Raw genomic sequence first — 114,681 nt, 5'->3', positions numbered from 1 at the left:
ATGCCCGGCACCAGGATGGCTATCGCACCGGCGCCGATGCTGCAGATTCCGAGCAGCAAGGGCACCCACCAGCCGCCGTATGTCGCGCGGTAGCGGATGGCCGCACCGATCGCGACAATGCCGCCGGCGATTGCATAGGCGCTGAAGAGGGTGATAAGCAGTAGCAGAGTGAGACCAGGCCAGAATAGCGCCAGAATGCCGAACAGCAGCGCAACCGTGCCACGCAGAATGAGCATCCACCAAGCGCGTCCAAGCAGTTCATCCATGTGGGACTCCAAGCTGTACCGTCAGGTGATCAGCTATAGTCTAGGCTCTACGCATCTGCGATTCTTTCGCGTTTCTGCCATGCGTTTCGCGATTCTGCGTTCATTCAGTGCGCGTGCTGAATGGCATCCAGACTGGCATTCCAGACGCATCAAAATAACCCGATCCATCGCCGCTTTTTTATAGCGCCTCGCCGTGAGGCGTTCTAACATGAATTTACGCCGCGCACGGTCTGGCGTTAGCCCGATCATCGCTGGCCCGGTGTCGTACCGTCAACGTCAGAACGAAGGGAATCTCATGAAAGCGAATCTGCTTATATGCTTGCTTGCGTCGTCGCTCGCACTTGCTCCAGACGCGCGCGCCCAGGTGGCCGGCGCCCAGCCGCTTGGTGTCAGCGTGGAAGAGTCGGCCGCGATCGTGGCGGGCTGGAGCGTGAGAAAGTCGATCATGGACAAGCCGGTCTTCAACGAGAAGGGTGAGCGTGTCGGTGTCATTCATGACATTATTGTGGCACCGGACCGATCGGTATCGTTTGCAATCGTCGCCGCAAATCAGTTTTTGGGGGTGTCACATCACGACGTGGCCATCCCGATCGAGCAGCTCGATTTTTCCGATGGCAAACTGGTGCTTGCCGGTGCGACGAAAGATGCGATCAAGGCGCTGCCCGAGTTTCAATACACAAAGGTGCGCGCGACGCCTAAGCCGAGGTCCGACTACAGCGAGCATCACTGATATCTGTCCTCGATCGTCCGTGATCGATGCATTTGACGCGCGGCACGTTCGCTCCACGGGCAGCGCCGTTTAGTGCGCCACCGCGCGTGACTATTCTTCATGTCGCACGCCTGCCGCCTGCTCTTCGGGCGACGTTCTTAACCAGCGCCGGTGCAACGCACGTCGCGTGCGACAGGTTGAAGCGGCAATTCATCTCTGAGGCCGCATACCGGGTCGTGATCGCGATGATCGGCAGGCTCCATTCGAGCGCGAAGCTTTACCGCAGCAACGTCCAGTCGATGTTCCCGGATCGCGGACACGAGTGCGGTGCATACGACGAACCTGACTGCTTGCTGACGCTGCGCAATATCCGGCGTAAGCGTCAGCTTGCAGAAAGCCTTCAGGAACCCTGGGTTGCGTTGAGTCCCGGCTAATAGCGTGTCGAGCGTCGCCCCAGGTTGTCCGGCAATTTAGCTTGGCAGCAACGCCGTCAACGTGGTCGGAATTGCCTGGGCCCATATTACGAATCCGCCTTAAGCAGCCTTGAATTCGACGTAAACTTAGGCATGCGACGAGACGAGGAGGAAACCTCTGCTCACCATGAAGCAAGAAACAGGATCGACCCCGAAACACGGGTTACGCTGCCAGGCAATGAACGTTGCTGTCGCCGATGGCGGCCTGCATCTGGTGCAGGGACTTCGGCTCGTCATGCCGACAGGTGGCACCGTTGTGCAGGCTGCGGGCTGCGACGATCTCGGAACGAGTCATGTCATCCTGATAGGTGCACCATTCGTCGCAGTTATTCCGGCGGGGGCGCAGTTGGCCACAGTCGCTGACGGCGATCCCTCAGGATGGGTTATCGCACTCAAAGCGGGCGTACTTGGGCAAGTCTCGCAAGAAGCGTTTGACGCGGTCCCGAAATGGTCCAGGTCCTGGGATCCATTCCTGCGCGAGGCGGCGGACACCCTGGCTGCCTTGCATCATGCGGATTTGATCGACGCGGCCTGCGCCGACGCTTTTGCAGATGTCATCTCGGTGCACATCGCTCTGCGCCGCGGGCACTGTGCTGGTGCGGCCGAGCCGGACATGCCTCTTACGCGTCAACTGCTGACTCGTATTGAAGCTTTCGTTCATGAGCACATAGCCGAAACCATCCTGGTCGAGCAACTCGCAGTGCTGGTGCACATGAGTGCATCAAACTTCGCGCGTGTTTTCAAAACGGCGACAGGTACGCCGCCCCATCTGTACGTGACCCTCGAACGGGTGAAATTTGCGAGGACGATGTTGTGCGAGGAGACCATTCCGCTCGTCGACGTTGGCGCGCGCGCGGGGTTTCAGACCCAGCAGCACTTCACCGAAGTGTTTCATCGGTACACCGGTGCGACGCCGCGCGCATTCCGACTTGCCCACCGGAACGTCGGTAGCTGATTCATTTGGCGAAACTGCGAGCAAAACAATGACCGCGGGACTGGCGCGCACGCGATCAGATCAGAGCGATACGAGTATCGCGAAGTGGATACTGCCTGGGGTTGATCAGAACAATGATTCCGACACTTTGACTTTGCCCCCGTTTGACGAATCCCTGAGCCAAGCGCATGACGGGCCGCGTCGAAGCCGATGGAGCGATGCGCCGGGTAAGCGCAGGATCCTGACATGTCCGGGCAGAAACCGGAAAGAAGCGCAGCCGGGTCATGGCTAGACTGGGCGGAAACCGGGATTCCGCCGATGCGATCGACACCGACGCGGCTAAGCGGCTATGCGGTGCTTTTCGGTCCCGGTCGAAACCATAAGGAGGGAATTTATGCCTGATACGGAAATCGCGCCCGGGGAAGCCGGGCAGCACGAGGAACAAAGCCCGCTGCGCAAGCTCTTCGAACCCCTGAAGGTGGGACCGTACAACCTGCGTCATCGTGTCGTGATGGCGCCGCTGACGCGTTCGCGTGCGAGCCAGCCAGGCAACATACCGTCGCAGCTCAACGCCTGCTATTACGCGCAGCGCGCAGCGGCCGCGCTCATCATCAGCGAGGCGACGCAGGTGTCGATGCAAGGGCAGGGCTACGCATGGACGCCTGGAATTCATAGTCGCGAGCAGGTCCAGGGCTGGCGGCTCGTGGCGGACACCGTGCACGAGGCGGGTGGCTTGATGTTCATGCAGCTATGGCACGTCGGACGTATATCGCATCCCTCCTTGCAACCCGACGAAATGCTGCCCGTTGCGCCGTCCGCGATCCGGCCAGAAGCGGAGGCCTTCATCGAGAACGAGCGCGGCGAAGGCGTCCTCGCGCCCTGCATCGCGCCTCGTGCGCTGCAGGGTGAAGAGATGCCGTATCTCGTGCGCCAATACTTCCGGGGTGCGCGAAACGCGAAGGCTGCCGGTATGGACGGCGTCGAAGTGCACGGAGCAAACGGGTATCTGCTCGATCAGTTTCTGTTGTCCGGCACGAACCGCCGCACGGACGAATATGGCGGATCGAGCGAGCGTCGGGCCAAGCTGCTGTTCGAGGTGATCGAAACGGTTTGCGAAGTGTGGGGGCCGGAAAAGGTCGGCGTACGGCTCTCGCCTCTCGGCACCTTCAACGACATGCATGACGACGACGCCGAGGCGACCTTTTCTTACGTCATCGAGAAGCTCAACCAATACGGGCTGGCTTATTTGCACATCGTCAATCCCACGCTCGCGGCGACCGGTGAGGATGTCGCTTTCATGGAGCGCGCGACACGCATGAACGAGATGATACGGCGCACTTATCGCGGTGTGCTGATGGTCGCGGGGGGCTTCGACGCCGGCAGCGCCGAAAGATGGCTCGAGGACGGCAACGCGGACCTGATCGCCTTCGGACGCCTGTTCATCGCCAATCCCGACCTGCCGGAACGCTTCCGGTCGCACGCTCCGCTCAATTCGCCGGATCCGTCCACGTTCTATGGAGGCGGCGAGCGAGGATATACCGACTATCCGTCGCTCGCACAGGAGCGCGGGGAGGCGCCACGGTCCGTCATCGACGGGCGTTGGAGATAGCCTGTCGCCGGCCGGCGCGCTCGCTGGCGTCACACGACGGTTTGCGATGGCCGCCGCGCCGGCGGCCGATCGCGCTGTGAGGATCACGATGGCTGTCAGTACCTGCCGTGTCGTTGCAGACGGCAGCCGCGCGCGCGTCTACGAGGGAATCCCCTGGGACTGCGCGCACCGCGTGGTTCCCTTGCCTTCCATATCGCGCTGCGCTTTCCCGTAGACGCTTCCCGCTTGCCGACGCTGATTATTCGTCTTTCGCGAATGAGGCGTTCGCCCGTTCCCCAATACCGAGTTGTGCTCCTTGCACCTATCTTTGGGGCGTCGCCGGGTGACATTCGAAAGAATGTCGCGAATCAAAGCGACGCCCCCATCCTTCGCGACCGAGGTCGCACAAAAAGATTGGAGTTGGACCGTGCGCTAACGCTTCAGCGCGCACAGGTGAGCCAACGTCAACGGAGACGGAAATGAATGCAGACAAGTGGGATACTTCCTACGAATGGAAAGCGGTCACGCTACTCGCGCTCGGCTTCGGCCTGGTTGGACTGGACCGCTGGCTTATCGCGCCACTTTTTCCATCCATCATGAAGGACCTCAATCTGAATGCCCAGGACGTCGGTAACTGCATTGGCGTGCTCGGTCTTTCGTGGGGTGTCTTCGCCGCATTGATGGGCGGCACCTCGGACAAGATAGGGCGCCGGAAGGTGCTCATCCCGGCAATCCTCGCGTTCTCGCTCCTCTCCGGCTTCTCGGGGCTCGCCGGCGGTTTGTTCAGCCTGATAGCGATTCGCGGCTTGATGGGGGTCGCCGAAGGTTCCTTCTGCCCCACGAGTTTCGCGGCCACCGCCGATGCATCGCACCCACGCAGACGCGGTTTGAATCTCGGCCTCCAGCAAAGCGGCTTCGCGCTTTTCGGATTGGCGCTTGCGCCCATCATCGCGACGCAGTTGCTGGGCTTCGTCACATGGCGGTGGGTGTTCGCTCTCGTAGCCATCCCGGGGCTGATACTCGGTCTGATCATGTTCTATGTGATTCGCGAACCGAGGGTAACGCCGAAGGTCGCCGCCGAGGAAACTCCGGCTTCGCTCCGTCACGTCCTGAAGAGCAGGAACATTCTCGTGGCGATGGGCGCACTCTGCTGCGCGATGACCGGCGTCTTTGTCCTTGGCGCGCTGCTGCCTTTGTATCTCACCGGATATCTTCTGCTCGACACGCAGCGGATGGGACTCGTCGTCTCCGCCATTGGCTTCGGCGGGTTTCTCGGTCAGTTTGGCTTGCCGGGCCTGTCTGACATTGTTGGACGCCGCCTCGCGAGCATCGCGGGTTTTGCGGGAACCGCCGCGATGCTCTACATCTTCCGCGGTCTTGGTCCCCAGCCGCTGCCGCTGTTTGCCGTCCTGTTCGCGGCTTCTTTTTTCACGCTGGGTCTGGTGTCGTTACTCTCCGGGCCGGTCGCGACTGAGGCCGCTCCGGTGGGACTCGTGTCGACGTCGATCGGTGTCGTGGTCGGTGTAGGTGAAATTTTCGGCGGCGGCATCGCGCCCGCCCTGGGCGGCTACGTGGCAGCTCACTTCGGGATTCAGAACATTCTCTGGCTGCCGATGTGCGCCGTAGTGCTGGGCATCGTTGTCAGCGTGCTGCTCAAGGAGACCGCGCCGGCCGTCCTGCAGCGCCGTCAGCCCGTGCGTGCGGAGCTGGAAAGGACCTGAGAGCGGTGTCTCGATACGCGTGCCCGAGAGGTAGGATTATTGATGAAGCCACAACGTTCCTCGTGATGCACAGCGGGTCCTCCGTCCATATACACTGACGCATTTGCTGACGATGGAAGGGTGCGTATGGATCGGTTTCTGAGCATCGAAGCGTTCGTGCGGGTCGCGGAAGCGAGCAGCTTCGCTGAGGCGGCGAGGCAGCTTGGCGTGACCAGTTCAGTGGTGACGAACCGTATTCAGCAACTGGAGAAATTCGTCAATGCGCCTCTCTTTCACCGAAGCACGCGCCACGTGCGTCTGTCGGAGGTGGGGGAGGCCTTCTATCGCGAGTGCGCCGAGGTAGTGGGTCGGGTCAATGAGCTAACCGACCAGATGCGCGAGCTTCGTGCAACGCCTACCGGGCGCCTTCGCATCCAGATGCTGCCGGGGTTCGCGCTTGGTCATTTTGGTATCCCGATGGCTGAGTTCAACCGGCGTTACCCCGGCATCCAGCTTGACGTGATAGTCAACGACCGCGTTGTCGACCCGATTGAAGAAGGGTTTGACATCGCATTCCAGATATTCCCCGCGATTTCGGAATCGCTCATCGAGCGGCGCCTTTTTACCGTGCGCCGTCTGTTCTGCGCCGCCCCGGCGTACATCGCCGAACATGGTGCGCCGCAGCACCCACGGGACTTGTTGCAGCACACAACGGCTCTCTACTCGGGATACCCCTCACGCAACCGCTGGACGCTAACCCGCGGAGAAGAGGTTGTCGAGATGGAGCTGCCGGGCATGATCCGGTCGAACTCGGTCCATCTGCTTCGCGATTACGCGCTGACTGGCGGCGGGGTCGTGTGCCTGCCGACGCTGGTCGCCAGCGCTTCGCTGCTCGACGGCTCGCTGGTGCCGATCCTGACGGAGTACCAGCTGTCGCCTCTGAGCTTCGCAGCGGTCTATCCCGCCACGCAGCGACAGGCCCTGAAGGTCAAGGCGCTAGTGGAGTTTCTCGTGGAGTATCTCGGCCCCGAACCTGCCTGGGACCTGCCTTTGCTTGAGCGCGGCTGGGTCTGCTAACGAAGGAACGAAGGCGATTATTCGCGAAGCGCAAATGCCGTAGTCGTCGTCCAGCAGGTTGTTGCCGTCGCCGCCGGCTCCTAAAGTTGAAGCTAACGCAAGCTTCCAACAACAGGAGACAGCAATGACCGATACGGCGTTCCACACCATCTTTGGCTCGCTCGAGAGCTACCACAAGGGCGAAATCGAAATCACGAGCGGAAGCGCTCGCCACTATGCCTTCTCGAACATCTTCGAGGTGGCTTCGCAGTCGACCCCGTACGAAAAGGTCGTGGTCGGCAAAAACCTTGAATACGTCATCGAAGTGCTGCGGACCGAGGGCCGTTCCGCATGGTTCGCCTGTGCGCACGACGAGTTCGCCATTCTGATGGATGGTGAGGTTCAAATCGACTTCATCAAGCTCGACACGCCACCTGCCGCGGGGCAAGGGACGATTCACGCAGCAGAGGCACCCGCGGGCCGTGCAATGGGACACGTGGTGCTGCGTAAAGGACATCAGGCCATGTTGCCGGCCGGCTGCGCCTATCGGTTCAGCGCGCGCCAGGCTGGCGTCGCGATCGTGCAGACCATGCTGGGCGAACTATCAGTGCAGAAGTGGGCAGACGTCTGCCTGCACTGACATCCACGCATCGAACATTCTTAGGAGACACGCTATGGCCACCCTCGAAACCAACGACCACGCCCTCGGTTTTGCCGCGGACACGGTGCGCTCGACCGAGCCCGATAAGGTCACCGGTTACCGGCGCTTCACGCTCGGCGCGTTCGAATTTCAACGCGATGAGTATTTTGTGAAAATCAACTGGCCGGCGAAAGGCCAGACGCGCACGCACGCCGTTCCCGCCGATGCATTCCTGCGCGCGATGATGCGTGATGTCGCGTGGGGATTTTTCTATGGCTGGGTGAATTTCGACCACGTGTTCGGCACGCGCAATCACTACGGCAAGGTCGATGTCTATGCCGGCACGTTCAACGGGATCATGAAAGACGCCGGGGTCGACTACATCGAGACCTTCGAAACGCCGACCATCATGGCCACGTTCAAAGCCATGCTGCACGACTGGACCAACGAGGGTTTCGACCCGTTCGCGGCGCCCGAGGAAACCGGAACGGCGTTCGGCCGCAAACATGGCGACAACGGCGCGGCAATCGAACGGACTCGCATCGCCACTCGCAGAATGCCGGGCCTTGCAGGCGATTCGCCTTTGCGCGATGACTTGCCGGTCAATCGGGCCTTCCTCGATGTCGTACAGGACGAGCCCGAAGTTCACGCCGAGCCGGGCTTCGAGGGCGAGCTGCACGCGTTCAATCTCTTCAAGTATCTGTCGCGCTCCGACGTGACCTGGAATCCGTCCGTCACGTCCGTGTGCGGTCGCAGCCTGTTCTGTCCAACGACCGAGGAATTCATTCTGCCGGTGTTCCATGGGAACGACCGGGTCGAATGGTTCCTGCAACTGTCCGACGAGATCGTCTGGGACGTGGGCGACAAGAATACCGGCGCGCCGCGCGCACGCATCACGATGCGTGCCGGTGACATCTGCGCGATGCCCGCCGACATTCGCCATCAGGGGTATTCGACAAAACGCTCGATGCTGCTCGTCTGGGAGAACGCGACCCCGGATCTTCCGCAGCGATACGAGAGCGGCGAGTTCGCGCCGTACCCGATTGAATTCTGAGTAGTGAGCCAGCAACAACCCGAGGACGATTCATGCAAACCCAACTCTTCATCGACGGCCGCTTTGTCGATGCCGTCGACGGCGGCACTATCGACGTACTCAATCCTCACGATGGCTCGCTCATCACGAAGATTGCAGCGGCAAACGCGGCAGACGTCGACCTCGCCGTCGAGGCCGCCACCCGTGCATTCCCGAAATGGTCCGCCATGGCGGCAGCGGAACGCGGACGCTTGCTGTTGCGCCTCGCCGATGCTATCGAGTCGAACGCGGAGGAGCTTGCGCAACTGGAATCGCTGGACACAGGTCATCCGATTCGCGACTCGCGGGGGCTTGACGTGCCACGCACGGCGGCCTGCTTTCGCTATTTCGGCGGCATGGCCGACAAGCTGCAAGGTTCTGTTATTCCTGTCGAGACCGGCTTTCTGAACTATGTGCAGCGCGCGCCGATCGGCGTCGTTGGACAGATTGTGCCGTGGAATTTTCCGCTCATGTTCACGAGCTGGAAAATGGGGCCCGCCCTCGCAGCGGGGAACACCGTGGTGCTTAAGCCGTCGGAAATCACGCCGCTCTCGACTTTGCGCATCGTCGAGCTCATGGCGGAGGTCGGGTTTCCCGCGGGCGTGGTGAACATCGTTCCCGGGTATGGCCATACGGCCGGTCAGCGGCTTGCGGAGCACCCGGGCGTTGGCAAGATTGCTTTCACGGGTTCCACTGCGACGGGGCGGCGCATTGTCGAAGCCTCGCAGCGCAACCTGAAACGTATTCAGCTGGAGTTGGGCGGCAAGGGCGCCAACATCGTCTTCGACGATGCCGACCTGGATGCCGCAATCAACGGCGCTGCGTGGGCGATCTTTCATAACCAGGGGCAAGCCTGCATTGCCGGTTCGCGGCTGATTCTGCACGAACGCATTGCGGATGCGTTTCTCGAACGCTTCGTCGCGCTGGCTGCATCCATCCGGATTGGCAACCCGCTCGACCCGGATACGGAAATGGGGCCGCTCACCTCGCTGCAACACCTCGAGCGCGTGCTTGCCTTCGCTGACATTGCACGCGAGCAGGGCGGGCGCGTACTGACGGGTGCGAGCGCACCGCAGGACGCCGCGCTCGCGAACGGTTACTACGTGCGGCCAACGGTCATCGAGGCGAAGACGGCCAACGACCGCATCGCGCAGGAAGAGGTATTCGGTCCGTTCGTTACCGTACTGCGATTCAGTAGCGACGAAGAGGCTCTCTCCATCGCGAACGGTACCGAGTATGGACTCGGGAGTGGGCTATGGACTCGCGATCTGTCGCGTGCGCACAAGACTGCCTCGCAAATCCGGGCAGGCATGTGCTGGATAAACTGCTACAAGCGGGTCAATCCAGGCAGCCCGTTCGGTGGCGTTGGGCAGTCCGGATACGGTCGGGAAATGGGTTTCGAGGCGATGCACGACTACACCGAGGCACGCTCGGTATGGGTCAACGTCGACGGCAACGTGCCGCCGCATTTCAGGCGCTGAGGTTTGCATGGAACGCTTTGTCTACCAGGGCACGCCCTCTCGCGTGGTTTTCGAGTGCGGTGCGCTCGCGCAGCTACCCGAAGAGCTGGCGAGGCTCGGCGTGCGGCGCGCGCTGATCTTGTCGACACCTGAGCAGCGTAACCTCGCTGACCGGGTGAAAGGCATCCTGGGGGAGCGTGCCGCCGGCGTGTGTGCTCAAGCGGTCATGCATGTGCCCGTCGAGGTAGCACGAGCGGCGTGTGAGATGGCGACGGCGCTCGAGGCGGACTGTTGCGTCGCGATCGGAGGAGGCTCCACGATCGGGCTAGGGAAGGCGATAGCGCTTGAGTCGTCACTGCCAATTATCGCCGTGCCGACGACCTATGCGGGCTCGGAGATGACGCCTATCTTTGGCCTGACAGAGGGACGCCTGAAGCGGACCGGACGCGATGCCCGCGTATTGCCTCGTACCGTGTTGTACGACGCGAACTTGACGCTTTCATTGCCGGCGGAGATTTCCGCGGCATCCGGAATCAACGCGATGGCGCACGCCGTCGAGGCGCTGTATGCAGAGGATGCGAATCCGATAACCAGCCTGATGGCGGAAGAGTCGATACGCGCTCTCGGCGAGGCGTTGCCGGTAATCGTGCGTACGCCGGGCGACGCGGGGATGCGGAGCCGCGCATTGTATGGGGCGTGGCTTGCCGGGACATGTCTTGGTGCCGTCGGGATGGCACTGCATCACAAGCTTTGCCATACGTTGGGCGGCACATTCAATTTGCCGCACGCGCAAACGCATGCGGCTATGCTTCCTCACACGGCGCACTACAACCACCGTGCGGCGCCCGAGGCCTTGCGGAAAGTAGCGAGAGCGCTTGGCGGCGCCGAAGCCGCCGAGGCGGGCCGGCTGCTATTCGAGTTGAATCGGAAACTGGGAATGGCGGTGGCGCTGGCAGATCTCGGCTTGCCGGCAAGCGGTCTCGACGAGGCTGCTGAGCTGGCGTGCAAGAACCCCTATACCAATCCCCGTCCTGTTGAGCGCGAAGCAATTCGTCAACTGTTGCAGGATGCCTGGGAGGGGCGGTCGCCACGTTGAGTTTAAAGAGCGGGGCAGAGGGAGGAAGACATGATGAAGGGAGACATGGTGGAGACAGACATGACAATTGAATCTCAACAGAGCGACAGCGTATTGACCGAACAGGTCATTTCCAGCTTCGAGGACACGCCGGACGAACGCTTGCGCACCTTGATGCAGAGTCTGGTCCGGCACCTTCATGCGTTCGTGCGCGAGGTGGAACCGACTGAAGCGGAGTGGATGGGCGCGATTCGCTTTCTCACCGAGACCGGCAAGATGTGTGATGACCTGGTTCGCCAGGAGTTTATCCTTCTGTCGGACACGCTCGGCGTTTCGATGCTGGTCGACGCCATCAATCACCGTTATGCGACAGGGGCGACAGACACGACCGTGTTTGGTCCGTTCTACATCAAGGGAATGCCTGAGCGCACGTATGGCGAGAACATGGCACTCACGCCCGGCACACCGGTCGTCGTGCGAGGGCGCGTACTGGATACGCAAGGGGAGCCGGTAGCGGATGCGGTTCTCGACGTCTGGCAGACGGCGGAGAACGGCATGTATTCCGGTCAGGACACCGCGCAGCCCCACGGCAATCTTCGAGGCCGCTATCGAACCGACGCCGAAGGACGCTACGCAATTGTTACGATCCTGCCCGTCAGCTATCCCATTCCGACCGATGGTCCGGTTGGCAAAATGCTCGGCGCAACCGGCAGACACCCATGGCGACCCGCGCATCTGCATTTCATGATTGACGCGCCGGGGCATCGCAAGCTTGTGACTCACCTGTTTGACGAGGCCGACCCATTCTTGAAGTCGGACGCTGTTTTCGGTGTCAAACCTTCGCTGATGGTCGCATACCGGGAACGTCCCGCGAACGATGAGCTGGCGCGGCAGTTCAACCTGGCCGGCCCGTACCGCGAAGCGTGCTACGACTTTGTCCTCGACCGGAGCTGAACAACATGGCCCGTTTTTTCGCCGTATTCGCAACCGACAAACCGGACATGCGAGAAGTCCGTGAACGGGTTCGCCCGAACCATCGAACCTATTTGCGAAGCGCGGCGCAGCACGGCGTGTTTGTACGTCTCGGCGGCCCCACGTTAGCGCCGCATTGCGATGCGATGAACGGCACGTTGCTGGTGATCGAGGCAGACGATATCGATGCCGTCATGAAGTTTGTCGGAAACGACCCCTATATGAAGGAGGGTCTATTCGCGCGTGTGGAAGTTCGGCCGTGGGACTGGAGCCTCGGCAATCCCGAGCGGCGGGTGTAAGCATGAGTGCGAGTCGATTGTGCCGGTTCGTCGACGTCCCCGATGGCGGCGCGCACGTCGTCGACGTCGACCGTACAGCGCATTCCGTGGTGGTCGTACGGCGTGGGCAGCAGGTGTGGGCTTACGTGAATCGTTGTCCGCACTTTTCGGTTCCCCTCGATTTCGAGCCTGGCATCGTGTCCTGTTACAAGGCACAGGTGCTGATGTGTGCGCACCATAGCGCGCTCTTCAGGTTCGACGATGGCCGATGCATTGAAGGACCCTGTGAAGGCGCCGCCCTGGAGGCCGTGCCGGTCGACCTCGACGGGGACGAATGGGTCGTGCTCGGTCAATGTCCGCGATAGGCAGCGCGACCTCGATCACCGTCGACTACAGTGAGGGTACGCAGGCAGCGCACCGCGCGGGTATTGTCTGGCGCGGCATATCCGCGACTTCCGGCTCTTGCAGGCGAGCATATCGGCGGCCTTCGCAACCTCTTGACTACGTGGCCCCGCCGCGCTGGGATTGCCGATGCTTGACGTTATCCGCCAGCAGCCGCCGCATAGTAGCCAGTAAGATTACCCCGTCTACAGGCTTGCGAAGAAACCCATCGTAACTAACGAAGGCGGGCGGGCTGGGTTCTCCGGAAATCAGTATGAAAGCAACATCGGCCAGGCCGGGAAGAGTGCGCAGCCGGTGGCACAGTTCGCTCCCCGACATCACCGGCATGCGCCAGTCCGCAACCACGATATCGACAGGGGAGTCGATGAACATTGCCAATGCCGATTGGCCGTCGCTCGCACTTCTGACTTCGAACCCGTCCGCGATGCAGCACGCCTCCCATGCCGCAAGGGCTTCCACGTCGTCATCTACCAGCAGCACGCTTGCCATACCCAGATTTCCGAGTGACCACTTCTTCTTTGGCAGCTCGATACGGGCTAAAGTTTCACGCAACCCGCGCAACGGGCGCGGGACAACACCGTGGCGGTTCAGCGAAACGCCTCACTTGCGTTAGACTTGCCCGAGCAACCGGAAGGAGACCTGGATGATACGCAAGACGCTCAATGCCTCGCAGCTTCAGCAGGAGGTCAACCGGCGAATCCATCGACTGCAGGAAATCGTCGAGGATGGTGTCAAGATTCGTGTGCCGCGGCCGCAGTTGCAAGAGGCCGACAAGACGGGCTGCAACTGGACGATGACCCACTTCGGCAACGCGGCCGGCTTCGAGCGCGACATCGAGGGCGTGCTGAAGGCTACGCGTGCGGAATACAATCTTGCTACCGAAGTGAAAGACACCGGCAACCCGTTTGGGGACTGACCGCATGCCGCTCGACATGGCCGGCAAGTGACGAATGGACCTTTGGATTCAGCCCTGCGCGCCGTGCGCCGACCTATGCGGCAAGCCGGCAAATGAGCCTGCGCATAACATCAGCAGTTGTTCAACGCGTTGGAGAAAGACATGACGAACGCATCGGGCGCGAATACTAACCAGCAGGCACCCCTGTCCGAGGCGTTGCGGACGTTGGCCGCATATCTCGAGTTGTCGCTCGACGCGGGCGCCGCCCTGGTCGTGATGCGCCACACGAGCGAAACCGCCACGCTGTATCTGGGTGACGCAGCAGGCACGCGAGAAGATCTGAAGCGATGCGGCACGGTTGCCGCATCGCTTGCCAACGAAATGCTCGATATGACGCAAGCGGGTGCGAACCTGATCGAAGTCGAGGGCAAAATCTACCGATTCTTCCGCAGCTTTGCGGAAATCGAAGGCGCTGCCGCAGTCGTATTTTCTTCGACTTAGCGCAACAGCACCGTCAAACTGCCGCCTTTGGCTGCATTGGAAACCCTCGTATGCGTCCTTGGCGCTTCTCCAGGAACTCTCTGCTGATGAACGACGATGAATGAACCGCGCAATCACCGCATGGGCCGTCGCCTGCGCCTTGCCTTGATAACAGCGATTGCGCTCGGCTCAGTATCTGGATACGCGGCGAGCTTCGACTGCAATCGCGCGCGTCTGCCGGACGAAAAGGCAATATGCGCATCCCGGCAACTCAGCGAACTGGACGTTGAAATGTCCGTGCGCTTCCAGATGATGATGGGTCTCGTCGCCATGGGTACGCGCGGGGACATGGGGGAAGAGCAGCAGGCCTGGTTGAGAGCGAGAAAGAAATGCGCGGCGAACCAGACTTGCCTGCTTGCCGCGTACCGGCAACGAATCCAGACGCTAAAGAACGAGTACGCCCAACTGGCTAGCCGCGGGCCATTTTAAAAGCCGGCGCGGCGGGCGCGTGCAACGGCATGGCAGATGATGAGCGCATCGGCGGGCCTGCTATTGACGATCCGTCATGCTGCTGCGCTATACTGTTTTCATGGAAACGAACCCGACCTCGCTGACTCTGTATTGCTGGTGGCGCGCCTAACCCAGGCGGCCCGTTTTCGTACGTATATCTACAACGTGATGCCGCCAGTCCTGGCGGCATTTTCGTTTTCGCGCGCGCATGGCTGGCGGTGTCCTCAAACACTGAGCTCCCCATGTCACATGCAAAGCAGTCCGTTATCCTCACTGGCGACCGCACAACCGGTCCGCTGCACCTTGGCCACTACATCGGCTCGCTGCGCTCGCGCGTGCAGCTCCAGCACGAAGCGCAGCAGTTCCTCCTGCTAGCCGATGCGCAGGCCATGACCGACAATGTCGGCCGGCACCAGAAGGTCACGGAAAACGTCATCGAGGTGGCGCTCGACTATCTCGCTGTCGGTATTGACCCTGCCAAATCAACCATCGTCGTCCAGTCGCAGGTGCCGGAGCTCGCGGAACTGACTCAATACCTGCTCAATCTCGTGACAGTCGCGCGCCTCGAACGCAACCCGACCATCAAGGCGGAAATCGTGCTTCGCGGTTTCGAACGGGATATTCCCGCGGGCTTTCTGACCTATCCGGTCAGCCAGGCCGCCGACATCACGGCATTCAAGGCGACACGCGTGCCCGTCGGCGACGACCAGTTGCCGATGATCGAACAAACCAATGAACTGGTGCGCCGTTTCAACAACACGGTCGATCGGCAGGTGCTGGTGGAGTGCGAAGCAGTTCTCTCGCAGGTGGCGCGGCTGCCCGGCATAGATGGCAGAGCCAAGATGAGCAAGTCACTGGGTAACGCCATTGCGCTCGGCGCGAGCCCGGATGAAATCACCCGGGCCGTGAACGACATGTACACCGACCCTAACCATCTGCGCGTCAGCGATCCGGGGCAGGTTGAAGGCAACGTTGTGTTCGCGTTCCTCGATGCGTTCGAGCCGAACGTACCGATGGTCGACGAACTGAAAGCGCACTACCGCCGCGGCGGTCTTGGCGACAGTGCGGTCAAGCGTCTGCTAAACGACCGGCTGCAGGCGATGCTCGCACCGATCCGGGAGCGCCGCCGCGAGTTCGCAACCGACCGTGCGGAGGTGCTGAACGTTTTGCGGCGCGGGACGATGCGTGCGCGAGAGGTGGCAGGCGCGACGGTGTCCGAGGTGAAAAGCGCGCTCGGCCTGAACTACTTCCAGGACTGAGCGGCAGGCGTTTGCGGTGACCATTCATGGTGCCGCGTCGTCGCTCTGTTTTTTATACTGCGACGCCATCCGTTCCTGTTGAGCGGGGGACACCGGATCGTAATGGCTGAGCTGGATAGTGTAGTGACCGTGGCCGCCGGCAATCGCATTCAGACGCGACTGATAGTCGTTGAGTTCGGACAAGGGCACCTGGCCCGCAACCACCACGGCATTGCCGGCGGCCGTGCGTGTGCCATGCACCTGCCCACGCTTGGCGGACAGGTCGCCGATGATGTCGCCCATCGCGGTTTCCGGTGTCATCACCTCGATGTCCACGATAGGTTCGAGCAGGACGGGCCGCGCCTTCAGCACCGCGTCGATGAAGGCTTTGCGCCCGGCGGAGACGAAGGCCACTTCCTTCGAGTCGACCGGATGGCTCTTGCCGTCAAAGACGGTGACGCGCACGTCCTGCATCGGGAAGCCGGCGAGCGGGCCGCTGTCGATGACCTGCAGCACGCCTTTCTCCACGGCCGGCATGAACTGGCCGGGGATCGCGCCGCCCTTGACGGCGTCGACGAATTCGAAACCCGCTCCGCGCGGCAGCGGCTCGACGCGCAACATCACTTCGCCGAATTGCCCGGCGCCGCCGGTTTGCTTCTTGTGACGGCAATGTCCCTCGGCTTTGGCGCCGATCGTTTCCCGATAGGCGATCTTCGGCGGCCGCGTCACGACCTCGAGCTTGTACTGCTCGGCTAGCCGCTCCAGCATCACGCGCAAGTGCAACTCGCCGAGCCCTCGCACCACGGTTTCGTTGGTGCTGTCCGGGTGGTCGATGATCAGGCAAGGGTCTTCCGCGCTCAGCTTTTGCAGGACTTCCCAGAGGCGCTGCTCGTTGCCGCGGCGCGCCGGTTCGATTGCGAGGCCGTAGATGGGGGTGGGGAAGTCGAGCGGGCTCAGGTGGATGTTGCCGTCTTCGGCGGCGTCGTGCAGCACGGCATCGAAGCCGATTTCGTCGACCTTGGCGGTGGCGCAGATATCGCCCGGACCGGCCTGCGGGACGTCCACGTGTTCCTTGCCCTGCAGCATCATGAGATGGGCGACCCTGAACGGCTGGCGCCCATCGCCGATATAAAGCTGGCTGTCGCGCCTGATCGTGCCCTGATGCACGCGAAATACGGCCATCTTGCCGATATAAGGGTCGACGACGATCTTGAAGACATGGGCAAGGACATGCTTGTCAGGTGCCGGTTCGGCACGTGCGACTTGCTGGCGCCCGCCGGCATCGCGATAGTAGAGCGGCGGGTTGCCTTCCATCGGATTGGGCAGCAGCCGGACGAATACGTCGAGCAATTCCGCAATGCCCGCGCCGTTAGCCGCCGACGTAAAACAAACCGGCACCAGATGACCTTCGCGCAGCGCCCGTTCGAAGGGTTCGTGCAATTGCTCAGGGCTGATGGCTTCGCCTTGTTCCAGGTAAAGCTCCATCAAGGCGGGGTCGATCTCGACCACCTGATCGACCAGCGCCGTGTGCGCAGCGTCAACGGAAAGGAAATCGGCTTCGCCGGCCGGGTTGAAAAAACAGTCCACCACCTGGTGGCCGCGCTGCGCGGGCAGGTTGATGGGCAGACATTCCTTGCCGAAGGCCTCCTGGATTTGCGTCAGGAGCGCCGGGAGATCGACCTTTTCGCCGTCGATGCCGTTCACGACGATCAGTCTGCACAGCTTGCGTTCCTGCGCCCACGCCATCATGCGCCGGGTGGTCATTTCGATGCCGGTCTGGGCATTGATGACAATGGCGGCCGTCTCAACGGCCGGCAGGGCACTGATCGACAGCCCGGAAAAATCCGCGTAGCCCGGCGTATCCAGCAGATAAATACGGGTATCCAAGTAGTGCAGGTGGGCGAGGGCGGAACTCAGCGAGTGGTGGTATTTGCGTTCGAGCGGGTCGAAATCGCACACCGTAGTGCCGCGCTCCACGCTGCCGGGCGTGTGTATTGCGCCGCCGCGGTGCAGCAGCGCTTCGACAAGGGATGTCTTGCCGCATCCAGCATGCCCGACCAGGGCGATGGTGCGGATGGCTTCGGGGCTGTAGCGCATGGCTGCCCTCGTCCAGTAGTGGATGTGGGGCCATTATTGGCGAAAACCGACCGGTGTGCCATACGGGGCGATCGTTCCCATTGCCGTTATGGCCGTGCGCCAGATCGCTCTGAACGGTGTGCCGCGCAAATGTGGCGATGCCCGCGCGTGTCAGCGTGGCGGCGTAAAGCGCGGTGATGCTCGCGGGCGGCGCATGCGTTCGCAGCGACCGCGACTTCAAGTCCCCGCAGGTACCGCATCGCGCGCCGCGCCGGCAACACAGGCATGGGTCATCAGCCCGGCACCGAGGATGCTCCGTGTGCGCTACGGGCGGCTTTCGTGGCAACCTGCCGAAGCCCCTGCGCCAACGCCACAAACTGCATCGCGCGCGCGTTGGCATCGCCACGGCGGTGCACGATGTACAACGTCGTGGTGGTGTCGGTCTCGTCCAGCTGTCTGAACACCACCCCCGGCAGCGCGATGGCCTGCAGCGTAGACGGTACGAGCGCAATGCCGAGCCCGGTCGCGGTCAACCCGATCAGCGTGGAAGCCTGCTGCGCCTCCTGGACCACCTGAGGTTCGAACCCGCGCTTCGCGCACAACGCGACCGTCTTTTCATAGACCGCGACGCCCGCTTGCCGCGGATAGGCGATGAACGGTTCGTCGCGCAGATCCTTGAGTTTGATCGATGACGCCTTGGCGAGCCGATGACGCGCATGCATGGCGAGCACGAGCGGCTCTTCCATCAGCGGCGTGAACACCAGATCGGCAGGGGGCACGCTTTCGGGCATTCGCAACAGGCCGACATCGATTTCGCGCTGCTCGATTGCCTCGATCTGACGGGACGAGGACAACTCCAGCAGCGTGATGTTGACCTTCGGACGTTGCGTCCGGTACGCGTGAATCAGCTTGGGGAAAAACGGCGACAGTGTCGATGCGTTGGTAAAGCCGACCCGCAGCCGCCCAACGTCGCCGCTCACGGTTTCCCAGACGCTTTCCTTCGCGTGTTCGATGCGCGCGAGAATCGCCCGCGCGTCGTCCAGCAACGCCAACCCCGCCTCGGTCAGCGCGACGGAGCGGCGCGTGCGGTGGAAGAGCCGCGCACCCAGATCAGTCTCCAGCGACTGGATCGCGAGACTCAAGGGCGCCTGCGTAATGCCCAGCCGCTCGGCGCTGCGGCGGAAATGCAGCTCCTGCGCCAGCACCACGAAAAACTCCAGATGACGGATATTCATTGATTTGCTCTGTAAATCAATAACCTTGATTTGGAGAATAAATCAAAACTGTTTCCCGGGCGATACTGTCTTCCACCTACACAACAACGGAGACAGCATGAACGGTGCGGAACTGGTCGAACGCCTGCGCGCGCGACACAAGATCATTGCGCTGGGAATTCGCGCCTCGCGCACAACGGATGCGGTCCGTTGGGCCAAAGCGGCCGGCTACGACACGATCTGGGTGGACATGGAACATAGCTCGCTGCCGGTCGATACCGTGTCGCAACTGTGCTCATGCGCGGTCGACCTCGGCCTGATGCCGTGGGTGCGCGTACCGGAACGCGACTACGGCACGATCAACCGCGTGCTGGATGGCGGCGCGCTCGGCATCATCGTGCCGCGTGTCGAGACCGCCGGGCAGGCGCGCGACGCGGTGATCGCCACGCGGTTTCCGCCGCTCGGCCAGCGTTCGCAACTGGCAACGCTGCCGTACGTCAATTTCGAAAAACTTCCCGCTCGCGAACTCAACCGGCGCCTGAACGACGCGACCGTGCTTAAGGTCCTGATCGAAAGCCGTGCCGGTGTCGAAGCGGCCGATGCCATCGCGGCGGTCGAAGGCGTCGACGTACTGGCGCTCGGCTGCAACGATCTCTCCGCCGATCTGGGCCACACCGGCGAATCGGCCCATCCCGAGGTCGTGGCGGCATGCCGCGAGGTGATCGCCGCGGCGCAGCGGCACGGCAAGGTGGTGATCGTGGGCGGCATGCCGGAATGCGAGGCGCTCAATGAATTGCGCCGCGAAGGCGCCGCGCCCTTCGTCTTTGCCGGCATCGACAGCGATGTTTATCTGGCGGCGCTGCGCGAGCGCGTCGAACAGGCACGTCAACTTTAATTCGAACCTTTACTTTCAGATCATGGCAGAAACCCCGCTGATTTCCACGCCGATGCGCGACTACGAGACGCTGTCGCGGCCGTCGTTCACCATGCCGGCGCTCGCGTGCGACGCACACATGCACGTGTTTGGTCCCGAAGACAAATATCCAAAGGTCGAGCATCCGCACTACACGCTGCCGGACGGCAAACTTGCGCACTATCTGCAGATGATGAGCGTGCTGCAACTGAAGCGCTTCGTGATCGTGCAGCCGAGTTTCTACGGCACCGACAACCGTTGTCTGATCGACGCGCTGCACGTGGCGGGTTCGATCGCGCGCGGCGTCGTGATGATCGACGAGGGCACTGACACGGCAACGCTCGACAGTTTCCACCAAGCCGGTGTGCGCGCGGTGCGGCTTGACCTGTTTGCGCGTTCCGGGCTGCCGACCGCCGAAATCCAGCAGTACATCACCCGCATGGCCCGCCTGTGCGCGAGCCTTGGCTGGCACGTGCAGTTCTATGCGCCGGGCTGGGTGGTGCGTAATCTGATCCCGTTTCTCGCTGACGTACAGACCGATTTCGTCATCGATCACATGGGTTACATGCTCGAAGAAGACGGTCTCACGCAAGCGGATTTCGACCGCCTGCTCAGCTTGCTGAAAGACGGCAACTGCTGGCTTAAACTCAGCGCGCCGTACCGGATCGCCAAACATCGCGGCTACGAAGCCGTGGCGCCGATGGCCGAAGCGATCATCAAGGCCGCGCCGCAAAAAGTGATCTGGGGTTCGGACTGGCCGCATATTCCCGATTCGACGCGCGACACCGGCGAATTGCTGAATCTGCTCGGCGCATGGACCGGCGATCCGGCGGTGCACAAGATGATCCTGGCCGATAATCCCGCGCGACTGTTCGATTACTGAGGCGGTATTTACCCAACTATGCCCTACCAACCCAACGCAGCGTTTGCCGGTCTGTTTCGCGCGTTCACATCGGACCCGCAGAGCATCGGCGCGCACCTGACGCAGCAGATGGCGCAGCAGCAGGCGGACGATCCATTGCTGGTGTCGACCGGCAGCGATATCGTGCTGTTTCCAGGCGCGGGGCGTGCGCCGACGATCGAGAGCTTTCGCAAATCGACGCGCGGCTTCATCGAGTTGACGGCGGTATCGCATCTGCCGCTGGCGCTGGCTTATCTTGCGCGGATGCGCGAACTGGCGCCGCACGACACCGTCTGGCAACGCGACGCGTCGAACCTGCGCACTCACGCGCAGCAAACCCGCGCGGCGAACTCACTGGCGTTGTGGCGCGATCACGTCGCGGTCGATAGTTTCGCTGGCCACGAACAGAAGATCGCCGATCTCGTCGACTACACCTGCGGCGTCACCATCGATCTGCTCGAGCGGATCGAGAAAGATCACGCGCTGCTGAGCTTCGACCGTCTGAACGACGAGTACTTCGCCGCGCCGTCCACGAGCGCGTTCCCGGTGCCGATGAACGACGTGATGTTCGCCACCTTCGGGCTCGCGTTTCTCGACATCGTCTATCGCATCGGCAACTGGTTGCGTGCCCAGGCGCTCGACTGGAACCGCCTGATGGTGCTCGTCAGCGGCCGCTCGGGCAGGCCGACTGCCGGCGTGACGTGGGGCTCCAACAACATGTGCTATCTGGTGTGGTGCGCGTCGAATCGCGTGCTGTTGCCGGAGCGCGTGTTTATCGCACCGCATGCACCGTCGTTCTCGGTCGCCGAACTGCCGGATGCCGCGGGCATGGCCGAACTGGAGCGTACGTATCGGGATTTGTGGCTCAACACGCGTGCCAGTATCGAGGTCGCGCGTGCGCTGTTTCCCGAGCAGACGGCGTATGACTTCGATCCGGCACCGCCCGGTGGCATGCCGCCCATCACCTCGATCGGCGACCGCGATGCGACGACGGCGCGTCTGCGCCGCATCATGGAAGATCCGACTCAACTGCTGTCCAACAGCGTCGCGGATTACATCGTCGATCAGTTGTACAGCAACGGCAATCAACCGCAAAAGGTTGAGATCCCCGGCTTTACGAACGTGACTTTCCCGGGCGCCGTGCAGTCGTAACGACGGACGCCGCACCGACACCCGCGCGCATGGGCGCCCGCGCGGGTCATAACAAAACGCCCTTGATGAAGGAGACAGGCTTCATGAATCCACTCGCACTAGAGCCGTCGGCGGGTCCGCCGGTCAGCAACGTGCTGCGTATCACGCTGGTGTGCTTCGCGGTATCGATGATCGACGGCTTCGACACGCTGATGCTGTCGTTCGTCGCGCCGTTGCTCGCGAAGTCGTTGCAGATCGATCACGCAACGCTCGGCCGCGTGTTTGGAGCAGGCTTTATCGGCACGGTGCTGGGCTCGCTGATCGTTGGGCCGCTGGCGGATCGTTTCGGCCGCCGGCCGATGCTGCTGCTTGCGCTCGCTGTCACCGGCATTTTCACGCTCGGCTGTGCGTTCGCCACGTCGGCGACGATGCTGGCCACGCTGCGGTTTATCGGCGGCCTCGGCATGGGTGGCGCCATTCCGCCCGTGGCGGCGATCACCGCCGAGAGCAGTTCGCCGCAGCGCCGTTCTTCGCTGGTGATCCTGATGTTTATCGGTTTTCCGCTCGGCGCGGTGGTGGGCGGTGCGATCGCCGCGGCGTTGATGGTGCGCTTTGGTTGGCCGTTCGTGTTCCTGATGGGCGGCACGTTCGCTTTGCTCGCGCTGATCCCGGTGCTTCTCGTGATTCCGGCGCAAACCGTCAGCCATGCTGAACGAGTGGCGGCACGGCAGCATGCGGCGGCGAGCGGTTTGAATGTAGTCGGCAGCATGTTTGCCGGCGGCCGGTTCCCGGCCACGTTGGCGCTGTGGGTCAGCGTGCTGTCGAGCATGATCCTGTCGGGTTTCCTGGTTAGCTTCATGCCGACCATTCTCAACATGAACGGCGTGGAACCGGGCCGTGCCGCGCTCGGTTCGGTGTTGCTCAATCTGGGGGCCATCGGCGGCGCGCTGGTGATCTCGACCCTGGTCGGCAAACGCGGACCGTTTATGCCGGTGGCGATTGCTTTTCTGGGCGGCGCGGTGTTGACGGTGGCGCTGGGTCAAATCATCGGCGCGGGGAATATCGCGCTGGCGATGCTGTTTGCGGTCGGCGCGTTTCTGGTCGGCGGCCAATTGACGTTTCCGGCGATTGCCAGCTTTCTCTTTCCGGCCAACGTGCGGGCGGCCGGGGTCGGTTGGACGCTCGCGATCGGACGCATCGGTTCGATCGTCGGGCCGGTGGTCGGCGGCATGCTGCTGTCGCAGCATCTGTCGTTCGAAACACTTTTCATACTGGCGGCGATTCTCGCGGTGGGCGCGGCGTTGGGTCTGTGTCTGTCCAATGTTCTGCGGCCGCGAGAGAAAGAAGCTGGACAGATCATGTCGACTGCGCCGTTCCCGGTCACGGGTTCGGAGTTGGGAGAAGCCAGTCATGGCAAAAACTGAGTTGGGCGCGGGCTTGCTCACGGCACTGCAGCAACTGCCGACTAGCGGCGCCCGCGCGGTCGAAGTCTTTACGACGAACGAAGGCACCTTTCTCGGCGTGCCGCAACTCGCGCGCGATGTGGCGGGTGAAGCGCCCTACATGAACGGTGGCGACAGCGATATCGAAGCGCCCATCTACCGCTGGCAGGACGGCCGTTTCGTCGAGCATGAAGCGCTGGCCTTGCCTGGCGGCGAAGACCTCGAGTACTTCGAGATCGACGGCCGGCGCTTTCTCGCGGCGGCCGGCGTTCGAAGCGGCAACGGACCGTACGATCTCGATACCGATGCGGTGGTGTATGAACGCGTCGCCGGCGCATGGGTGCCGTTGCAAAGCTTTGCGGTATTCGCGGCGAAACAGTGGACGGCCTTCTCGTTCGACTCGCGTCATTTCCTCGGGCTGTCGCAAGGCGTGGTGGTCGACGGGGTCGAGCCGAAACATCCACGCGAATCGTGTCTGTTCGAGTGGAATGGCGAACGCTTCGTGCCGTTTCAGAACTTCAACGGACAGTGGGGCTACAACTTCGCGTTCGTGTCGTTTGCCGGCGAGCACTATCTCGCGTATGCGGATCACGTCAGCGGATCGTCGGTGAATCGCTGGAACGGAGAGAAGTTTGTGCCGCTGCAAACCTTCAGCGAGAACGGCGGCCGTGCATTCCGCTTTTTCGAAGCCGACGGTGCGCTCTGGATGGTGCACGCGAACCTGCTCAACCACACCACGCTTTATCGATTCGACGGCGCGCAGTTTGTCGAGCGGCAGATGCTGGGCGGCCCAGGCGGACGCGAACTGTGTTTGATCGACGGTAAAGAGGGGCGTTATCTGGTGCGTGCGTGCTTTATCACGGGCACGCCTAAAGCACCGGTGGTCATGCAGCAGTCGGAGATATTCCAATGGCGGGATGCGTGTTTCGAACTGGTGGGCGACTTCGCGACCTCGGGTGCGACGGATGCCGCCAGTTTCGTCGAAGACGGTCAGCGCTATCTGGTGGTGAGTAACGGCCTGAGCGATGAGATCCGCTTTCGCATTGATTCGACCTTATACCGGTTCAACGGTTAGCGGCTAGAAACCGCCAAACCCGGCTATCAGTTGCGCCCGGCGGCCCGCCGGGCAGTTCCACACAGGAGCCGATTTCCCTTTTGCAGGGGAGGGCGACGCTTTGCCTTTTAAAAATAAAACACTGGAGACGAGTAATGAAAAAGTTTGCCTTGAGCTTGAGCGCAACCGCAGTGCTGGCCTTGAGCAGTCAGATGGCCGATGCGCAAAGCAGCGTGACGCTATACGGGATTATCGATGCGGGCATTACCTACTTCAGCAACGTGAACGGCCATTCGAATTTCGTCGCCAACGACGGGTCGATCCAGTCGAATCGCTGGGGTCTGCGCGGTGTGGAGGATATCGGCGGCGGCACACGAGTCGTGTTCGATCTGGAGAACGGCTTCAATCTCTACTCGGGCACGATGGTGCAATCGGGCGTGCTGTTTAGCCGTCAGGCATGGTTGGGCGTCGAGAATCAGACCTACGGCAGATTCACACTCGGCAAGCAGTACGACTTCTTCTGGGACAACCTCACGCAGTTTGCGATGGGGCAGGTTGCCGGGCAGTACTCGTGGCACCCAGGCGACTTCGATCACCTTGCGGGCACACTGCATATCAACAATGCAGTCAAGTACACGTCGCCGAACTACCTGGGATTGCAAGCAGGTGCGCTGTATGCATTTCCTTCGCAATCCGTATCGGCGGGAACAGGGCGTGTGATTGCATTTGGGCTGCGCTATTCGAATGGCCCGCTGAATCTCGGCGCCGCGTACACCGACACGCACGATCTTGGCCTGAATGGGCCGAGCCAGGCCGGCACCACGTTCTTTCCCGATCTGCCTGGCGCGCCGGTGCTGGCGCGCAGCGTCAGCAGCTTCGGGGTGGGCGGCAGTTATCGCTTTGGCCGGAGCCTGACGCGCCTGCTGTTCACCGACACGCACTTCCGCATCGGTCACGACAACGGTTCGATGCCAACCTACGAAATCAACGAAGTATTCCAGCTCACCCCGGCCACGACGCTGATGGGCGGCTACTGGTACAGCAAGCTCGGTTCGCAGAAGTGGCAGAACGGCACGCTGCTGCTCGACTATGCGCTGTCGAAGCGCACCGATGTCTATACGAGCGCGACCTATCTGCGCGCGTCGGGTGGCGCGGCGCCGGTTTTCCTCGGCGGCGGGGCAGCGCCGGTATTTGCCAATGGCATGTACGTCGGCACGGGGCAGTCGTCGACTGCGGTGCGCGTGGGCATCCGCACGCTGTTCTAGTCCTGCTGCGGCAGGACTGAATGCGCGGCGCTACGACGATTGAGCGCCATTCATCTCAAACCGCCAAGCGAATCCGGTCCGGGGCACGCGTCAGGCGGTTGCGCCTTCCCGGACATCTGGAGACAAGCATGAACGCCTATCATCGGCGAGCCATGGAATGGCTCATCGCAGTCACGATTCCACTCATCATGCTGGGGTGCGGCGGCAGTGTCCACAGCCCGGCACCGGCCGATCCGAGCGTCGTTGCGACCGAGCAGGGACAGGTCAAAGGAATCGTCGCCAACGGTGTGCGCGCGTTCCTTGGCCTGCGTTATGCGGCGCCGCCGACCGGCGCGTTGCGCTGGAAACCGCCCGCACCCGCTGCGGCCTATGCGAGCAGTCCGTACGACGCATCGCACGTCGGCTCGGTCTGTGTGCAGGGGACGGCGGCGGCCCCGACCGGCAGTGAGGACTGTCTCTTCGTCAACGTCTATGTACCCGGTACGACCGCAGGCACAACGGCCTTGCCCGTGCTGTTCTGGATTCACGGTGGCGGTTTCATTCTCGGCTCCGGCGCGGCGACCGATGGCAGCGCGCTTGCTCTGAAGGCGAATGCGATCGTGGTGACCATCAACTATCGCCTCAATGCGCTTGGTTTTCTCGCGCATCCGGCGCTTGCGGCGGAAGACCCCAATGGCGCGACCGGCGACTACGGCATCATGGATCAGACCGCCGCGCTCGCCTGGGTGCAGAAGAACATTGCGGCGTTCGGCGGCGACCCCACGAACGTGACGATCTTCGGCGATTCGGCCGGCGGCCATTCCGTGTACGTGCAACTTGCTTCGCCGGGTTCGGCCGGATTGTTTGCGAAGGCTGTCGCGCAGAGCGGCGGTTTCAGCCGGCAGCAGGAGAGCTTGCAGCAGGCCGAGACGGATGGCGTCGGCTACGCCAAAACGTGGGGCTGCACCGACCCGTCCAGCGCGGTCTGCCTGCGTAATCTGCCGGCATCCGCGCTGTTGCAGGGCAACCCTGTCGCCTGGTATGCAACGATCGACGGCAAGGTGCTGCCGGGTTCGACAAGCGCGGCATTCGCCAGCGGCCAGTACAACCGCGTGCCGGTCATGTCGGGTTTCACGGAAGACGAGGGGACGTATTTTGTCGCCGCGGCATTCGATGCGCAAGGCAAGCCCGTGACTGCTTCGGGCTACGAAGCGGCGATCCAGGGCTTCCTCGGCGTTTCCGGCGCCGCGACCGCAGCGCTCTATCCGGCAAACCAGTTTTCGTCGCCGGGTCAGGCGCTCGCCAAAGCAACCGGCGACTACCTGTTCACCTGCGGCGAAATGCAGGACGCCGACAACCTTGCGAAGTATTCTCCGGCGGTGTACATGTATCGCTTTTCCGATCCCGCGCCCTATAGCGTGCACAGCCTGATTTCAGTGCTGCCGCCCACCGCGATGAACTACGGCGCCTTTCACTCGTCGGATCTCGACTACTGGTGGCAACTGATCCCGAGTCCCACGGCGAACCAGGCGACGTTATCGGGAGCGATGACGGCCGCGCTGGCCGGTTTCGCGCACACCGGTAATCCGAATTCGGGCAGCACGGTGGCGAGCTGGCCGTTGTACACCCCGGCGACGCGGCGCACGCTCGACTTCGGTTATCCGGTCTCGAACACCTACGACGCGTACACCGCGCATCAGTGCAGCTACTGGTACGGTCAGGCGCCGTCGCACGGTCTATAGATCGAGCTGAGCTATAGGGCCTTTCTTCGAAAACCAATCCACAAAAGCTTGTTTGCGATTCCGTATCCAGGTCGCTAGATTCATTCATATCGCAATGAATCGACGGAGCTCGCATGACCACACTTTCAGCGACGCTTATCTGGGGCGGACTGCGGCATCCTGTGCGAAGCCTGCGGAAGCAATGGTCAAAACGCGCGTCCGTCCTGTCTGAGCAATCCTCAGACAGGACGGCTGCCGCGGCCTACATCCCCCCATCACCCGAGCGGCTCGAGCGCATTGCGGCTTACGCACGCTGCGGTTATTTCCATATGGAATACACCGCCGGCATGTTTGTCGTGCCGCTCCAGATCCCACGGGAGTAATCCGCGCGCCGGCACGGGCGCGGCACATCCGCAGCGAGCGGGCGGGGCGGCTCCAAGCAGGAGCGACCGAACCGATGCTTCTTTAGAAATCACAATTAATTGGTTCGGCTTCGGCTAACTCTCTTTCATAGTGTCTTCTGATGGCTATAGGCGGTTGCATTCGCAGATGGCTTAGACCCGCGCGTACCGATTCGCGCGATATCGAAGGAGACATCATGACGCTTGAAATCGCAGAACGCCCCACTCATGCATTGCTGGAAGCCGCCCGTTCGCAAGCCGCCGCGGCCGGTTTGCCTTATGCCGGCGGCGTGTCGCCGCAGGATGCGTGGGCGCTCGTCCAGGCCGGCGACGCCGTGCTGGTGGACGTGCGCAGCGCCGAAGAACGCAAATTCGTTGGACTCGTGCCGGACAGCGTGCATGTCGCGTGGGCGACCGGCACGAGCCTGACGCGCAATCCGCGCTTCGTGCGTGAACTGGAAGCGAAGACCGGCAAGGAGGCCGTCGTGCTGCTGCTGTGCCGCAGCGGCAACCGCTCGGCGCTGGCTGCCGAGGCCGCGGCGAAAGCCGGCTTCACACAGGTATTCAACGTTCTGGAAGGTTTCGAAGGGGAGCTGGACGGCGCGCAGCGGCGCGGCGCCAGCAGTGGTTGGCGCTTTCATGGGTTGCCGTGGATTCAGGACTGACGGCCTGATCGTTCGCGCTGCACTTTACGGGGAGTAACCGCTGTGGCTGTGTTTGATGTCGATGAAATTGTCCACGCGCTTCAGACGGTCCGCCAGCAATGGCGCGAAGTGCAGAAGCGCTCGCTCGAACCGGGCGGGCGCGAATTGCCGGGGCGCGAAGCGCTCTCGGAGATCATCGATACGCTGAAAGGCGTGCTTTTTCCGATGCGGCTCGGCCCAGCCGACCTGCGTCAGGAAAGTGAAAACTTTTACGTCGGGCACGCGCTCGACGCCGCGCTGCATGCGTTGCTGAGCCAGGCGCGGCTGGAGTTGCACTACCGCAGCCGTCATCAACCGCCGCCCGCCGCCACGATCGAGGCGCAGGCCGGCATCGCGGTGCGTGCGTTTGCGGCGCGTTTGCCGGCGATTCGCAGCCTGCTCGATAGCGACGTGCTGGCGGCCTTTCACGGCGACCCGGCGGCGGGCAGCGTGGATGAAGTCCTGCTGTGCTATCCCGGCGTGCTGGCGATGATCCACCATCGGCTCGCGCACGAGCTCTATGGGCTCGGGCTGCCGCTGCTGGCGCGCATCATCGCCGAACTCGCGCATGCGCAAACCGGTATCGACATTCATCCTGGCGCGCGGATCGGCGCGGGATTCTTCATCGATCACGGTACGGGCGTGGTGATCGGCGAAACGGCCATCATCGGCGAACGCGTGCGGGTCTATCAGGCGGTCACGCTGGGTGCGAAACGCTTTCCGCGCGATGCGCAGGGGCACCTGGAAAAGGGCCATGCACGTCATCCGATCGTCGAAGACGACGTCGTGATTTACGCGGGCGCCACCATTCTTGGCCGCGTCACGCTCGGACAGGGTTCGGTGATCGGCGGCAACGTGTGGCTCACGCAGGACGTCGCGCCGGGTACGCATGTGACGCAGGCCGTGTCGCGTAACGAGGGCACCGGCGCGGCGGCGGTTCGTGAGCGCGCGCCGCGCGGTCAGCCAGATGTGCAGGCGGACGCGGGGGCAAACTCGTATGCAAGCGCGGAGGCAAGCGCGAACGCGGAACCCGCAGCGGCCGGAGCGGCGCGATGAGCGTGCTCGTCAGGGACTTCGGCGCGGCGGTGCGGCGCCTTCGCGAGGCGTCCGGCTGGTCGCAGGAGCAGCTGGCCGAGCACGCCGGACTCAATCGGTCTTATGTCGGGGAGATCGAGCGCGGTTCTGCGATCGCGTCGATTGTCACGCTCGACAAGCTGGCCCGCGCTTTCAACGTGCCGGTCGAGCGCCTGCTCAGCCATCCATCTGACGGTTTGAGTCTGGCCACGCGCCCGCATTCCGCTTTCGCCGATCCGGCGTCGCCCCTTCAGACCGCCTCTTTGCCGTCTATAGCATGTTGAACGGCTGGGGGCGGCTTCCGATAATCGCTTTCGTTCATAAGCTTTCCCGTTTTTCGTCTATCAACCCCGGAGCTTCAGATGACAGCAACAGTGGGCGGCCTGACGGCGCTCGGCGATACCGCAGCACGGCAACTAGCCAATGCCACCAAAACCGTTCCGCAACTCGCCACGATTACGCCGCGCTGGCTCACCCATCTGCTGCAATGGCTGCCGGTCGAGGCGGGCATCTATCGTCTGAATCAGGTGAAGAATCCGGAAGCCGTCAAGGCGGCCTGCACCGCGCGCGAAGATGAAAGCATCCTGCCGCGCACTTTCGTGCCGTACGAAGAGCAGCCGCGCGAGTACTTCCTGAATGCGGTCAGCACCGTGCTGGACGTCCACACGCGGATCTCGGATCTGTACAGCAGTCCGCACGATCAGATCAAGGAACAACTGCGCCTCACGATCGAAACGATCAAGGAGTTGCAGGAAAGCCAGTTGATCAACAACCCGGATTACGGCCTGCTCGCGAACGTAGCCGAAGAGCAGCGCGTGTTTCCGCTGACCGGCGCGCCGACTCCGGACGATCTCGACGAATTGCTGACCAGGGTATGGAAGGAGCCGGCATTCTTTCTGACTCATCCGCTCGCGATCGCCGCGTTTGGCCGTGAATGCACGCGCCGCGGCGTGCCGCCGCCGACGGTCAGCCTGTTCGGCTCGCAGTTCCTGACGTGGCGCGGCATTCCGCTGATTCCGTCGGACAAGGTGCCGGTTGCCGACGGCAAGACCAAAATCCTGCTGCTGCGCGTGGGCGACAAGCGCCAGGGCGTGGTCGGCCTGTTCCAGCCGGGCGTGGCCGGCGAACAGGGTCCGGGTCTGTCGGTTCGCTTCATGGGCATCAACAATCATGCGATCGCTTCGTATCTGATCTCGCTCTATTGCTCGCTCGCGGTGCATTCGCCGGACGCGCTGGCGGTTCTCGATGACGTGGAGATCGGCAAGTACCATGACTACCCAGACACCTACAAGTAAGCCCATGAACAGCGTCCTGCCGCACGATGTGCCGACGGGTCCGCCCGCGGGTTTGCCTGACCCTGCCACATTGGCGTCGCTGGCCAATGCGTTTTTCTCGGCGCTGCCGGGCAATGCGCCGCAGGCAGGAGGCGCGCCCGGCGTGGCCGCCACGCTGCCGCTTACGGCGCCTGTCACCAGCGAGATCAGCAATCCGGCACCGGCCGGTTCGCCGCTCGCGGGTCCGGGCGGCGCGGGTACCGGCGTGCCTGGTGCCGCGTTGCCGCAAGGGCATGTGCCGGGTGGCAACCTGTTGCCCTCGGCGCCCACCCATGTCCTGTCGCTGGGTAACCGCGCGCCCGCGTTGGCGCCACATGCACTTGCGCAGAACGGCTTACCCGATAGCGCGGTGAGCGTTGCGCCGGCGCTCGACCCGCGCTTTGGCGGCGCGGCGCTGGACGTGCCTGAGGGGCACGGTGTGCAACGTCCGCCGGCGGGCGGTGCGCCATTGGCGTCGCCAGTGTCAGCGGGGTCCGCATCGCCGTTCTATTTCCTTGGCGAAACCGCGCAAGCTCAGAATTCGGGTTCGACGTCGCCGGATATCGTGGTGCCGGGCTGGCATGAGGTGAGCGCGCAATCGTTCGGTTTGCCAGGCGTTGACGAACCGCTCGCGGAGCAGCGCTTCCCGTACGACCGGCCGGCAGCCGCACAGACGGCTACGCCGGGAACGACGCCGGCGGAGCACGGCAGTCGTTCGCATTATTTTCTGGATCTGAATGAGGGGTCGCGTTTTGCTGCGCAAACGCCTCGCGCGGCAGACGGCGTGCCGCATGCCGGGCCGTCGGCCCATCCGCCCTTCGATGTGAATGCGATTCGGCGGGATTTTCCGATTCTGCAGGAGCGTGTGAACGGGCGTCAGCTGGTGTGGTTCGACAATGCCGCGACCACGCACAAACCGCAGGCGGTCATCGATCGGCTCGCATATTTCTACGCGCATGAGAACTCGAACATCCATCGGGCGGCTCATGCGCTGGCCGGCCGCGCCACGGATGCGTACGAAGCCGCACGCAGCAAGGTGCAGCGTTTCATCGGCGCGGCGTCGCCGGAAGAAATCATCTTCGTACGCGGCACCACCGAAGCGATCAACCTGATCGCGAAGACGTGGGGTGTGAAGCATGTGGGCGAGGGGGATGAGATCATCGTCTCGCATCTGGAGCATCACGCCAATATCGTGCCGTGGCAGCAGCTTGCCGCACAAACGGGTGCAAAGCTGCGCGTGATTCCAGTGGACGACAGCGGCCAGGTTCTGCTCGATGAATACCGGCGGCTGCTCAATGACCGCACGAAGATCGTGTCGGTCACGCAGGTGTCGAACGCATTGGGCACGGTGGTGCCGGTCAAGGAGATCGTCGAACTCGCGCATCGGGCAGGGGCGAAGGCGCTGGTCGACGGCGCGCAGTCGGTGTCGCACATGCGGGTGGACGTGCAGGCGCTCGACGCGGACTTCTTCGTGTTCTCAGGTCACAAGGTATTCGGTCCGACCGGCATCGGCGTGGTGTATGGCAAGCGCGCGCTTCTTGAAGATATGCCGCCGTGGCAAGGTGGCGGCAACATGATCGCGGACGTCACCTTCGAGCGCACCGTGTTCCAGCCGCCACCGAATCGCTTCGAAGCGGGCACGGGCAATATCGCCGATGCAGTCGGTCTCGGTGCAGCGATCGATTACGTTCAGCGCGTGGGCATCGAGAATATCGCGCGTTATGAACACGATCTGCTGGCCTATGCGACGAGCGTGCTGCAACCGGTGCCGGGGGTTCGCCTGATCGGCACGGCGCGCGACAAGGCCAGTGTGTTGTCCTTCGTGTTGAAGGGCTACGAGACCGAGGAAGTCGGGCAGGCGTTGAACGAAGAGGGCATTGCCGTGCGCTCGGGTCATCATTGCGCGCAGCCGATCTTGCGGCGCTTCGGCGTCGAGGCTACGGTGAGGCCGTCGCTCGCGTTCTACAACACCTGCGATGAAGTCGACGCGCTGGTGTCGGTGGTGCGGCGGCTGTCTTCGCGGCGCTAGGAAAAGCGGCGGCCTTCCACGGCCGCCGCTTTTTTACCGCGCCATCATTCAGGCCGTATTTCAGGCTGTATTTCAGGCTGCACTTCAGGCCGCATTTCAGGTGATTGCCGCCAGATATTCCCACGGATAGATACCCTGCGCGTGTCCGTCGCTGAACCCGATCTGCACGCCGTATCCCATCGGCTGCATATCGACGATCGCAACATGCGGCTCGACCCGCGCATCGTGACCCGCATGCGCGAGGCGGCGGCATGTCGAGCAAGGGCAGCGCTCCCTCAGCGTCGCGTTGTCGATCCACTGCGTGTGTCCGCCATGCCATGTGAGGGATAATCGTCCACTCGCCGCGTGAACCGTGACGTGTTCCGGGGCCTTCATCGTTGCGCCTTTCCGATTTGCGTCAAGGCGATGCGGGCGGCCTTGCGTACTTCCGGATCGGCATCGGCCGAGGCGGCGTGCAAGGCGGGCAATGACGCTACGTCGCCCAGTTCTCCTAGCGACAAGGCAGCTTCCTTGCGCAGATTGCTGATCGCGTGGGTGAGGAGTGTGGCGACCGCCGTGCTCGCCGCTGTGTCGCGGAGTTTGCCCAACGCGCGAACTGCCTGCAAACGGACTTGCCAGTAGTCGTCTTCGAGCGCTGCGATCAGCGCATCGCGCGCGTCCGACACGCGCAGTTTGCCGAGGGTGGCCGCTGCTTCCTCACGGACCTGCCACGCCGCATCGCGCAGCGAGCCCAGCAACGCGACGATGGTCTCTTCCGTTGCCGCTGCCCCGATACCCAACGCTCCGATTGCCGCGCGGCGTACGGCAGCGTTCGCATCATTCACGGCGACCGCGGTGAGGGGGCCAAGTGCCTGCTCGCTCTTCAACCAGCCGAGCACGCTCACCGCTTCGAGCCGCACCGGGTCTTCGCTTGCGCTGAGCGCGGCCAGCGCGGGTTCCAGCGCTCCCGCGTAGCGTAATTCGCGCAGACCGCGCAATGCAGCCTGGCGTACGAACGGATCGGGATGCGTGGTGTAGGGCGCGAGCAGCGGTCCCGATTCGGGATCTTTCAGATTGGACAGACTTAGCGCGGCTGCGTCGCGCACCGCTTCCGCACGATCCGTCAACGCTTCGCATAGCGCTTTGACCGCGTCGGCGCGCTCCCACGCACCGAGCACCTCGGCGGCTTGCGCGCGAACGTCCGGCGACAGGTCGGTGCGCAACGCGGCGACAATCGGTCCGAGCAGGGCTTCGTCTTCAAGGTCGGCAAGCGCGAGGAGCGCGATACGGCGCACCGCGGCGTCCGTAGACGCCAATCGCGGCAGGAGTTCGGCGGCTTCCGGGTCGAGGGAATCGGGGTCGAACGTCAGCGGAAGCGAAATATCGGTCATGTGTAGAGTGATGTCTGGATTGAAGCGGAAGCTTTCGGTAACCCGGTCAGGCACGCGAAACACGTCAGGCTGACGCTTCGCGCAACAGCGCGAGGCAGTGGCGCTTGATCTCGATGAATTGCGCGTCGGTCGTGGTCTCGTCGTCGCGAGGGCGGTTCAACGTGACGCGCAAATCGGCGACGATGCGCGCGGGGCGCTGCGACAGCACGAGGATGCGGTCGGCGAGAAACAGCGCTTCGTCGATATCGTGCGTGACGAACAGCACCGTGGTACGGATCTGTGTCCACACGTCGAGCAGCAGTGTTTGCATCATGCGGCGCGTTTGCGCGTCGAGCGCGCCGAACGGTTCGTCCATCAGCAGCACGCGTGGCCGGTTGATCAGCGCGCGGGCGATTTCCACGCGCTGCTGCATGCCGCCCGACAATTGCGCCGGATAGCGCGTGCCGAACCCGCTTAAACCCACCAGGTCGAGCAGCTCGGCGGCTTGACGGCGGCGCTCATCGACCGGGAGTCCTTTCATCTTCAGGCCGAATGCGACGTTGTCGATTACGCGCTTCCACGGAAAGAGCGTGTGCTGCTGGAATACGAGACCGCGTTCCGGATGCGGGCGCACGACCCGCTCGCCGTCGACGACAATCTCACCCGCACTGGCTGCCACGTGTCCGGCGAGTGCCGCCAGCAGCGTGGATTTTCCGCATCCCGAGGGGCCCAATACGCAGACGAGTTCGCCCGGTTCGACGCTGAAATCCAGTTGATCGAGCGCGGTGAACCGCTGTTCGCGCACGCCGACGTCGACGCTCAACGCGCGTACGTCGATGCGGCCAGGCGGTTTCGCTTGCAATTCGGTGCTCATTGCTGCGCTGCCTCCATCCGGTACCACGGTATCAGCGCCAGCCCGACGCGCTTCACCAGCACACTGCTGCCCATACCCAACGCGCCGATCAGCAGCATGCCGACGACGATGTCCGCATAGTTCTGCAACGTGTAAGACTCCCACGTGAAATAGCCGATGCCGTACTGACCGGCGATCATCTCGGCGGTGACGAGACAGAACCACGCGGTTCCCATGCCGATCGACAGACCCGTGACGATAGCGGGCGCCGCACCCGGCAAGATCACTTCGGCAAATAGCGCAGCGCCGCGCGTGCCGAGCGAACGGGCGGTTGCCACCAGCCGTGGATCGACGCCTTCCACACCATGGATCGTATTCAACAGGATCGGAAACAGGGCGCCAATGAAGGTGATGAACATCATGCTCATCTCCGATGAAGGAAACATCAGGATGGCAAGCGGGATCCACGCAACCGCGGGAATCGGCCGCAGTACCTCGAGCGGGGGCAGCACCGCGTCCTCGAACGCCCGATAGCGCCCGATTGCAAGTCCCAGCCCGATACCCACGGCGCTCGCCGCGACAAAGCCCACCAGCACGCGCATCACGCTGGACAGCAGGTGCATCGGCAGTTTGGGCGAGTGGAACAGGGCCCAGGCCGCGGGCACCACGTCACTTGGCGCGGGCACGTTGGCGAACGTCACAAGCCCGAACGAGACATGATGCTCGGCCAGCACTTGCCAGATGCCGACACATACCAGAACCGATACGAACCTGGCCGCCACACGTGCGAGACGTGCCGGATTCCAGTTCCGCCGGGCGGCGGCGCTGTGTCGAACGCTGGTATTCTCCGTGGCGTCGAGAATGGCTGACATCGAGGACTCCCGTGATTGGATGAACGTCGCAGGACGATCGGTTAGCGTGCCGCGACCGCTTGCGTCGCATCGGTCTTCGCGGCGGCGAAATCCACCACGTTGCCGTTCACCTGCTTCGCGTAGCGATCGGCGTTGTCTTTCAGCAGGAAGGCGTTGATATTGCCCTTGGCGTCCTTCACGTACCACGCCTGACTGGCGAACAGCTTCAGGCCGCTCGAACGATCCTGCACGTACACCACACGAGCTTTCTTGCCGCCTTGCTCCAGCGTGTTGAGCGCCGCGAAGGCCTCCTGCGCCGATGCATAGTTGCGCACCTTGCCTTCGCCATCGAGCCAGACCTGCGTCACACTGCGAAAATCGGTGATGGGTTTGCCGGTTTGCACGTCATTGGCCACGAGTGGCTGTTTCGCGTAGTTCCTGAGGGCCGCGTCGTAGTTCAGTCCCGATTGTCTGAATGCTTCGCGCAGATAGCGGTCGTCGATGAACGTGTTGACATCCAGATCGACGTCGGTCTTTTTCAGCAGCTTGAGTGTGCTGATCGCCGTGACAGTTGCCTGCCGGTATTCGGGCTTCCATGTGAGATCGCGCGTCTGCAGACCGAGCGGCCCGTGGAACAGATAATTGACCTCGGCGTCGATGCCGGTGACCTTCTGGATCAACTGGCTGTATTTCTCGGGATCTTGCGCAAACAGCCGATTCGCCTCGATCACCGCGCGCAGATACGCGACCACGACTTCCGGATAGCGCTTCGCATAGTCGGCGTCGACGAGCGTGCCGTGGAAGGTCGGCGCGTGGGTCTGCGCACCGTCGTAGATCTTGCGCGCGAAACCGCGGAACGGAAACAGTTCGGCGAACGGCACGAAGTCGGCGTGTGCGTCGATCTTATGCGCCTTCAACGCACTACCGGCCACTTCGGGCGACTGCGTGATGATGTTGACGTCGGTGTCGGGATTCCAGCCTTGCGCCTTGATGGCCCGCAGCAACATGCCGTGCGCCGCCGAGGCGAACGGCACCGAGATCGTCTTGCCTTTCAGGTCGGCGATCGAACGGATGGACGAGTCGTCCGGCACGACGATGCCATTGCCGCTGCCGTCGATACTGCCTGAGAGTACGGTGATGAAGATGCTTTTCCTGCCGGCCTTCTGGAAGGCTGCTCCGTTCAACGAACCGGGGAAATCCGCCATCGATCCGAAGTCGAGTTTGCCCGCCACCATTTCGTTGGTCATCGGCGCGCCGGACGTGAAGTCTTTCCATTGCACGTCGTACTTGACGTCTTTGTACTTGCCGTCGTGCGGCAGATATTTGTCGAGCAGATTCAGTTCGCGGATCAGCAGGCCGCCCGTCGCGCAATTGATCGTCGTGTCCTGCGTGCCGATCGCGACGCGAATTGTCTCGGCGCGCGCCGCGCCCGCTGTGAGTGAAAACAGGCCGCTCGCGAGGAGAGCTGTGGCAAGCCATTGACGACGTTTCATGAGTTAAGCCCCGGTTGATAGGGAAACAACGTTTGGTCGGAGTGAGCGGCTGCTAGCGCAGCAGATACGGAATGTCGACCCTGACCGCATCGGTCGGGCAATCTTTTTCACACGGCATGCAGTACCAGCATTCGTCGAACTTCATATAGGCCTTGCCCTTGGTCAGATCGATCGCGAGCAGGTCGAGCGGGCAGACATCCACGCAGACGGTGCAGCCTTTGTCCGCGATGCATTTGTCTTCGTCGATCGTGACCGGCGCGGCGCTGCGCTGGAAAATGTTGTGCGGTTTCGTAGACATGGTGGCTCCTCAAGCGTCGGCGAGCGCCGGCTCGCCGATCCGCAGGTTCTGATAGGCCTGAGCTTCGTGGTCGTCGAGCGGCACCACATACGGTTCTATGGCGCGTTTCTCGCTGACCATGCGGCCCGTTGCGTCTTTCTTCAGATGCGTGTGGCAAAACCATTCCGCGTCGTTACGTTGCGGATAATCGACGCGATGGTGATACAGCCCCCAGCGGCTTTCCGTGCGATACAGCGAAGCGTGCGCCGCCATTTCGGCGCAATCGCGAATCGCCCGCACCTCCGCGGCGCGCATCAGTTCGTGCGGATTGTCGGCCTTGATCTGATCGATATCGGCCGCGATTTCGGCGAAACGTTGCAGGCCGATCTCCATCTTGCGCGTGACCTTCGGCGGCTGAAGATAGTCGTTCACCATGCGGCGCAGCTTGTACTCGACTTGCGCCGGCGCGAGCCCCGTGTCCCGTTCGAGCGGGGCATAGATTCGCGCCCGTTCCGCCTCCACTTGCGCGCTATCGAGCGCCGCATGCTCGCGGCCGTCGATGTATTGCGCCGCGTTCTGCCCGGCGAACCAGCCGTACGTGAAGGCGCCGAGCATGTAGTTGTGCGGCACGGCGGCCATGTCCCCGGCAGCGTAAAGGCCCGCGACGGTAGTCTCCGCGCGCTCGTTCACATAGACGCCGGAGGCACTGTGGCCGCTGCAGAAACCGATCTCCGAGATGTGCATTTCGATCATCTGCTGGCGGTAATCGGTGCCGCGTCCTGCGTGAAACCGGCCCCGGCTCGGGCGTTCATTCGTGTGCAGAATCTGCTCGATGGTCTGAATGGTTTCTTCGGCGAGATGGTCGAGCTTCAGAAACACCGGCCCATTGCCGCTTTGGAGTTCCTGATAGAACTCCCACATCATCTGGCCGCTCCAGTAATCGCACTCGATAAAACGCTCGCCCTTGCCATTCGCCGTGAAGCCGCCGAGCGGGCCCGTCACATAAGCGCAAGCGGGGCCGTTGTAGTCCTTGATCAGCGGGTTGATCTGGAAGCACTCGAGGTTTGCCAGCGCGGCGCCCGCGTGATATGCCATCGCGTAGCCGTCGCCGGCGTTGGTGGGATTCTCGTAGGTTCCCATCAGGTATCCCGACGAGGGCAAGCCTAGCCGGCCCGCCGCTCCGCAGCAGAGAATCACGGCCTTGGCGCGCACGACATAAAAATCCGCAGTACGGCAATCGAAACCCAGCACGCCGCAAGCACGGCCTTGCGCGTCGGTCAGAACCCGTGTGACGACAATACGATTGGTGATCGGAATGCGTGCGCGTTTGAGCTGCCGGTAGAGCACTTTCTTGATGTCATGGCCCTCCGGCATCGGCAGAACATAGGAGCCCATGTGATGCACTTTCTTGACCGCGTAGTCGCCCGTACCGTCTTTTTCGAACTTCACGCCCCAGCGGTCGAGTTCCTCGATGGTCGTGAAACTGTGCCGGGCGTAGGCGTAGACGGCCGCCTGATCGACAATGCCGTCGTTGGCGATGGTGATTTCCCGGGTGTACTGCTCCGGTGTGGCATGGCCGGGGATGATGGCGTTATTCAGACCGTCCATACCCATCGAGATCGCGCCGCTGCGTTTGACGTTGGCCTTCTCCAGCAGCAACACTTTCAGGTTCGGATTCTGTTCCTTTGCCTTGACGGCAGCCATAGGGCCGGCCGTGCCGCCGCCCACGACGACCAGGTCGTACTCGAGCACGTGCGTACTCATTTGCGTGTTCATTTCGTCTTCCTTGTGCTTTTCTTCTCTTTCTGACGGTCGATGCGAAAGCGGTATTGGAACGCGTCGCCGCGAAAATAGAGGTATTCGTAGTCGATTGGCGTGCCGTCCGCGCTATGTGTAAGACGTTCGATGCGCAGCACGGGGCTGCCTTCTTCAACATTCAGGGCCTCGACGATTTCATCGTCGGCGAGAATCGCGTCGATGGAGATATCGGCGTGGCCGAGCGGCACTGCGCAGTCGTTCTCGAGAATCAGGAAGATGTCGCGCGTGACGAGGTCCGCGCCGGCGAGGCGTTTGCCCAATGCTTCCGGCACCCACGTGATTTCGAGCGACACCGGTTCGCGATTGAGCAGCCGCACCCGATGGATTTCGGCGACCTTCGTGCCTTCCGGCAGTTGCAGGCGGCTCGCGATGTGCGCGGTGGCCGGGATGAAGCGAATATGTTTGAGCTGGTTGACGATTTCATATCCCATCGACGACATCGCTTCGGCAAAGCCTTGCAACGCGCTGACGTTCTGGAACGCTTTCGGCTTGGCGACGAAGGTACCCTTGCCGTGAAGCTTGAAAACGAGGCCTTCCTTTTGCAGATCGCCGAGTGCTTGCCGCACGGTGATGCGGCTGACGTTGAACATCGTGCAGAGGTCGCTTTCGGACGGCATCTGCGAATGGGCCGGATAGGTGCCATCGAGAATGCGCGCGCGCAACGCCGTCTTGATCTGCTCGTAGAGCGGGGCGGCGGAAAGCGGCAGCACGTTGGCCGGGTCGGGTTTCAGCATGATCTGTGGGGTATCCGTACTTGTTATGACAAGTTGCAGCACAGTCTAGTGATGGAGCCGCGGCGGGCGAACGAAGATTTTGTGCTTTGTATTTCTGCGGGACAGCTTTCGGCGTGCCGGTTCGCGCTGGCGCCCCGCGCGGCGGGTTCAGCAGGCCGGTACGGGTGGGTGCAAAGCGGTGGGCGGCGCCAAGCAGCCTTGGTGAAGGCCGATTAAACTGGCCCGACCTGTTTGCGATGGAGCTTGCTACATGTCACGTCAGCTTCGCCTCGGCGCTTTTATGCGTCCGACCACCATTCATACCGGCGCATGGCGCTATCCTGGCGCCTATCCCGATGCCAACTTCAACTTCACGCATCTGAAGCGCTTCGCGCAGACGCTCGAGCGTGGCCGCTTCGACGCGTTCTTCATGGCCGACCACCTCGCGGTGCTCAACATGCCGCTCGACGCGCTCAAGCATAGCCACACGGTGACCTCGTTCGAACCGCTGACGCTGCTGCCCGCGCTGGCCGCGGTCACGGAACGGTTGGGACTCGTTGCAACCGCGTCCACCACGTTCGACGCGCCTTATCACGTCGCCAGACGTTTTGCGTCGCTCGACCATATCAGCGGCGGCCGGGCGGGATGGAATCTCGTGACGACGTCGAATCCCGATGCCGCGCTCAATTTCGGCCTCGACGAGCATGTCGAGCACGACGAACGCTACCGGCGTGCCCGCGAGTTCTTCGACGTGGTCACGGGCCTCTGGGACAGTTGGGCCGACGACGCCTTTATTCGCGATACGCAAACCGGCATATTCTTCGATCCGCAAAAGCTCCATGTGCTGAACTACAGGAGCGAGAACTTCTCGGTGCGCGGGCCGTTGAATATTGCCCGTCCGATTCAGGGGTGGCCCGTCATCGTGCAGGCCGGTTCATCGGAAGCAGGGCGTCAGATAGCGGCTGAGACCGCCGAGGTGGTGTTCACCGCGCAAAGCCTGCTGGCCGACGGCAAGCGCTTCTATGCCGATGTGAAAGGCCGGATGGAAAAGCTTGGCCGGGCACGCGATCACATGAAAATCCTGCCTGCCGCTTTCGTGGTGGTGGGCGATACGTTGGAGGAGGCTCAGGAAATCCGCGCGCGGCTCGATACCTTCGTTCACTACGAGAGCGGAATCGCTTCGCTGTCGATCGCATTGGGGCACGACGTGTCCGGTTTCGATCCGGACGGCCCGTTGCCCGAGATTCCGGAGACCAATGCAAGCCGGACTGCACGGCAGCGAGTAGTGGAATGGGCGCAGCGCGACGGGCTGACGATTCGTCAACTCGCCCAGCGTATCGGCGGATACTCAGGGCTCGAGATGGTCGGCACGGCGAAAACGATTGCCGACCAGATGGAGCAATGGCTGGTGGAGGAGGGCTCGGACGGGTTCAACGTGATGTTCCCGTATCTGCCGGGCGGCCTTGACGACTTCGTGGATAAAGTCATTCCTGAGTTGCAACGGCGCGGCCTGTTCCGGCGCGAATACGAAGGCACGACGCTGCGCGAGAATCTCGGATTGCCACGGCCTGAGAACCGGTTTTTTGCCCGCTGAGATGAGCAAATCACTGAACCATCATTCCCATCATTCGATTTATTTCACGTCGCGTTCGACAGGTCCTGCCAAGCCCGCGCTGAACAGGCGCGGGCTTGGCATAACCCGCCAGGCTTACGCGGTCTCGGCCGCTTCCCGCCGGTGCAGGTGGCGGCTGAAAGGGCGTTGCAGCCTGAAGTGTTCGCGCAGCGTACGTCCCTCATAGTCAGTGCGGAAAATGCCGCGCTGCCGCAGCAGCGGAACCACGCCATCAGCGAAGTCCTGCAAGCCACCCGGCAGCACATCCGGCATCAGATTGAAACCGTCGGCGGCGCCGCCTTTGAACCAGTGCTCGATGTCGTCGGCAATCTGTTCCGGCGTACCGACAACCACACGATGTCCGCCGCCGCCCGCCAGCGCGCGGATCAACTGGCGCGCGGTGTAGCCGTGCGTGCGCGCCTGCGCGAGCGTAGCGTGGAAGAACGTGTGATTGCCGTTGCCGCCGCCGGGCAACGAGAGATCGTCCGGCAGGCGCTCGTCGAGTTTCAGGCGCTCGACGCTGATACCCAGTATGCCGGCCAGCCGGGTGAGGCTGTAGGTCCATGGAATCAGATCGACCAGTTCATCGCGGCGGCGCAAAGCCTCGGTTTCGGTTGCGCCGATGATGGTGGTGAGACCGGGTAGCACGCGAATCGCGTCGTTGCCGCGTCCCCACGCTGCCGCGCGAGATTTCAGTTCGCGCGCATAGGCGCCGGCTTCGTCGAACGACTGTGACGCGGAGAACACCGCTTCCGCGTGCCGCGCCGCGAGCTCGCGTCCGTCAGCCGAGCCGCCGGCCTGGATCAGCACGGGGTGCCCCTGGGCGCTACGCGGCAGATTGAACGGGCCATCGACGCTGAAGTATTTGCCGCGATGGTCGATGCGATGCACCTTCGTGGCGTCGATGAAACGGCCGCTCGTTTTGTCGCCGATAAAGGCGTCGTCTTCCCAGCTATCCCACAGCGCCTTCACCACCTCGGTGAATTCAGATGCGCGTTCGTAGCGTTGCGCATGATCGGGCACCGCCTCGCGCCCAAAATTGCGGGCTGAGCCTAGATCGGCGGTCGTTACGATGTTCCAGCCTGCGCGGCCCGTACTGAGTTGATCGAGCGTGGCAAAGCGGCGCGCGATGTTGTACGGCTCGTTATAACTCGTCGATGCCGTGCCGATGACGCCGATATGCGTCGTGGCCGCGGCAATGCCGGCGAGCAGCACGGTCGGCTCAAGCGCCGTGATCGGGCGGAAATCGATCTGGTCGGCAATCGACGCGTTATCCGCGAGAAACACCGCATCGAATTTCGCGGCCTCGGCAATCTGCGCGACGCGAACGTAGTGGGCTATATCGACAAAAGCGCGCGGATCGGCTTCCTGTGTACGCCATGCGGAAGGGACAAAGCCGGAGTGGAGGATGTTGACGTTCAGATGAAGCTGACGGGGCGGGTCGGTTCTCATGGTCTTGTCGAATGCGGGAGCAGCCAGCAACGAACGAGCGCGCTGAGCGAGCCGTCCATTGTCGAGGAGCGGATGGTTCGCGACCACGAAGGAATTGTGGCATCGATATGCCCGTGCAGACTAAGCGCGCGGCAAGGACCGCTGTTGCCGCGTAATTCAGGGCACCTGCTTGCGAAAAACCTACGGTTCGCCGCGCCCGACGCTTTGCATATCAGAACAAATTGGTTCTCCGCGCGTCCCGCCCAGGCAGACAATCATTCCAGAGCCGCGGCGACCAATCCGGCGGTGGTCGGCGCGGTGTCCGAACGCTGCCACTGCGGCCTGGATCCCGGCGGCGGACTGACCCTCACCCATTTTTCCGGACATCCATGAGCAAACGTAGCGGGCACCTGCGCCTCGGCGCTTTCCTTTATCCGTCCGGGCACCACATTGCGGCGTGGCGGCATCCCGAGGCGCAGGCGGACGCCGGCGTCAACTTCCGTCACTACGTCCGGCTCGCGCAAACGGCCGAGGCCGCGAAGTTCGATCTGATCTTTCTCGCCGACGGCGTGGGGACACGCGGAGACAACCTCGACTTTCTGAGCCGCACGGCGCACAGCTACGTCGCGCAGTTCGAACCGCTCACGCTGCTGTCGGCGCTGGCGGCGGTGACCGAGCGTATTGGCCTCGTCGGCACCGCATCGACGAGCTTCAATGAGCCGTATCACATTGCCCGCAAGTTCGCGTCGCTCGATCACATCAGCGGCGGGCGCGCGGGCTGGAATCTGGTTACCTCGTCGAGCGAGCACGAAGCGAAGAACTTCAATCGTGACAGGCACTTCGACCACGCCGAGCGCTATGCGCGCGCTGCCGAATTCGCGGAGGTGACCGAGGGCTTGTGGGACAGTTGGGACGACGACGCGTTCGTTCGCAACAAGGCCGAAGGGCGCTTCTTCGACCCGGACAAGCGGCACGTGCTCGATCATAAGGGCCGCTTCTTCCAGGTCAAGGGGCCCCTGAACGTGGCCCGTTCCCCGCAGGGGCATCCGGTTGTCGTGCAGGCGGGATCGTCCGAAGCCGGCCGCGACCTCGCAGCGAAAACGGCCGAGGTGATCTTTACGGCGCAGCAAACGCTGCAGGATGCGGTGGATTTCTACGCGGACGTGAAAGGGCGCATGGAGGCCTACGGTCGTCACCCCGACGATCTGAAGATCATGCCGGGCGTGTTTCCGATTGTCGGCCGCACCGAAGCGGAAGCGAAAGAGAAGTTCGAGCAATTGCAGTCGCTCATTGATCCCCGGGTCGGGCTGGCGCTCGTATCCGGGCTGACGGGTGGCTTCGATCTCTCAGGGTATCCGCTCGACGGCCCGATCCCGAAACTGCCTGAAACGAATGCCAGCAAGAGCCGCCAGTTGCTGACGCTCGAACTGGCGCGCCGCGAGAACCTTACGATCCGCGAGCTCTATTTGCGAGTCGCGGGTGCGCGGGGCCACTGGCAACTGGTCGGCACGCCGGCACAGATTGTCGATCAACTCGAAGAGCGCTTTGTGAAGCACGGCGCGGACGGTTTCAACGTGATGCCGCCGGTGCTGCCGCATGGCTTGACCGATTTCGTCGAACTGGTGGTGCCTGAGTTGCGCCGGCGCGGTTTGTTCCGCGAGGACTACGAAGGCCGCACGTTGCGCGAGAACCTCGGCTTGCGGCGGCCCGGCAACCGCTATTTTTCCGTGGCCAGTCTTGAATCCGACGCATAACTTTCCACGATTCGTTATTTCCTTCCTGCCCGGCCATCGCCTACGCTGAAAAGATAGGCGCATGCGCCTACTGCCGCCACGCGTTGCGTGCCGCGGCTACCTGCAATGGAGATGCCAATGACCGGGACTGTCGAAGAGCGGCAGGAGAGGACGCGTTTCGCGTGGATTGCCGGGGTGGGCGCGAGCGCCGGACTGGGTGCGGCGCTCGCGCGCCGCTTCGCTCAGGGTGGCTTAAGCGTGGTCGTGACGGGGCGCTCGCGTGAGCGGCTCGATGCGATCGTCGACGAAATCCGCAGTGCCGGCGGCCATGCGGTCGCTGCGCCGGGCGACGTCACGCGCGAAGCGGATCTGGCTGCGATTGCCGGGCAAATCACGACGCAAGGCACGCTCGAAGTGGCCATTTTCAACGCCGCCGGTGCGACGCGTGCGCCGACGCTCGAACTGAGCGCGGAGCAGTTCGAGGCCGCATGGCGAGTGACGACGCTGGGCGGCTTTCTGTTCGCGCGTGCGGCGCTGCAACCGTTGCTGGCGGCCGGCCGAGGTTCGTTACTCTTTACAGGCGCGACTGCATCGCTGCGTGGGCGTCCGCCGTTTGCCGCGTTCGCTTCCGCCAAAGCCGGTTTGCGCTCGCTGACGCAAAGCCTCGCGCGCGAGTTCGGGCCGCGCAATATCCATGTTGCGCATGTGGTGGTCGACGGCGGCATCGACGGCGAGCGCCTGCGTACGTCCTCGCCGCAGCGGGTGGCCGAGCGCGGTGAGGACGGCCTCCTGAATCCTGCCGATATCGCCGACGCTTACTGGTATCTCCATCAACAGGCGCGCAGTGCATGGTCGCAGGAAATCGATCTGCGGCCATTCAACGAATCGTTTTGACGTGAGGGCATGAACATGAGCGATATCGTCATCGATGCACCGGTGTTGGCCACGACAATCGAGGCGGAACTGAACTACCTCGAATTTACCGGCGAGAAACCGGTGTCGTATCAGTACGACCCGCCACCGGGTGTTCCGAAGCGCAGCGGCGTGTACCGGGCGCACCGGGTCAGCATTGCGAATGCGCGCGTTGCGCCGCCGCCTGGCGTGTTGTCGATCGATCGTAACGGCTTCGAACTGCATCGGCATGCCAGCGCGTTGAGTGACTTCTCCGATCCGGCAAAGATCGAGTCTGTCTACTATCCGGAGGCGGAGCGCCTGCTGAAGCAGGCTACCGGTGCGCGGCGTGTAGTCGTGTTCGACCATACGCTGCGCGACGGCAATCCTGAACGCGGCAATGGCATAAGGGAGCCGGTCAAGTACATCCATAACGACCAGACGTTTGTGTCGGGACCGCGCCGGGTGCGCGATCATTTGCCGGCAGCGGAAGCCGAACGTTTGCTGCAAGGCCGCGTGGCGATCGTCAATCTATGGCGCCCGATCGGAGAAACGGTGCACGCGTCGCCGCTCGCGCTATGCGATTCGCGCAGTATTGCGCTCAACGATCTGGTGGCGTCGGACCTGGTGTATCCCGACAAGGTTGGCGAGACGTATGCGCTGGTGTTCAATCCGCGGCACCGCTGGTACTACTTCCCGCATATGTCGCCGGATGAATACCTGTTGCTGAAGATCTACGATTCGGCGGGTGACGGCATCGCGCGCCTGACGGCCCACACGGCATTCGACGATCCAACATCGCCGGCCGATGCGCCGCCGCGCAGAAGCATTGAGCTGCGCACGCTGCTGTTTTTCTGAGTGAGTTTGTGCATGCCGCACTGGCGTGGCAGGTTGCGGCGCCTGGCTTGGCTGACATGCCAATTCATGTTGAACCACGCCGGCATGCGTGTTGAAAAGCATGCCGGCGTGTATGCGGATAGAACGTCTTGACGCCTAGAAGTCGAGACCCGGTCCGCCTGCGCCCGGACCGCCCGGCTGGCCCGCTGCCGGCGCATCCTTCGGCGCTTCATGCACGGTGGCGTCGGTGGTCAACAGCAGACCCGCAACCGACGCCGCGTTTTGCAGCGCCGTACGCGTGACCTTGGTCGGATCGAGCACACCCGATTCCACGAGGTCGCCGTACTCGCCGGTCTGGGCGTTATAACCGAAGTTGCCCGTGCCTTCGGCCACTTTCGCGACCACCACGCTGGCCTCTTCGCCGGCGTTCGTCACGATCTGGCGCAGCGGTTCTTCGAGCGCGCGCAGCACGATCTTGATGCCCGCATCCTGATCGGCGTTCACGCCCTTGAGCCCGCTGATGGCCTGCTTCACGCGAATCAGCGCGACGCCGCCGCCCGGCACAATGCCTTCTTCGACCGCGGCGCGCGTGGCGTGCAGCGCGTCGTCGACACGGTCTTTCTTTTCCTTGACTTCGATCTCGGTCGCACCGCCCACCTTGATGACGGCAACGCCGCCCGCCAGCTTCGCGACACGTTCCTGCAGTTTCTCGCGGTCGTAGTCGGAACTCGCTTCCTCGATCTGGGTGCGAATCTGCTTCACGCGCGCTTCGATGTTCTTGCTGTCGCCGGCGCCGTCGATGACCGTGGTGTTCTCCTTGCCGACCTCGATGCGCTTGGCCTGACCGAGTTCCGCGAGCGTCGCCTTTTCGAGCGACAGGCCGGTTTCCTCAGCGATCACCTGGCCGCCGGTCAGGATCGCGATATCTTCGAGCAGTGCCTTGCGGCGGTCGCCGAAGCCCGGCGCCTTGACCGCGACCGTTTTCAGAATGCCGCGAATGTTGTTCACCACCAGGGTGGCGAGCGCTTCGCCTTCGACGTCTTCCGCGATGATCAGCAGCGGGCGGCCGGCTTTCGCGACCTGTTCCAGAATCGGCAGCAGATCACGGATATTCGATACCTTCTTGTCGTGCAGCAGCACGAACGGGTTATCGAGCACGGCAACCTGTTTGTCCTGATCGTTGATGAAATAGGGCGACAGGTAGCCGCGATCGAACTGCAGGCCCTCCACCACATCGAGTTCATCGTCGAGCGACTTGCCGTCTTCAACGGTAATGACGCCTTCCTTGCCGACCCGGTCGATCGCTTCGGCAATCCGCTGGCCGATCGATTCTTCACCGTTGGCCGAAATCGTCGCGACCTGGGCGATTTCCTTGCTGGTGGTAGTCGGTTTGCTGATCTTCCTGAGTTCTTCGATCGCGGCGACCACGGCCTTGTCGATGCCGCGTTTCAGGTCCAGCGGGTTGAGGCCCGCCGCGACGTATTTCTGGCCTTCGCGCACGATCGCCTGTGCAAGCACGGTTGCGGTGGTGGTGCCGTCGCCGGCGGCGTCGCTGGTGCGCGAAGCGACTTCTTTCACGAGTTGCGCGCCGATGTTCTGCACGCGGTCCGGCAATTCGATTTCCTTGGCGACCGAGACGCCGTCTTTGGTCACGACCGGTGAGCCGAAGCTGCGCTCCAGCACAACGTTGCGTCCTTTCGGGCCGAGCGTGACCTTGACCGCGTTGGCCAGGATGTTGACGCCTTCGACCAGTTTCGAGCGGGCGACGTCGCTAAAAATAATTTCTTTTGCTGCCATGGTTTGACGCTCCGTTCGTTATTGAGTGACCACTGCCACAACATCTTCTTCGCGCAGCACAAGCAGTTCGTTGCCGTCGACCTTGACCGACTGCCCGGCGTACTTGCCGAACAGCACACGTTCGCCGACTTTCAGATCCGGCTCGATACGCTTGCCGTCGCTATCGCGCTTGCCCGGTCCAATGGCGATCACTTCACCCTGGTCCGGCTTTTCGGCGGCGCTTTCGGGAATGACGATGCCTGAGGCAGTTCTGGTTTCCTGGTCGAGACGCTTGACGATCAAGCGGTCATGCAAGGGACGTAGGCTCATGTTGGACTTCCGCGATTGAGATTTGGCACTCGTCGGTGGTGAGTGCTGACCGGAATCGAGTATAGAAAGATGCCGCGCGGCGCTCCAATAACGGATTCATCGATCCTTATCGGTGAATCGCATTTCAGAATCGCGCATATTCATAGCTTGAATTGCTTGTTCAGTGCCGCGTGCCGCGTCCCTATACTGGTCCGTCGAACCGGCACGTCCCACGCGGACGCCGATATTCATGCTCCCAGCACACCTCGCCGGATCAAGCCTGATCTGTGCGCTTTTACAAGGAATCAAGGCATGCAGGTCTCTCAGGAAAGCGCGGCGCGTACGCGGCTTCAGGCGGCACTCGCCGCGTTGCCGGCGCTCGCCGAAGCAATCGGCGAAGATGCGGCGCAACGCGAAGTACGTCGCGAGTTGCCGTTCGACCGCTTCGCGTTGTTTCGCGAATCGGGGCTAGGTGTGCTCCGTTTTCCGGCCGAGTGGGGTGGCCTCGGTGGTTCGCTGGAAGATCTCTTTCATGTGATCGCCACACTGGCCGCGCATGAGTCGAATGTTGCGCATGCGTTGCGGATTCATTTCGATCTGACCGAGCAGTTGCTGCTGTCGCCGCGCTCCGCGTTCAACGACACGCAGATCGAACGGGTACAGAACGGGGCGATCTTCGGCGGTGCGTCGACGGAACTCGGTACCGCGAGGCCTGGCGAAATCGTCACCAGGCTGGTGCGCGACGGTGAGCACTTTCGCGTGACGGGGAAAAAGTACTACTCGACCGGCACCGCGTTCTCCGACTATGCGCGTATCAATGTGCAGGACGAGAACGACGAGAAGGTGTCGATCGTGATTCCGGTCGCTCGCGAAGGCTTGCAGGTACTCGACGACTGGGACGGCATGGGGCAGCGCATGACGGCGAGCGGCAGCCTGGTGCTCGACAATGTGCAGGTGTTTGCGCATGAAATCGCGACGCGCGGCTATACCAGTCTCGCGGGCCGCCATGGCAGCGCGGTGCGGCAGTTGCATCTGGTCACGGTCGCGGCAGGGATCGTGCGCAACATTCTCGCGGACGCGCGGCGCTACGTGACGCAATACGGGCGCCCGGTACTGCATAGCCCGGCAGCGTCGGCGCGCGAAGACGGTTTCGTGCAGCAGGTGGTAGGCGATCTCGCGGCGCACAGCCTCTCGATCGACGCGCTGGTGGCGCAAAACGCCCGCACCCTGGACCGCTCGGCCAATGCCATTCGCAGCGGCGCGGCCAATGCGGAAGATCTCGTGCTGGAAGGGGCGCTGGCGACCGCCAAAACGCAACTGGTGGTCAGCAAACTGGCGCTTCATGCGGGCGAGCGTCTGTTTGAAATCGGCGGGGCTTCGGCTACGGGGCGCGCGCACAATTTCGACCGTCACTGGCGCAATCTGCGCACGATCTTCAGCCATAATCCTTTGCTGCATAAAGCGCGCGTGGTCGGCGATTATGAGTTGAACGGCGTGACCACGCACCTGACCGAAGGCCGCGTTTTCTGAGGCACTGGAAAGACCGCCGCCGTTCATTCATCCATCATCTCATCACGGAATGCCATGAGCCGAGATCTGCTTTTACTGCTGGAACCGGGCTTCACCGATCCGAAACATCCCGGTGAGCGCTTTATCTGCCCGGATGGCGCACCTATTGAAGGCTTGCTGGCCAGCGACCCGGTGCTCAACGCACAACTGGATATTCGCCGCCTGCCGTTCCCACGTCCGCGCGCCGCGGTTGTGGAGGCGCTCGATGCCGAGCATCAAAGTCTGCCGGTATTGATTCTCGGCGACGAACAGCCGGCGCCCGCCGATGCGCAGACGCTGGGCGACAAGCGCTTCGTGACGGATACGCGCCGGATCCTCGACCTGCTCGCGCAGCGGCACGGTTTTCCCAAGGTGCATTGACCTGCATGGAGGGTGTCCGCCGGTTCCCGCGCGCATGGTTCGTTGCGCGCGGCAGAAACAACGGACACCCGATACTCATTCCTACAGGGCTACAGGGTGCGCCGGCCTCAGAACAGATGCTTGATGCCCGCCGAGACCGCCACCTGTTTGCTGGTTGCGGACGGCGTGAGATACCCGATCGCAGCAACCGCCGGCCGGCCCAGCGAGTCGGTGCCGCTGGCGTGCTGGTAGGCGCCGGTCAGGTACAGATCGGTGGCTTTCGATAGGGAGTACGCCGTGCCGAGATTCAACTGCTCGTACTTCGCGCTGCCCTTGCCACCGACGCTTCCTCCCTCCGTATAGTCGAACGATGTACCGAAGCGCAGGAACGGCGTGGCCTGATAACGCAGGCTCGCACTAACGGTACTGAGCGTGGTCGAACCGCTGTAGTTGAGCGGATTGAGCGACGCGTTCGAGCCTAGCCCGCGGAACTGCGTATTCGAGTACGCCGCGCCGAAGATCGCACCGCCGCTCGTATAGGTCGTTGCAACCGAAATGGTCTGCTGCGTACGGGCCGATGCGAAACCGGCAATCGCGGGATTGGATTCGGGCGCCGTGGCCGACCCGGCGGAACCCAGGTTATTGCCGGTGGCGCTCGCATTGGCGTTAGTGCCGTAGAGCGACGTATTCGGGTTGCGTGCGTTGACGATCGACGCGGCGATCGCGAACGCTCCACCGGTATAGCTGCCGCCCGCGGACCAGAGTTGATTCTGCGTCACGTTCCCGGCCACGCCGCCCACGCTGTAAAGTCCGCCGAAACGGAAGCCGTTGAAAGAATCCGACAGGTACTTGATCGAATTGTTAATGCGGTGCGTGAAGTTCAGATTGTCATAGTCGGCGGGGTGGATCGAGAGGTTGCCCCAATACCAGCCGTGGATCAACGGCGATACGAATTCCACCGAGGTGTCGCCCTGGCGTCCGAGCGTGAAGGTGCCGTAGCGCCCGGCTGTGACACCTACCCACGCCTGGCGGCCGAACTCGGTGCCGCCTTGTCCAAGCGCACCGCTATTCACACTGAGCCCGCTTTCCAGCTGGAACACGGCCTTCAGGCCGCCTCCCAGATCTTCCACGCCTTTCAGGCCCCAGCGGCTCGACGACAGGCCCGATGAACCGCTATCGAACTGCGACACCTGGGTGCCGCCCTTCGGTTTGCCGGACGCGGACGTTGCAGCGGTTTGCGCGTTGTTCGTATACGTGACGTTGCCGGTAACGATCCCATACAGCGTGACGCTGCTTTGCGCACTTGCCGTGCCGGCCATTAATGAGGAAACGCTAAAAGCAAAAAGCAGTTTTTTCATGATTATTCGAATCGATGTGGAAGAAGCGTCGGAGAAGTGATTGTTCGAGGGTCGTTTTGAAGCGACGAGTAACGATAAGCAAAACGAATTTATTGAACAAACAAGCAAATTCGATATGGATATCGATGATTTCCCATAGGTGTGCGCTCAAGCGGCGATCATCGAGCGATAACGCCAACTATCGACAGTAGATATGCAATCCTGAATTAATTCGTTCTGTCGCGACATTGCGGTTGATATCTTGCAGCGCATCCAATAGCCATTGCGGGTGCGTTGCCGGTCGGCACAGCGCTCGCCTCCGAGGGGAGGTCGCATGAGTCAGCGCAGAGGATTTCATTCCGGGCGTCGTCACGCATTGCTGGGGCTCGCAGGCAGTGCGGCGGGTGTCGCGCTCGGCCCATTCACGCCGTTGGCGCAGGCCGCGGTTCAGGACAGCACCGTGGCGCCGCGACGCGGCGGCCGGTTGACGGTACTGGTGAATCCGGAACCGAACGCACTGGTCAACTTCGCAACCACGGCTGGCGCGGAACAGAGAATCAGTCCCAAGGTGACCGAAGGTCTGCTGGCCTATGACTTCAACGTGCAGCCGCGCGCGCAACTCGCCACCGCCTGGTCGATCAGCCCCGACGGTTTGCAGTACACGTTCAGGCTGCGAGAGGGTGTGCGTTGGCACGACGGTCAGCCGTTCACCTCGAAAGACGTGGCGGTGTCGATCGGGCTGCTCAGGCAGTATCACTCGCGCGGCCGCTCGACCTTCGCCAACGTGCTGGCAGTAGAGACGCCCGACCCGCACACGGCGTTGCTGAAGTTATCGAAGCCGGCACCGTATCTGATCTATGCGCTTGCCGCATCGGAATCGCCAATCGTGCCCGCGCACATCTACGGCAGCGGCAATCCGCTGGAGAATCCTCATAACATCGAGCCGATCGGCACGGGACCGTATCGGTTCAAACGTTGGGAGCGCGGCAGTCATGTGGTGTACGTGCGCAATCCTGACTACTGGGACGCGCCAAAACCTTATATCGATGAACTGGTGGTGCGCTTTATCGGCGATCCGGCGGCGCGGGCCGTGGCACTTGAAACCGGCGAACTGGATCTGGCGGGTGAAAATCCGGTGCCTCTCGCCGACATCCAGCGCCTCGCGGCTCTGCCACATCTGGCGCTGGAAACACGCGGCTATAGCTACAATGCCGCGCAAACCCAGTTGCAGTTCAATCTCGACAACCCCTATCTGTCGAAGCAGAAGGTCCGTCAGGCAATTGCGCACAGCATCGACCGGCAGGCCATCCTGAAGTCGGTATGGTACGGGTATGGGATCGTTTCGCCATCACCGATCAGTCCGCTCTTGACCCAGTTCTATGATCCGGATGTGCCGAGTTTGCCATACGATCCCGGCAAAGCCGGGCAATTACTCGACGAGGCCGGTTTGCCGCGGCAGGCGAACGGTTTTCGTTTTCCGTTGACGATCGATTTCAACCCGTACGACCCAACCTTCGCCCGCCTTGCTGAATATTTACGGCAGACGTTGCGTCGTATAGGAATCGAGTCGACCGTGCGTTCGCAGGATTTCGGCGCCTACGTGAGACGGATCTACACCGATCGCGATTTCGCTCTCGACGCCAACTTTCTCGGCAATACCTTCGATCCGACCGTGGGTGTGCAGCGCCTTTACTGGTCGCGCAACTTCAAGAAAGGGGTGGCGTTCTCCAACGCGTCGCACTATGACAGCCCCGAGGTCGACCATCTGCTCGAAGCGGCCGCGGTGGAGAACGATCCCCGCACCCGCGTCGAGTACTTTAAAAAGTTCCAGTGGGCGATAGCGCGTGACCTGCCGATCGTCAATCTGGTCACGCTCAAGCAGGTGACCCTCTACAACCGGCGTGTGCATAACCATACGGTGACCGCCGACGGCCTGGGCGGCAATCTGGCCGATGTGTTTCTCGTCTGAGCTGGCGATCCATAGCGGTGCGGCGCCTTTCCTTCACATCGTGCTTTGCATATGCATAACGATTGGTTCGTTTGCTGTCGCAGCGGCTTTATCGTGAGCGCTGCGGCAGCAGCATTGCCGAAAAAATCATGAAGGCAATTCATTCGGCCACGACGGGCCGAATCATCGAAATCATCGGCAAAAGGAACGGGATCACATGGCAGGGCTGAATCGACGCGAATTTCTGATTTCATCGGGCGCAGCGCTGGCGACGGCCGGCATGCCCGCACTGACGTTCGCACAAGGCGACAGCGCCGGGCCGAAGCGGGGCGGCACGCTGAACATGCTGATCAATCCGGAGCCGCCGGTGCTCGTGTCGATCTTTCAGACCACCGGTCCCGCGCTCGTAGCGAGCTCCAAGGCGCTCGAAGGCCTGCTCGCCTATGACTTCGATTTGCGGCCGAGACCACAGCTCGCCACAGCCTGGACCGTCAGTCCGGATGGGCTGAAGTATACGTTCACACTGCGGCAGAACGTCAAATGGCACGACGGGCAGCCGTTCACCTCAGCCGATGTCGCGTTCTCGATCGACCTGCTCAAGGCGGTGCATCCGCGCGGCCGTAGCACATTCGCCAACGTAACACGCGTGGCCACGCCGGATGCCCGCACGGCGGTGATCGAGTTGTCGAAGCCGGCCCCGTATCTGCTCAAGGCGCTCTCGGCGGGCGAATCACCAATCGTGCCTAAACACCTGTATGCGTCGGGCGATCCGCTGTCCAATCCGCATAACAACGCGCCGATCGGCACCGGGCCGTTTCGCTTCAAATCGTGGACGCGCGGCGCCAATATCGTCTACGAACGTAATCCGGACTACTGGGACACGGGCAAACCGTATATCGACGGCCTCGTATTCAAGGTGATTCCCGACGCCGCCGCGCGGTCCGCCGCATTCGAAACCGGCGCGCTCGATCTGGGCGGCGAAAATCCGGTGCCGCTCACCGATCTGCCGCGCCTTACGCAATTGCCGCAACTGGCCGTCGAGACACGCGGCTATCGCTTTCTGGAGCCGCTCGCCGAAATCGACTTCAATCTCGACCATCCGATTCTCAAGGACCTTCGAGTGCGTCAGGCGATCGCTCATGCCGTCAATCCGCAGATCGTCCAGCGCACGGTGGCGTATGGCTACGCCGATCTGTCGCCCACGCCGATCACGCCGGGCTCGCCGTATCACGACGCGAGGCTCACACCCTATGCATTCGATATCGGCAACGCCGAAAAACTGCTCGATGCAGCGGGTTATCCGCGCAAGGACGGCGGCGTGCGCTTCGGTCTGACGCACGATTTTCTGCCCTATGGCGACATGTACCGCCGCCAGGCGGACTACGTGAAGTCGGCGCTGGCGCGGGTGGGTATCGACGTTACCGTGCGCTCGCAGGATCTGCCGGCGTTCCTCAAGCGTGTGTATGCGGATCGTCAGTTCGATTTCACCAGTATCGGCGTCAACACACTGTTCGACCCGAGCGTAGGGGTTCAGCGCCTCTACTGGTCGAAGAATATCCGTCCGGGTGTGCCGTTTTCGAACGCGCCGCATTACAGCAATCCTGAAGTCGACCGGCTGCTGGAAACTGCGTCGGTCGAAACCGATGAGAGCAAACGCGTCGCGCTGTACCAGCAGTTCCAGCAGATCGTGTATCGCGAGCTGCCGATTCTCAACCTGGTCGCGCCGCGCATGGTCACGCTCGCGAACCGTCGCGTTCACAACCACACGGTTTCCGCGCAGGGCCTTGAAGGCAATCTCGCGGACGTCTATCTGAGCGCATGACAGGAGAGACACGATGAGTCGACGTTTGCGTTTCGCCGCCATTGCCCGGCGTACCGCGTGGCAGGCACTGCCGACGGTGATCGGCATCGTGATCCTGAACTTCTTTTTGCTCAAGCTGATGCCGGGCGATGCCGCCGACGTGCTGGCCGGCGAGTCCGGCTCCGCAACAGTGGAAACGATGCAGGTGCTGCGCGCGAAGTTCGGGCTCGATCAGCCGGTGCTGCATCAGTTGTGGTCGTACCTCGCGCATCTCTCGCATTTCAGTCTGGGTTATTCACCGCGCTACGACATGCCGGTGATGCAACTGATCCTGTCGCGCCTGCCCAATACGCTGCTGCTGATGGGCGTGGCCTTATCGTTCGCGATCGTGGCCGGCGTGGTGCTCGGCGCGGTGATGGCGCATTGGGCCGGTAAATGGCCCGACCGGGTGCTGTCCGTGCTGGCCTTGCTGTTCTATTCGACACCGGGTTTCTGGATCGGCCTGCTGGCGATCGTGCTGTTCTCGGTACATCTGGGCTGGCTGCCGAGCGGGGGCAACATCACGCTCGGCGTGCAATTGCATGGATTCGCCTGGTTTGCCGACGCAGCCAAACATGTGCTGCTGCCTGCCGCGACGCTGGCGACCTTCTTTGTCGCGATCTACGCACGGCTCACCCGGGCCGCGATGCTGGAGGTGCAGCGCCAGGACTTCGTGCGAACCGCGCAGGCCAAAGGTTTGCATCCATGGCGCGTGACGGTGCGGCATGTCTTGCGGAACGCGCTGATGCCGCTCACGACGATCATTGGGATTCATTTCGGCACGCTGCTGGGTGGTGCGGCTGTGACCGAGACGGTGTTCAGTTGGCCAGGGCTTGGGCGTCTCGCGCTCGACGCCGTGATGGCGCGCGATTTCAGCGTGCTGCTCGGCGTGTTGCTGCTGTCGTCGCTGCTCGTGATCATCGCCAATGTGCTGGTCGATCTGTTGCAGGCATGGCTCGATCCGCGCGTCGCGTGACGGCTTTCACGCGCACGCCGACCTGTTTAATCTCAGAGGAATGAAATGGCTTCCGACTCTTCCAACCTGATTGGCACGCCGCCTGAGCCCGCAACGTCGCCGTGGCGGCGTCAACTGGCCGGCACGCTGTTCGGTCAGCGGCGCGCCGGCGCCGCGGCTACATCCGGATCGCGCGCGCCGGGGCGAGGCGTAGGACGGGCGCTGCTGCGCAACCCGTCCGCGTTTGCCGGCTTGCTGTTACTGGCAGCCTTCATCGCGCTCGCACTCAGCGCGGGACATCTGTTCCCGGGCGATCCGCTCGATATGGTGGCGGCGCCCTTTGAATGGCCGGGTGCCGATCCGCAATACTGGCTCGGCACGGATTCGCTGGGCCGCGATGTGGCGGCGGGCATCGCGCACGGCACACGCGTGTCGCTGCTGATCGGCGCGGCGTCGGCGGGTATCGGCCTCGTGATCGGCACGCTGGTCGGGGCGACCGGGGGCTTCTTCGGCGGGGTGATCGACGATCTGCTGGTACGCGTGACCGAACTCTTTCAAACGGTGCCGTCGTTTTTGCTGGTGATCGTGATTGTGGCGATCGGCCGGCCGAGCGTGACGATCATCGCGCTCGCAATCGGCATCGCCTCGTGGCCTACCGTTGCGCGGATCGTGCGTGCTGAATTCCGTACGCTGCGCCAGGCGGATTTCGTGCTTGCCGCGCGCAGCCAGGGATTCGGCAACGCGCGCATCATCTTCGGTGAAATTCTGCCGAACGCTTTGCCGCCGGTGATCGTCACCGCATCGGTAATGGTGGCGAGCGCGATCCTGATCGAGTCGTCGCTGTCGTTTCTCGGCATGGGCGACCCGAACGTGGTGAGTTGGGGCGGTATGATCGGCGCCGGTCGCGATTCGTTGCGCACCGCATGGTATCTGACCGCGATTCCCGGCGCGGCGATCGTTCTCGCGGTGCTTGCGCTGAACCTGCTTGGTGACGGTCTGAACGATGCGCTCAACCCGCGCTTGCGCGAACGCGCCTGAGCAGCGGCTTACTTGCGCCTGCCATGCGGCTCACATGCAACTCACATGCGGCTTGAAAGCAGCCGACAACGTACAAAGGATGCACCGTGGCAAACCTGCTTGAAGTACGCGACTTACGCGTCAGTTTCGGCGCGCATGAAGCGGTGCGCGGCCTGAGTTTCGACATCGCGCACGGCGAGACGCTGGCACTGGTCGGCGAATCGGGTTGCGGCAAATCGGCGACGGCGCTTTCGTTGATGCGTCTTGTGCCTACGCCGGGGCGTGTGACGGGGAGCCTGCGCTTCGACGGTCGTGAGTTGCTCGATCTGCCGGCGCGCGAGATTCGGGAGATTCGCGGGCAACAGATTTCGATGATCTTCCAGGAGCCGATGACGTCGCTCAATCCCGTGCTGTCGATCGGCGCGCAGATCGTCGAGACCTTGCGCCAGCATGAGCGCCTGTCCAAAGCCGCGGCATGGAAGCGTGCCGTGGAGTTGCTCGAACTGGTGCGGATTCCGGAGCCGCAGCGGCGGGTGTTCGACTTTCCGCACGAGTTGTCCGGCGGCCAGCGGCAACGCGTGATGATCGCGATGGCGGTTGCCTGCCGGCCGCGTCTGCTGATTGCCGACGAGCCGACCACGGCGCTCGACGTCACGATTCAGGCGCGCATTCTCGACCTGCTCGACGGTTTGCGTCGCGAGTTGTCGATGTCCTTGCTGCTGATTACGCACGACCTTGGCATTGTCGCGAGCCACGCGGATCGTGTCGCCGTGATGCTCGCGGGCGAGAAGGTGGAGGAAGCGCCGGTCGCTCGGCTCTTTACGCAAGCGCAGCATGCCTACACGCGCGGTCTGCTTGGCGCGTCGCTGAATCTTGCCGACGATCTGCATTATCGCGGCTGGAAACTACCCGAAATTCGTCACGGTATTGATGACGACGGCAAACCGAGCTTCGCCGTGGTGGCGCGTTCGGTACGCACCGGCCACTTTGTTGCGGATGCCGATCCCGCACAACGTCTGACCGCGGTTAGCGAAGCACCGTTACTCGCGCTACAGGACGTGCGGATCGATTATCCGCAACGTCACGGCAAAACCACACTGCGCGCGGTCGACGGCGTTTCGCTGCAGATCGCGCGAGGCGAAACGGTTGGTCTGGTCGGCGAATCCGGTTGCGGGAAATCGACGCTCTCCAAGGCGATCCTGCGGCTGGTGCCGACAGCGGGCGGGGAAATCCGTTTGCGCGGGACCGATCTCGTGCCGCTGGGCGAGCGCGAGCTGCGGCCGTTGCGGCGTCACGTGCAGATGGTGTTCCAGGACCCCTATGCGTCGCTCAATCCGCGCCGCACGGTGGCGGAAATTCTCGATACCGTGCTGGTGGTGAACGGCATTGGCAACGCGCAGCAGCGCCGTGCACGGATCGCCACCATGCTCGATCGTGTGGGTCTGCCGAACTCGGCGCTCGGGCGTTTTCCGCACGAGTTCTCAGGCGGCCAGCGGCAACGCATTGGCATCGCGCGGGCATTGGTGCTGGAACCCGATCTGCTGATCTGCGATGAACCGGTGTCCGCACTCGACGTATCGATTCAGGCGCAGATCCTCAATCTGCTGGTCGACCTGAAGCGCGACCTAGGGCTTGCGTACCTGTTCATCTCGCACGATCTCTCTGTGGTCAGATATATCGCCGATCGCGTGCATGTGATGCAGGCGGGACGGATTGTGGAAAGCGGGCATCACCGGGACATCTGGCGCGCGCCGCAGCATCCGTACACGCGCACGCTGCTCGACGCGATTCCCGGCAAGACCTTCGACGCGCAGGCGGCGTAGTCTGCACAGTTCGTACGAAGCCAGCTCATAAGGCCGCTCCAGGCGGCCTCAAGCAGGGCGGCTGGCTGATGCCGCCCTCGCTATCCCTCAAGCGGTCTCACTCGTTGCCGAAGTACGCCGGCAAGCGAAAGCCGTCATAGAAGCGATTGCCACGAATCGCACGCTGGAAGTCCGCCGATTGATACGCCTGCACGATGTCCTGCGTCGCGCGCGTATTGCGGTTGCTTGCCTTGACGACGACCTGATTGATATATGGCGGCGTCATCTCTTCAAGTGCCAACGCATCGGTCAGTTTGTGGCCGCTGAAAATCGCGAAATTGCCTTGAATCGCGGCGTAATCGACGTCGTCGAGTGCGCGCGGCGCCTGTGCCGATTCAAGCGGAACAATCTTGATGCCCGCCGGGTTGGCGATCACGTCGCGCTCGGTTACGTCGACAGGATTCGGGTTCGGCTTGATCCTGATCCAGCCGATGCGCTGGAGAATTTTTAGCGCGCGCTCCAGATTGACCGGGTCGTTCGGCACCGCGACACGCGCGCCGGGTTTCACCTCCGCCAGTGAGCGATGTTTGTTCGAGTAGAGTCCCATCGGCGGCGTAGGCACCTGCACCACGCCGACCAGATCGGTGCCGTTGCGATCGTTATACGACTTCAGATAGACCTCGTGCTGCATCACGTCGGCGATGATCTCGCCGCGATACACCGCCTGATTCGCTTCGAGCCCGGTACTGAACTCGACGTATTTGATCGCGTAGCCTTTCTTGCGCAATTGCGGTTCGACGCCCGCCTTGAATTCGTCCGCGTACGGGCCGGGCACGAAGCCGACCCGCAACTCCTGCGCGATACCGCCGGAATCCGCGCCGTAGGCGGTGAGCGTGGTGAGCGTGGCGGCCAGCAGGAAAGCGCCGGTGAGGCGTCGCCTGAGCGACGAACGTGCTGCGATGGTTCGGGACATGATGATTTCGCTTTGGGCGGCCCAGGCCGCCGTGGTGCCGGCGGAAAGAAAGGCCAGCGAGGTTTGCAGGAACTGACGACGCTCGAAGCTCGTGGCTATCCCTGCTGAACGGCGGCTAGCGCGTCCTGCGCTGCCCCATGCCGCGGGAGCCGGCCGAAGAACGGGTGACCCGGATCGTTGAAGCCCGGCGTCGAAGGATGGCCGCTCGTGACGAGCGAGTCGACGAATGCTTCGTCTTCCGCTGTCAGTCGATAACGCAGTGCCGGCAGATAGTCCTGCCATTGCGCCTCAGTACGTGGGCCGGCGATGGTCGAACTGATGTAGCGGCTATTGAGCACCCAGGCGAGCGCGAATTGCCCTGCGGAAAGCCCGCGCGCTTCGGCATGCTCGCGTACGCGGCGCGCGAGTTCGAGCGATTCGGGGCGCCACTCGGTCTGTTGCAGGCACCGGTCGCTGCGGCCCGCGCGGGTGTCGGACGCGGGCGTCGCACCCGGCTCGTACTTGCCGGTCAGCACACCGCGCGCCAACGGGCTATACGAAATCACGCCGAGCCCATAGCGGTGCGCGGCCGTCAATTGCTCGGCTTCGGCCTGGCGATTGGCGATGTTGTAGAGCGGCTGGCTCGCCACCGGCGCATCGAGTCCGAGCGCCTGTGCGGTATGACTGAACTCGGCAATCTTCCACGCGCGGTGGTTCGACAAACCGTAGTAGCGCAGCTTGCCCGCCCGGATCAGATCGTTGAGCGTCCGCACGGTTTCTTCGACCGGCGTCTCGTGGTCTTCGCGATGAATATAGAGCAGATCGATGTAATCGGTATTCAGGCGCCTGAGGCTTGCCTCGACGGCCCGCACGATATGTTTGCGTGACGCGCCGCGCGCGTTGACGTCGCCGCTATCCAGCGGGTTGGCGAACTTGGTGGCGAGCACCCAGCGCTCGCGCTGCGCGGCGATGCTGCGGCCGACGACGCGTTCGGATTCGCCCTTACCGTAGACGTCCGCGGTATCGATCGAATTGACGCCTTGCTCGTGGGCCTGATCGATGATGCGCGCCGAGGTCGCTTCGTCGGTCGGGCCGCCGAACATCATCGTGCCGAGCGTGAGTGTCGAGACCTTGATACCGCTGCGGCCGAGTTGTCTGTATTCCATGTGAGTCGGATTCCGTGAGAATGTAAGTCGAAAGAGGTTCAGCGTTGCAGCCAGACGTCGGCGAAACTGGCCGAGACGCCGTCGGGCGAGGTCGTATGGTTGTGCACCGCGCGCGAATAGACGGTCAGGTACTGCGGCGCCACGAGATTGATGTCCGGCAGATCGCGTTCGAGAATCCGTTGAATCTGCGCGAACAACGCCTTGCGCTTCGCTTCATCGGTTTCTTCGGCGACCTGGGCAAACAGTTGATCGATTTCCGGATTGCTGTAATGGGAGCCGTTGGTAAAGGGCACGCCACGCCGGAAATTACTGGTCGTGTAGAGACGGGCCACGCCGACCACGGGGTCGAACAGATTGCTCATCCCGTTGATGCTGAAATCGAAATCGCGGTCGGTGTAGATCCGCTTCAGGTAGGCGGGCAAATCCTGGCTGCGCACGGTGATGGCAATGCCGATGCGAGCCAATGCCGATTTGACGTAAGCGGCGGTGCGGGTGGGCAGATCGCCGATCGGCAATGGGTCGACCGTCAGCGCGAAACGTGTACCGTCGGCCTTGCGTGGATAACCCGCTTCGTCGAGCAACGCGTTGGCGTGCTCCACGTTGAACGGATAGGGCGTAGGCGTGGAATCGTAGTAGGGATTCGACGGAATGATCGGGCTCGCGAGCGGCGTCGCGTAGCCGTAGTAGATCACCTTGCGGATCACTTCGCGATCCAGCGCCGAGGCGATCGCCTGGCGCACCTTCGGGTTCTTCAGCACCGGGTTGTCGAGATTGAACTCGATACGCGACACCCCCGCCTGAAATTCGTAACCGCGTGTCTCGAGCCCGAGCTTCGGGTTGCTTTTCAGGCGTTCGAGGTCGGACAGCGGCACGGGCGAATCGCCGCTCAGATCCGCTGAGCCGTCTTCGAATGCGACGGTGCGGGCGGCGGGGTCGTTGATCACCTTGACGACAATGCGATCGAGCCAGGGCTTGCCCTTGTCCCAGTAGTCGTCGTTGCGCACGTACTCGATATAGCTGCCGCGTACCCATTTGACGAAGCGAAATGGCCCGGTGCCGATCGGCGCGTTATTGGCGGGATTGGTCAGTACGTCGGTGCCGTCGTAGATATGCTTCGGCACGATCGGCGTTTCCGACGAGGAAAACGCCTTGATCAGGTAGGGCGCCGGCTTCGACAGCGTAATGACGACGGTGTAGGGGTCCGGCGTTGCGACGTCGGTGACATTGGCGAAAGTGGTCTTCGCACGCGGGTGGACCTGCCTCAACGTCTGGATCGAGTACGCGACGTCCGCGGAAGTAAAGGGCTTGCCGTCCTGCCATTTCACGCCGTGGCGCAGATGGAAAACGTATTTACGACTGTCGTCGCTGACTTCCCACGAGGTGGCGAGCGACGGCCTGGGTTGGAACTTGAAGTCGTATTCGAGCAGTCCTTCGACGACCTTCGGACTGACCTTCAGCACATTGGTCGCGGTGGTAGCCAGATCGACGAGGGCAGTCGGCTCCGGCGTGACGATGAAGTTGAGCGTGCCGCCGCGAGTTTGTGCGTGCGCAAACGGGCTCGATAGCGCGACGACGAGCGTGAGCGCCCATCCGGATGCGAGCTTGAACAGCTGGCCGCGGCGGCTTGGCGCCGCCTGCGAGGTGACATGTGCCATCGTTGGATTGGGTGAAAAAAGAGAGTGGTCCGAAACGAGCGCAAACCGAAGCGGACTCAAACCGAAGCGATCAGCGCCTGCCGTCGTGCGAGCGCTGCGCGAAGGGGCGCGGGGTCCACCCAGGCGTCGAAATCGAAGTCCGAGGGAATGAAGCCCCATGTGAATAGAAAGCGTTTGAAGTCGGCGAGCGCGGCCAGCGCGTGGGAATCGAGTCCGATCGTCAGTTGCCGGTGCAGACCGCCCGGATACGCACGCTCGACCCAGTGCTCGGCGCTGCGCGTTTCGCGTGCAACGTACCGCGTCACGTCGCCCGCGTGATCGGCGGCCCATGCGCCCGTGTCGAGCGTGCGCGCCAATACGCGTTCGACCAGGTCGGGGCGCTCGCGCAGCAGTTGCGCATCCACGGTCAGCGGGCGTGGCGTGCCGTTATTCGCGTGCAATGCCCGGTTGGGCTGGGCGCTGATGTCGACCAGAATCCTGGCGTTGAGCAGGTTGGTAATATCGAGTCCCGTCGCGCCTTTGACGAACACGACGTCGGCTTCACCGCGCAGCAGCGCCGCGGCTTCACGCGCGAATTCGTGCGAGCGTTGCGCATCGAGCCAGTCGGCGAGCGGGGCATCGGCGGCGGGTTTCGCGTCTTCAAGGCTGCGTGGAGTGTGCGGCAGATCGACCAGATCGATGTCTTCGAGTTGCACACCCAGCACGCCGAGCAGCGAAGAAAAACCGCGCAAGGCGGTCGCGCGATGAAAATCGACCACGCTCGCGCGAGTGTTGAGCGGGAAGCCAAAGCGGCGTCCGGCAAGAGATTCCGGGCTCGCGTCGAGTTGCCGGTCCAGCGTGATCAGTGCCTGGAATTCATCCACCCAGCTCAGGCCGATCAACCGTGTGTCGCTGCCCTGGGCACGTGCCCAAAGCGCGGGAATATTGCCGCCCTGGCGGAACGACCAGGGTTGCGTGTGCGTGAAATGCGAGCGGCGGATCTGCACGTCGTCGGCATCCTGCAACGCCTTGACGTCGATGCCGTCGGCAGCGAATTCCTCTTCCAGCCAGCCTTTTTGCGCGGCAATGCCGAACGGCGTGGGGGCGGGGCAGCGCGTATACCAAAGTCGGCTCATCCGATCACCTCTGTGTTTTGTTTGTCATCAGTACCGTAAGCCGGCTTCGCGCAACAGCGGCAGCACGCGCTCGCCGAAGAAATCGAGGTCCGGCTGAAAATCGAAGAAGCTCAATTGCACGCCGTCGACGCCGGCCTGATGCAAGCGCACGATGTAGTCGGCGATCTGCTGCGGCGAGCCGACGATCGAGATGTTGCCGCCCACCGCGCGCGAAGCCGCCTGATTACGCTGTTCCGCGTTGCCGCGCCACGCATGGGCATCGCTTTCGAAGCGGTGGAAACTGCCCTCGTCGCCGTGTGCGACGATCGCGTCGCGATAGGCAAGCGCCTCGGCCTCTGTCTCGCGGCAGATCACCATCGGATTGATCAACGTGCGAATCTTGCGGCCGTGTTGCGCCGCTGCGGCTTTCACACGCGCCGTGTGAGCCGGCAACGCGGCCAGCGCGCCCTCGATCTCGGACCCGGCGGGGCTCGTGATGAACACGATGTCGGAGTACCGCGCAGCGAAATCGATGCCGGCATCCGAGCCTGTCGCATTGACGAGCAGCGGGCGCCCATAACGCGGTTTTGGCGTGACGAAGGCCTTGTCCAGCTTCCACGAGGAAAGCTTGGGCGCGAAGCTGAAGTTCTCCGTTTGCGCCCACAGTTGTTGAACGGCGTCGAGAAACTCGGCGGCAAGTTCATAGCGCCGGTCATGTTCGATACGGTGCCAGCCGAACATTTCATGCTCGATGGCGCGATGACCGGTGACGACGTTGATGCCCCAGCGGCCTTTCGAAATGTGATCGAGCGTCGCGGTGAACTTCGCGAAATGCAGCGGATGCCAGGGACCATAAAGCACATGGCTGGTGGCGACCAGAATGATGCGCTCGGTACGCGCGGTCATCGCGGCGAGCGACATGAAGGAGTCCAGCGCCTCGCCGTTGAATACGCCGCCATAGCCACCCTTCGGCAGCCATTGCGACAAAGCGAAGACTAGATCGAAGCCTAACGCCTCGGCCTTCTGCACAAGTGCCAGGTTGTAATCGAATGACCAGTCGGTGGTGCGTGCAAGTGTCGAAGCGCTCCAGCCGCCCGCCTGAATCGGCAGGAACAGTCCGAGCAGCAGTGGCTCCGCCAGTGCGCGCGAGACAGGGCTATCCGCGAATGTGGCAGGCGAGCGGACCGGAACGAAAGGGGACGCGTCGCGCGTCGCGTCGGCGGAAGCCGGCGCGGCGGGCGATGCGGACGAGGGCGCGGTCAGAGTTGATTGATTCACAGGGCGTATCCGTGCCGACCGTATGACGGGGCGTGTGTTCGATGAAGCGGCTTGGGAAATCGCTGTGCGCGGCTCAGTCAACCGCTGGCGCACACGGCGCGAGGACTTAAGTGCCTGCAGTAAATCACGCGAGAGTTGGCAATGCAAAACAACGAATTCTGCTATTCATTCGAGGTGCAGAACGATGCAGCGATAGGCATGCCGTAGCGTTCCTGCCGTGTGTCATAGCGCCGGTTCCGTTTCATCGTTGGCGGCGATGCTGCCCAACCAGGTCCGCGTACTTCCGGCTACGGTCTCTTCAGGTCTGTCCGCTGCTGGGTGGTCTGACGCCGTTGAGATAAAAGTTGCCGACGGCTGCGTATTTCCAGCGCACCGGGTCGTGCAGGGTATGAACCCGTGCGTCGCGCCAATGCCGGTCGAGATTGAATGACGGATGCGTCGAGCGGGTGCCCGCCAGATCGAACAACTGGTTGCTGGCCTGGATCGCGATTTCCGTTGTCAACGCCTTGGCTTCGGCCACGGCGATCGACGCCTTGGCAAGCGAGTCGGGTTGCGGGTCGTCGAGGCATAAGTCGATTTCGTGTCCGGCACGCTCCAGCATGGCCTCGGCCGCGTGCAATCGGGTCTTCAGTTCGCCGAGCTGGAAGATGACGTACGGATCGGAATGGATCGGCCCTGTCGGCGGCGTGGACGGATTGGACGCACGTTGCCGGATGAAGGCGATCGTCGCGTCGAGGGCGGCGCGTGCGATACCCGCGTCGATACCGGCGTGACTGATCTGCGTGATCGCGTTTTGCGGCCATTCTTCGTAGCTTCGGTAAATCGGCAGGACGTTGAGCGCAGGTACCCATACGTTGTCGAAGATGACCGTTCCGCTCGCGGTGGTCTTCTGACCGAAACTCTCCCAATCGTCGACGATGTTCATGCCCGGATGTCCTGCAGGCACGATCGCCACGATGCGGCGGCCCTGTTCGTCCTGACCGATCGTCGAGACATAGTCGGCAAACAGGGCGCCGGTTGCATAGAGCTTGCGGCCGGACAGGCGATAACCGGCTTCGTCCGGTGTAATGCTCATCCGGGGGCCGGGAACCGGCGGTGGGCCCGCATCGACGTTGGCGTTGCCGAAGCGCGCGCCGCGCAGGATCGCACCGAGAAAATGGGCACGTTGTTGTTCGCTGCCGGTTTTCCAGAGCCAGAACACGGCGCTGTTATGGTTCTGCTGGATTTGCGCGATCGACGGATCGGCCGCGGCAAGAGTCGCGAACACACGCCCCACAGTGACATAGGAGACCTGGGCGCCGCCGTAGGCCTTGGGCACGGTCATTGCCCAAAGTCCCGCTTGCGAACAGGCGTTCAGTTCGTCGAGCGGTAACCTGCGCTCCCGGTCGCGGCGCGCGGCATCCACGGCGAAGCGGCTGGCGAGATTCCGCGCGATGCCGATCGCCTCGGCGTCGGAGGTGATGATGTGGGCGGGTGGATAGGAGCGAGGTGCGGCCGCCGGGTGTTCGGCGGCCGCAACGGGTGAAGCCTGCAGAGTCATCAGTAGCTCCGGGGGACCCGGTAGGGAAGAGGTAGAGATAGAGGTCGAGGGCGCGGTACTCAGTTCAACGCGACTGCGGCAGCGGCGCTTACCGGCGAGCCTTCGACCGCCACCGAGGGCGTGCCGTCCGGCCCCACCGGCACGTCGCCGACCAGCGTGGTGCGATACAACTGCCGGTCGAAGTCGAGATCGAAAATATCGGTGGGGGCGAGGTGAGCCGTCGCGCGGTTGTCCCAGAAGGCGACGCTGCCGGCCTCCCATCTGAAACGCACCGTGAATTCCGGCCGTGTTACATGTTCCCAGAGCAGTTCGAGCAGCACCTGACTCTCGCGCGGCGTCACGCCGACGATCGACTTCAGGAAGCTCGGGCTCACATACAGTGCCCGCTCGCCGGTCTCCGGGTGCACTCTGACGAGCGGATGTTCGGTGACGAGAATGCGTTGCTCGACGGCTTTCACAAACGCCTCCGTACCGCTCGCGCCGGCAGGCGGCGTGAAACGATGCAGCCCGCGCAGGCCATCGACGAACGCACGCAACGGTGCGGAGAGCTTCTGATACGCGGCCACGAGGCTGGTCCACTGCGTGTCGCCGCCGTAAGGCGGAATCGTCACGCCGCGCAGGATCGAGGCCCAGGGCGGATTGACCGCGGCGGTTACGTCCGTATGCCAGCCGGTCCAGGGGCGTTGCAGCGTTTGCCCCTCGAAACGCGTGGCCTTGCGGTACTTGGAGATCGAGTAGACCTCCGGGTGGCCCTCGACATGGCCGAACACCGGATGCCCCAGGGTCAGCTCGCCGAACTGCGCCGAGAACGCGACGTGTTGTTCGTGCGTCAGGAATTGCTCGCGAAAGAACACGACGCGCCATTTGAGCAGCGCCGCGCGAATCTCCGCGATCTGGCGCGCGTCCAGTTTCCGCGTGAGATCGACACCGTGAATCTCGGCGCCGATATGCGCGGAAAGCGGGTGAACCTGAATCGATTGTGTTTCCTGCAATGCGGCTGCGCTCATGCGATGCTCCTGGCGAAAGAGAACGTGGCTGGCGGCTGTTTTGCCACGTCGGTATAACGGTTGGCAGGTCGCGGCAGCCCAAGATTCTCGCGCAGCGTGCGTCCCTCGTATTCGGTGCGGAAAAGCCCACGCCGTTGCAGCTCCGGCACCACCAGGTCGGCGAACTCGGTCAGGCCGCCCGGCAGCCACGGCGACATGATGTTGAAGCCATCGGCGCCTTCTTCTTCGAACCATTGCTGCAACTGGTCCGCGATGCTTTGCGGCGTGCCGACTACCTGCTGATGACCGCGCGCGCCGGCAATACGCAGGTACAGATCGCGAATGGTCAGGTTTTCGCGCCGCGCGAGATCGAACAACAGCCGTTGGCGGCTCTTGCCGCCGTTGGTTTCCGGCAGCTCGGGCAGCGGGCCGTCGACGGGGTACTGTGACAGGTCCACGCCACCCGACATATTCGACAGCAGCGACAGGCCCACAGTCGGATGGATCAGGTCCTGCAGCGCGGCGAATTTCGCGTCGGCTTCTTCCTGGGTGCGGCCGATGATCGGGAAAATGCCCGGCATGATCTTCAGATGATCCGGCGCACGGCCATATTTCGCGAGACGGCCTTTGACGTCGCGATAGAACGACTGCGCTTCGTCGAGCGTCTGATGCGCGACGAAGATCACCTCCGCGGTTTGCGCCGCGAGTTCGCGTCCCGCCTCCGATGCGCCGGCCTGCACCACAACCGGCCACCCCTGCGGCGAACGCGCGACGTTCAGCGGACCGCGCACCTTGAAGTGCTTGCCGGCGTGATTGAGCACATGCAGCTTGTCCGGGTCGAAATAGACGCCGCTTGCCTTGTCGCGGATAAATGCATCGTCTTCCCAGCTATCCCACAGGCCGGCGACCACGTCGTAGAACTCGCGCGCGCGTTCATAGCGGATCGCGTGTTCCGGATGGCGTTCGAAACTGAAATTGAGCGCCTCGGATTCGGTGCTCGACGTGACGAGATTCCAGCCCGAGCGGCCGCCGCTCAGATGATCGAGCGACGCGAATTTGCGCGCGAGGTTATACGGTTCGTTGAATGTCGTGGAGACGGTTGCGATCAGCCCAACGTGCTTCGTCACGACCGAAAGCGCGGACAGCAGCGTCAACGGTTCGAAATGATCGGCGCGCGCCGTGCGCGATAGCGCGGGCAGATTCGTGTCCCGCACGCTTACGCTGTCGGCGAAAAATACCGCATCGAATTTGGCGCGCTCCGCGATCTGCGCAAGTTCCGCATAGTGTGCGAAGTCGAGTCCGCCACTTGCGTGCGCATCCGGATGTCGCCATGCGGCGATATGGTGGCCTGTCTCCATCAGGAAAGCGCCCAGTTTGATCTGCCGCTTCTGCTGATTTTCACCGCTCATCGTTTGCTCCGTGAAGGGTTTATAGGTATGGAAAATGCGGTGGACCTCACCACGCGAGCCGCCATTCGGTGATCGGCGGACTCGCGACCGGAATGCGCGTGCCGCCGTGCGGCGGTTCGTCTTCATGAGGGTCGCGGCGCGCGCCGTCGTGTTCGGCGAAATCGGCCAGTACCTCGTCGCGCAAACGAATGAAGCGGGGATCGTTACGCTCGCGTGGACGCGGCAAGGCCACGTCGACAATCCGTTTGATGCGACCGGGACGCGGCGCCATCGTGACGACGCGGTCGCCGAGGTAGAGCGCCTCGTCCACGTCGTGCGTGACGAGAATCATCGTGATGCGCTCGTGTTCCCAGATGCGTTGCAGTTCGTTCTGCAAGCGGCCGCGCGTGAGCGCGTCGAGCGCGCCGAACGGTTCGTCGAGCAGCAGGACGCGCGGACGGTTCACGAGACCGCGGGCGATCGCCACGCGTTGCGCCATGCCGCCCGACAACTGATGCGGATACGCATTTTCGAAGCCTTTCAGGCCGACGAGTTCGATGTGCTGCGCGACCGCATCGCGTTTTTCGCGCACTGACAGCGGCGCATTGCGCAACGCGGCGAGAATGTTTTGCGACGCCGTGAGCCACGGAAACAGTCGATGATCCTGAAACACGATGCCGCGTTCGAGCGACGTATCGCGGACCTTTTCGCCGGCAACGACGATATCGCCGATGTAATCGCTATCCAGTCCCGCGATCAGACGTAGTAAGGTCGACTTGCCGCAACCGCTGGACCCGACCACGCTGACGAATTCGCCGGGACGCACCCGCAGGCTGATATCGTCGAGTACCGCGAGCGGGGTGCCGTCCTGCTGCGCATAGCGTTTGCTGACGTGGAGAATGTCGATGCTTTCGGCAAGCGTGGAAGAAGTCATGGGTGGACCTTGATCTGTGTTCGGGGCAAATACGGTGCGCGTTTGGTACGTTTTCGGTGTGGGTTCGGTGTATCCGCGGCGCGCCCTCGGTGAATCGCGAATACGGCGTGTCTATCGTGCCGGCACCTGTGAGCGGCGCGCAAAGATCGCTCGCTCCACCGCGCGCGCCAGCGCGTTCAGCGCCCAGCCGGTCACCCCGACCACGATCACGCCGAACAGCACCAGATCCATGCGGAACTGTTCGCTGCCGTCGATCAGCGTATTGCCGATCCCGCTGCCCGCCACCAGCAGATATTCCGCGCCGAGCGTGGCGAGCCACGAATAGATCAGCGCGAGATAGATGCCGGTGAAAATCGACGGCAGCGCGGCCGGCAGAATGACCGCGCGGATCAATTGCCAGCGCGAATAGCGGAATGCGCGCGCGACTTCGATATAGGCGCGCGGTACTGCGTGAATGCCGTCGCATGTGTGCGCGGCGACCGGCAGCAAGGCCGCGAGCGAGAGGAACACGACTTTGGCCGCATCGCCGAGGCCGAACCACACGGAAATCAGCGGAATCCATGCGAACAGCGAGATCTGTTTGAACGTGTCGAAACTCGGGCCGATCATGCGCGTGGCGAGACGCGAGAAACCGAGCACGCTGCCAAGCAGCAGGCCGCCCAGTGTGCCGATCACGAAGCCGCTGGCTTCGCGCGCGAGCGACGCGCTGAGGGCCCTGAACAGCGCGCCGCTGACAATCTGCTGCCAGGCGGTGGCCAGCACCTGCGCGGGGCTGACCAGCAGGCCGCTTTTGCTCAGGTGCGCTTGCGAGACAGCCCACCAGATTGCAATGGCGACGACCGGCAAGACGGCGCCGCGCCAGTCGACGCGTGTGAGCAGCGGCCGGCGTGGCCGCGCGGCGCGCTGGAAGGAGGCGGGCACGTTAGCGCAGTCGCAGGACGCAGGTGTTGCCTGCTTCACGCCCGAGCTGCGCTTGAAAAGAGCAAGACTCATCGTAGATACCTCACAAGCGATGCATGGCAGCGTTTGGCGCCATTACTCGCGAAACGCCGACGGTTGACCGCGCCGCAAACGCGCTTCGAGTGCGTCGAGCAAACGATTCATCGCGTAACCGATCGCGCCGACCACCACCACCGACGCCATCACCAGATCGAGCTGAAACAACTGCCGGCCGTAGACGATCAGATAGCCAAGCCCTTCGGACGAGGCCACCAGTTCGACCACTACCAGCGCGAGCCAGGCTTTGGTGAACGCAAGCCGTACGCCGGTGGCAAGCGTCGGCACGGCCGCGGGCAGCACGAGATAAAAGATTCGTTGCCAGCCGCTGTATTCGAATACGCGTGCGACTTCATCGAGCGACGCGGGGGTCTGGCGGAATCCTTGCAGCGTGCTCAACGTCACGGGAACCAGCGCGGCATGCGCGATCAGAATGTATTTGAGCGGCTCGCCTACACCGACGAGCAGCAGCAGAAACGGCAGCCAGCCGAGCACGGGAATCTGCACGAGCGCATTGAAGCTCGGCAACACGTAGGCTTCGAAGGTGCGCGACAGGCCGAGCGCCGCGCCAAGCGCAAAACCGAGCAGGGTGCCCGCGGCGAAACCGAACAGCACGCGTTGCAGACTGATCAGCGTGTTGCTGACCAGGTCGCCGCTCCTCGCAAGCTCGACGAAGGTGTCGAACACGCGCTCAGGCGGCGGCAGGATCTGCGGCGCGATCCAGCCGCGCTCGCAACCGATGCTCCATAAGGCGAACAGGACCGCCGGCAATATCCACGGCGCGAGCCGCCAGGCGAGGGCGCGCAAGCGTGCATTGCGGTAGAGCGGCGCGCGCGGCGCCGCGGCAGCGTGGCCGAGCCGGTCGCGCTCGACATGGAGGGCGGTTTCGCTCATCGTGATCGCTTCCGTTTTAGCTAAGCGGCTTGCCGGCGGCGTCGTAGCGCGTCCAGTAGTGGTCGAGTTGTTGCGTGCGTAGCGCGTTGTCGAGATATTTCGTTTCGAACCAGTTGTCGACCTGGACCGGCTGACGGATCAGTTTGAGTTTCAGTGCATCCGCGGCAACCGCCTTATAGCGCGCCACGATGAACGGGTCGATCAGCGGCGAGTTGCGATCCTTCAGGCTTTGATTCGCGAATTCGGCCTGCCAGGAGGAATAGGGCACCCCGCTTTTGGCCCACAGCTTGAAGAGCGCGTCGCGGTTCGCTTCATCGGACGACCATTGCGCGCCTTTGACGACTACGTTGACGACGCGTTGCACGATATCCGGATGCGCGCGATCGAAGTTGTCGAGCACCAGCAGATGGGCCTGACGGGTGAACTGCGGCCCGTCGTTCTGCGATTCGTAGACGATCTTCGCGAGGCCCTGGTCGCGCAACTTGTACAGGTGGTAATCGTTGATCGACGCGTCGATTCCTTTGGACGCCAGCGCGGCGAGCGAACTCGCGGAGTCGAGATTGATCACGCGCAGATCCCGCTCGTCGAGCTGATTGGCGGCGAGCGCATTGTCCGCGACGAGTTGCAGATTGGTGCCGCGAAAGATCGATACGCGCCGGCCTTTCAGGTCTTTGATCGAGCGGATGTCCGAATCCGGGGGCACGGCGATCTTGACGCCGGAGCGGACACCCGAGGCGAGCAGCAGGCGCGTTTTCAAGCCGTTGGCGCGGCCGAGCACCGCAGGTAGATCGCCCTGGTAGGCGAAGTCGAGTGAATTGTTGGCGATCGCTTCGTTGACGGCGGGGCCGGCGCCTTTGAAGAACAGCCACTCGACCTTGATGCCGTCGGCGGCGAATTCTTTCTCGAGCGACTGCTGCAATTGCACAGTCGCGGCAGGCGATCCGCCAAATGTCGGCGGATCGCCGTTGCCTTGTTGCGCGACGCCGATGCGGATCACCGCCGGCTTGTCGGCATAGGCGTGAACCGCGGCGAGCGACAGGGCCGCCACGGCGAAGAAAGATTTCAGCAGACGGAAATAGCGCATGCGGCAATACCAGTCGAATGAGGGGAGTGGGCTGAAAATGCTCAGGTGGGCAAACAGCCGGCACTACAAGTTAGATTCGCGAGCGCCTGAATCCAACCAATCATTGCTGATAAGAAAATCTGCGGTAGTTCGAACCACACCGCGTGAATGGCGCCGCGCGGCACTTGTGGTGTGCAAGTGCGCGTTTTCCCGATTTGCATAGTTGAATTCGTCGTTTGGCCGTGACGAATTGCATGGCTACCATGCGACGCTCATGGGATCTTCATGCGACCTTCATGCGACCTTCATGCGGCGCGCTCGACCAGCCCAGGTTGCAGTTGATCGAGCGCGCTGCACCCCAGCAGGCGCATGGCGATATGCATTTCCTGCAGCATCAAGGCCAGCACCTCTCTAACGCCGGCGCCGCCGCGCGAGGCCAGACCGTAAAGCGGCGCCCGCCCGAGCAGAACACCGCGGGCGCCCAGAGAAACGGCTTTCAACGCATCGCTGCCGCGTCGCACGCCGCCGTCGACGAAGACATCGAGACGGGTCCCCACGGCTTCGGCGATGTCCGGCAGCAGTTCGAGCGGCGCGAACGTGCTGCCCAGTTGCCGTCCGCCGTGATTCGACAGCACAATCCCATCCGCTCCATGGGCGAGCGCCAGCAATGCGTCGTCGCGCCCCTGGATGCCTTTCACGATCAGCTTGCCGCTCCAGTGCCGCCGGACCCATTCGAGATCCGTCCAGCCGAGCGTCAAATCCATCTGCCGGCTGAGCATGGCGGCGTGACGTGACAGATCGGCCCGCTCGCCGACGCTGCGCGCGATGTTTTTCAACTGCGGCGAACCATGGCGCGCCATCTGCCAGCACCAGTGCGGATGGCGCATGCAATCGGCGATGAGCCGCGGCGATAGCCGTAAAGGCAGCGCGAAGCCGTTGCGGGTGTCCTGATCGCGTTTGCCGTGCACCGGCACATCCACCGTCAGGACCAGTGTGGAAAAACCGGCCGCGCTCGCGCGCCGCATCAGGTCTTCGGCAATACCGCGATCCTGCTGCACGTAGAGCTGCATCCACAGGTCGCCGCGCGGCGCGGCGGCGCGCACGTCTTCGAGCAGGGAGGTGGAGGCGGTCGATAGAACGAAGGGCAACCCTGCCTCGCTCGCGGCGTGGGCGAGCAGTTCGTCGGCACGCGGCCAGAACAGGCCATTCAGACCGGTCGGCCCGACGATCAACGGGGCGGCCGCCTCGCGTCCAAAAAACTGCGTGGCGCTGGAGCAGCACGACACGTCGGTCAGCACACGCGGTTTGAAGAGCCACTGACGGTAAGCCTCGGCATTGCGGCGCAACGCGTCGCCGTCCTCGGCGCCGCCGTCGAGATAGTCGAAGGCAAGGCGCGGCAGACGTTTCCGGGCGGCGATCCGATAATCGGCTACGCATGAAAGCATGAATGCTCCACAGACTTCAAATATGCTGCTGTTGTCCGATTCAATCGCATTACAATCGAGATAACTGCTATTCGATCTTCTCGATCTGTTCGATTCGCCTTAAGGGCCGCGCTACCACCATGTCAGAACACGCCAGAGGCACAGTCCGCAAGACCAGGGCGGCTGAACCGGAGACACCGCGCTCGTCGCTATTCGTCGGCTCGACCGCGAAGGCGTTTCAGGTACTGCACGCGTTCGACGGGCCGAACCGTCACATGACCCTCGTCGATATCGCGCGAGCCTCCGGCCTCGATCGCAGCGCTACGCAGCGTCTCGTGCATACGCTGGAAGCGCTCGGTTATCTGTACCGCGTGCCCGACACTCGCAACTACGGCCTCACGACGAAAGTGCTGCAGTTCTCCTACAACTACGTGCGTGCCAACGAGCTCATCGACAAGGCTTCACCGTATCTGCTCGACATCAGCCGGCGGCTTGGCGAGACCACCAATCTGCTGGAACTCGACGGGCATGAGATCGTGTTCGTCGCGCGATTTCCCGGCCAGCATCTGGTGAATATCGACATCGTGGTCGGGGCGCGTTTGCCGGCCATGTTCACCGCTGCCGGCATCGCCATCCTCTCGCGTCTGTCCGACGACCGCGTGCGCGAGATCCTCGCCCAAACGCGCCTCGAACCGCTTACGCACTACACCGAAACCGATCCCGACAAACTGCTCGAACGCGTGCGCAAAGTCGCCCGGCGCGGCTACGCGGTAGTCGAGAACGAAACCGTGCTCGGCGATATTTCCGTTGCCGCGCCGGTGACGGATCACGGCGGCATGGGCGTCGCCGCAATCAATATCTCGGTGCCGACCTCGCGCTGGTCGCGTGAGAAAGTGGAAGCCGAACTCGCGCAGCACGTGCAGGTGGCCGCGACGTCGATCTCGAAGTCGCGGCTCACGGGTTATCAGCGCTGAGCGCTTATTTACCGCTCATTCAGCTCGCATTTAGTTTTCACGCCCGGCGCTCGAACGCGTCGAGCTGCTTTTCCAGTTCGACCCGCAGGTTCGCCGACAACTCCGGTGCGGCCTGCACGAGTGGCGCGAGCATCGTCGGCGCATGCACGCCGATCAGGTCCATCACCGATTTCATCGGCCCCGGATTGGTTTCGGCAAACGCCAGGTTCATCAACGGAATCAGCTTGCGGTGCAGGGCCAGCGACTCCTGTGTCCGGCCCTCGGCGGCGAGCCGATAGATCGTTTGCCACGCGCTCGGCAGCAGGCTGGCCGTCACCACGATGCCGCCGCGCGCGCCCGCCGCGACATGCAGCGGAAACAGCGTGTCCTCGCCGCTCAAGACCGAGAACGATTCGTCGACGCCGGCCACGGTGCGCAGGAAGTGCCACATGTCGGTATTGCACGCCTTCATGCCGATGATCCGCTCATGCTTCGAGAGTTCGTGCAGCACTTCGGGCGCGATCGAAATGCGCGTGCGATACGGAATCTCATAGATCAGGATCGGCAGCGGCGATTCGTCGGCGTAACGCAGGAAGTAGTCGCGAATGCCGCCCTGGGTCGGATTCGTGTAGTAGGGCGTCAGCACCAGCAAGCCGTCCGCACCCGCTGCGGCGAATTCCTTGCCGGCCTGCATGGCATCGTGATACCCCGGGTCGAGCACGCCGGCGATCACCGGGATGCTGCCGGCCACTTCCTCGGCGGCGATGCCGGCCATGCGGATGCGTTCGGCACGCGCCAGCGCACCGTATTCGCCGGTGCCGCCGAGCGGCACGAGGCCGTCCACGCCCTGCTTGAGCAGATAGCGGATCAGGGTGCGGGCCGCGCCGCTGTCGATCGTGTCGTCGGCGTTGACCGGTGTCGGAATGGCCGGCAGAACGCCGCGTAATTGTTGTGCTGAAAGCATGAAGAGTCTCGGTGAATGAATGGGTTCAGGCGGCGAGGCTGCGCCGGCGTAAACGGTCCGCGACCCAGATGAGCGTCGCGATAAAGATGAAGAGGCAGGTCGATACGGCAGCGATGACCGGCGAGATCTGCATCGTGATTTCGTCCCAGAACTGCTTGGGCAAGGTCGTACTGAGGCCGCCCGAGGTGAAGAGCGCGATGGTCAGTTCATCGAACGAGGTCGCGAACGCGAACAGGAACGAGGACATCAAACCCGCGCCCAGAATCGGAAAGGTGACGCGGCGCAGGGTGGCCCACGGACGCGCGCCCATGCTCTGCGCGGCCAGATCGAGACGGGTGTCGTAGTTGCGCAGCACGGCCATCATTGTGATCACGACGTAGGGCACCGCGACCGTCGTGTGAGCCAGCACCAGACCGAGCGACGAGCCGACGAGGCCGATCTTCGCGAAGAAATAGAAGATGCCGACCGCGATGATCATGCGCGGCACGACGATCGGCGAGAGCACAAAAGCCAGTATGGCCGCCTTGCCGCGCATGCCGCCGCGCACCAGCAGGAATGCGGCGGGCGTACCGATCAGCATCGACAGCAAACCGGTGCCGAGCCCCACCAGCATCGAGCGTGTGATCGCCTGCATCCACAGCGGCGAATCGACGATCTGCCGATACCATTGCAGCGAGAATCCGTGCGGCGGCCATGCCAGCCCGGAAGCCGAATCGAACGACAGTGGGATCATCAGGAAGGCCGGTGCGCTGAGAAACACCAGCAGCAGAAAAACGATCACTCGCAGCGTCAGGCTTTCGCCGCTGCCCGACGCACTGCGTTTGCGGCCTGCGTGCGAGCGGGGCAGGATGGCGAGCAAGGCGTCCGTTGCATTGCCGAGCGCGCTCAGGATCAGCTCGCCGAGCTTGCGGCTCCAGCCGCCCGCGCGTGAGCCTTTCGCGCCCGCGCTTTCGCCCGCCATGGTCGAGAGGCCCACCATGCGGTCGTACACCAGGAAGACGACCAGCACGACCGCGAGCAGCAGCACCGAAATCGCGCCGGCAAAGCCCCAGTTCAGCGCCTGCATCACCTGATCGATGATCAGTTGGGTGATCATCGTTTGATGGCGGCCGCCCAGCAGCGTCGGCGTGATGAAGAAGCCGATCGCGGTGACGAACACCATCAGCGCGCCGGCCGCGACGCCTGGCAGCGACAGCGGGAAATACACCTTCCAGAACACGGTGCCGGGACGCGCGCCCAGCGTGGCCGCGGCGCTCGGCAGGCGCCGGTCGATGTTCTCCATGACCGACAGCATGGTCAGCACCGCGAGCGGCATCAGCGCATGCACCATGCCGACGATCACGCTGGAAAAGTGATAGAGCAGGCTCAGCGGTGCGTCGATGATGCCGAGTTTGAGCAGCAGTTGATTGATGACGCCGTTGCGCCCGAGCAGCACGACCCATGCAAAGGTGCGCACGAGAAAGCTGGTCCAGAACGACAGCAGGACCCAGAACAGCAGCCGGTTCTTACGCGCCCGGCTCGCCGTCGAAATCAGATACGCGATCGGATAACCGGTCAGCACGGAGAAAAACGTGGTCCATAACGACACTTTCAGCGTGATCAGCAGTACGTCCACATACACGGACGACGCGAACAGCCGCTTGTATTCGATCAGCGTGAAGCCGGTGTCGTTGTGAATGCTGAGCAGCAGGAGCTGGCCGACCGGATAGACCAGCATCACAAGCAGCAATACGACGAGCGGCGCGCCTTTCGCGCCGGGCTTCAGCCACGCGCGCCAGGCGGCCCGGCGCGGCGCGGGCTGGATGGGCTGCGCCGGTCCCGCCGGTTGAGAAGGGCGCGCGCTCAGAGCGGAATGGTTCATCGCTTACCCCGCGATCGCGACGGCGTCGGCGGCGAGCCACGACAGGCCGAGCGTTTGCCCGACTTCGTAGTGGCTGCCGAAACGGTTGGTCGGGAAGGCGGCGACGAGCGGCGCGGCGTTGGCGGTATGCGGCTCGAGATAGAGCTTCGTCATGCTGCCGGTCACCATGATGTCGGTGAGTTTCGCCGACAGGCTGCCGCCGCTGCCTGGGTCGGTGCTCGCCCCGTCGTGCACGCGCAGGTTCTGCGGACGCAGCATCAGTTTGACGGTCTTGCCGTTGCCGATCACCGGGTCGTAGGCCATCGCCTCGCCTTTTGCGACGCCTTGCACGCTGATCTGCACCTGATCGCCCGCCCGGCTCGTAACGACCGCGTCGAGCAGATTCGATTCGCCGAGAAAGTCCGCGACAAACACGCTGTTGGGCCGGAAATACAGATCGGCCGGCGTGCCGAGTTGAGCGATCGAACCCGCGTTCATCAGGCAGATGCGGTCCGACATGGTCATGGCCTCTTCCTGATCGTGCGTTACGTAGACGATCGTCGTACCGAGTTCGCGATGGATGCGTTTGATTTCGAGCTGCATGTGATCGCGCAGTTTCTTGTCGAGCGCGCCGAGCGGCTCGTCCATCAGAATGATCGACGGCCGGTAGACCATGCAGCGCGCGAGCGCGATCCGTTGCTGCTGGCCGCCGGACAGCTCGCGTGGATAGCGTTGCGCCACATGCGGCAGGTGCACCATTTCCAGCGCCTGCATCACCTTGTCCTGAGTGGCCTTGGCGTCGGTCTTGCGCATCTGCAGCGGGAACGCGATGTTCTGCGCGACCGTCATGTGCGGGAACAGCGCATAGTTCTGAAACACCATGCCGATGTCGCGTTCATACGGCGCGCCGTACGTCACGTCCACCCCATTGATGCGAATCTGGCCTTCATCGGGCAGCGCGAGGCCGGCAATCAGGCTGAGCAGGGTGGTCTTGCCTGAGCCGCTCGGCCCGAGCAAGGTCAGGAATTCGCCCTCGGCGACGTCGAGACTGGTCGGCGCGAGCGCGACGAAATCGCCGTAGCGTTTGCTGAGTCCCGTGATCTGAAGATTCGAAGCGGACATGAAATCGGCCTCCGTGAAAAGGTGACAGGGAGCGGCGGCGCGCTTACGTCAGGATCCAGCGATTGAACCGCTCGAGCGCGACGCTCTGGTTTTCCTGCCAGTACTTCGCATCGATATGCAGACCGTTGGTCATGTTCTGCGGATAAGTCGGGCAGTTTTTCGCGATCTCCGGCTTGATGAAATTGAAGGCTTCGGGTTGCGTAACGCCCGCCGGGAAATAGTCGACCAGCGCGGCCTGGCGCTTCGGATCGGCGGCGAACTTGATGAACTCGCGGCATGCATCGGCGTTCGGCGAGCCCTTCAGGATCGACCAGTTGTCGACCCCCCAGATATTCTGGTTCCAGACGATACCGACGGGCGCCCCATTGGCGATCGCCGACTGCGCCCGTGACACCCACGTGCTGATCATGTCCACTTCGCCTGAACCCAGCATCTGTTCGACCTGTGCGCCGGTGGTCCACCACACGTCGACGTGTTTCGCGATCTTCGTGAGGCTCGCGAAGCCGCGGTCCAGGTTGCAGGGATAGACCTGGCCGGTCGCTACGCCGTCGGCCATCAAGGCTTGTTCCATCGTGTCGAACGGATACTTGCGCAGGCCGCGGCGGCCCGGGAAGTCCTTCACGTTCCACATATCGGCCCATGAGGCCGGCGCCTTGCGGCCCTTGAACGCGTCGGTGCGGTAAGCGAGCACGGTGGTGTAGATATTGGTGCCCACGCCATACGGCGACATATATTGCTTAGGAATCTTGGCGATCACCGGATCGGATTCGAGTCCGTGTTTTTCGAGGTAGTCCTTGCCGCCGCCGGTCAGCAGAAGAATCGCCGGCTGGCTGATCTTCGCCATGTCCCAGGTATAGCTGCCGGTGTCGACCATGCTCTTGATCAGCGCGGTCGGTTCGGCGTTGGCCTGCACGCCGACCACTTCGATGCCGGTCTTCTCGGTGAACGGCCGGTAGAACACCGCGCCGTAGGCCTTCGTATAGATACCGCCGTCGTCACGAATCACGATCCGTTTGCCGGCCGCGCGCGACGGTGTCCAGACGAACGGGAAGGCGACCGCCGCCGTGCCTGCCAGCGCCGCCTTGATGGCCGTGCGGCGGCCGGGTTGCTGAATCTGATCGCGTGTGGGCTGCTTTTTCATGACGACTCCAGGGAAAGTGGCAAGCGTGGGAAGCGTGGATAAGCGAAAGACCGGAAAGGCGAAAATTCAAACCGTGCGGCGGTTCACCGGGCAGGGCGTCACGGCAGCAACCGGCCGGGGTTGAACAGCTCCTGCGGATCGAGCGCCTGTTTTACCGCGCGCATCAACGTCAGTTCGGCGGCGGATTTGTAGTGAGCCATTTCGCTGAGTCCGGTCTGGCCGACACCGTGTTCGGCGCTGAACGTGCCGTGCAATTCGTGCGCGACGTCGTTCACGCAGCGGCGCATAGCGGTAGCCATCGCAGCGGGGTCCGCTAATTCACGCCATGCGTCGAAGCTGAAGAACGGAATGAAGTGCGCGTTGCCGTCGCCGAGATGGGCGACCACCAGAATCTCGAGACCAGGGACGAGCGCATGGACCGCGCGCGTGGCCTGCTCGATGAAAGCGGGGACCGCGGACACCGGCACCGCGCAATCGGTCGTTAAGCCCACGCCGCCTTTCTTGTTCGCCTCGGACACGCTGTGGCGAATCTCCCAAAGCGCGGCGCGCTGGGTGTCGTTACTGGCGAGCACGGCGTCGGCAATCAGGCCGTCAGCGGCGGCCTGTTCGAGCGTGTGTTGCAGCAGTTCTGCCATTTCCTCGCCGCCGCGGGTGTCCGCGAGTTCGACCAGCACGTGCCAGTCGTGCAGTTCGCCAAGCGGATTGCGGCGCTCGGGCACGTGTTCGATCACGAGTTCGAGCTGGCGGCGGTTGATCATCTCGAACGCATTCAGGCGCGCGCCGCAGGCGGCCTGAAACAGGCTGAGAACACGCAGCGCGGCCGCCGGGTCGACGGGCGCGAACCATGCAAGCGCGTGATGCGTCGGCAGCGGATGCAGCTTCAGCGTGGCCGCCGTGATGATGCCGAGTGTGCCTTCGGTGCCGATGAACAGATGCTTCAGATCGAGGCCGGTGTTGTCCTTGCGCAGCGCCCGCAGGCCGTTCCAGATCGTGCCGTCGGCGAGTACGACTTCGAGACCGAGCACGTTGTCGCGCGTATTGCCGTAGCGCAGAACGCCGGTGCCGCCCGCATTCGTCGACAGATTGCCGCCGATCTGGCATGAGCCTTCGGCGCCGAGGCTTACCGGGTAGAGCCGCTGTTCGGCCGCGGCGGCATCCTGCACGGTCTTCAGCACGCAGCCGGCTTCGACTTCCATCGAGCCGTTGGCCGTGTCGATCGAGCGGATCCGGCGCATCCGCGACAGGTTGACGATGACCGGCCGGGCGCCTTCGCTCGCGGGCACGGCGCCGCCGCACAGGCTGGTGTTGCCGCCTTGCGGCAGGACCGGTACGCCTTGCGCCGCGCACAGGCGGACCACCGCGGACACCTGCGCCGTCGTCGAGGGCAGCGCAACGCAGAGCGCCGGCGCCTTGTAGCGGCCGCGCCAATCCTCGATGAAGCCGTCGAGGTCGGCTTCGGCGCTGAGGATCGCGTCCGCTCCGAGTTCGGTTTGCAGGCTGGCTAACAAGGGCGCGACTGGGCTCATTTCCGGTTCCTTGATCGGGCGGCGGCTTCGACTCGGCTGCGACCCGTATGGGACGAACCAGCGCTGCCTGAGAAAAAGCATAGAAGTAAAAAAATCGCATTGAAATGCAATTAATCGCTATGCGATTAAAGTGCTCGTTTTTCCTGACAGGGGTCGAATGGACGCCGACCGCCCCGAAACAAATAAGCAAAGCGAAATTTGTTGGTTTGGGTAAGCCCGCGGCGCCGCGATACTTGATCGTCCGATGGCCGTGCCATCCGGTTTCGACGTATCCGTGTGCAGTTCAACTCTCTGGCCATACCCGACTCCATGACGCAAATCACTCACTCCGATCAGCATGCGCTCGACACACTTCGGCTGATTGGTCCGGCACCCGACAACTGGGTTCCGCCACGCGAGGGCATTGACCATAACGTCGTGATTGTCGGCGGCGGACAATCCGGCACGGCGTTCGCCTTTGCTCTGCAACGCGCCGGCATCGGTCAGGTCAGCGTGATCGATGCCGCCGCCGATGAAGGCCAATCGGGCGTCTGGCTGAATCGCGCCCGCATGAACAAGCTGCGTACCCCGAAATCGTTGGTGGGTCCCGAAGGGGGGCTGCCGGGGTTGAGCTTTCAGGCATGGTATGAAGCGCGCTTCGGTGCCGAGTCTTATGGCGAAATCGATCGGATTCCACGTACGCGCTGGGCGGAATATCTCGCGTGGTACCGGCATTTCCTCGAGATTCCGATTCGCTACGGCACCCGCCTCACGCGAATCGAACCGGCGGGTGAGCATTTCCGTTTGCATCTGGACGTGCGTGACGGCGGCACGGTTCGGAGCGTCGTGGAGACGGCGCGCAAGATCGTGCTCGGCAACGGCGTCGCGGGCAATGGCGGTCCCAACATTCCTGCCGTGCTGAAAACGCTGCCGTCCACCTTGCTTGCCCACACCTCCGAGGCAATCGATTTCGCCGCGCTGCGCGGTAAATCCGTCGCGGTGATCGGCGGCGCGGCCTCCGCGTTCGATGCTGCAGCAACGGCGCTCGAAGCCGGCGCAGGGCAGGTCCATCTGTTCGCGCGGCGTGAGCGGATTGCTTCGGTGCCGGTGACTCGCGCTCGCGCCTATCCCGGTGCGTACGACAACTATTTCCATCTGCCGGACGCGGTTCGCTGGTCACAGGCGCGACGCTTTCGCCGCGCCGGTTCGACACCGCCGCTCGACGCGGTGGAGCGCGTCACGCGCTTTCCGAACTTTCATCTGCATCCCGGCACGCAGTGGTCGCACGTCGACGTCAGGAACGGGCGCGTCGAAACCGAGGTTGCGGGGGAGTCGCTGACATTCGATTTCGTGATTGCCGGCACGGGTTACGCCATCGATCTCGCGCTGCGGCCGGAACTGGCGCAGATCGCCGGACATGTCCGCCTGTGGCGCGATCAATACGTGCCCGCCGCCGGCGATAGCGACGACGCGCTTGGCGCGCATCCGTATCTCGGCGCCGCGCTCGAATACCTCGAAAAGGTTGAGGGCGAAGCGCCTTATTTGAAGAACATTCACGTCTACAACCCGGCGGCCTTCGTTAGTTTCGGCTTGCCGGTCGGCGACGTGCCGAGCATGAAGCGCGACATTCCCGCCGTGGTCCAGCGCATCAGCCGCGATCTGTTTCTCGCCGATCTGGACGCGCATGCAGCGCGTATTCATGGCGATATCGCCGCGGATTTCGACGAGTCGGTCTACGCACAGAGCGTCTGGCAGCGCGACCGGGCCGACGTCGCCTGAAGTTCGTCCGGAAGCGGGCTCCAAAGCGGACCCGGAAGCGGGCACGAACTCACACGTGAGCTCAACAACGCAGGAGGCTGGAACCTTTATGTCCACTCAGTTCGAATCGATCGCGACGCGCGCTCCGGCTAGCGGCGCGGAGCCTCACGATGCCGCGCGCCCCGTAGCAAGGCGCGGACTCTCACGCAGCGTCCGGATCGCCGGTCTCGCGGCGCTGGCGTGGCTCGGCAGCGCCGCGCTGACCGAATGGTGGCCGAGCGCGGACGACTGGCCGTACACGAAAGAATACCTCGCGCTCAAGCTCGTGCTCGCCGTATTCGCAGCCGCGACGGCTGTCGCCGGGTGGCGTACTCAGCCCCTTCAGGCGAAGACGCCCACGCGCATCCATGCGTGGCTCGCGGCCATGCCGTGGTTGCTCGCCCTGGCGCTCGGCGTGAGCGTATGGGAGGTGGTCACGGCGCAACTCGAATGGCTGCCGCGGCCTTTTTTCGCGCCGCCGCAAGCGCTAATCGGCGTCTATGCCGAAGACTATCCGCGGCTGGGTTCGAGTGTCGTGCATTCGTTTGGACTACTGGCTTATGGCTACGTGCTGGGCGCGGCGGCAGGCTTCGTGACGGGGGTGAGCATCGGCTGGTCGCAGGCGGTCAGCTACTGGGTCCATCCGGTGCTGCGCCTGATCGGACCGCTGCCGGCTACCGCGTGGTTGCCGCTGGCGTTCTTCTTCTTTCCATCGAGCTTTAGCGCCAGCGTGTTCCTGATCGCGCTGGCGACCGCCTTTCCGGTGGCCGTTCTGACCTGGTCCGGTGTGGCCGGCGTCAACCCGGCTTATTACGACATCGCCCGCACGCTCGGCGCGCGACCGGCTTTTCTGATCCTGCGTGTCGCGATTCCGGCGGCGTTGCCGTCGGTATTCGTCGGCCTGTTCATGGGGCTGGGCGCATCGTTCTCGGTCCTGATCGTCGCGGAAATGATGGGCGTGAAAGCGGGACTCGGCTGGTACCTGCAATGGGCCCAGGGCTGGGCGGCCTATTCGAATATGTATGCCGCGCTGCTGGTCATGGCGCTGATGTGCTCCGGTCTGATCACGTTGCTGTTCCGCCTGCGTGACCGTTTGCTGGCCTGGCAAAAAGGATTGCTCAAATGGTAGCCGTACCCGAAGTGCTGAATCAGAACGCCGCCGCAGCGCCTCTGCGCGACGGCGCGCGCATCGACGTGCGCCATGTCAGTCATCAGTTCGCATTGCGCGGCGCCGCGTTGCCCGTGTTGCAGGATGTCAGCTTCACGGTCGAGCCGGGCCAGTTCGTCGCGCTGCTGGGCCCGAGCGGTTGTGGAAAGTCCACCTTGCTGCGTCTCGTGGCGGGACTCGATACGCCGACGCAAGGCAGCGTGCAGGCCGACGGCGCCACGATCGCGGGCCCCGATCCGTCGCGCGTGGTGGTGTTCCAGGACCCGACCTTGTACCCGTGGCGCACGGTGCGCGGCAACGTCGGGATCGGTCCGCAGGCGCAGCGCAGAGGCTTCGCCCGGCGGCGTGGTCCACAGGAAGATCAGGCGCGGCAACGAATCGATGCCGCGCTGGAACTGGTCGGCCTGAGCGAGTTTGCCGAAGCGTTTCCGCATCAATTGTCGGGCGGCATGGCGCAGCGGGTGGCGCTGGCGCGTGCGCTCGTCAACGATCCTGCGCTGCTGGTGCTGGACGAGCCGTTCGGCAAGCTCGACTCTCTGACGCGCATCCGCATGCAGGGCGAACTGGCGCGGCTTTGGCAGGACGCACGCTTTTCCGTGCTGCTGGTGACGCACGACGTCGAAGAAGCGCTGCTGCTTGCCCGGCGCGTGATCGTTTTCAGCGAACGGCCCGCACGCGTGGTTGCGCAAGTGCATAACGACGCACCGTATCCCCGCCATCGCGACGATCCGAAGCTCGTGGCGCTGCGCCGCGAGGTGCTCGCTCAACTCGGACTCGACACCTGAACAACCCATAGAACAATTGATAACGATCTGAGGAAGAGTCAACCATGAATCCCTACGATGAAGCGCCGCTGAGCGAAAGCCGCCGCGCGTGGTTACGCAAGACGGCCTGGACTGCGGGCGCCGCGGCGCTCGGCGGTGCGTGGCTGGGTATGCCGGGCTCGCCGGCGGTCGCCCAGACGCCGCAAGCCGGGCTCAAGCCGCTCAAGCTTTCCTGGAATGCCGGCGCGATCTGTACCGCGCCGGTGGCCGTGGCGGTGAAGCAGGGTTTTTTCGAGCGGCACGGCTTGCAGGTGGAACTGGTGAACTTTTCGGGTTCGACGGACCAGTTGCTCGAAGCGATCGCGACGGGCAAATCCGATGCGGGTGTCGGCATGGCGCTGCGCTGGATCAAACCGCTGGAGCAGGGCTTCGATGTGAAACTGACGGCCGGGATTCACGGCGGCTGCATGCGTTTGCTGGCCACGCGCACGTCGGGCATCGTCGACGTGGCGGGACTGAAGGGCCGCACGATCGGCGTGAGCGATATGGCGAGTCCTACGAAGAATTTCTTTGCCATCGTGCTGAAGAAGATCGGTGTGGACCCGGAGCGCGACGTGAACTGGCGTCAGTATCCGGCGAATCTGTTGGGCGAGGCGCTCAAGAAGGGCGAAGTGCAGGCGATTGCGGACGGCGACCCCACCATCTGGACGATCCGCGAATCCGATCACCTGGTTGAAGTATCGAACAATCTGTGCGGCGAGTATCAGAACCGTTCGTGCTGCGTGCTGGGCGTACGCGGGTCGCTGGTGCGAAAGGATCGCGCCACCGCGCAGGCGTTGACCCAGGCGCTGCTCGAAGCAACCGAGTGGACCGCCAATCATCCGGCCGACGCGGCGGCGATTTTCTCGGCCTATACGCCCTCTGCCGAAGTGAGCCAATTGACGGCGATGCTCAAGAGCCATACCGATCGCCATCATCCGGTCGGCGACGCGTTCAGGAAAGAGATATCGCTCTACGCCGACGATCTGAAGGCGGTGGGCGTGCTCAACAGCGGCACCGATTCCAATCGTCTCGCGGACAGGGTGTTCTCGAACGTGCTGGCTTGACGGCGCACCGTATCCGTCCGATATGCGGTTTGTGTCGAACGATAGTCGAATTTATCGTTTGGCCGTGACAGCAAGCATCGTTACGCTAATCGGCTTGCCTATGATGTGCCGACGCCATGATGAACCCGCACAACTCTCCGCCGTCGCGCGGCCGCCGTCGACTGCTCGGTCGGCTGGCGGCCGGCGGTCTGGTGGTTTCTCACACCGCTGCCGCCAGTGAATTGCTCAAGCCGCTCACGGTCGCGCAATCGAGCCGCGTGCCCGGCGCGCCCATTCTCGAGCATCCCTACGGCGTGCCTTCGCCCTATGAGGCGAATGTCGTACGGCGCAGCGCACGCGCGTGGCCGCTGCCCGGCGCGGCTTCGTCAATGACGCCGCTCGCCGATCTGCACGGCACGCTCACCCCCAACGGTCTGGTCTACGAGCGTCATCACGGCGGCGTGCCGGACATCGATCCCGATCAGCATCGGCTGGCTATTCACGGGCTGGTGCGCACGCCCAAGCTGTTCACGATGGACGACCTGCTGCGCCTGCCGTCCGAATCGCGGATTCATTTTCTCGAATGTTCCGGTAATACCGGCAACGAATGGAATGGTCCGAGCGGCATGCCGGTGCAACTCACGCATGGTTTGCTGTCGTGCTGCGAATGGACCGGCGTGCGCTTGTCGACCTTGCTGGAGGAGGTGGGCGGCTTGTCGAACCCGGCCAATCCGGCGGGCGGCTGGTTGTTGGCAGAAGGCGCGGACGCCGCCGCGATGACGCGCAGCCTGCCGCTCGAGCGCATACTCGATCGCGCGCTGGTGGTCTACGCGCAGAACGGCGAGCGCTTGCGTCCCGAGAACGGCTATCCGTTGCGTCTGATCGTGCCTGGCTTCGAGGGCAATACGAACGTCAAATGGCTGCGCCGGCTGAAAGTGGTCGACGCGCCGTTGCAAACGCGTGAAGAAACCTCGAAGTACACCAGCCTGCTCGCGAACGGCACCGCGCGTCAGTTTGCGTTCGAGATGGATGCGAAGTCGGTGATCACGCGGCCTTCGCCGGGACAACGCCTCACCACCCAGGGCTATTACCCGATCACCGGTCTCGCGTGGTCCGGACGCGGGACGATCCGCAAGGTGGAAGTGTCGACCGACGGTGGTGCGAGCTGGCGTCTCGCGCGTCTGGACGGCGCCATTCACGATCGCGCGCTGACGCGCTTTCAGGCGGACTGGCACTGGGATGGCGGCGCGACCGCGATTCTCTCGCGCGCCACCGATTCGACCGGCTACGTGCAGCCCACGCGTGCCGAACTGGTTGCCGCGCGTGGCCTGAATTCGCAGTACCACTACAACGCGATCCAGCAATGGCGAGTCGAGGCAAGCGGCGAGGTGCGCAATGCGTAACGGCCGCAGTTCGATCCGCAAGCGAGCGCGCATGGCACGAACCGCGCTGGCCGTGCTGCTGTCGCTCTCGGCATTGGCATCGTGTTCAACAGTCGCGCCGGGTGACCGGAGCGCTGGCGCGGGTTATGAGATCGGCACGCCGCTCACCGAACAGGACCTCGCCGCCTGGAACATCGACGTTGCGCCGGACGGCCGCGGCTTACCCGCGGGCAGCGGCGACGTCGCCACCGGCGCGCACGTGTTTGCCGCCAAATGCGCGGCGTGTCACGGCGCGCAGGGCGAGGGCGGTCTCGGCGATCAACTGGTGGGCGGGCAGGGTACGCTGACGGGCGCGAAGCCGAAGCGCACCGTCGGCAGTTACTGGCCCTATGCGACGACCCTGTTTGACTACATTCGCCGTGCGATGCCGTACAACGCGCCCGAATCGCTTTCCGCCGATGAGGTGTACGCGTTAAGCGCATTCCTGCTCAACCGCAACGGCATCGTGCCGGCGGATACGCGGCTCGATGCGGCGTCGTTGCCGCGTGTGGCGATGCCCAATCGCGGTGGGTTCGTGGCCGATCCGCGGCCGGGACGGCTATGAGGTGCGGGTGCCGATCTGATGGCTCGGGCCGGGCGCTTCATGCAGCCGGGGCGGCCGGTGCGCTCGGCGTGTATTTGCGCAGCCGCTGCGAAAGCAGATGCGAAGGCTTTTCGATCATCCGGTAGAACGCGTAGCTGATAGCGAACGCCAGCGCCACCTGCACGAACCACGCGAATCGGGATGTAGCGTCGAATCCGCTCATTTCAAGCAGCGCAAGCGCCATCTTGTGGCACAGATAGAGGCTGTAGGACCACGCGCCGAACGTGGCCAGTCTGGCCCACACGCCGCTTCTGGACGGCGTGGCGGTTTCCGCCGCGATCCAGACCGCCGCGAGGAACTGAAATAGCGGCAGCGTGATATCGGGCGTGATCAAGGGCACGATGGCCGGCTTGAGATTCGATTCGGACAACAGAATCATAATGACCGCACCGGCCGCGACCACCGCCACTCTCAACGCAACCAGATGGTTTGCGAGGTAGCGCGTGCTCCGGTCAAGGCCGCCCTTGATCATCAGCGTGAGCGGCGAATACGCACCGCGAACATGGAACTGCTCCGTGTTGCGCTGGATCTCCGCGATCAGACAGCCGAAAATCCATCCGGCCGCATACAGCAGCGCCGTGCCGGGAACCCCATACGTTTCGATGACGCAGCCGTGGCAAACCGGGTGCCCGATCAGCCGAACCACGGCCACCATCACGCCCGCCGCAAGCGCGCATCCAACGATCATTTCACCGAGGTAGCGAAAGCGAGGGCGCAGCAACGGATAAGCGGCGTAATACACCATCTCGCAGTAGAGCGACCACAGCACGGATTCCAGATAGTTCTGGCCCGCCGGCAAAGGTTGAACGAGGCACAGCAGAATGACCAGCGGCAAGCCGATGCGGATGAATCTGGACGCGTAATAGTTGATCGGCTTGAGCGTCACATCCTTTTGATATGCGTTGTGGATGCAATAGCCGGAAATGACGAAGAAGACGATGACGGCGGCGGGCCCCGCGAACAGCGCGGTCGAGCCTGACCACAGCGCGCCGCCGAGGAAGGCGAGTGGGTGGGGCAGCAGTTCTTTGAACGCGGGCGGCTTGATGTGGTACATCAGAACCCAGACAGCCGCGAGGAATCGAATGGCGTCGATCTTCAACGACTTGTTCAGATTGGTGGACGCTGAGAGATTCAAGGTGATCGCCATTTTTGCCCCTTCTACTATTCAGGCTGCGGCGATCTTACCGCCGTGGGGAACAACAAAAATAACGATAAAAATCGAAAAAAATGGCGAAATTAATGCCTCATTCGCGCCGGCGGATTGATGCTGGCACAATTCAAAGGCAGTCTCTGCCGAGACCGGACCAGAATTCGAGGCGTAACGACCTTATGACTCCGTCAGAAACCATTGACCAGATGATCGCGGGAATCACGGATTGGCGTGGTGAAACCTTCGCCGCGATGCGTAAGGCCATCCTCGCGGCCGACTCGCAGATCGTCGAGGAATGGGAGTGGATGGGCAGCCCCGTGTGGTCTCGCGACGGAATGATCGCGGTCGCCAATGCGCACAAAGGCAAGGTGAAGTTGACCTTTGCCCACGGGGCTAGCCTTCCGGATCCCGACAAGCTCTTCAACGCGAGTCTTGAGGGCAACGCAAGACGGGCGATCGACTTCTTCGAGGGCGACAGGATCAATGAACGCGCGCTAAAGAATCTGGTCCGTGCCGCGATTGAACACAACCAGACCAAATTGAAGAAGAATGCGCCGGCGAGTAACCGGGCGAAAGCACGTAAAAGCAAAGAGACGTGAGTTCGGGGGGAGAGTCCAGGGCGCCGAATCGTAGCCGTATTCGTGCGCGACATCGAGTACCGACGCGCTGGTTGCCAGTTGTGGAAGGTTCAGCAGGAGCCGCCATCGACGGCACGCATGAACCGTGCGTCATACCGGTTTCGCGCCAGTCAGATCGTGATTGAACGCGAGATGCCGCACGTCTCGCGGATCAGCGAAGCGATCACGCCGTTCAGCGCGCCAGCAAGGAAACGGTTGCGATGCCGAGGATCGTCATTACGAGCGAGGCTCCGACGTGAATGACGACCTCGCCTGCTGCCCAGCCGAGCCGGCCGTCTTGCAGACGCTGCACGACTTCCGCCGAGAATGTCGAGAACGTCGACAAGCCGCCCATCAAACCCGTGATGACGAAGAGCCGCCATTCGGGGGCGATCTGCGGCGCCCGCGCGAACCCCGCGACCGCGACGCCGATGACGTAGCCGGCGATCACGTTAGCGGCGAAAGTGCCGAGCGGCAAACCGGTGAACAGGCCGTTCAGACGGATGCCGAGAAACCAGCGGAATAGCGAGCCGAGCGCGCCGCCAATGCCGACCGCGAGAATGGACAAATACATGGAAAAGTACTCTGGCGAAGCCGAAAGATCGACAAACCGGGCTCGCGGGGCAGGCGTGATGCCGCGTCCGCAGTCGTCCGGGCGAAGCAGGCATCATCAGCCATCAAGGGCGGTTAACGGAGAATGCCATCTCCAGCGCGCAAGTCTAGCATCCACCTGGCATTGGGGACAGACGAGCATCGCGCGCGGCGAGCAGCAGTCGGCGCGCCGCCGCGCACGATTTGCGGCCAACCGTGGCTAGCGTGCTGGCAGCCCCTCAGCCGACGCTTTCGCGCTCCGGCGTGGCCGAAATTTTGTGGATCGACAGATCCGCGCCGTTGTATTCGTCTTCCTGGTCGAGCCGCAACCCTACCGTCAGGCGAATGGCGCCGTACACGAGCGTGCCGCCGAGCAAGGCCACCACAATGCCGCCCAGCGTGCCGACCAGTTGCGCGCCGAACGACACGCCGCCAAGGCCGCCGAGCGCACGCAAGCCGAAGATGCCGGCCGCGAGGCCGCCCCACGCGCCGCACAGACCGTGCAGCGGCCACACGCCGAGTACGTCGTCGATACGCCAGCGGTTTTGCACGCAGGTGAACATATAGACGAACAGCAGGCCCGCAATGCCGCCCGTCACCAGCGCGCCGAGCGGATGCATCAGGTCGGAGCCGGCGCATACCGCCACCAGTCCGGCAAGCGGGCCGTTGTACGTGAAGCCGGGGTCGTTGCGGCCCGCGAGCCATGCGCTCAGCGTGCCGCCGACCATCGCCATCAGCGAATTGACCGCCACGAGGCCGCTGATCTTGTCGATGGTCTGCGCGCTCATCACGTTAAAGCCGAACCAGCCGACCGCCAGCACCCATGCGCCCAGCGCGAGGAACGGGATATTCGACGGCGGATGCGCGGCGATGCAGCCGTCCCGCTGATAACGGCCGTGGCGTGCACCGAGCAGCAGCACAGCCGGCAACGCGACCCAGCCGCCGAACGCGTGCACCACCACCGAGCCGGCGAAGTCGTGAAACGGCACCCCGAAGACCTGAGTCAGCCAGTTCTGAATGCCGAAGCGGCCGTTCCACGCGATTCCCTCGAAGAACGGATAGATGAAGCCAACCAGTACGAAGGTGGCGAACAGTTGCGGATTGAACTTCGAGCGCTCGGCGATGCCGCCCGACACGATCGCCGGAATTGCCGCCGCGAAGGTCAGGAGGAAGAAGAAGCGCACCAGCGCATAGCCGTTGTGCGCGGCCAGCGATTCGGCGCTGCCGAAGAACTGCACGCCATAGGCGATCGTGTAGCCGATGAAGAAATACGCGATCGTCGAGACCGAGAAGTCCACCAGAATCTTCACCAGCGCATTGACCTGATTCTTTTTGCGGACCGTGCCGAGTTCGAGAAACGCGAATCCCGCATGCATGGCCAGCACCATTGCGGCACCTAGCAAAAGGAAGAGGGTATCGGTGCCGGTTTTAAGACTTTCCATCGAGTGTCCCGCTTATGCCAAAAAAGCGGGCATTGAATGCAAGAACCGGGCCAAATTTGTGCCGAAAGCGTCGATCAGGTGCAGGGCCGCACCGGAATGGGTTTGTTGTGACGTGCAGGCAATTCAGCGTCAGTTTTTCCTTGCACCTCGAATGGCAACGAAAGCACAATTTAAGTGCATGACGGTTTCGCTCCCGCTCTCATGATCCAAATGTGGGCAAATTATTAAATTTGATTTACGTTTAATTCAAAAGCCTGACGTTCTATGCGCAATCGCTGCGTACGGAACGATATCTGGCGGAACAAGCATGATTCCTGACGTGCCGTCTTTGTCTTCCTGCGCAAACGCCCACATAATGTGCCGTCCCCGTGCATGATCTGCCGGCCATCGACCTCCAATGCGCACGCATGAGACTGACCACTAAAGGCCTGTTGCTGATCGCGATTCCGGCTTTCTTCGAATTGGCGCTGCTGTCCGGCCTGGTCAAGGCGCAGTCCGACGCGGCACAAGCCGAGCGGTGGGCTATCCATAGCGAAGACGTGCTGCGCCAGACCACCGCGATTCTCGATCCGGTGCTGGGTGAGTCGGTGGCGCTGCGCGGCGCGGTGCTCGCCAACGATACCCGCTTTACCACGCCGGTCACGGTGTGGATGGACGTCGACCGTCGCATCGATCAACTGGCCGAGCTGGTGGCCGATAACCCGGCGCAAGTCGAACGGGTGGTGCAGGTGCGCCAGGCGGTGCAGGGCTATCGCCAATGGTCGGACCGCGTTCAGGACATGCTGCATTCGGGGCGGCGGCGCGATCTGCTCGATCGCTTTCGAGATCTGGGCGGCGCCGACGTGCTCGATCGCTTCCGCCAGCAAGTGGCGGCCTTCCAGAGTGAAGAGCGGCGCCTCGACACGTTGCGTTCAAGCGCCGCCGGCGCCGCGCGTGAACGGCAGCAGATGCTGGTCGTCGCGGCCGTGCTCGGCTCCTTGCTGTTCGTCGCGGTGGCCATCTGGTTGTTCACGCGTGGCGTGCGCGGCCGGCTCGCGCTGCTCTCTGACAATGCCGGGCGCCTTGCGGGCAACGAGCCGCTGGCGCCGATCGGTCCGGGCCGCGACGAAATTGCCCGGCTCGATCTGACCTTGCATGAAACCAGCCGGCGCCTGCTCGAAGCCGAGCGCATCCAGGCGCGCTTTCAGTCCGATCTCGCGCGCCGCGCCGGCGAACTGGCGCGCATCAACGAGACCTTGCGGCAACAGACCCAGGAGAACGAAATGTTCATCTACAGCGTGTCGCACGACCTGCGTGCGCCGCTGGTGAATCTGCAAGGCTTCTCGAAAGAACTGACGCGCGCCTGCGACGACCTGCGCGCGGTGCTGCGGCAGTCGTCGCTCGCGGCCGAGCCGCGGCAGCGCATCGAACGGGTGGTGGACGAGGATATCGGCGAGGCCTTGCACTTCCTGCAAACGGCCGTGTTGCGTGCCTCTCATATTATCGACGCGCTGTTGCGGCTGTCGCGCGTCGGCCGGGTCGAGTACCGGCAACAAAAGGTCGAAGTGCGCGATATCGTGCCGCGCGTGATCGATGCCATGCAGGGATCGATCCGGGCCCGGCGGGCGCATGTGATCGTCGACGAACTGCCGCCGGTATGGGGCGACCCGACCGCGCTTGAACAGGTGTTCGCGAACCTGATCGGCAACGCGGTCAATTATCTGGACCCGTCGCGCGAAGGTCTGATCGAGATCGGTACGACGCCGGCCCCGCCGGGCGTGCATTCGCTACGGATTTTTTACGTGCGGGACAATGGCCTGGGTATTCCGGCGGTCGCGTTGCCGCGGCTTTTCAACGCGTTTCAGCGGCTGCACGGCAATGTGGCGGCAGGCGAGGGCATCGGTCTTGCGCTCGTGCGGCGGGTGGTGGAGCGCCACGGCGGGCGCGTATGGGCGGAGTCGAAAGAGGGGGTGGGCACGACGTTTTATCTGTCGCTGCCCGAAGCCGGAACGCGTAGCGCGCAGCGGTCTTTCGAAACACACGCGACGCTGGCGGACGGTGCTCACGCGGTGCAGGGTGGACGGGAAGCGCGTGCAGCAGCCGGTGATTCAGAGGGCGCGGGTCCCGGCGGCGGTGCGGTACACGCCGCGAATGCCGCCCATGCCGCGCCTGGCATCAGTACGCGGTAAAGAGCCGGCGTGGTTTGAGCAGTTTGCTACCGCGGATCGACCAGTAACAGCCGCAGCAGATCAGGACCGCGATGCCGGTCAGCGCTTCGAGCGGCGCCGGGTGCAAGCCAGGCAGACCGTCGAGCGCGAACAGGCCGCGTGCGGCGATCAACAGCGCCGCCCATAGCGAGCACGCTGCCTGCACCAGCATGCGCGTACCCGCCAGACGCCGTGCGCGGTTTTCCCGCGACCAGTTGGCCGGTGTACGTGCGCAAAAAAAAGCAATCGCCATCAGCGTGACGGCGAGAATGACGATCCAATCAGTCAGTTCCATCAAAAAAGGCTCCCAAGTCAACCCGCGACTATAGGAAAGCCTTTTGCTGCGAACTATCGGACGAGTCTCAAAGTCGGGTGCGACGAGGGCACATTCCGGGGCAATCGCATTGAGAGGTTTCTGCGAATCCGCTTCGTGGTTCTACTGAAGCTTTATCAGTCCTGCTGTCGTCGAGCGGAAGCCACAGCGGCGATAAAACGCCCCGAGGTGGGGTTCAGAATCGACGTGTGGCCAATGTAAGCCGCGTTGCCGCGCAAGTATTGCGAAGGCGAGCTTGCGAAGGCGAGCGCGCGTGGCCGCAATGAGCCGGCGCTCGCCGTCGGGATCAGAGTTCGATCCGGGTGCCGAGCAGCACGAGGAACTGACGCAGCCACTCAGGATGAGCGGGCCACGCGGGGGCGGTGACGAAATTGGCGTCGGTGATCGCCGCATCGACCGGAATGTCGGCGTACTCGCCGCCGGCCAACTTCACTTCGGGCGCGCAGGCCGGGTAGGCGGAAATGCGCTTGCCGCGGATCACGTCGGCGGCGGCCAGCAATTGCGCCGCGTGGCAGATCGCCGCGATCGGCTTGCCCGCTTCGGCGAACTGCCGTACCAGCTCGATGACCTTCTGATTCAGACGCAGATACTCGGGCGCGCGGCCGCCCGCGATGGCCAGTGCGTCGTACTGACGGGAATCGGCGTCCTCGAATGTCGCATTGAGGGTGAATTGATGGCCGGGCTTTTCGGTGTAGGTCTGGTCGCCTTCGAAATCGTGAATCGCGGTCTTGATCTTCTCGCCGGCTTTCTTGTTCGGACAGACCGCGTCGACTACGTGGCCGACGGCCTGCAGTGCCTGAAACGGCACCATCGTTTCGTAATCCTCGGCGAAGTCGCCGGTCAGGAACAGAATCTTCTTTGCTGCCATCGCATGCCTCCAGTTGATCAACGGAATACATCGAGCGGGCAGTCAGTCTACTCCAACACGTTTGACAGAACCGCGACGCAACATGCGGCGCGATGAACGGGTTCGCCGCGCAACGGCGTATCATGGGCGCGTTTTCGCATGCGAAAGCCGTTCGATGCGGCTCATACACAGCACATACAGATATGACTTTATCCATTCGTTCACCGTTGTTGCGCCGTGCCGCCGTTGTCGCCCTCGTGTTCGGCGGCCTGACGGCGTGTCAAAAGAATGATGCGTCGGCAGATCAGGTCGCCGGCAAGCTCAATGAGGCGGCCCAAGCCGCCGGTCAGAAGCTCGATCAGGCAGCCAGCTACGTCGGTCAGCAGGTCGATGCGACCAAGGCAACGGCGCAGCAGAATCTGGACTCCGCAGCTTCCGCGCCGTCGATCAAAATCGATCCCGCCGCGCTGGCATCGAGCGCGCAGGCCAACCTGCAAAACGCGGCGAGCGCCACGAACGCGCAGCTCGGCAAGGCGGCGGCGCTGACCGGCCAGGGCCTCGAGAACGCCGGGCGCAAGCTGCAGGAATGGTCGGCGCAAAGTTCGGCGTCGGCGGCGGCCTCCGCTTCCTCGTCGGCATCGGGCGATTCCAGCGATGCGCAAAAGCAGATGGACAAGTGAGAGGACGGTCTATGCAGCCGTCCGTTTGACAGCCGGATTAAATGTAATTACTATGGTTACACATTGTCGTTGCCGGGCAGGTTTGCTGTGAATACGAGTAGCCGGTTTGCGTTTGCTGTGCACGTGCTCGCGCTGCTGTCGTTGCAGGAGGGCGTGCCGCTTTCGTCGGAGATGATCGCGGGCAGCGTGAATACGAATCCTGCGCTGATCCGGCGTCTGCTGACCATGTTGGCCGACGCCGGTCTCACGACCTCGCAACTTGGCGCGGGCGGCGGTGCGCTGCTCGCCCGGGCGCCCGAAAGCATTACCCTGCTCGAGGTGTACCGCGCGGTGGACGACGCGCAATTGTTCGCCATGCATCGCGAGGAGCCGAATCCGGCATGCATGGTGGGGCGTAATATTCAGGTCGTGCTGCGCGGTATCATCGACGAAGCGCAGCAGGCTATGGAAGCGTCGCTCGGCGCGCGCACACTTGCGGACGCCACTGCCGACGTAGTGCGCGCCGAACGGGCGCGTGAGCGTAAGCGGCGTTCGCACGGATAACGTAGCAAAGAAGCGGTACAGAAGGGCGCGCGCGAAGTAGTCGCGACGCGCGCCTGAGAATGGAAGGGGCTGATGCCCCTCTTTTTTCCGGAATATATGTAATCAATGTGGTTACATATTGGCTTACATACCAGGAGTATCGAAATGAGCAAACAGTTGAAGATCGCGTTGTTCGGCGCCACCGGCATGATTGGTTCGCGGATCGCCGCGGAAGCGGCTCGTCGTGGGCATCAGGTGACGGCGCTGGCGCGCAATCCGGCACGCGTGCCGGCGGATCTGGCGAATGTGACGGCTGCACAGGCCGACGTGCTCGACGCCGCGAGCGTCAGCGCCGCAGTGCGCGGTCACGACGTGGTCGCCAGCGCATACGCGCCGCCGAAAGACGACCCGGCAGCGGTGAGCAAGGCCAGCCATGCGCTGGTCGACGGCGTGCGCGCAGCGGGGCTGAAGCGTCTGGTGGTGGTGGGCGGCGCGGGCTCGCTCGAAGTCGCACCGGGCAAGCAACTGGTCGACACGGACGGCTTCCCGGATGCCTACAAAGCGGTCGCGCTGGCGCATCGCGATGCATTCGACTACTACCGCGGCATCACCGATCTCGACTGGACTTTCTTCGCGCCGGCCGCGCTGATCGCCCCGGGCGAGCGCACCGGGAAGTTCCGCACGGGTGCGAACACGCTTATCGCCGACGCCGAGGGTAATAGCCGTATTTCCGCGGAAGACTATGCGATCGCCTTCGTCGATGAACTGGAGCAGGGCCGTTTTATCCGTCAGATCGCGACGGTGGCTTACTGAGCCTTAACGTGCCGTATGGGCCCGCACGCGGCTCGTGTCGCGCGTAGTCCGTGGCATGCGTCGTAGCGGCCGCCCGGCGGATCGGGTGGCCCGCCAATCGCCGGGTTTGCGCAAGCGTCCTAACAATCGGTTACGCATGTTCGGTTGCCTGCTGTGAAACTGCGGCTACACTGGCGTCTCCCGTTTTCTTACGGATCGCCATGCAGTCATGCCAATTGCGGCGTGAGTCCGGGGCCGCGCCGTCTAACGGCGAACAACCGGCGACTCGCGCCGCCTTTCAGTTTAATTTCAATCAGATCGGATGCAGCGCTGGACGCGGTGTTCGTGCTCGCGTCGCGGCGTGGTTCGGCGCGTGGGCGCTCACGGTGTGCGTCGCGCTGATTCTCAGCATTGGATGGATGCCCGCCGCGGCCCAGGCTGCCGGCGCCGGCACGCCTGTTATTCCGGCTTTACAGAGTCTGATCAATAGCGCGACAGCGACCCCTGCGTCCGCCGCCTCGGGCGCCTCCGCCGCGGACGCGGCCTCCGCGCCGTCGCCTGCGAGCCAGGCGGAACTGGCGCGCTCGCTCGACAGCGTGATCTCGACACTCGACAACGATCGGCAGCGCAGCGCGCTCGTCGCCCAGCTCAAGAAGCTGCGCGATGTCTCGCAAAACGTCGCGCAGCCCGCGCCCGCGCAACCGAGCCCGGGCTTGCTCGGCGCCATCGCGTCGGGCATCGCGTCGTTCGAATCCGACGTGCATCAAGGCCGCACGCCGGTGCGCTATTGGGGCGGCCGCTTCAACGCGGCCGGCAACGAGCTCTATACGATCATTTCGGGTCAAGGGCAGGAAAGCTTCGGGCGCATCGTCTTCTCGATGATCGCCATGCTGGCCGGCTGGGGGGCGTGCGCCGGCGCGCTGATCTACGTGCAACACCGGCTGTACCGGCGCTTCGGCATCGTTCTGGGGCTCAACCCGAATCCCACCACGCGCGAATTGCTGATCTTTGCACTGCGCCGCGTCGGGCCGTGGATCGTCGCCTTTCTCGCCGCCTTGCTGTTCGCGCGAGCCATGCCCGATGAGCTCGGCCGTACGCTCGGCATGGTGGTCGCCTATGCGATTGTCGCGGGCGCGGTGTTTTCGGCGATCTGTCTGATCATGTTTTCGCTGTTCGGCTCGGGGCACCGGCGAGTTGCCGTGCGTCTGCTGCTCGATCACGCGCGGCGCGTGCTGTTCGTGGTGGGCATATGCGCCGCGCTCGGCGATGCGGCGGTCAACTACGACGTCGAGCATCAACTGGGATCGAATCTCGCCGCGCTGATTTCGACGGCGGCCAACATGACTGCCGCCGTGCTCACCGGCTATTTCGCGCTGGCGTTTCGCCGGCCCGTCGCGCATCTGATCCGCAACCGGGCCTACGACCAGCGGAACGACCATCAGGCCGCGACCGACGCGTTCGACGTGCTCGCCTCGCTCTGGCATGTGCCGGTGCTGGTGCTGGCCACCGCGTCGGTGGTCGCCACGCTCGGCGGCTCGGGTTCCAGCGAAAACGTGCTGCAGATTTCGGTGGTGACCGCACTGCTGCTGGTGCTGGCATTTTTCCTGTCGGCCGTCGTGCTGCGCGTGACGCGCCCGCGCAGCGCGCGCGCACGGCGCCGCTCGCCTTATCTGTCGCGCTTGTTGCGCTTTTGCGGCACGCTGCTCACGTTGTTCATCTGGCTGCTGTTCTTTGAACTGGCGGCGCGGTTGTGGGGCGTGTCGCTCGCGGAAGTCGTGGAGGAAAACGTTGCCGCGCGCGGGATTGCCCATGCGGTGACCGCGATCGTCGCAACCGTGTTCATTTCATGGCTGCTGTGGATTCTTGTCGATACCGCGATCACCGAAACCCTCAATCCAGGCAGTCTGCGCAACAAATCGCGTAATCCGAGCATGCGGGCGCGCACGATGCTACCGTTGCTGCGCAACGTGCTGCTGGTGTCGATCATGACGATTGCCGGCATCGTCACCGCGGCGAATCTGGGCATCAATGTGACGCCGCTGCTGGCCGGTGCCGGCGTGATTGGTCTCGCGATCGGTTTCGGCGCGCAGTCGCTCGTGACCGACCTGATCACAGGGCTGTTCATCATCATCGAAGATACGATTTCGGTCGGCGACTGGATCGACGTAGACGGTGGCCATGCGGGCACGGTCGAGCATCTGTCGATCCGTACGGTCCGTTTGCGCGACGGGCAAGGCGCGATTCACGCGATTCCGTTTTCACAGATCAAGATCGTCAAGAACCTGTCGCGCGATTTCGCCTACGCGGTGTTCGAAGTGCGGATGTCGTTCTCGACCGATGTCGATCAGATCACGCAACTGATTCGCGAAGTCGGCGCCGATCTGATGGCCGACTTTCGTTACCGGCGCGAAATGCTCGGACCGATCGAGGTGTGGGGGCTCGACCGTTTCGATCCGAACTGGATGGTCGTGAAAGGGCAGATCAAGACGCGGCCGTTACAGCAATGGAGCGTGGCGCGCGCTTTCAATCTGAGGCTGAAACGCAAGATGGACGAGGCCGGCATCGAGATTCCCGTGCCGCAAATGCGGGTGTACACGTCATCGAAAGATAGTGAAGGGCAGCCTTTGCCGGACGATGAGCTTGCGCATGGGCATGGACCTGAACACGTGCATGCCGCGACAGGCGCTTCGATGCGTGCCGCGCACGTTGCCGTGGCGGCGGCGCGCGATGTGTCGCACGAACCGCGTCCGGCGCCGCCGCCGACCGGGCAGACCGCGCCGATCCCGCCGCAGATTCCGACCGCTGGTGACGCGGGCGGTAAAAGCTGAGTAAACCCGATGCCGGTTTCAGACGAGCGCCGGTGCCTGAACGGTGTGCACGATGTCGTTGACGTGCGTGGCGATCTGCGCGCCCGCGACGCCGTAGATGTGCAGCGAGACGGCGGGTGCGTCGCTGCAATTGCCGAGCCGGTGAATGCCGCTCCTGCCGCCACGCACAAACGACACGGCGCCGGTATTACGAGCTTGCGTTCGGGTGGCGCTTGCGCAATGCTGTGCGCCGTTCCATTCGAAGACCGTTTCGCTCAGCGTGCCCTCCAGCACCGCGTAGCCGCACCAGGTGTGGTGTGCGTGCACCGGGCTTGCCTGGTGCGGCAGCCATACCAGCGCGGCGATCGCATAGCGGCCGTGAGGGTCGGCGGCCAGCAGATGACGGCGGTAGTTTTCGGCGGAGCCTTCGCGTTGCGCCGGGGTGAGCAAGGCGGGGTTCGCGGCGGCTTCGGCAAGCGCGATGCGCATGCTGCGCGCGAAGAAGGTCGAATTCGAGGGTTCGGAGAAGTTCACGCAGGCTTCGAGCATTGCATCGAGCGCGTCGCACAGGTGTGCGAGCGGCGCGGTGCGAGGCGCACACGAGGGCATTTCGCGCGCGGCGGCAAACTGCGTGGCGTGGGCGGAGGAATGGGCGACGGGGGTTGAACGGGGGTCTTGGCTCATGATCGCTGTGCAGCTGGATGGCTGCTTATCGGCTATTTTTTGACAGAGATATTTATACCCGTTTGCCTGGAGAAAGAGTTTCCATATAATTCCACCCACAGACTTAAAAGTAGAATAATTTCCTATAGGGGCGTGATGATGGGAATGGATATCATCGATCGGAAGCTGCTCGAACTGTTGCAGGAAGACGCAACGATGCCGATCGCCGAACTGGCGCAGCGCGTGAATCTGTCGCAAACGCCATGTTGGAAGCGGCTGCAACGTCTGAAAGAGACCGGCGTGATTCGCGCCCAGGTGGCGCTGTGCGACGCGCGCAAACTCGGCGTGGGCACGACCGTGTTCGTGGCGGTGCGAACGAACCAGCACACGGAGGCCTGGGCGCAGGCCTTTACGCGTGCGGTGCAGGACATTCCGGAGGTGGTGGAGGTCTACCGGATGAGCGGCGAAACCGACTACCTGTTGCGCGTGGTGGTGTCCGATATCGACGACTACGATCGGGTCTATAAGCTGTTGATCGGCGCCGTGCCGCTGTATGACGTGAGTTCCAGTTTTGCGATGGAACAGATCAAGTACTCGACGGCGCTGCCGGTGCGGCCCTCGGCGGTGGTGGAGGGTCGTTGACCGCAAGCCACGCGCAAGCTCAGTGGGCGTAGAATGCCGCCTTTCCCGATACTATCCGCGACTGCTTCGCGAACCGAGCCCGCCTCATGAACAAACCGCCGCGCAAGAAGAACCCGACTTTCGGCATTGCTATTTTCATCGTGGTCGCGGTACTGCTGGTGATCGCCACGCTCTTCTATAACGCCATCACGGAAAAGCGTGAGTTCGACCGTCAGAACGCACCGGAGCCGACGGTTTCTTCGGACGCGGCGGCGGCTGCTGCGGCGGCTACGGCGGCGAAACCCGCGAGCGGCGCTGCGCAATAAGGCACACGAAGACACACGACGCGATCGATCGACGATCCGCCGCCGCGGTCGGTTCGGCGGAGCTTGCGCCTCGTGCGGTGCTGGTTGCCGGCACGTGCTGAAAGCCTGCTTTGAACGTATGGCGCACGACGAGCCCGGGCCGTTATAACGGCCCGTTTCGTATCACGCTTCTGCCGGCAGCCGGATCACGCTCGCATCCTTGCGAATCTGCGCTGACGCCGTCAGCATCTGCTTGCACTGATGGGCGAGCAACTTCATATCGTGCACGGCGTCAGCCGAATAGTCGGGCGATTTCTCCGTCTCGACCACCATCACATCCAGCTCACGCATCAATTGTTTGATCTGTTCGCCTTGGTCGGCGGGCGATGCGCTACCCGCTTCGGCCTCGGTCAAATTGTCGCGGACCACGCTCAGCGCGCGCTGCAATGGCTGTAGCGAGACAGCGTCGCCCTGCTGCGCGGAGGTGCGCAGCAACGGCGCGGCCGCTGTGATCTGCGAGGCGAGCACGTGGCTGCGTATCAGCAGGTCGTTCAGTTCCGGCACGAATTTCTGCGCGGACTTCGGCTCGAGCATCATGCGCTGGAACGCCTGGCCCAGATTGGCAAACGCTACGTGGACGTTCTTGCGGGCGAGCCGGTAGCGATAATCGCGATCAAGCGCGGTTGCAGCGGCCACCGCGGCAGCGGATGCCCCGCCTGCCGGCTTGGTGCTCGCGTTGCTGACGGCGGCGGCGTCGCCTGAACTCGGCTTGGCACCCGCATTAGTATTCGGATTGGCAGCGGCGGTTGCACCCATGTTTGCAGCGGCGCCGGAGCCGGTTTGAAGTACCGCGTTGCCGCTCGTAGTTGCTCCAGCGCTTGTTCCAGCGCTTGTTCCAACGCTTGTTCCAACGCTTGTTCCAGCATTTGCCACCGCGCGCACCGGCTTGCCGAAATCGATCGCCGGATCAGCCATGGCCGCCGCGGGCGCAAATGCACCGGCTTCCGTTACCGTGGCCACCACCGCGGCCGCCGGCTTGCCGCTCCACCACCAGCTTGCTTCCAGATACTGCCGGGTGGCATTGATCATGTTGTTGACCAGCTTGCCCATCAGCCGGTATTCCCAGTAGGGGAACAAGTGGCTTGCCGCAATCGCGATCGCGCAACCCACCACTGTGTCGATCGCGCGTTCGCCGATGATGCGCATACTGCCCGGCGCGAGCAGATGGAACATGAGCAGCACGTACGAGGAGGTGAACACCACGCTCGCCGTGTAATTGAACAGCAGCAGGCTGTAGCTCATCACCATCGACGCGAACATCACCACCAGCAGGATGTGCGGCTCCTTGACGAAGATCATCAACGCGATGCTCGCCGCACAGCCGATCAGCGTGCCGATGATCCGCTGCCCGTTGCGCTGTTTGGTCAGCGAATAGCCCGGTTTCAGAATGATGACCGTGGTCATCACGATCCAGTAGGCATTCGTGAGCGGCAGCAGGCGGCCGAGCCAGAAACCTACCGCGACCGCAATCGTCACGCGCAGCGCATGGCGGAAGCTCGGCGAGGCCATGGTCAGATTCGAGAAGATCTGCCCGAACGGCACACGGCGGCTCGATACGAAGCGGGAAAGCGCCTGGTCGAGGCGCAATTCGGTTTCAGTTCCGCTTGCGCCCGGATCGCTCGACAGGCTTTTACGCATCTTGTCGATCAGGCGCGTGGCGCTCCAGATACGCCGGAAGGTGGACGATATCGCCGAATACGCCTCGGGATTCTTACCCGGCAGGTCCTGCTTGCGCATCAGGTCGATCTCGAACTCGATGGCGCGCAACTCGGCTTTGACATTCACGCGAATACGCGGCGGCTGGTTTTGCAGCACCGCGAGTCCAATTTCTTCGAGATCGGCCGCGGATTTGCGAATCAGATCGCGGTAGAACACCAGCAGATCGGAGCCGCCAAACGTGTTGCGCACCAGCGAATAATCGACATGCGTGCCGACAAACAGCTCGTGCAGATCGACGGTATTGATGAACAGATTGAACAGCATGGCCCGGCGCGGCTCGAGCCGGCCGGTTTTCAGCTTCGGCAGATTGCGCAGCACGATGTCGCGCGCAGCATCCTGACGATCGACTGCGGAGATCTGCTTGTCGACCAGGTTGCGATAACACTCGTCGAGATCGTTATCGAGATCGTAGAAGGCGGCGCGCGCGAGCAGATAGTCCGCGCACGCGAACACACTTTCGGCGAGCGCCTGCTGTTCGATGCGATGCATCATCCAGCGGCTGACGAAAGTCGACCAGTACGTGTACCAGAGACCGCCCACCAGAATCCACGACGCGTTGACGAGCGCCTGCATCGGCGTGAAATGCTCTTCCAGCGTCATGACCATCATGAACAGCGTGGCAAAGCTGATTTGCGGCCAGCGGTTGCCATACACGACGATCAACGAGAGCACGAACGTGAGCGGCACGACCGTGCACCACAACGCCACCGAGTTGACCGTGGCGAGGCCGGTGGCGAGCGCGGACAGGAAACCGATCACCGTGCACGCCAGCATCTCGTTGTGCTTGTACTTGAGCGGGCCCGGCATGTCGACCACACATGCGCCGAGCGCGCCGGTCGCAATCGTGAAGCCGAGGTCGCGATCGTGAAATACGATCAGACACAGGACGGCCGGTAACGACACGCCGACTGCGATGCGCAGGCCGCCATAAAAGTACTGGCTGTAAAGGAATTTTTTTATTTCAACCGAATAGCGCATCGACTGCCTGAATTCCATTCACTGAGAAAACGCGGTTGAAAAGGCCGACCCGGGGTGGACCTGGTGCAGACCCAAACTTGCCGACGAGTCTAACTGATTTTGTGCCTGATCTGACCTCGTCCGTTCGGCCAGGTTCTGCCCTGGTGGCGCGTTTGTTATGCTGTCGCTTCAGTATCTGTCGCGGCCGGGGGCGTTCAGCTCGCGCCGCCTGCTTCCCCAGGATCCATGCTCCAGCTCTTCTACTCGAACCGCTACGAAACCCTTGTCGGCGCGTTGCTCGACGACCTGGCACAAGCGCCGTCCGACCCCTGGCGCGCGCAGCCCGTGATCGTCCCGAGCGCGGCCGTGCGCCGCCGGCTCGAGCTCGACATCGCGGCGCGCCAGGGTATCTGCGCGAATGTCAATTTTGGTTACCTCGCGCAATGGCTGTGGGCGCAAATCGGCGGCGTGATCGAGGTGCCGAGGCATTCGCCGTTCGCGCCGGACCGGCTCGTCTGGCGCTGCTACCGGCTGCTGGGCGAAGCGGACGAAGCTTTGCCGTGGAATGCCTCGCCGCGTCTGCGTACGTATCTCGATGCGGCGGATGCGTCGATGCGCTACGAGCTGGCGCGTCGTGTGGCCACCGTGCTCGACCACTATCTGACCTATCGCCCGGAATGGCTGCTGCAATGGCAGAAGGGCGGCTCGATCTTCGCGAGCGGCGCCGCGGGAGACACCGGTCCGCGTCTCGTCGGCGCAAGCGAGTCGGCGCGCGAAGACGAGCGTTGGCAAGCTGCACTGTGGCGCGCCGTGCTCGCCGAAGTGGCAGGCGACGCGCAAACGCCCGCAGCGGCTCTGCCGCCGGCTTATCGCTTTCTCGAAGAAATCGGCACGCTCGATCTGGAAGCCATCTCGAACGCGCAGTGGCCGGAAGCGGTCAGCGTGTTCGCGCTGCCCACCATGCCGCCGTTGCACGTCGCGCTATTGCGAGCGCTTTCGCGCTGGGTCGACGTGCGGCTGTATGTGTTGAACCCGTGCCGCGAGTTCTGGTTCGACGTGGTCAGCGCGGGCCGCGTCGAAGCGCTCGACGCCGCGGGCCAGCGTGATTATCAGCAGGTGGGTCATCCGTTACTGGCCGAATGGGGCCGTCAGACTCAGGCGCAACTGCACATGCTGCATGAGCTGACTGAGAGCGCCGCATCCGGCGAGACGGGCGAGTTCAGCGAGAATCCGGAACCGAGCTGGCTCGCCGCCGTGCAGAACGGCATCCTCGAGTTGCGCGCGGAAACGGACACCGACGAATTGCCGATTGAGAATGGCATCGAAGTCCACGTATGCCACAGCCTGTCGCGCCAGCTTGAAGTGCTGCATGATCGGCTGCTCGGATGGTTCGACGAGTTCGACGATCTGCAGCCCTCCGATGTGCTGGTTGCAGTGTCCGATCTCGCGGCCGCCGGGCCATTGATCGATGCGGTATTCGGCACCGCGCCGCCTGGCGACACGCGCCGGATTCCCTACCGGATTACCGGCTTGCCACCTTCGCAGGCCAATCCGGTTGCGCGTTTACTGCTTGACTGGCTGGCCTTGCCCGAGCGTAGCGTGGGCGCACCGGATCTGATCGAATGGCTGCGGGTCGATGCGATCGCCGCGCGTTACGGGATCGATGCCAGCGCGCTGGAAGCCGCGCAGGAGTGGCTTGCGGCAGCCGGTGCGCGGCGCGGGCTGGCGCCCGGCGAGCCGACCGGCGAGCACGTGCCGGTCGCGCGCCATACATTCGCCGATGCGCTGACCCGGCTATACCTCGGTTATGCGATGCCGGATGGTGGCGAGCCGGTCGATGCCTGGTTGCCCGTTGAAGGCGCGGATGGGTCGGATGCCGAATTGCTCGGCCGCCTGTCAAGTTTCGTCGACGATATCGAAAGCTTCGCGCAGCGCTGCGCGGTCGAGCAAACCCCTGCCGAATGGGCGCAATTGCTGCTCGAAACGCTCGCGCAGTGTTTCGACGGCGGCGTGGAGTTTGCCGATTCGCTGGCGGCGGTGCGCGACGCGATCGACAAGATGGGCGACGCAATGCAGGCGGGCGCGCAAGACGTCGGGTTGCCTGCCACCGTGGTGCGCGGCGCACTCACCGAGGCGCTCGACGACCCCGCGCGCGGCGGCGTGCCGTGGGGGAGCGTGACGTTTTCGTCGCTGACCAGCTTGCGCGGTTTGCCCTATCGCATTGTCTGTCTGCTCGGCATGGATGACGGCGTGTTGCCGAGTCTCGCCCGCGCGGACGAATTCGACCTGATGGCTGCCTTCGGTAAAGCCGGTGACCGGCAGCGTCGCGACGACGAACGCAATCTGTTCCTCGATTTGCTGCTGGCCGCGCGGGACCGGCTCTTCATCGCCTATACCGGTCGCAGCATTCGCGACAATGCCCCGTTGCCGCCGGCCGCGCTGGTCGACGAATTACTCGACCACCTGGCCCAGGTGTCGGCGGGGGAAGGGGCGAGTCCCGCGGAAATCGAAACCGCGCGGCATGCGTTCATCATCGATCACCCGCTGCAGGCGTTCGCGTCGGACTACTTCTCGTCGCAGCGCGGCCTTTTCACTTACGACACGGATCGCGCGGAACTGGCCACTTTGTTGGCCGCGCCGCAGCATCCGGCCGCTGCGCCGTTTTTCGATCAACCGTTGCCCGCTGAAGACACGGCCTCGGTTGCCTTCGACGAATTCGTGCGTTTCTGGCGTCACCCGGCGCGTGCATTGTTGCGCGATCGGCTGGGTATTGTGTTGTCGGATGCGCAGGGCGAATTGCTCGATACGGAGCCGTTCGAACTCGATTGGGCCGGCCGTGACGCGTTGGCGGAGCGGCTCCTGCCGGTGCTGCTGGACAGCGGCGCTGAAGACCAGGACGGTATGTTTGAGCGGGTACGCCGCGTCGCCGCGGCGAGCCCGGAATTGCCGGGTGGCGCGACCGGCGCGGTATGGCGCTCGCGCGAACTCGGCGCGCTACGCCAACTCGCCGACAGCGTGCGCCGCGAAGTCGCATCGGGTGTCGAACGGTTGCCATTCGTGCTCGATATCAAGCCGCGCTGGCCCGCTGGCGCTGACATCGCCGATACGCTTTTCGGCCCGCACGACGCGGCGCTCCGCAAAGCAGCCGAAACACCGCTGCAACTGCACGGCACCTTGAATTTGCTGACCGAAACAGGACAAGTGATTTTCCGATACGCCAAAGCGACTGCGCGCGACTATCTGTCGGCGTGGCTCGCGCATCTGGTCTATTGCGCGGCGCAGCCGAACGGCCCACGCCGCACGGTCTGGCATGGCAGCGGCGAGAGCTTCGAACTCACGCCGGTTGCCGCGCCGCTCGACGAACTTGCGCCGCTTGCCGCGCTGTTCAGGGCCGGGCGCAGGCTGCCGCTGCGCTTTTTCCCGAAGAGCGCATGGGTGAAAATCAGCGAGAGCGATTCCGCGGCACAGGGCGTGTGGATCAACGATCGTGTGCGCGGCGAATCCGACGACCCTGCTTTGCGCATCGCCCTGCGCGGCACGCCATTGACGCTCGACGAACCGTTCGGCAGTCTTGCCTCGATCGTCTTCAAACCGCTGCTGCAGCACCTGCGGAGCACATCATGAGCGGCGCCGTTCATCATCACGCGCTGGTTGCGCAGGAGCTCGATGTCTTCGCCTGTTCGCTCGAGGGCGTCAACCAGATCGAGGCGTCGGCGGGAACCGGCAAGACCTGGAACATCTGCGCGTTGTACGTGCGGCTGCTGCTTGAAAAGAATCTGAACGCCGACCAGATTCTGGTCGTAACCTTTACGAAGGCGGCGACCGCGGAATTGCACGAGCGGATTCGCGGGCGGCTCGCGGAACTGGACCGGGCTATCGATGCGGACGACGACGGCGGCGATCCGTTTATCCAGCGTCTCTTCGAAACCACGCTTGCGCCGGAGCGAGGCATTGATCGAGAGGGCGCGTTGAAAGTCGTGCGGCGCGCGCTGCGCACGTTCGACCAGGCCGCGATTCACACCATTCACGCCTTCTGTCAACGGGCCTTGCAGGAAGCGCCGTTCGCCGCGGCCATGCCGTTCGCGTTCGAAATGGAAGCCGACGACGCCGCGTTGCGTTTCGAAATGGCAGCCGATTTCTGGCGCGAGCAGGTGGAACCGGTGGCCTATGCGCATCCCGCGTTCGCGGCATGGCTCGTGGCCAAACGCGCCGGCCCCGCGTCGCTCGACGAGCAACTCGCACGGCGCTTGAAGAAGCCGTTGGCGCAACTGCGCTGGGGCAAGGTCGATGCTGGCGGCAACGACGCCGATCCGCAGGCGCGTTTCGATACAGCTTGCGCAATCTGGCAGGCGGAGCGCGACACGATCGTGAGCCTGCTTGGACAAGCGCAGGACCGTCTGAGCAAGACCTCGCATAAGCCCGATCTCGTGAGTGCCGCGATCGCGGCGTGGACCGAATACTTCGCGCAGGGCGATTGCCATGCGCCGCCGCCGAAAGCGGCCTTGAAGCTGACCGCGTCGGCGTTGAAAAAGGCCACCAAGGTCAAATTCGAACCGCCCGAGCATCCGTTCTTCGAGCAGGCCGAGGCACTGGCTGCGGCCGTGGTCGCGGCCGAAGCCACGCAACGCGCGCGCTGGCTTGCGCTTATCGAAACCTGGCTCGATTACGCGCCCGCCGAACTGGTGGCGCGCAAGCGCACGCGCAGGGTAGTGTCGTTCGACGACCTGCTGTCCAACCTGTATCGGGCGCTCGCGGCCAATCCCTGGCTTGCCGATGCTTTGCGCACGCGTTATCCGGCTGCGCTGATCGACGAGTTTCAGGATACCGATCCGTTGCAGTTCGCGATTTTCAGCCGCATCTTCGCGCCGGCTGGGCCGCTGTTTCTGGTCGGCGATCCGAAGCAGGCGATCTACAGTTTCCGCGCGGCGGATTTGCATACCTATCTGGCGGCGCGCGAGGCGGCTTCGGCGTGCTACACGCTGGCGGTCAATCAGCGTTCGACCGCGCCGATCGTCGAGGCCTGCAACCGGCTATTCGAAGCGAATCCCCAGGCTTTCGTGCTCGACGGTCTCGACTATCAACCGGTGCGGGCCGGCGAGCGGCGTCGTCCGCCTTTCTCCGAACCGGATGCAGGCGCGGGCGACTTCCGCATCTGGACCTTGCCGCAGGGCGACGCGGCGCTGACCAAACGCGACGCGCAACGCGCAGCAAGCGAAGCGTGTGCGGCCGAGATTGTGCGGCTCCTGCGCGGTGCGCGCGAAGGGTCGGTGACGATCGGCGAGGTGCCGCTCGCGCCGGGCAATATCGCGGTGCTGGTGCAAACGCATAAACAGGGCAGTCTGATCAAGCGAGTGCTGGCGTCGTGGGGTGTCGGCAGCGTGGAACTGGCGCAGGCCTCGGTGTTCGCGACGCTCGACGCCGAGCAGATCGAGCGGGTGCTGGCCGCGGTCGATACGCCGGGCGATCTGCGGCGTTTGCGCGCCGCGCTTGCCACCGATTGGCTGGGTCTCGACGCTGCCGCGCTGTGGCGTCTCGAGCAGGTCGCCGACGCGCCGGCGCCCGCCGACGATCCCGCGCATGCCGCGGACGCGATGGGTTGGGTCGAACGTTTCTCACGCTATCGCACGCTATGGCACGAGCGCGGCTTCGCGGTGATGTGGCGCACGCTGATGCGCGAGTTGCGAGTCGCGCAACGGCTGGTGGCCGGACCGGACGGCGAGCGCCGTCTGACCAACGTGAATCATCTGGCCGAACTCGTGCAGGCACGTGCTGCCACGCAACCCGGTATCGCACCGACTTTGCGCTGGCTCGCCGCGCAACGCACGCAAGGTGGCGGCGAAGACGCGCAGTTACGGCTCGAGTCGGATCGCAACCTCGTGCAGATCGTCACCGTCCACAAATCGAAAGGACTGGAGTACGCGGTTGTGTTCTGCCCGTTTCTGAACGACGGCGCGCTGCGCGAGCCGCCATCCTCGGGCTTGCCCGATGCGCGCGAATATCACGACGAAACTGGCGGTGCCGTGCTGCACTACGGTTGCGACGACGAAGAGGCCGAACGCGCGTCACGTGATGCGGTGCGCGAGCAGGCGGCAGAACGGGCGCGGCTCGTGTATGTGGCGCTGACACGCGCGGTGTATCGCTGCTATCTGGTTGCCGGGACTTATCTTTCGTCGCGCTCCACCAGGGAGTCTCGCCGCAGCGTACTGAACTGGCTGGTGTGCGGCAGCGGCTACAGCTTTGACGATTGGCTCACCGATCCGCCTGACGAAGTCGCCGTGGCCGAACGATGGCGCTCGCTTGCGGGCGGCCCGATCACGCTGCAGCCGTTGCCGGAGGTGGGGCGCCGGGTGCCGTTGGAAAGCCTCCAGGATAGCGGCGCGCGAATGCAGGCGCGTGCCAACCGGCGGCCGTTGCGCGACCAGTGGCGCATGGCGAGCTTCAGCGGCCTGATCGCCGCCGGCAGCAAAGCCGAGGAGGCGCCTACGCCGGTGGAAGAAGTGCGGCCCGATCACGACGAGATCGCCGATGTGCTCGCACCTCTGCCGTTGCTGGTGCCGCAAGCGCCGTCCTATGCGGAAGACGACATTCTCGCCTTTCCGCGCGGCGCGGCGGCGGGCGACTGTCTGCACCGCATGTTCGAACTCGCGGATTTCAGCGATCCGCAGACGTGGCCGGAGGCCATCGGGGGCGCATTGCGCGAGCGCCCGGCGCCGGCTGTGCCCGAACTCGCGGTACGTTTGCCTGCCATGATGCACAAGCTGATCGCGGACGTCGTGAGCACCGAGCTCGTGCCCGGTATGGCGCTTGCCAACTTGAATCCGCAGCGGCGTCTGAACGAACTTGAATTTCTGTTTGCCGCGCCTTCGCTCGATTTTCCGGCGTTGCGCGAACTGCTGATCGAATACGGCTATCCCGATGTGGCGCTGGAACCCGGCGTGTTGCGCGGTTTCGTCAAAGGATTTATCGACATGATCGTCGAGTACGACGGACGTTTCTGGATCGTCGACTGGAAATCGAACCATCTGGGCGACACGGCCGCCGACTACGCCGCGGCGCCGCTTGAAGCGGCCATGGCGAGCCACGCGTATCACCTGCAGGCGCTGCTCTACACGGTGGCGCTGCATCGCTATCTGAAAACGCGGGTGCGCGATTACGCCTACGACACGCATATCGGCGGCTATCTCTATCTGTTCGTGCGCGGCGTTCGTCCGCAGTGGCGCGACGGCGACGGGGCGGCAGCGGGCGTGCATATGCGGCGCCCCGCGTTCGAACTGGTGGCGCTGCTCGACGCGGCGATGATCGGAGGTGTCGCATGAGCACGTTCGAGCGGGACGCTTTCGCACCGCCGGCGCTCGATGACATCGGCGTGAATCTACCCGCGCCGGCCGATTTCAGCACCGCGCTTGCCGAAGGGTTCGCGCGCCGCATCGGCACGCTGGCGCGCCGCGGCGGTGCGTCGGGCGAGTCGGTGAAGTGGGCGGCGCGGGCCGCCTTCGCTGCGAGCCGCGCGACTGCCGAAGGGCACGTGTGTCTGCCGCTTGGCGTGCTGGCACGGCGTTTCGATGGGTCGAGCGCCGAGGTGCGCGCGGCGCTGTTCGCAAGCGGCATGGTCAGCGACGGCACGCAGAGCGCGGCGGCGTTGCGGCCGCTGGTGATCGACGGGCAAGGGCGGCTGTATCTGGCACGCTATTACGACTACGAGCGGCGCCTTGCTCGCTCGTTGGTTGGGCATGCGGGCGGTGGTCAGGTGGAGCAGGTGAGGGTCCGCGAAGCTGTGGGTGCTGCGGGAGGAGCTGGCGCCGAGGCCTATGCCGGTGTCGATTCCAATGCGCCAGCGAACGCGCGCTCCGGCGCAGGAGCGGACACGACCCCGAGCGCCGCCACAACCGCGACCACGAACACGACGGCCCAGGCATTACACGAACGTCTGTTGCGCTACTTCGGCGCACCGCGGGACGACGAGGTCGACTGGCAACGTGTCGCGGCAGTCATGGCGCTGTCCGGGCGCTTGACCATCGTTAGCGGCGGCCCGGGCACCGGCAAGACGACTACCGTAGTTGGTGTGCTTGCGTGCCTGCTGGACGCGCGGGCCGATCTGCGGATTGCCTTGGCGGCGCCCACCGGCAAGGCCGCCCAGCGGATGCAGGAAGCCTTGCTGGCCCGTGCCGGCGATTTGCCGCCGGAACTCGCGGCGCGCTTGCCGCAGACGTCGTACACCTTGCATCGCTTGCTCGGGTCCGGACCGGGCGGGCGCTTCCGGCATCATCGCGATAATCCGCTGCCTTATGACGTCGTCGTGATCGACGAGGCGTCGATGATCGACGTCGCGATGGCGGCACATCTGCTCGACGCGATTGCGCCGCAGACGCGTCTCGTGATGCTGGGCGACAAGGATCAGCTCGCCGCCGTCGAGGCCGGTGCGGTATTTGCCGAACTCAGCGCGCGTCCCGCTTTTACGCGAAACGGACTGCAGCGGATCGCCGGGGCGCTCGGTATTGACGCGGCGCGGTTGTCGCAGGCGCTGCCGGGTCCATCGAGCGGACTTGCCGAAGGGCATGACGGGTTTTTCGCGCACGCGGGTGAGCCGGCCATTTTCGATGCGTCGCCCGACGATCTGTTCGCCGATGCCGATGCCCATACCGAAGCGCAAGGTGCCTTCGATGAACCACCCAGCGGCGATCTCTTTGCGAATACCGCCGAGCCGGATGCCGGAGCACCGTCGTCTGCGAAATCAGCAGCGGCCGCGGCATCAGCATCAGGCTCTGCCGCGACCTTGGCCGCGCTTGCACAAAACCCGCTCGCCGACTGCGTCGTCTGGCTCGAGCGCAACTATCGATTTGGCCTCGAATCGCCGATCGGCCGTTTGTCGCTTGCGATTCGCAACGGTGCGGCGGGCGCCGCGCTCGACGCTCTGCGCATCGACCCTGCCGAACCCTGTGCAGCGGCGCTGTACGAAGACA

100 protein-coding genes, 1 pseudogene and 1 riboswitch (2 of these 102 running past the window's edge) are annotated in these 114,681 nt (G+C 63.2%); of the genes and pseudogenes, 59 read left to right on the top strand and 42 right to left on the bottom strand.

The genetic code is table 11. From position 1 onward, the window contains the following. Nucleotides 1–266 carry the beginning of an HdeD family acid-resistance protein gene (locus HWX91_RS27820; RefSeq protein ID WP_102857404.1) on the bottom strand. The gene continues 310 nt to the left of window position 1, outside the view, so 266 of the gene's 576 nt are visible here — the first part of the coding sequence; it begins with the start codon at nt 264–266; its stop codon lies beyond the left edge, outside the window. A 295-nt stretch (nt 267–561) separates the two neighbouring features. On the opposite strand from HWX91_RS27820, the gene HWX91_RS27815 reads away from it, so the two are divergent. From HWX91_RS27815 to HWX91_RS27755, 13 genes are all read left to right on the top strand, one after another. Continuing rightward, on the top strand, nt 562–996 hold the full coding sequence (locus HWX91_RS27815) for a PRC-barrel domain-containing protein (protein ID WP_102857405.1): 435 nt from the start codon (nt 562–564) through the stop codon (nt 994–996). 86 nt (nt 997–1,082) lie between these two features. Further along, nucleotides 1,083–1,409 carry a hypothetical protein gene (locus tag HWX91_RS27810; protein WP_176035686.1) on the top strand — a complete coding sequence of 109 codons (327 nt, stop codon included), beginning with the start codon at nt 1,083–1,085 and terminating at the stop codon, nt 1,407–1,409. A 166-nt stretch (nt 1,410–1,575) separates the two neighbouring features. After that, entirely contained in the window at nt 1,576–2,403 is an 828-nt protein-coding gene (locus HWX91_RS27805) for an AraC family transcriptional regulator (protein WP_102857407.1), read from the top strand. Between the two features lie 373 nt (nt 2,404–2,776). Continuing rightward, nucleotides 2,777–3,991, top strand: a complete 1,215-nt coding sequence (locus HWX91_RS27800; protein ID WP_025495877.1) for an alkene reductase — start codon at nt 2,777–2,779, stop codon at nt 3,989–3,991. Between the two features lie 458 nt (nt 3,992–4,449). Beyond that, entirely contained in the window at nt 4,450–5,691 is a 1,242-nt protein-coding gene (locus HWX91_RS27795; protein WP_102857408.1) for an MFS transporter, read from the top strand. A 126-nt stretch (nt 5,692–5,817) separates the two neighbouring features. Continuing rightward, nucleotides 5,818–6,747, top strand: coding sequence for a LysR family transcriptional regulator (locus HWX91_RS27790; protein ID WP_030102610.1), 930 nt, complete (start codon nt 5,818–5,820; stop codon nt 6,745–6,747). A 124-nt stretch (nt 6,748–6,871) separates the two neighbouring features. Next, the gene (locus tag HWX91_RS27785; RefSeq protein WP_102857409.1) at nt 6,872–7,366 is read left to right on the top strand and encodes a cupin domain-containing protein; all 495 of its coding nucleotides are present in this window, start codon (nt 6,872–6,874) and stop codon (nt 7,364–7,366) included. A gap of 34 nt (nt 7,367–7,400) precedes the next feature. Beyond that, entirely contained in the window at nt 7,401–8,420 is a 1,020-nt protein-coding gene (locus HWX91_RS27780) for a hydroxyquinol 1,2-dioxygenase (protein ID WP_025495903.1), read from the top strand. A gap of 32 nt (nt 8,421–8,452) precedes the next feature. Beyond that, entirely contained in the window at nt 8,453–9,919 is a 1,467-nt protein-coding gene (locus HWX91_RS27775) for an aldehyde dehydrogenase family protein (RefSeq protein ID WP_102857410.1), read from the top strand. Between the two features lie 7 nt (nt 9,920–9,926). Next, complete coding sequence (locus HWX91_RS27770) at nt 9,927–10,994, top strand: maleylacetate reductase (RefSeq protein ID WP_030102613.1); 1,068 nt, start codon at nt 9,927–9,929, stop codon at nt 10,992–10,994. A gap of 60 nt (nt 10,995–11,054) precedes the next feature. After that, a complete protein-coding gene (locus tag HWX91_RS27765; protein ID WP_102857411.1) occupies nt 11,055–11,927 on the top strand; it encodes an intradiol ring-cleavage dioxygenase in 873 nt (290 codons plus the stop codon). 5 nt (nt 11,928–11,932) lie between these two features. Continuing rightward, a complete protein-coding gene (locus HWX91_RS27760; protein WP_025495899.1) occupies nt 11,933–12,244 on the top strand; it encodes a YciI family protein in 312 nt (103 codons plus the stop codon). A gap of 2 nt (nt 12,245–12,246) precedes the next feature. After that, the gene (locus tag HWX91_RS27755) at nt 12,247–12,588 is read left to right on the top strand and encodes a Rieske (2Fe-2S) protein (RefSeq protein WP_102857412.1); all 342 of its coding nucleotides are present in this window, start codon (nt 12,247–12,249) and stop codon (nt 12,586–12,588) included. Between the two features lie 136 nt (nt 12,589–12,724). On the opposite strand, the gene HWX91_RS27750 is transcribed toward HWX91_RS27755, so the two are convergent. Continuing rightward, the gene (locus tag HWX91_RS27750; RefSeq protein ID WP_102857413.1) at nt 12,725–13,114 is read right to left on the bottom strand and encodes a response regulator; all 390 of its coding nucleotides are present in this window, start codon (nt 13,112–13,114) and stop codon (nt 12,725–12,727) included. Between the two features lie 154 nt (nt 13,115–13,268). On the opposite strand from HWX91_RS27750, the gene HWX91_RS27745 reads away from it, so the two are divergent. From HWX91_RS27745 to trpS, 4 genes are all read left to right on the top strand, one after another. Next, nucleotides 13,269–13,541, top strand: a complete 273-nt coding sequence (locus tag HWX91_RS27745; RefSeq protein WP_025495896.1) for a hypothetical protein — start codon at nt 13,269–13,271, stop codon at nt 13,539–13,541. Nucleotides 13,542–13,682: 141 nt separating this feature from the next. After that, entirely contained in the window at nt 13,683–14,021 is a 339-nt protein-coding gene (locus HWX91_RS27740) for a hypothetical protein (protein WP_025495895.1), read from the top strand. A 96-nt stretch (nt 14,022–14,117) separates the two neighbouring features. Beyond that, the gene (locus HWX91_RS27735; RefSeq protein ID WP_208459048.1) at nt 14,118–14,489 is read left to right on the top strand and encodes a lysozyme inhibitor LprI family protein; all 372 of its coding nucleotides are present in this window, start codon (nt 14,118–14,120) and stop codon (nt 14,487–14,489) included. 263 nt (nt 14,490–14,752) lie between these two features. After that, entirely contained in the window at nt 14,753–15,769 is a 1,017-nt protein-coding gene (trpS, locus tag HWX91_RS27730) for a tryptophan--tRNA ligase (RefSeq protein ID WP_102857414.1), read from the top strand. A 24-nt stretch (nt 15,770–15,793) separates the two neighbouring features. Here the strand turns inward: trpS and fusA are convergent, their stop codons facing one another. The 3 genes and pseudogenes from fusA to HWX91_RS27720 form a co-directional block, all read right to left on the bottom strand. Next, a complete protein-coding gene (gene fusA, locus HWX91_RS27725; protein WP_102857415.1) occupies nt 15,794–17,845 on the bottom strand; it encodes an elongation factor G in 2,052 nt (683 codons plus the stop codon). A gap of 86 nt (nt 17,846–17,931) precedes the next feature. Then, nucleotides 17,932–18,127, bottom strand: a pseudogene (locus HWX91_RS41390) (isochorismatase family protein); the annotation flags it as partial. After that, the gene (locus HWX91_RS27720; protein ID WP_102857416.1) at nt 18,118–19,059 is read right to left on the bottom strand and encodes a LysR family transcriptional regulator; all 942 of its coding nucleotides are present in this window, start codon (nt 19,057–19,059) and stop codon (nt 18,118–18,120) included. The pseudogene HWX91_RS41390 and the gene HWX91_RS27720, both read right to left, overlap by 10 nt. A gap of 97 nt (nt 19,060–19,156) precedes the next feature. Between HWX91_RS27720 and HWX91_RS27715 the strand changes: the two genes are divergently transcribed. The 13 genes from HWX91_RS27715 (at nt 19,157) to HWX91_RS27655 (ending at nt 32,944) form a co-directional block, all read left to right on the top strand. Beyond that, complete coding sequence (locus HWX91_RS27715) at nt 19,157–19,933, top strand: HpcH/HpaI aldolase family protein (RefSeq protein WP_025495890.1); 777 nt, start codon at nt 19,157–19,159, stop codon at nt 19,931–19,933. 22 nt (nt 19,934–19,955) lie between these two features. After that, nucleotides 19,956–20,834, top strand: coding sequence for an amidohydrolase family protein (locus tag HWX91_RS27710; protein WP_102857489.1), 879 nt, complete (start codon nt 19,956–19,958; stop codon nt 20,832–20,834). Nucleotides 20,835–20,852: 18 nt separating this feature from the next. After that, nucleotides 20,853–22,004 carry a DUF5624 domain-containing protein gene (locus HWX91_RS27705; protein WP_102857417.1) on the top strand — a complete coding sequence of 384 codons (1,152 nt, stop codon included), beginning with the start codon at nt 20,853–20,855 and terminating at the stop codon, nt 22,002–22,004. Between the two features lie 83 nt (nt 22,005–22,087). After that, the gene (locus HWX91_RS27700; protein WP_176035685.1) at nt 22,088–23,407 is read left to right on the top strand and encodes an MFS transporter; all 1,320 of its coding nucleotides are present in this window, start codon (nt 22,088–22,090) and stop codon (nt 23,405–23,407) included. Then, nucleotides 23,394–24,500, top strand: a complete 1,107-nt coding sequence (locus HWX91_RS27695; RefSeq protein ID WP_176035684.1) for a hypothetical protein — start codon at nt 23,394–23,396, stop codon at nt 24,498–24,500. Before HWX91_RS27700 ends, HWX91_RS27695 begins: the two co-directional genes overlap by 14 nt. Before the next feature lie 134 nt (nt 24,501–24,634). Further along, nucleotides 24,635–25,744: a porin gene (locus HWX91_RS27690; protein WP_102857420.1), complete on the top strand. Its 1,110-nt coding sequence runs from the start codon at nt 24,635–24,637 to the stop codon at nt 25,742–25,744. Between the two features lie 128 nt (nt 25,745–25,872). Next, entirely contained in the window at nt 25,873–27,465 is a 1,593-nt protein-coding gene (locus HWX91_RS27685) for a carboxylesterase/lipase family protein (protein WP_176035683.1), read from the top strand. A 113-nt stretch (nt 27,466–27,578) separates the two neighbouring features. Next, nucleotides 27,579–27,827: a hypothetical protein gene (locus HWX91_RS27680; RefSeq protein WP_030102629.1), complete on the top strand. Its 249-nt coding sequence runs from the start codon at nt 27,579–27,581 to the stop codon at nt 27,825–27,827. Between the two features lie 215 nt (nt 27,828–28,042). Then, nucleotides 28,043–28,510: a rhodanese-like domain-containing protein gene (locus HWX91_RS27675; RefSeq protein ID WP_102857422.1), complete on the top strand. Its 468-nt coding sequence runs from the start codon at nt 28,043–28,045 to the stop codon at nt 28,508–28,510. Nucleotides 28,511–28,552: 42 nt separating this feature from the next. Then, a complete protein-coding gene (gene epsC / locus HWX91_RS27670; protein ID WP_046565789.1) occupies nt 28,553–29,584 on the top strand; it encodes a serine O-acetyltransferase EpsC in 1,032 nt (343 codons plus the stop codon). Then, nucleotides 29,581–29,886 (top strand): helix-turn-helix domain-containing protein, encoded by a 306-nt coding sequence (locus tag HWX91_RS27665; RefSeq protein WP_102857423.1) that lies wholly within the window; start codon nt 29,581–29,583, stop codon nt 29,884–29,886. The genes epsC and HWX91_RS27665 overlap by 4 nt, the downstream gene beginning before the upstream one ends. Nucleotides 29,887–29,964: 78 nt before the next feature. Further along, a complete protein-coding gene (locus HWX91_RS27660; protein ID WP_025495879.1) occupies nt 29,965–30,897 on the top strand; it encodes a family 2A encapsulin nanocompartment shell protein in 933 nt (310 codons plus the stop codon). Then, nucleotides 30,872–32,944 carry a family 2A encapsulin nanocompartment cargo protein cysteine desulfurase gene (locus tag HWX91_RS27655; protein ID WP_102857424.1) on the top strand — a complete coding sequence of 691 codons (2,073 nt, stop codon included), beginning with the start codon at nt 30,872–30,874 and terminating at the stop codon, nt 32,942–32,944. Before HWX91_RS27660 ends, HWX91_RS27655 begins: the two co-directional genes overlap by 26 nt. A 96-nt stretch (nt 32,945–33,040) precedes the next feature. Here HWX91_RS27655 and HWX91_RS27650 read toward each other — a convergent pair whose 3' ends face one another. From HWX91_RS27650 to HWX91_RS27615, 8 genes are all read right to left on the bottom strand, one after another. Then, complete coding sequence (locus HWX91_RS27650; protein WP_028200638.1) at nt 33,041–33,319, bottom strand: DUF971 domain-containing protein; 279 nt, start codon at nt 33,317–33,319, stop codon at nt 33,041–33,043. Then, nucleotides 33,316–34,314, bottom strand: coding sequence for a HEAT repeat domain-containing protein (locus tag HWX91_RS27645; RefSeq protein ID WP_042277541.1), 999 nt, complete (start codon nt 34,312–34,314; stop codon nt 33,316–33,318). Before HWX91_RS27645 ends, HWX91_RS27650 begins: the two co-directional genes overlap by 4 nt. Before the next feature lie 64 nt (nt 34,315–34,378). Beyond that, nucleotides 34,379–35,167 carry an ABC transporter ATP-binding protein gene (locus tag HWX91_RS27640; protein ID WP_102857425.1) on the bottom strand — a complete coding sequence of 263 codons (789 nt, stop codon included), beginning with the start codon at nt 35,165–35,167 and terminating at the stop codon, nt 34,379–34,381. After that, nucleotides 35,164–36,018, bottom strand: coding sequence for an ABC transporter permease (locus HWX91_RS27635; RefSeq protein WP_028200641.1), 855 nt, complete (start codon nt 36,016–36,018; stop codon nt 35,164–35,166). The genes HWX91_RS27640 and HWX91_RS27635 overlap by 4 nt, the downstream gene beginning before the upstream one ends. A 41-nt stretch (nt 36,019–36,059) precedes the next feature. Next, complete coding sequence (locus HWX91_RS27630) at nt 36,060–37,490, bottom strand: ABC transporter substrate-binding protein (protein WP_030102638.1); 1,431 nt, start codon at nt 37,488–37,490, stop codon at nt 36,060–36,062. A gap of 52 nt (nt 37,491–37,542) precedes the next feature. Continuing rightward, entirely contained in the window at nt 37,543–37,788 is a 246-nt protein-coding gene (locus HWX91_RS27625) for a 4Fe-4S dicluster domain-containing protein (RefSeq protein ID WP_102857426.1), read from the bottom strand. 9 nt (nt 37,789–37,797) lie between these two features. Further along, nucleotides 37,798–39,531: a fumarate reductase/succinate dehydrogenase flavoprotein subunit gene (locus tag HWX91_RS27620; RefSeq protein ID WP_102857490.1), complete on the bottom strand. Its 1,734-nt coding sequence runs from the start codon at nt 39,529–39,531 to the stop codon at nt 37,798–37,800. An 8-nt stretch (nt 39,532–39,539) separates the two neighbouring features. Further along, the gene (locus HWX91_RS27615) at nt 39,540–40,319 is read right to left on the bottom strand and encodes a GntR family transcriptional regulator (RefSeq protein WP_028200646.1); all 780 of its coding nucleotides are present in this window, start codon (nt 40,317–40,319) and stop codon (nt 39,540–39,542) included. A 250-nt stretch (nt 40,320–40,569) separates the two neighbouring features. On the opposite strand from HWX91_RS27615, the gene HWX91_RS27610 reads away from it, so the two are divergent. After that, nucleotides 40,570–41,892, top strand: coding sequence for an LLM class flavin-dependent oxidoreductase (locus HWX91_RS27610; RefSeq protein WP_028200647.1), 1,323 nt, complete (start codon nt 40,570–40,572; stop codon nt 41,890–41,892). Nucleotides 41,893–42,006: 114 nt separating this feature from the next. Here HWX91_RS27610 and HWX91_RS27605 read toward each other — a convergent pair whose 3' ends face one another. Then, complete coding sequence (locus HWX91_RS27605; RefSeq protein ID WP_102857491.1) at nt 42,007–43,362, bottom strand: LLM class flavin-dependent oxidoreductase; 1,356 nt, start codon at nt 43,360–43,362, stop codon at nt 42,007–42,009. 368 nt (nt 43,363–43,730) lie between these two features. Between HWX91_RS27605 and HWX91_RS27600 the strand changes: the two genes are divergently transcribed. The 3 genes from HWX91_RS27600 (at nt 43,731) to HWX91_RS27590 (ending at nt 46,823) form a co-directional block, all read left to right on the top strand. Then, the gene (locus tag HWX91_RS27600; protein ID WP_102857427.1) at nt 43,731–45,095 is read left to right on the top strand and encodes an LLM class flavin-dependent oxidoreductase; all 1,365 of its coding nucleotides are present in this window, start codon (nt 43,731–43,733) and stop codon (nt 45,093–45,095) included. Nucleotides 45,096–45,212: 117 nt separating this feature from the next. Beyond that, the gene (locus HWX91_RS27595; RefSeq protein ID WP_046569787.1) at nt 45,213–45,968 is read left to right on the top strand and encodes an SDR family NAD(P)-dependent oxidoreductase; all 756 of its coding nucleotides are present in this window, start codon (nt 45,213–45,215) and stop codon (nt 45,966–45,968) included. 15 nt (nt 45,969–45,983) lie between these two features. Continuing rightward, nucleotides 45,984–46,823 carry a CmcJ/NvfI family oxidoreductase gene (locus tag HWX91_RS27590; protein ID WP_102857492.1) on the top strand — a complete coding sequence of 280 codons (840 nt, stop codon included), beginning with the start codon at nt 45,984–45,986 and terminating at the stop codon, nt 46,821–46,823. Nucleotides 46,824–46,958: 135 nt separating this feature from the next. Here HWX91_RS27590 and groL read toward each other — a convergent pair whose 3' ends face one another. Both groL and HWX91_RS27580 read right to left on the bottom strand, forming a co-directional pair. Beyond that, a complete protein-coding gene (gene groL / locus HWX91_RS27585) occupies nt 46,959–48,599 on the bottom strand; it encodes a chaperonin GroEL (protein WP_046565759.1) in 1,641 nt (546 codons plus the stop codon). Between the two features lie 18 nt (nt 48,600–48,617). Further along, nucleotides 48,618–48,908, bottom strand: a complete 291-nt coding sequence (locus HWX91_RS27580; protein ID WP_028199802.1) for a co-chaperone GroES — start codon at nt 48,906–48,908, stop codon at nt 48,618–48,620. 291 nt (nt 48,909–49,199) lie between these two features. Between HWX91_RS27580 and HWX91_RS27575 the strand changes: the two genes are divergently transcribed. Next, nucleotides 49,200–50,417: an acyl-CoA dehydrogenase family protein gene (locus tag HWX91_RS27575; RefSeq protein WP_028199801.1), complete on the top strand. Its 1,218-nt coding sequence runs from the start codon at nt 49,200–49,202 to the stop codon at nt 50,415–50,417. A 54-nt stretch (nt 50,418–50,471) separates the two neighbouring features. Continuing rightward, nucleotides 50,472–50,816, top strand: coding sequence for a DUF3088 domain-containing protein (locus HWX91_RS27570; protein WP_028199800.1), 345 nt, complete (start codon nt 50,472–50,474; stop codon nt 50,814–50,816). Between the two features lie 107 nt (nt 50,817–50,923). Here the strand turns inward: HWX91_RS27570 and HWX91_RS27565 are convergent, their stop codons facing one another. Further along, on the bottom strand, nt 50,924–52,153 hold the full coding sequence (locus HWX91_RS27565) for a porin (RefSeq protein ID WP_028199799.1): 1,230 nt from the start codon (nt 52,151–52,153) through the stop codon (nt 50,924–50,926). A 313-nt stretch (nt 52,154–52,466) separates the two neighbouring features. Between HWX91_RS27565 and HWX91_RS27560 the strand changes: the two genes are divergently transcribed. The 5 genes from HWX91_RS27560 to HWX91_RS27540 all read left to right on the top strand — a co-directional run bounded on the left by HWX91_RS27560 (nt 52,467) and on the right by HWX91_RS27540 (nt 59,715). Beyond that, nucleotides 52,467–54,101 carry an ABC transporter substrate-binding protein gene (locus HWX91_RS27560; RefSeq protein WP_081833223.1) on the top strand — a complete coding sequence of 545 codons (1,635 nt, stop codon included), beginning with the start codon at nt 52,467–52,469 and terminating at the stop codon, nt 54,099–54,101. A 196-nt stretch (nt 54,102–54,297) separates the two neighbouring features. Beyond that, complete coding sequence (locus HWX91_RS27555) at nt 54,298–55,902, top strand: ABC transporter substrate-binding protein (protein ID WP_028199798.1); 1,605 nt, start codon at nt 54,298–54,300, stop codon at nt 55,900–55,902. Between the two features lie 13 nt (nt 55,903–55,915). Then, nucleotides 55,916–56,896 (top strand): ABC transporter permease, encoded by a 981-nt coding sequence (locus HWX91_RS27550; protein ID WP_028199797.1) that lies wholly within the window; start codon nt 55,916–55,918, stop codon nt 56,894–56,896. A gap of 45 nt (nt 56,897–56,941) precedes the next feature. Then, nucleotides 56,942–57,913 (top strand): ABC transporter permease, encoded by a 972-nt coding sequence (locus tag HWX91_RS27545; protein ID WP_028199796.1) that lies wholly within the window; start codon nt 56,942–56,944, stop codon nt 57,911–57,913. Nucleotides 57,914–57,999: 86 nt separating this feature from the next. Further along, nucleotides 58,000–59,715 carry an ABC transporter ATP-binding protein gene (locus HWX91_RS27540; RefSeq protein WP_028199795.1) on the top strand — a complete coding sequence of 572 codons (1,716 nt, stop codon included), beginning with the start codon at nt 58,000–58,002 and terminating at the stop codon, nt 59,713–59,715. Between the two features lie 97 nt (nt 59,716–59,812). Here the strand turns inward: HWX91_RS27540 and HWX91_RS27535 are convergent, their stop codons facing one another. The 13 genes from HWX91_RS27535 to HWX91_RS27475 form a co-directional block, all read right to left on the bottom strand. Beyond that, entirely contained in the window at nt 59,813–60,667 is an 855-nt protein-coding gene (locus HWX91_RS27535; protein WP_028199794.1) for a MetQ/NlpA family ABC transporter substrate-binding protein, read from the bottom strand. A 95-nt stretch (nt 60,668–60,762) separates the two neighbouring features. Continuing rightward, nucleotides 60,763–61,812, bottom strand: a complete 1,050-nt coding sequence (locus HWX91_RS27530; protein ID WP_028199793.1) for an aldo/keto reductase — start codon at nt 61,810–61,812, stop codon at nt 60,763–60,765. Between the two features lie 38 nt (nt 61,813–61,850). After that, entirely contained in the window at nt 61,851–63,467 is a 1,617-nt protein-coding gene (locus HWX91_RS27525) for an ABC transporter substrate-binding protein (protein ID WP_028199792.1), read from the bottom strand. A gap of 56 nt (nt 63,468–63,523) precedes the next feature. Then, nucleotides 63,524–64,582: an ABC transporter substrate-binding protein gene (locus HWX91_RS27520; protein WP_028199791.1), complete on the bottom strand. Its 1,059-nt coding sequence runs from the start codon at nt 64,580–64,582 to the stop codon at nt 63,524–63,526. Nucleotides 64,583–64,609: 27 nt separating this feature from the next. Beyond that, nucleotides 64,610–65,824: an LLM class flavin-dependent oxidoreductase gene (locus HWX91_RS27515; RefSeq protein ID WP_028199790.1), complete on the bottom strand. Its 1,215-nt coding sequence runs from the start codon at nt 65,822–65,824 to the stop codon at nt 64,610–64,612. A gap of 313 nt (nt 65,825–66,137) precedes the next feature. Next, nucleotides 66,138–67,379, bottom strand: a complete 1,242-nt coding sequence (locus HWX91_RS27510; protein ID WP_028199789.1) for an SfnB family sulfur acquisition oxidoreductase — start codon at nt 67,377–67,379, stop codon at nt 66,138–66,140. Nucleotides 67,380–67,438: 59 nt separating this feature from the next. Next, nucleotides 67,439–68,386 carry a TauD/TfdA dioxygenase family protein gene (locus HWX91_RS27505; RefSeq protein WP_028199788.1) on the bottom strand — a complete coding sequence of 316 codons (948 nt, stop codon included), beginning with the start codon at nt 68,384–68,386 and terminating at the stop codon, nt 67,439–67,441. Beyond that, the gene (locus HWX91_RS27500; RefSeq protein WP_028199787.1) at nt 68,383–69,774 is read right to left on the bottom strand and encodes an LLM class flavin-dependent oxidoreductase; all 1,392 of its coding nucleotides are present in this window, start codon (nt 69,772–69,774) and stop codon (nt 68,383–68,385) included. The genes HWX91_RS27505 and HWX91_RS27500 overlap by 4 nt, the downstream gene beginning before the upstream one ends. Nucleotides 69,775–69,820: 46 nt before the next feature. Beyond that, the gene (locus tag HWX91_RS27495) at nt 69,821–70,687 is read right to left on the bottom strand and encodes an ABC transporter ATP-binding protein (RefSeq protein ID WP_028199786.1); all 867 of its coding nucleotides are present in this window, start codon (nt 70,685–70,687) and stop codon (nt 69,821–69,823) included. A gap of 111 nt (nt 70,688–70,798) precedes the next feature. After that, complete coding sequence (locus HWX91_RS27490) at nt 70,799–71,680, bottom strand: ABC transporter permease (RefSeq protein WP_028199785.1); 882 nt, start codon at nt 71,678–71,680, stop codon at nt 70,799–70,801. Between the two features lie 42 nt (nt 71,681–71,722). After that, nucleotides 71,723–72,577 carry an ABC transporter permease gene (locus tag HWX91_RS27485; RefSeq protein ID WP_028199784.1) on the bottom strand — a complete coding sequence of 285 codons (855 nt, stop codon included), beginning with the start codon at nt 72,575–72,577 and terminating at the stop codon, nt 71,723–71,725. 16 nt (nt 72,578–72,593) lie between these two features. Then, a complete protein-coding gene (locus HWX91_RS27480) occupies nt 72,594–73,661 on the bottom strand; it encodes an ABC transporter substrate-binding protein (protein WP_028199783.1) in 1,068 nt (355 codons plus the stop codon). A gap of 284 nt (nt 73,662–73,945) precedes the next feature. Continuing rightward, nucleotides 73,946–75,085, bottom strand: coding sequence for an alpha-hydroxy acid oxidase (locus HWX91_RS27475; protein WP_028199782.1), 1,140 nt, complete (start codon nt 75,083–75,085; stop codon nt 73,946–73,948). Between the two features lie 119 nt (nt 75,086–75,204). Between HWX91_RS27475 and HWX91_RS27470 the strand changes: the two genes are divergently transcribed. Then, the gene (locus HWX91_RS27470) at nt 75,205–76,038 is read left to right on the top strand and encodes an IclR family transcriptional regulator (RefSeq protein WP_028199781.1); all 834 of its coding nucleotides are present in this window, start codon (nt 75,205–75,207) and stop codon (nt 76,036–76,038) included. Between the two features lie 37 nt (nt 76,039–76,075). Here the strand turns inward: HWX91_RS27470 and dapA are convergent, their stop codons facing one another. From dapA to HWX91_RS27445, 5 genes are all read right to left on the bottom strand, one after another. Further along, a complete protein-coding gene (gene dapA / locus HWX91_RS27465) occupies nt 76,076–76,981 on the bottom strand; it encodes a 4-hydroxy-tetrahydrodipicolinate synthase (protein ID WP_028199780.1) in 906 nt (301 codons plus the stop codon). A 25-nt stretch (nt 76,982–77,006) separates the two neighbouring features. Beyond that, nucleotides 77,007–78,698 (bottom strand): ABC transporter permease subunit, encoded by a 1,692-nt coding sequence (locus HWX91_RS27460; RefSeq protein ID WP_244144158.1) that lies wholly within the window; start codon nt 78,696–78,698, stop codon nt 77,007–77,009. A gap of 147 nt (nt 78,699–78,845) precedes the next feature. After that, the gene (locus HWX91_RS27455) at nt 78,846–79,943 is read right to left on the bottom strand and encodes an ABC transporter ATP-binding protein (RefSeq protein WP_028199778.1); all 1,098 of its coding nucleotides are present in this window, start codon (nt 79,941–79,943) and stop codon (nt 78,846–78,848) included. A 43-nt stretch (nt 79,944–79,986) separates the two neighbouring features. Then, a complete protein-coding gene (locus HWX91_RS27450) occupies nt 79,987–81,084 on the bottom strand; it encodes an ABC transporter substrate-binding protein (protein ID WP_042276791.1) in 1,098 nt (365 codons plus the stop codon). Nucleotides 81,085–81,182: 98 nt separating this feature from the next. Continuing rightward, complete coding sequence (locus HWX91_RS27445) at nt 81,183–82,610, bottom strand: FAD-binding oxidoreductase (protein WP_028199776.1); 1,428 nt, start codon at nt 82,608–82,610, stop codon at nt 81,183–81,185. Between the two features lie 309 nt (nt 82,611–82,919). Between HWX91_RS27445 and HWX91_RS27440 the strand changes: the two genes are divergently transcribed. The 6 genes from HWX91_RS27440 to HWX91_RS27415 all read left to right on the top strand — a co-directional run bounded on the left by HWX91_RS27440 (nt 82,920) and on the right by HWX91_RS27415 (nt 89,389). Next, entirely contained in the window at nt 82,920–84,368 is a 1,449-nt protein-coding gene (locus HWX91_RS27440) for a flavin-containing monooxygenase (protein WP_028199775.1), read from the top strand. A gap of 88 nt (nt 84,369–84,456) precedes the next feature. Beyond that, a complete protein-coding gene (locus tag HWX91_RS27435; RefSeq protein ID WP_028199774.1) occupies nt 84,457–85,515 on the top strand; it encodes an ABC transporter permease in 1,059 nt (352 codons plus the stop codon). Next, on the top strand, nt 85,509–86,339 hold the full coding sequence (locus tag HWX91_RS27430) for an ABC transporter ATP-binding protein (protein WP_028199773.1): 831 nt from the start codon (nt 85,509–85,511) through the stop codon (nt 86,337–86,339). The genes HWX91_RS27435 and HWX91_RS27430 overlap by 7 nt, the downstream gene beginning before the upstream one ends. Nucleotides 86,340–86,383: 44 nt before the next feature. After that, nucleotides 86,384–87,424 (top strand): ABC transporter substrate-binding protein, encoded by a 1,041-nt coding sequence (locus HWX91_RS27425; protein ID WP_028199772.1) that lies wholly within the window; start codon nt 86,384–86,386, stop codon nt 87,422–87,424. Between the two features lie 116 nt (nt 87,425–87,540). After that, complete coding sequence (soxC, locus tag HWX91_RS27420; RefSeq protein WP_042276786.1) at nt 87,541–88,806, top strand: sulfite dehydrogenase; 1,266 nt, start codon at nt 87,541–87,543, stop codon at nt 88,804–88,806. 31 nt (nt 88,807–88,837) lie between these two features. Then, a complete protein-coding gene (locus HWX91_RS27415; RefSeq protein ID WP_244144150.1) occupies nt 88,838–89,389 on the top strand; it encodes a c-type cytochrome in 552 nt (183 codons plus the stop codon). Nucleotides 89,390–89,426: 37 nt separating this feature from the next. On the opposite strand, the gene HWX91_RS27410 is transcribed toward HWX91_RS27415, so the two are convergent. Continuing rightward, the gene (locus tag HWX91_RS27410) at nt 89,427–90,575 is read right to left on the bottom strand and encodes an acyltransferase family protein (RefSeq protein ID WP_028199769.1); all 1,149 of its coding nucleotides are present in this window, start codon (nt 90,573–90,575) and stop codon (nt 89,427–89,429) included. Nucleotides 90,576–90,757: 182 nt separating this feature from the next. On the opposite strand from HWX91_RS27410, the gene HWX91_RS27405 reads away from it, so the two are divergent. Further along, nucleotides 90,758–91,177 (top strand): DUF1801 domain-containing protein, encoded by a 420-nt coding sequence (locus HWX91_RS27405; protein ID WP_028199768.1) that lies wholly within the window; start codon nt 90,758–90,760, stop codon nt 91,175–91,177. A gap of 211 nt (nt 91,178–91,388) precedes the next feature. On the opposite strand, the gene crcB is transcribed toward HWX91_RS27405, so the two are convergent. Both crcB and HWX91_RS27395 read right to left on the bottom strand, forming a co-directional pair. Then, complete coding sequence (gene crcB, locus HWX91_RS27400) at nt 91,389–91,769, bottom strand: fluoride efflux transporter CrcB (protein WP_028199767.1); 381 nt, start codon at nt 91,767–91,769, stop codon at nt 91,389–91,391. Nucleotides 91,770–91,849: 80 nt separating this feature from the next. Beyond that, nucleotides 91,850–91,912, bottom strand: a riboswitch (Fluoride riboswitch). A gap of 113 nt (nt 91,913–92,025) precedes the next feature. Then, nucleotides 92,026–93,228 (bottom strand): ammonium transporter, encoded by a 1,203-nt coding sequence (locus HWX91_RS27395; protein WP_028199766.1) that lies wholly within the window; start codon nt 93,226–93,228, stop codon nt 92,026–92,028. A gap of 407 nt (nt 93,229–93,635) precedes the next feature. On the opposite strand from HWX91_RS27395, the gene HWX91_RS27390 reads away from it, so the two are divergent. After that, a complete protein-coding gene (locus tag HWX91_RS27390) occupies nt 93,636–95,396 on the top strand; it encodes a sensor histidine kinase (RefSeq protein WP_028199765.1) in 1,761 nt (586 codons plus the stop codon). On the opposite strand, the gene HWX91_RS27385 is transcribed toward HWX91_RS27390, so the two are convergent. Together HWX91_RS27385 and HWX91_RS27380 are read right to left on the bottom strand one after the other, a co-directional pair. Then, nucleotides 95,383–95,709, bottom strand: a complete 327-nt coding sequence (locus tag HWX91_RS27385) for a hypothetical protein (protein WP_028199764.1) — start codon at nt 95,707–95,709, stop codon at nt 95,383–95,385. The genes HWX91_RS27390 and HWX91_RS27385 overlap by 14 nt on opposite strands. A gap of 325 nt (nt 95,710–96,034) precedes the next feature. Further along, nucleotides 96,035–96,616 carry a DJ-1/PfpI family protein gene (locus tag HWX91_RS27380; protein ID WP_028199763.1) on the bottom strand — a complete coding sequence of 194 codons (582 nt, stop codon included), beginning with the start codon at nt 96,614–96,616 and terminating at the stop codon, nt 96,035–96,037. A gap of 182 nt (nt 96,617–96,798) precedes the next feature. On the opposite strand from HWX91_RS27380, the gene HWX91_RS27375 reads away from it, so the two are divergent. From HWX91_RS27375 to HWX91_RS27360, 4 genes are all read left to right on the top strand, one after another. Next, nucleotides 96,799–97,275, top strand: a complete 477-nt coding sequence (locus HWX91_RS27375) for a BCAL1086 family glycoprotein (RefSeq protein WP_028199762.1) — start codon at nt 96,799–96,801, stop codon at nt 97,273–97,275. Between the two features lie 87 nt (nt 97,276–97,362). Next, a complete protein-coding gene (locus HWX91_RS27370) occupies nt 97,363–97,818 on the top strand; it encodes an Rrf2 family transcriptional regulator (protein ID WP_028199761.1) in 456 nt (151 codons plus the stop codon). Nucleotides 97,819–97,962: 144 nt separating this feature from the next. After that, nucleotides 97,963–98,610, top strand: coding sequence for an NAD(P)-dependent oxidoreductase (locus HWX91_RS27365; RefSeq protein ID WP_028199760.1), 648 nt, complete (start codon nt 97,963–97,965; stop codon nt 98,608–98,610). 200 nt (nt 98,611–98,810) lie between these two features. Then, nucleotides 98,811–101,417, top strand: coding sequence for a mechanosensitive ion channel family protein (locus HWX91_RS27360; protein ID WP_028199759.1), 2,607 nt, complete (start codon nt 98,811–98,813; stop codon nt 101,415–101,417). 18 nt (nt 101,418–101,435) lie between these two features. On the opposite strand, the gene HWX91_RS27355 is transcribed toward HWX91_RS27360, so the two are convergent. Then, nucleotides 101,436–102,005: a cysteine dioxygenase family protein gene (locus HWX91_RS27355; protein ID WP_028199758.1), complete on the bottom strand. Its 570-nt coding sequence runs from the start codon at nt 102,003–102,005 to the stop codon at nt 101,436–101,438. A gap of 213 nt (nt 102,006–102,218) precedes the next feature. Here HWX91_RS27355 and HWX91_RS27350 point away from each other — a divergent pair, with 213 nt between their 5' ends. Further along, nucleotides 102,219–102,701 carry an Lrp/AsnC family transcriptional regulator gene (locus HWX91_RS27350; RefSeq protein ID WP_028199757.1) on the top strand — a complete coding sequence of 161 codons (483 nt, stop codon included), beginning with the start codon at nt 102,219–102,221 and terminating at the stop codon, nt 102,699–102,701. An 86-nt stretch (nt 102,702–102,787) separates the two neighbouring features. Next, complete coding sequence (locus HWX91_RS27345; protein ID WP_028199756.1) at nt 102,788–103,006, top strand: hypothetical protein; 219 nt, start codon at nt 102,788–102,790, stop codon at nt 103,004–103,006. A gap of 162 nt (nt 103,007–103,168) precedes the next feature. Here HWX91_RS27345 and HWX91_RS27340 read toward each other — a convergent pair whose 3' ends face one another. Further along, complete coding sequence (locus HWX91_RS27340) at nt 103,169–105,742, bottom strand: FUSC family protein (protein WP_028199755.1); 2,574 nt, start codon at nt 105,740–105,742, stop codon at nt 103,169–103,171. A 225-nt stretch (nt 105,743–105,967) separates the two neighbouring features. Here HWX91_RS27340 and recC point away from each other — a divergent pair, with 225 nt between their 5' ends. The 3 genes in view from recC to HWX91_RS27325 are tightly spaced (each overlapping or abutting the next) and all read left to right on the top strand, a layout consistent with a single transcriptional unit that may run on beyond the window. Then, nucleotides 105,968–109,345 (top strand): exodeoxyribonuclease V subunit gamma, encoded by a 3,378-nt coding sequence (recC, locus tag HWX91_RS27335; protein ID WP_028199754.1) that lies wholly within the window; start codon nt 105,968–105,970, stop codon nt 109,343–109,345. Beyond that, nucleotides 109,342–113,037 (top strand): exodeoxyribonuclease V subunit beta, encoded by a 3,696-nt coding sequence (gene recB, locus HWX91_RS27330; protein WP_028199753.1) that lies wholly within the window; start codon nt 109,342–109,344, stop codon nt 113,035–113,037. Before recC ends, recB begins: the two co-directional genes overlap by 4 nt. Continuing rightward, on the top strand, nt 113,034–114,681 hold the 5' portion of the coding sequence (locus HWX91_RS27325; protein WP_028199752.1) for an AAA family ATPase. The gene runs 662 nt beyond the window's last position; only the first 1,648 of its 2,310 coding nucleotides appear in the window; its start codon is at nt 113,034–113,036; its stop codon lies beyond the right edge, outside the window. The genes recB and HWX91_RS27325 overlap by 4 nt, the downstream gene beginning before the upstream one ends.

Source organism: Paraburkholderia fungorum (genome assembly GCF_902833645.1).
GTDB classification, from domain to species: domain Bacteria; phylum Pseudomonadota; class Gammaproteobacteria; order Burkholderiales; family Burkholderiaceae; genus Paraburkholderia; species Paraburkholderia fungorum.
This window is presented reverse-complemented; position numbering and strand designations above follow the sequence as displayed.

Coding starts and splice junctions, on each gene's coding strand:
- HWX91_RS27450 (WP_042276791.1), bottom strand. CDS start 81,084: ATGAAAAAGCAGCCCACACGCGATCAGATTCAGCAACCCGGCCGCCGC.
- HWX91_RS27360 (WP_028199759.1), top strand. CDS start 98,811: ATGCAGTCATGCCAATTGCGGCGTGAGTCCGGGGCCGCGCCGTCTAAC.
- HWX91_RS27365 (WP_028199760.1), top strand. CDS start 97,963: ATGAGCAAACAGTTGAAGATCGCGTTGTTCGGCGCCACCGGCATGATT.
- HWX91_RS27395 (WP_028199766.1), bottom strand. CDS start 93,228: ATGGAAAGTCTTAAAACCGGCACCGATACCCTCTTCCTTTTGCTAGGT.
- HWX91_RS27575 (WP_028199801.1), top strand. CDS start 49,200: ATGCAGGTCTCTCAGGAAAGCGCGGCGCGTACGCGGCTTCAGGCGGCA.
- HWX91_RS27815 (WP_102857405.1), top strand. CDS start 562: ATGAAAGCGAATCTGCTTATATGCTTGCTTGCGTCGTCGCTCGCACTT.
- recC (WP_028199754.1), top strand. CDS start 105,968: ATGCTCCAGCTCTTCTACTCGAACCGCTACGAAACCCTTGTCGGCGCG.
- HWX91_RS27765 (WP_102857411.1), top strand. CDS start 11,055: ATGACAATTGAATCTCAACAGAGCGACAGCGTATTGACCGAACAGGTC.
- trpS (WP_102857414.1), top strand. CDS start 14,753: ATGTCACATGCAAAGCAGTCCGTTATCCTCACTGGCGACCGCACAACC.
- HWX91_RS27780 (WP_025495903.1), top strand. CDS start 7,401: ATGGCCACCCTCGAAACCAACGACCACGCCCTCGGTTTTGCCGCGGAC.
- HWX91_RS27545 (WP_028199796.1), top strand. CDS start 56,942: ATGGCTTCCGACTCTTCCAACCTGATTGGCACGCCGCCTGAGCCCGCA.
- HWX91_RS27720 (WP_102857416.1), bottom strand. CDS start 19,059: ATGAATATCCGTCATCTGGAGTTTTTCGTGGTGCTGGCGCAGGAGCTG.
- crcB (WP_028199767.1), bottom strand. CDS start 91,769: ATGTATTTGTCCATTCTCGCGGTCGGCATTGGCGGCGCGCTCGGCTCG.
- HWX91_RS27485 (WP_028199784.1), bottom strand. CDS start 72,577: ATGAGCGAAACCGCCCTCCATGTCGAGCGCGACCGGCTCGGCCACGCT.
- HWX91_RS27715 (WP_025495890.1), top strand. CDS start 19,157: ATGAACGGTGCGGAACTGGTCGAACGCCTGCGCGCGCGACACAAGATC.
- HWX91_RS27615 (WP_028200646.1), bottom strand. CDS start 40,319: ATGCTGAAACCCGACCCGGCCAACGTGCTGCCGCTTTCCGCCGCCCCG.
- HWX91_RS27445 (WP_028199776.1), bottom strand. CDS start 82,610: ATGAGCCCAGTCGCGCCCTTGTTAGCCAGCCTGCAAACCGAACTCGGA.
- HWX91_RS27695 (WP_176035684.1), top strand. CDS start 23,394: ATGGCAAAAACTGAGTTGGGCGCGGGCTTGCTCACGGCACTGCAGCAA.
- groL (WP_046565759.1), bottom strand. CDS start 48,599: ATGGCAGCAAAAGAAATTATTTTTAGCGACGTCGCCCGCTCGAAACTG.
- HWX91_RS27710 (WP_102857489.1), top strand. CDS start 19,956: ATGGCAGAAACCCCGCTGATTTCCACGCCGATGCGCGACTACGAGACG.
- HWX91_RS27690 (WP_102857420.1), top strand. CDS start 24,635: ATGAAAAAGTTTGCCTTGAGCTTGAGCGCAACCGCAGTGCTGGCCTTG.
- HWX91_RS27525 (WP_028199792.1), bottom strand. CDS start 63,467: ATGGCACATGTCACCTCGCAGGCGGCGCCAAGCCGCCGCGGCCAGCTG.
- HWX91_RS27435 (WP_028199774.1), top strand. CDS start 84,457: ATGTCCACTCAGTTCGAATCGATCGCGACGCGCGCTCCGGCTAGCGGC.
- HWX91_RS27620 (WP_102857490.1), bottom strand. CDS start 39,531: ATGAGTACGCACGTGCTCGAGTACGACCTGGTCGTCGTGGGCGGCGGC.
- HWX91_RS27500 (WP_028199787.1), bottom strand. CDS start 69,774: ATGAGCGGTGAAAATCAGCAGAAGCGGCAGATCAAACTGGGCGCTTTC.
- HWX91_RS27610 (WP_028200647.1), top strand. CDS start 40,570: ATGTCACGTCAGCTTCGCCTCGGCGCTTTTATGCGTCCGACCACCATT.
- HWX91_RS27685 (WP_176035683.1), top strand. CDS start 25,873: ATGAACGCCTATCATCGGCGAGCCATGGAATGGCTCATCGCAGTCACG.
- HWX91_RS27470 (WP_028199781.1), top strand. CDS start 75,205: ATGTCAGAACACGCCAGAGGCACAGTCCGCAAGACCAGGGCGGCTGAA.
- HWX91_RS27740 (WP_025495895.1), top strand. CDS start 13,683: ATGACGAACGCATCGGGCGCGAATACTAACCAGCAGGCACCCCTGTCC.
- HWX91_RS27660 (WP_025495879.1), top strand. CDS start 29,965: ATGACAGCAACAGTGGGCGGCCTGACGGCGCTCGGCGATACCGCAGCA.
- HWX91_RS27760 (WP_025495899.1), top strand. CDS start 11,933: ATGGCCCGTTTTTTCGCCGTATTCGCAACCGACAAACCGGACATGCGA.
- HWX91_RS27430 (WP_028199773.1), top strand. CDS start 85,509: ATGGTAGCCGTACCCGAAGTGCTGAATCAGAACGCCGCCGCAGCGCCT.
- HWX91_RS27635 (WP_028200641.1), bottom strand. CDS start 36,018: ATGTCAGCCATTCTCGACGCCACGGAGAATACCAGCGTTCGACACAGC.
- HWX91_RS27645 (WP_042277541.1), bottom strand. CDS start 34,314: ATGACCGATATTTCGCTTCCGCTGACGTTCGACCCCGATTCCCTCGAC.
- HWX91_RS27440 (WP_028199775.1), top strand. CDS start 82,920: ATGACGCAAATCACTCACTCCGATCAGCATGCGCTCGACACACTTCGG.
- HWX91_RS27590 (WP_102857492.1), top strand. CDS start 45,984: ATGAGCGATATCGTCATCGATGCACCGGTGTTGGCCACGACAATCGAG.
- HWX91_RS27345 (WP_028199756.1), top strand. CDS start 102,788: ATGAACAAACCGCCGCGCAAGAAGAACCCGACTTTCGGCATTGCTATT.
- HWX91_RS27550 (WP_028199797.1), top strand. CDS start 55,916: ATGAGTCGACGTTTGCGTTTCGCCGCCATTGCCCGGCGTACCGCGTGG.
- HWX91_RS27405 (WP_028199768.1), top strand. CDS start 90,758: ATGACTCCGTCAGAAACCATTGACCAGATGATCGCGGGAATCACGGAT.
- HWX91_RS27520 (WP_028199791.1), bottom strand. CDS start 64,582: ATGAGCCGACTTTGGTATACGCGCTGCCCCGCCCCCACGCCGTTCGGC.
- HWX91_RS27800 (WP_025495877.1), top strand. CDS start 2,777: ATGCCTGATACGGAAATCGCGCCCGGGGAAGCCGGGCAGCACGAGGAA.
- HWX91_RS27560 (WP_081833223.1), top strand. CDS start 52,467: ATGAGTCAGCGCAGAGGATTTCATTCCGGGCGTCGTCACGCATTGCTG.
- HWX91_RS27680 (WP_030102629.1), top strand. CDS start 27,579: ATGACCACACTTTCAGCGACGCTTATCTGGGGCGGACTGCGGCATCCT.
- HWX91_RS27530 (WP_028199793.1), bottom strand. CDS start 61,812: ATGGAATACAGACAACTCGGCCGCAGCGGTATCAAGGTCTCGACACTC.
- HWX91_RS27495 (WP_028199786.1), bottom strand. CDS start 70,687: ATGACTTCTTCCACGCTTGCCGAAAGCATCGACATTCTCCACGTCAGC.
- HWX91_RS27455 (WP_028199778.1), bottom strand. CDS start 79,943: ATGTCCGCTTCGAATCTTCAGATCACGGGACTCAGCAAACGCTACGGC.
- HWX91_RS27630 (WP_030102638.1), bottom strand. CDS start 37,490: ATGAAACGTCGTCAATGGCTTGCCACAGCTCTCCTCGCGAGCGGCCTG.
- HWX91_RS27805 (WP_102857407.1), top strand. CDS start 1,576: ATGAAGCAAGAAACAGGATCGACCCCGAAACACGGGTTACGCTGCCAG.
- HWX91_RS27385 (WP_028199764.1), bottom strand. CDS start 95,709: ATGGAACTGACTGATTGGATCGTCATTCTCGCCGTCACGCTGATGGCG.
- HWX91_RS27535 (WP_028199794.1), bottom strand. CDS start 60,667: ATGTCCCGAACCATCGCAGCACGTTCGTCGCTCAGGCGACGCCTCACC.
- HWX91_RS27340 (WP_028199755.1), bottom strand. CDS start 105,742: ATGCGCTATTCGGTTGAAATAAAAAAATTCCTTTACAGCCAGTACTTT.
- HWX91_RS27555 (WP_028199798.1), top strand. CDS start 54,298: ATGGCAGGGCTGAATCGACGCGAATTTCTGATTTCATCGGGCGCAGCG.
- HWX91_RS27600 (WP_102857427.1), top strand. CDS start 43,731: ATGAGCAAACGTAGCGGGCACCTGCGCCTCGGCGCTTTCCTTTATCCG.
- HWX91_RS27490 (WP_028199785.1), bottom strand. CDS start 71,680: ATGAGTCTTGCTCTTTTCAAGCGCAGCTCGGGCGTGAAGCAGGCAACA.
- HWX91_RS27475 (WP_028199782.1), bottom strand. CDS start 75,085: ATGCTTTCATGCGTAGCCGATTATCGGATCGCCGCCCGGAAACGTCTG.
- soxC (WP_042276786.1), top strand. CDS start 87,541: ATGATGAACCCGCACAACTCTCCGCCGTCGCGCGGCCGCCGTCGACTG.
- HWX91_RS27355 (WP_028199758.1), bottom strand. CDS start 102,005: ATGCCCTCGTGTGCGCCTCGCACCGCGCCGCTCGCACACCTGTGCGAC.
- HWX91_RS27655 (WP_102857424.1), top strand. CDS start 30,872: ATGACTACCCAGACACCTACAAGTAAGCCCATGAACAGCGTCCTGCCG.
- HWX91_RS27785 (WP_102857409.1), top strand. CDS start 6,872: ATGACCGATACGGCGTTCCACACCATCTTTGGCTCGCTCGAGAGCTAC.
- HWX91_RS27795 (WP_102857408.1), top strand. CDS start 4,450: ATGAATGCAGACAAGTGGGATACTTCCTACGAATGGAAAGCGGTCACG.
- HWX91_RS27675 (WP_102857422.1), top strand. CDS start 28,043: ATGACGCTTGAAATCGCAGAACGCCCCACTCATGCATTGCTGGAAGCC.
- HWX91_RS27415 (WP_244144150.1), top strand. CDS start 88,838: ATGGCACGAACCGCGCTGGCCGTGCTGCTGTCGCTCTCGGCATTGGCA.
- HWX91_RS27505 (WP_028199788.1), bottom strand. CDS start 68,386: ATGAGCGCAGCCGCATTGCAGGAAACACAATCGATTCAGGTTCACCCG.
- HWX91_RS27510 (WP_028199789.1), bottom strand. CDS start 67,379: ATGACTCTGCAGGCTTCACCCGTTGCGGCCGCCGAACACCCGGCGGCC.
- HWX91_RS27390 (WP_028199765.1), top strand. CDS start 93,636: ATGAGACTGACCACTAAAGGCCTGTTGCTGATCGCGATTCCGGCTTTC.
- HWX91_RS27700 (WP_176035685.1), top strand. CDS start 22,088: ATGAATCCACTCGCACTAGAGCCGTCGGCGGGTCCGCCGGTCAGCAAC.
- HWX91_RS27640 (WP_102857425.1), bottom strand. CDS start 35,167: ATGAGCACCGAATTGCAAGCGAAACCGCCTGGCCGCATCGACGTACGC.
- HWX91_RS27775 (WP_102857410.1), top strand. CDS start 8,453: ATGCAAACCCAACTCTTCATCGACGGCCGCTTTGTCGATGCCGTCGAC.
- HWX91_RS27665 (WP_102857423.1), top strand. CDS start 29,581: ATGAGCGTGCTCGTCAGGGACTTCGGCGCGGCGGTGCGGCGCCTTCGC.
- HWX91_RS27595 (WP_046569787.1), top strand. CDS start 45,213: ATGACCGGGACTGTCGAAGAGCGGCAGGAGAGGACGCGTTTCGCGTGG.
- HWX91_RS27570 (WP_028199800.1), top strand. CDS start 50,472: ATGAGCCGAGATCTGCTTTTACTGCTGGAACCGGGCTTCACCGATCCG.
- HWX91_RS27480 (WP_028199783.1), bottom strand. CDS start 73,661: ATGCGCTATTTCCGTCTGCTGAAATCTTTCTTCGCCGTGGCGGCCCTG.
- HWX91_RS27770 (WP_030102613.1), top strand. CDS start 9,927: ATGGAACGCTTTGTCTACCAGGGCACGCCCTCTCGCGTGGTTTTCGAG.
- HWX91_RS27425 (WP_028199772.1), top strand. CDS start 86,384: ATGAATCCCTACGATGAAGCGCCGCTGAGCGAAAGCCGCCGCGCGTGG.
- HWX91_RS27410 (WP_028199769.1), bottom strand. CDS start 90,575: ATGGCGATCACCTTGAATCTCTCAGCGTCCACCAATCTGAACAAGTCG.
- fusA (WP_102857415.1), bottom strand. CDS start 17,845: ATGCGCTACAGCCCCGAAGCCATCCGCACCATCGCCCTGGTCGGGCAT.
- HWX91_RS27565 (WP_028199799.1), bottom strand. CDS start 52,153: ATGAAAAAACTGCTTTTTGCTTTTAGCGTTTCCTCATTAATGGCCGGC.
- HWX91_RS27460 (WP_244144158.1), bottom strand. CDS start 78,698: ATGCTGGTCTATCCGGTCGGCCAGCTCCTGCTGCTCAGCATTCACAAC.
- HWX91_RS27745 (WP_025495896.1), top strand. CDS start 13,269: ATGATACGCAAGACGCTCAATGCCTCGCAGCTTCAGCAGGAGGTCAAC.
- HWX91_RS27790 (WP_030102610.1), top strand. CDS start 5,818: ATGGATCGGTTTCTGAGCATCGAAGCGTTCGTGCGGGTCGCGGAAGCG.
- HWX91_RS27755 (WP_102857412.1), top strand. CDS start 12,247: ATGAGTGCGAGTCGATTGTGCCGGTTCGTCGACGTCCCCGATGGCGGC.
- HWX91_RS27750 (WP_102857413.1), bottom strand. CDS start 13,114: ATGGCAAGCGTGCTGCTGGTAGATGACGACGTGGAAGCCCTTGCGGCA.
- HWX91_RS27735 (WP_208459048.1), top strand. CDS start 14,118: ATGAATGAACCGCGCAATCACCGCATGGGCCGTCGCCTGCGCCTTGCC.
- HWX91_RS27650 (WP_028200638.1), bottom strand. CDS start 33,319: ATGAAGGCCCCGGAACACGTCACGGTTCACGCGGCGAGTGGACGATTA.
- HWX91_RS27380 (WP_028199763.1), bottom strand. CDS start 96,616: ATGGCAGCAAAGAAGATTCTGTTCCTGACCGGCGACTTCGCCGAGGAT.
- HWX91_RS27375 (WP_028199762.1), top strand. CDS start 96,799: ATGACTTTATCCATTCGTTCACCGTTGTTGCGCCGTGCCGCCGTTGTC.
- HWX91_RS27350 (WP_028199757.1), top strand. CDS start 102,219: ATGGGAATGGATATCATCGATCGGAAGCTGCTCGAACTGTTGCAGGAA.
- HWX91_RS27580 (WP_028199802.1), bottom strand. CDS start 48,908: ATGAGCCTACGTCCCTTGCATGACCGCTTGATCGTCAAGCGTCTCGAC.
- HWX91_RS27705 (WP_102857417.1), top strand. CDS start 20,853: ATGCCCTACCAACCCAACGCAGCGTTTGCCGGTCTGTTTCGCGCGTTC.
- HWX91_RS27625 (WP_102857426.1), bottom strand. CDS start 37,788: ATGTCTACGAAACCGCACAACATTTTCCAGCGCAGCGCCGCGCCGGTC.
- dapA (WP_028199780.1), bottom strand. CDS start 76,981: ATGCTTTCAGCACAACAATTACGCGGCGTTCTGCCGGCCATTCCGACA.
- recB (WP_028199753.1), top strand. CDS start 109,342: ATGAGCGGCGCCGTTCATCATCACGCGCTGGTTGCGCAGGAGCTCGAT.
- HWX91_RS27605 (WP_102857491.1), bottom strand. CDS start 43,362: ATGAGAACCGACCCGCCCCGTCAGCTTCATCTGAACGTCAACATCCTC.